The organism is Streptomyces sp. NPDC088261, assembly GCF_044740805.1.
Classification (GTDB): domain Bacteria; phylum Actinomycetota; class Actinomycetes; order Streptomycetales; family Streptomycetaceae; genus Streptomyces.
In genome coordinates, this window is the sequence record NZ_JBIURL010000014.1 from 113,771 (window position 1) to 212,526 (window position 98,756).

The 98,756-nt window shown below is 71.8% G+C and carries 88 protein-coding genes and 2 pseudogenes (1 of these 90 cut by a window edge); 53 read left to right on the forward strand and 37 right to left on the reverse strand.

The features are described from left to right. The 7 genes in view from ACIODU_RS25045 to ACIODU_RS25075 are tightly spaced (each overlapping or abutting the next) and all read left to right on the forward strand, a layout consistent with a single transcriptional unit that may run on beyond the window. Positions 1-244, forward strand: the 3' portion of a protein-coding gene (locus ACIODU_RS25045; protein ID WP_401769974.1) for a sugar transferase. The gene continues 1,217 nt to the left of window position 1, outside the view; 244 of the gene's 1,461 nt are visible here — the last part of the coding sequence; the start codon falls outside the window, past its left edge; the stop codon is at positions 242-244. Next, positions 244-1,734: an O-antigen ligase family protein gene (locus ACIODU_RS25050; RefSeq protein WP_401769975.1), complete on the forward strand. Its 1,491-nt coding sequence runs from the start codon at positions 244-246 to the stop codon at positions 1,732-1,734. The genes ACIODU_RS25045 and ACIODU_RS25050 overlap by 1 nt, the downstream gene beginning before the upstream one ends. Further along, positions 1,731-3,449 (forward strand): murein biosynthesis integral membrane protein MurJ, encoded by a 1,719-nt coding sequence (murJ, locus tag ACIODU_RS25055; RefSeq protein WP_401769976.1) that lies wholly within the window; start codon positions 1,731-1,733, stop codon positions 3,447-3,449. The genes ACIODU_RS25050 and murJ overlap by 4 nt, the downstream gene beginning before the upstream one ends. Beyond that, positions 3,439-4,200 carry a polysaccharide deacetylase family protein gene (locus tag ACIODU_RS25060; protein ID WP_401769977.1) on the forward strand — a complete coding sequence of 254 codons (762 nt, stop codon included), beginning with the start codon at positions 3,439-3,441 and terminating at the stop codon, positions 4,198-4,200. The genes murJ and ACIODU_RS25060 overlap by 11 nt, the downstream gene beginning before the upstream one ends. Next, positions 4,197-5,387, forward strand: coding sequence for a glycosyltransferase (locus ACIODU_RS25065; RefSeq protein ID WP_401769978.1), 1,191 nt, complete (start codon positions 4,197-4,199; stop codon positions 5,385-5,387). The genes ACIODU_RS25060 and ACIODU_RS25065 overlap by 4 nt, the downstream gene beginning before the upstream one ends. Beyond that, positions 5,384-6,082, forward strand: a complete 699-nt coding sequence (locus ACIODU_RS25070; RefSeq protein WP_401769979.1) for a lipopolysaccharide biosynthesis protein — start codon at positions 5,384-5,386, stop codon at positions 6,080-6,082. The genes ACIODU_RS25065 and ACIODU_RS25070 overlap by 4 nt, the downstream gene beginning before the upstream one ends. Continuing rightward, the gene (locus ACIODU_RS25075; RefSeq protein ID WP_401769980.1) at positions 6,082-7,311 is read left to right on the forward strand and encodes a GNAT family N-acetyltransferase; all 1,230 of its coding nucleotides are present in this window, start codon (positions 6,082-6,084) and stop codon (positions 7,309-7,311) included. The genes ACIODU_RS25070 and ACIODU_RS25075 overlap by 1 nt, the downstream gene beginning before the upstream one ends. Before the next feature lie 55 nt (positions 7,312-7,366). Here the strand turns inward: ACIODU_RS25075 and ACIODU_RS25080 are convergent, their stop codons facing one another. The 4 genes from ACIODU_RS25080 to ACIODU_RS25095 form a co-directional block, all read right to left on the reverse strand. Continuing rightward, the gene (locus ACIODU_RS25080) at positions 7,367-8,605 is read right to left on the reverse strand and encodes a glycoside hydrolase family 26 protein (protein WP_401769981.1); all 1,239 of its coding nucleotides are present in this window, start codon (positions 8,603-8,605) and stop codon (positions 7,367-7,369) included. Positions 8,606-8,940: 335 nt separating this feature from the next. Further along, complete coding sequence (locus ACIODU_RS25085) at positions 8,941-10,014, reverse strand: chaplin (RefSeq protein WP_401769982.1); 1,074 nt, start codon at positions 10,012-10,014, stop codon at positions 8,941-8,943. Positions 10,015-10,156: 142 nt separating this feature from the next. Further along, on the reverse strand, positions 10,157-10,390 hold the full coding sequence (locus ACIODU_RS25090; protein ID WP_356426889.1) for a chaplin: 234 nt from the start codon (positions 10,388-10,390) through the stop codon (positions 10,157-10,159). A gap of 290 nt (positions 10,391-10,680) precedes the next feature. Beyond that, positions 10,681-11,091, reverse strand: a complete 411-nt coding sequence (locus ACIODU_RS25095; protein ID WP_356426952.1) for a rodlin — start codon at positions 11,089-11,091, stop codon at positions 10,681-10,683. Positions 11,092-11,351: 260 nt separating this feature from the next. On the opposite strand from ACIODU_RS25095, the gene ACIODU_RS25100 reads away from it, so the two are divergent. Further along, the gene (locus ACIODU_RS25100; protein ID WP_356426892.1) at positions 11,352-11,762 is read left to right on the forward strand and encodes a rodlin; all 411 of its coding nucleotides are present in this window, start codon (positions 11,352-11,354) and stop codon (positions 11,760-11,762) included. Between the two features lie 199 nt (positions 11,763-11,961). Beyond that, positions 11,962-12,369 (forward strand): rodlin, encoded by a 408-nt coding sequence (locus ACIODU_RS25105; RefSeq protein ID WP_356426895.1) that lies wholly within the window; start codon positions 11,962-11,964, stop codon positions 12,367-12,369. Positions 12,370-12,450: 81 nt separating this feature from the next. Here ACIODU_RS25105 and ACIODU_RS25110 read toward each other — a convergent pair whose 3' ends face one another. Together ACIODU_RS25110 and ACIODU_RS25115 are read right to left on the reverse strand one after the other, a co-directional pair. After that, positions 12,451-12,888 (reverse strand): VOC family protein, encoded by a 438-nt coding sequence (locus ACIODU_RS25110; protein WP_401769983.1) that lies wholly within the window; start codon positions 12,886-12,888, stop codon positions 12,451-12,453. Positions 12,889-13,075: 187 nt separating this feature from the next. Then, positions 13,076-13,711, reverse strand: coding sequence for an HAD family acid phosphatase (locus ACIODU_RS25115; RefSeq protein ID WP_401769984.1), 636 nt, complete (start codon positions 13,709-13,711; stop codon positions 13,076-13,078). Between the two features lie 190 nt (positions 13,712-13,901). Here ACIODU_RS25115 and ACIODU_RS25120 point away from each other — a divergent pair, with 190 nt between their 5' ends. Continuing rightward, positions 13,902-14,699, forward strand: coding sequence for an exodeoxyribonuclease III (locus ACIODU_RS25120; RefSeq protein WP_401769985.1), 798 nt, complete (start codon positions 13,902-13,904; stop codon positions 14,697-14,699). A gap of 66 nt (positions 14,700-14,765) precedes the next feature. Here the strand turns inward: ACIODU_RS25120 and ACIODU_RS25125 are convergent, their stop codons facing one another. Further along, on the reverse strand, positions 14,766-15,131 hold the full coding sequence (locus tag ACIODU_RS25125; protein WP_401769986.1) for a hypothetical protein: 366 nt from the start codon (positions 15,129-15,131) through the stop codon (positions 14,766-14,768). A gap of 14 nt (positions 15,132-15,145) precedes the next feature. Next, complete coding sequence (locus tag ACIODU_RS25130) at positions 15,146-16,393, reverse strand: helix-turn-helix transcriptional regulator (protein ID WP_401769987.1); 1,248 nt, start codon at positions 16,391-16,393, stop codon at positions 15,146-15,148. Between the two features lie 199 nt (positions 16,394-16,592). Between ACIODU_RS25130 and ACIODU_RS25135 the strand changes: the two genes are divergently transcribed. The 3 genes from ACIODU_RS25135 to ACIODU_RS25145 all read left to right on the forward strand — a co-directional run bounded on the left by ACIODU_RS25135 (position 16,593) and on the right by ACIODU_RS25145 (position 18,760). Continuing rightward, entirely contained in the window at positions 16,593-17,708 is a 1,116-nt protein-coding gene (locus ACIODU_RS25135; RefSeq protein WP_401769988.1) for a radical SAM protein, read from the forward strand. Continuing rightward, positions 17,705-17,845 carry a hypothetical protein gene (locus tag ACIODU_RS25140; protein ID WP_401769989.1) on the forward strand — a complete coding sequence of 47 codons (141 nt, stop codon included), beginning with the start codon at positions 17,705-17,707 and terminating at the stop codon, positions 17,843-17,845. The genes ACIODU_RS25135 and ACIODU_RS25140 overlap by 4 nt, the downstream gene beginning before the upstream one ends. A 90-nt stretch (positions 17,846-17,935) precedes the next feature. Continuing rightward, positions 17,936-18,760, forward strand: coding sequence for an aminoglycoside phosphotransferase (locus ACIODU_RS25145; RefSeq protein ID WP_401769990.1), 825 nt, complete (start codon positions 17,936-17,938; stop codon positions 18,758-18,760). A 4-nt stretch (positions 18,761-18,764) separates the two neighbouring features. On the opposite strand, the gene ACIODU_RS25150 is transcribed toward ACIODU_RS25145, so the two are convergent. Continuing rightward, the gene (locus ACIODU_RS25150) at positions 18,765-19,418 is read right to left on the reverse strand and encodes a MerR family transcriptional regulator (protein ID WP_356426954.1); all 654 of its coding nucleotides are present in this window, start codon (positions 19,416-19,418) and stop codon (positions 18,765-18,767) included. A 167-nt stretch (positions 19,419-19,585) separates the two neighbouring features. Here ACIODU_RS25150 and ACIODU_RS25155 point away from each other — a divergent pair, with 167 nt between their 5' ends. The 4 genes from ACIODU_RS25155 to ACIODU_RS25170 all read left to right on the forward strand — a co-directional run bounded on the left by ACIODU_RS25155 (position 19,586) and on the right by ACIODU_RS25170 (position 23,508). Further along, a complete protein-coding gene (locus ACIODU_RS25155; protein ID WP_401769991.1) occupies positions 19,586-21,142 on the forward strand; it encodes a flavin-containing monooxygenase in 1,557 nt (518 codons plus the stop codon). Next, positions 21,139-22,095, forward strand: coding sequence for an alpha/beta fold hydrolase (locus ACIODU_RS25160; RefSeq protein ID WP_401769992.1), 957 nt, complete (start codon positions 21,139-21,141; stop codon positions 22,093-22,095). Before ACIODU_RS25155 ends, ACIODU_RS25160 begins: the two co-directional genes overlap by 4 nt. 11 nt (positions 22,096-22,106) lie before the next feature. Then, positions 22,107-23,051 carry an SDR family oxidoreductase gene (locus ACIODU_RS25165; protein ID WP_401769993.1) on the forward strand — a complete coding sequence of 315 codons (945 nt, stop codon included), beginning with the start codon at positions 22,107-22,109 and terminating at the stop codon, positions 23,049-23,051. An 88-nt stretch (positions 23,052-23,139) separates the two neighbouring features. Next, complete coding sequence (locus ACIODU_RS25170) at positions 23,140-23,508, forward strand: hypothetical protein (RefSeq protein ID WP_401769994.1); 369 nt, start codon at positions 23,140-23,142, stop codon at positions 23,506-23,508. Between the two features lie 131 nt (positions 23,509-23,639). On the opposite strand, the gene ACIODU_RS25175 is transcribed toward ACIODU_RS25170, so the two are convergent. After that, entirely contained in the window at positions 23,640-27,158 is a 3,519-nt protein-coding gene (locus ACIODU_RS25175) for a S41 family peptidase (protein ID WP_401769995.1), read from the reverse strand. 223 nt (positions 27,159-27,381) lie between these two features. Between ACIODU_RS25175 and ACIODU_RS25180 the strand changes: the two genes are divergently transcribed. Further along, positions 27,382-27,954 (forward strand): TetR/AcrR family transcriptional regulator, encoded by a 573-nt coding sequence (locus tag ACIODU_RS25180; protein WP_356426918.1) that lies wholly within the window; start codon positions 27,382-27,384, stop codon positions 27,952-27,954. A 187-nt stretch (positions 27,955-28,141) separates the two neighbouring features. Next, positions 28,142-30,409: an MMPL family transporter gene (locus ACIODU_RS25185; protein ID WP_401769996.1), complete on the forward strand. Its 2,268-nt coding sequence runs from the start codon at positions 28,142-28,144 to the stop codon at positions 30,407-30,409. A gap of 212 nt (positions 30,410-30,621) precedes the next feature. Here ACIODU_RS25185 and ACIODU_RS25190 read toward each other — a convergent pair whose 3' ends face one another. Next, positions 30,622-31,035 (reverse strand): SsgA family sporulation/cell division regulator, encoded by a 414-nt coding sequence (locus tag ACIODU_RS25190; RefSeq protein ID WP_356429730.1) that lies wholly within the window; start codon positions 31,033-31,035, stop codon positions 30,622-30,624. Between the two features lie 299 nt (positions 31,036-31,334). Here ACIODU_RS25190 and ACIODU_RS25195 point away from each other — a divergent pair, with 299 nt between their 5' ends. From ACIODU_RS25195 to ACIODU_RS25210, 4 genes are all read left to right on the forward strand, one after another. Continuing rightward, a complete protein-coding gene (locus ACIODU_RS25195) occupies positions 31,335-32,402 on the forward strand; it encodes an energy-coupling factor ABC transporter permease (protein ID WP_356429733.1) in 1,068 nt (355 codons plus the stop codon). A 1-nt stretch (position 32,403) separates the two neighbouring features. Further along, positions 32,404-33,165, forward strand: coding sequence for a cobalt ECF transporter T component CbiQ (gene cbiQ, locus ACIODU_RS25200; RefSeq protein ID WP_401769997.1), 762 nt, complete (start codon positions 32,404-32,406; stop codon positions 33,163-33,165). Further along, complete coding sequence (locus tag ACIODU_RS25205) at positions 33,162-34,037, forward strand: energy-coupling factor ABC transporter ATP-binding protein (protein WP_401769998.1); 876 nt, start codon at positions 33,162-33,164, stop codon at positions 34,035-34,037. The genes cbiQ and ACIODU_RS25205 overlap by 4 nt, the downstream gene beginning before the upstream one ends. Positions 34,038-34,119: 82 nt before the next feature. Further along, a complete protein-coding gene (locus tag ACIODU_RS25210) occupies positions 34,120-35,283 on the forward strand; it encodes a serine hydrolase domain-containing protein (RefSeq protein WP_401769999.1) in 1,164 nt (387 codons plus the stop codon). Between the two features lie 8 nt (positions 35,284-35,291). Here ACIODU_RS25210 and ACIODU_RS25215 read toward each other — a convergent pair whose 3' ends face one another. From ACIODU_RS25215 to ACIODU_RS25225, 3 genes are read right to left on the reverse strand one after another with little or no spacing between them, the layout of a single operon-like run. After that, positions 35,292-35,552, reverse strand: a complete 261-nt coding sequence (locus ACIODU_RS25215) for a hypothetical protein (RefSeq protein WP_401770000.1) — start codon at positions 35,550-35,552, stop codon at positions 35,292-35,294. Continuing rightward, a complete protein-coding gene (locus ACIODU_RS25220) occupies positions 35,549-35,752 on the reverse strand; it encodes a hypothetical protein (protein ID WP_401770001.1) in 204 nt (67 codons plus the stop codon). Before ACIODU_RS25220 ends, ACIODU_RS25215 begins: the two co-directional genes overlap by 4 nt. Continuing rightward, a complete protein-coding gene (locus tag ACIODU_RS25225; protein WP_401770002.1) occupies positions 35,749-36,171 on the reverse strand; it encodes an ATP-binding protein in 423 nt (140 codons plus the stop codon). Before ACIODU_RS25225 ends, ACIODU_RS25220 begins: the two co-directional genes overlap by 4 nt. Positions 36,172-36,750: 579 nt before the next feature. Between ACIODU_RS25225 and ACIODU_RS25230 the strand changes: the two genes are divergently transcribed. From ACIODU_RS25230 to ACIODU_RS25245, 4 genes are all read left to right on the forward strand, one after another. Further along, complete coding sequence (locus tag ACIODU_RS25230) at positions 36,751-37,614, forward strand: hypothetical protein (protein WP_401770003.1); 864 nt, start codon at positions 36,751-36,753, stop codon at positions 37,612-37,614. Continuing rightward, the gene (locus tag ACIODU_RS25235; protein WP_401770004.1) at positions 37,599-38,138 is read left to right on the forward strand and encodes a GNAT family N-acetyltransferase; all 540 of its coding nucleotides are present in this window, start codon (positions 37,599-37,601) and stop codon (positions 38,136-38,138) included. The genes ACIODU_RS25230 and ACIODU_RS25235 overlap by 16 nt, the downstream gene beginning before the upstream one ends. Before the next feature lie 209 nt (positions 38,139-38,347). Next, positions 38,348-39,118 (forward strand): SDR family NAD(P)-dependent oxidoreductase, encoded by a 771-nt coding sequence (locus ACIODU_RS25240; protein ID WP_401770039.1) that lies wholly within the window; start codon positions 38,348-38,350, stop codon positions 39,116-39,118. A gap of 73 nt (positions 39,119-39,191) precedes the next feature. After that, a complete protein-coding gene (locus ACIODU_RS25245; RefSeq protein WP_401770005.1) occupies positions 39,192-39,725 on the forward strand; it encodes a GNAT family N-acetyltransferase in 534 nt (177 codons plus the stop codon). A gap of 44 nt (positions 39,726-39,769) precedes the next feature. On the opposite strand, the pseudogene ACIODU_RS25250 reads toward ACIODU_RS25245, so the two are convergent. From ACIODU_RS25250 to ACIODU_RS25265, 4 genes and pseudogenes are all read right to left on the reverse strand, one after another. Next, positions 39,770-40,620 (reverse strand): annotated as a pseudogene (locus tag ACIODU_RS25250) (EamA family transporter). Then, positions 40,617-41,192, reverse strand: a complete 576-nt coding sequence (locus tag ACIODU_RS25255) for a YbaK/EbsC family protein (protein ID WP_401770006.1) — start codon at positions 41,190-41,192, stop codon at positions 40,617-40,619. The pseudogene ACIODU_RS25250 and the gene ACIODU_RS25255 overlap by 4 nt, the downstream one beginning before the upstream one ends. A gap of 169 nt (positions 41,193-41,361) precedes the next feature. Continuing rightward, entirely contained in the window at positions 41,362-43,005 is a 1,644-nt protein-coding gene (locus ACIODU_RS25260; RefSeq protein WP_401770007.1) for a penicillin-binding transpeptidase domain-containing protein, read from the reverse strand. Positions 43,006-43,222: 217 nt separating this feature from the next. Next, complete coding sequence (locus tag ACIODU_RS25265; RefSeq protein WP_401770008.1) at positions 43,223-44,632, reverse strand: mycothione reductase; 1,410 nt, start codon at positions 44,630-44,632, stop codon at positions 43,223-43,225. A gap of 176 nt (positions 44,633-44,808) precedes the next feature. Between ACIODU_RS25265 and ACIODU_RS25270 the strand changes: the two genes are divergently transcribed. Next, a complete protein-coding gene (locus ACIODU_RS25270; RefSeq protein WP_401770040.1) occupies positions 44,809-45,717 on the forward strand; it encodes a hypothetical protein in 909 nt (302 codons plus the stop codon). 107 nt (positions 45,718-45,824) lie between these two features. On the opposite strand, the gene ACIODU_RS25275 is transcribed toward ACIODU_RS25270, so the two are convergent. Further along, positions 45,825-46,304 (reverse strand): hypothetical protein, encoded by a 480-nt coding sequence (locus ACIODU_RS25275; RefSeq protein WP_401770009.1) that lies wholly within the window; start codon positions 46,302-46,304, stop codon positions 45,825-45,827. Positions 46,305-46,433: 129 nt separating this feature from the next. Between ACIODU_RS25275 and ACIODU_RS25280 the strand changes: the two genes are divergently transcribed. Next, positions 46,434-46,886, forward strand: coding sequence for an HIT family protein (locus tag ACIODU_RS25280; protein WP_401770010.1), 453 nt, complete (start codon positions 46,434-46,436; stop codon positions 46,884-46,886). 78 nt (positions 46,887-46,964) lie between these two features. Here ACIODU_RS25280 and ACIODU_RS25285 read toward each other — a convergent pair whose 3' ends face one another. After that, the gene (locus ACIODU_RS25285) at positions 46,965-48,692 is read right to left on the reverse strand and encodes a phospholipid carrier-dependent glycosyltransferase (RefSeq protein WP_356429764.1); all 1,728 of its coding nucleotides are present in this window, start codon (positions 48,690-48,692) and stop codon (positions 46,965-46,967) included. Between the two features lie 227 nt (positions 48,693-48,919). Here ACIODU_RS25285 and rsmI point away from each other — a divergent pair, with 227 nt between their 5' ends. The 10 genes from rsmI (at position 48,920) to ACIODU_RS25335 (ending at position 61,904) form a co-directional block, all read left to right on the forward strand. Then, on the forward strand, positions 48,920-49,816 hold the full coding sequence (rsmI, locus tag ACIODU_RS25290; RefSeq protein ID WP_401770041.1) for a 16S rRNA (cytidine(1402)-2'-O)-methyltransferase: 897 nt from the start codon (positions 48,920-48,922) through the stop codon (positions 49,814-49,816). 128 nt (positions 49,817-49,944) lie between these two features. Beyond that, positions 49,945-50,400, forward strand: coding sequence for a hypothetical protein (locus tag ACIODU_RS25295; protein WP_356429767.1), 456 nt, complete (start codon positions 49,945-49,947; stop codon positions 50,398-50,400). Between the two features lie 91 nt (positions 50,401-50,491). After that, the gene (locus ACIODU_RS25300; RefSeq protein WP_401770011.1) at positions 50,492-51,370 is read left to right on the forward strand and encodes a TatD family hydrolase; all 879 of its coding nucleotides are present in this window, start codon (positions 50,492-50,494) and stop codon (positions 51,368-51,370) included. Between the two features lie 193 nt (positions 51,371-51,563). Beyond that, complete coding sequence (locus ACIODU_RS25305; RefSeq protein ID WP_401770012.1) at positions 51,564-53,120, forward strand: ubiquitin-like domain-containing protein; 1,557 nt, start codon at positions 51,564-51,566, stop codon at positions 53,118-53,120. A 93-nt stretch (positions 53,121-53,213) separates the two neighbouring features. Next, on the forward strand, positions 53,214-54,140 hold the full coding sequence (gene rsmA / locus ACIODU_RS25310) for a 16S rRNA (adenine(1518)-N(6)/adenine(1519)-N(6))-dimethyltransferase RsmA (protein ID WP_401770013.1): 927 nt from the start codon (positions 53,214-53,216) through the stop codon (positions 54,138-54,140). Next, complete coding sequence (locus ACIODU_RS25315; protein WP_401770014.1) at positions 54,137-55,045, forward strand: 4-(cytidine 5'-diphospho)-2-C-methyl-D-erythritol kinase; 909 nt, start codon at positions 54,137-54,139, stop codon at positions 55,043-55,045. The genes rsmA and ACIODU_RS25315 overlap by 4 nt, the downstream gene beginning before the upstream one ends. A 139-nt stretch (positions 55,046-55,184) precedes the next feature. Then, positions 55,185-57,011 carry an ABC-F family ATP-binding cassette domain-containing protein gene (locus tag ACIODU_RS25320; protein ID WP_401770015.1) on the forward strand — a complete coding sequence of 609 codons (1,827 nt, stop codon included), beginning with the start codon at positions 55,185-55,187 and terminating at the stop codon, positions 57,009-57,011. 262 nt (positions 57,012-57,273) lie between these two features. Next, on the forward strand, positions 57,274-59,145 hold the full coding sequence (locus ACIODU_RS25325) for a PQQ-binding-like beta-propeller repeat protein (RefSeq protein ID WP_401770016.1): 1,872 nt from the start codon (positions 57,274-57,276) through the stop codon (positions 59,143-59,145). Positions 59,146-59,257: 112 nt separating this feature from the next. Then, positions 59,258-60,985, forward strand: coding sequence for a PQQ-binding-like beta-propeller repeat protein (locus tag ACIODU_RS25330; RefSeq protein ID WP_401770017.1), 1,728 nt, complete (start codon positions 59,258-59,260; stop codon positions 60,983-60,985). Between the two features lie 166 nt (positions 60,986-61,151). After that, on the forward strand, positions 61,152-61,904 hold the full coding sequence (locus ACIODU_RS25335) for a LuxR C-terminal-related transcriptional regulator (RefSeq protein WP_401770018.1): 753 nt from the start codon (positions 61,152-61,154) through the stop codon (positions 61,902-61,904). A gap of 26 nt (positions 61,905-61,930) precedes the next feature. Here the strand turns inward: ACIODU_RS25335 and ACIODU_RS25340 are convergent, their stop codons facing one another. Then, on the reverse strand, positions 61,931-62,218 hold the full coding sequence (locus ACIODU_RS25340) for a hypothetical protein (protein ID WP_401770019.1): 288 nt from the start codon (positions 62,216-62,218) through the stop codon (positions 61,931-61,933). 30 nt (positions 62,219-62,248) lie between these two features. Beyond that, positions 62,249-63,919 (reverse strand): sodium:solute symporter family protein, encoded by a 1,671-nt coding sequence (locus ACIODU_RS25345; RefSeq protein WP_161312465.1) that lies wholly within the window; start codon positions 63,917-63,919, stop codon positions 62,249-62,251. Between the two features lie 243 nt (positions 63,920-64,162). Between ACIODU_RS25345 and galT the strand changes: the two genes are divergently transcribed. From galT to galK, 3 genes are all read left to right on the forward strand, one after another. Next, entirely contained in the window at positions 64,163-65,233 is a 1,071-nt protein-coding gene (gene galT, locus ACIODU_RS25350) for a galactose-1-phosphate uridylyltransferase (RefSeq protein ID WP_401770020.1), read from the forward strand. Further along, positions 65,230-66,198, forward strand: coding sequence for a UDP-glucose 4-epimerase GalE (gene galE / locus ACIODU_RS25355; protein ID WP_356429813.1), 969 nt, complete (start codon positions 65,230-65,232; stop codon positions 66,196-66,198). Before galT ends, galE begins: the two co-directional genes overlap by 4 nt. A gap of 122 nt (positions 66,199-66,320) precedes the next feature. After that, on the forward strand, positions 66,321-67,463 hold the full coding sequence (gene galK, locus ACIODU_RS25360) for a galactokinase (protein WP_401770042.1): 1,143 nt from the start codon (positions 66,321-66,323) through the stop codon (positions 67,461-67,463). 156 nt (positions 67,464-67,619) lie between these two features. Here galK and ACIODU_RS25365 read toward each other — a convergent pair. Continuing rightward, positions 67,620-68,060: pseudogene (locus tag ACIODU_RS25365) on the reverse strand (GNAT family N-acetyltransferase); the annotation flags it as partial. 245 nt (positions 68,061-68,305) lie between these two features. Here ACIODU_RS25365 and ACIODU_RS25370 point away from each other — a divergent pair. Then, positions 68,306-69,079 (forward strand): response regulator transcription factor, encoded by a 774-nt coding sequence (locus ACIODU_RS25370; protein WP_356429818.1) that lies wholly within the window; start codon positions 68,306-68,308, stop codon positions 69,077-69,079. Here the strand turns inward: ACIODU_RS25370 and ACIODU_RS25375 are convergent. Beyond that, entirely contained in the window at positions 69,038-69,535 is a 498-nt protein-coding gene (locus ACIODU_RS25375) for a MarR family winged helix-turn-helix transcriptional regulator (protein ID WP_161312469.1), read from the reverse strand. The two genes, ACIODU_RS25370 and ACIODU_RS25375, sit on opposite strands and share 42 nt — an antisense overlap. 164 nt (positions 69,536-69,699) lie before the next feature. On the opposite strand from ACIODU_RS25375, the gene ACIODU_RS25380 reads away from it, so the two are divergent. Beyond that, complete coding sequence (locus ACIODU_RS25380; protein WP_401770021.1) at positions 69,700-70,560, forward strand: trans-aconitate 2-methyltransferase; 861 nt, start codon at positions 69,700-69,702, stop codon at positions 70,558-70,560. Here the strand turns inward: ACIODU_RS25380 and ACIODU_RS25385 are convergent. From ACIODU_RS25385 to ACIODU_RS25395, 3 genes are all read right to left on the reverse strand, one after another. Further along, a complete protein-coding gene (locus ACIODU_RS25385) occupies positions 70,535-71,131 on the reverse strand; it encodes a Uma2 family endonuclease (protein ID WP_401770022.1) in 597 nt (198 codons plus the stop codon). The two genes, ACIODU_RS25380 and ACIODU_RS25385, sit on opposite strands and share 26 nt — an antisense overlap. A 123-nt stretch (positions 71,132-71,254) precedes the next feature. Next, the gene (locus tag ACIODU_RS25390) at positions 71,255-71,953 is read right to left on the reverse strand and encodes a TetR/AcrR family transcriptional regulator (protein ID WP_401770043.1); all 699 of its coding nucleotides are present in this window, start codon (positions 71,951-71,953) and stop codon (positions 71,255-71,257) included. Further along, the gene (locus ACIODU_RS25395) at positions 71,953-72,960 is read right to left on the reverse strand and encodes a fatty acid desaturase (protein WP_356429829.1); all 1,008 of its coding nucleotides are present in this window, start codon (positions 72,958-72,960) and stop codon (positions 71,953-71,955) included. Before ACIODU_RS25395 ends, ACIODU_RS25390 begins: the two co-directional genes overlap by 1 nt. Before the next feature lie 243 nt (positions 72,961-73,203). Here ACIODU_RS25395 and ppc point away from each other — a divergent pair, with 243 nt between their 5' ends. After that, entirely contained in the window at positions 73,204-75,933 is a 2,730-nt protein-coding gene (gene ppc / locus ACIODU_RS25400) for a phosphoenolpyruvate carboxylase (RefSeq protein ID WP_356429832.1), read from the forward strand. 89 nt (positions 75,934-76,022) lie between these two features. Here the strand turns inward: ppc and ACIODU_RS25405 are convergent, their stop codons facing one another. The 6 genes from ACIODU_RS25405 to ACIODU_RS25430 all read right to left on the reverse strand — a co-directional run bounded on the left by ACIODU_RS25405 (position 76,023) and on the right by ACIODU_RS25430 (position 81,700). Next, on the reverse strand, positions 76,023-76,493 hold the full coding sequence (locus tag ACIODU_RS25405) for a hypothetical protein (protein WP_401770023.1): 471 nt from the start codon (positions 76,491-76,493) through the stop codon (positions 76,023-76,025). A 53-nt stretch (positions 76,494-76,546) separates the two neighbouring features. Beyond that, complete coding sequence (gene pth, locus ACIODU_RS25410; protein ID WP_401770024.1) at positions 76,547-77,143, reverse strand: aminoacyl-tRNA hydrolase; 597 nt, start codon at positions 77,141-77,143, stop codon at positions 76,547-76,549. Between the two features lie 110 nt (positions 77,144-77,253). Then, the gene (locus ACIODU_RS25415) at positions 77,254-77,847 is read right to left on the reverse strand and encodes a 50S ribosomal protein L25/general stress protein Ctc (RefSeq protein WP_161312477.1); all 594 of its coding nucleotides are present in this window, start codon (positions 77,845-77,847) and stop codon (positions 77,254-77,256) included. Positions 77,848-78,049: 202 nt separating this feature from the next. Then, a complete protein-coding gene (locus ACIODU_RS25420) occupies positions 78,050-79,027 on the reverse strand; it encodes a ribose-phosphate diphosphokinase (RefSeq protein WP_356429840.1) in 978 nt (325 codons plus the stop codon). Between the two features lie 139 nt (positions 79,028-79,166). After that, positions 79,167-80,636, reverse strand: coding sequence for a bifunctional UDP-N-acetylglucosamine diphosphorylase/glucosamine-1-phosphate N-acetyltransferase GlmU (gene glmU, locus ACIODU_RS25425; protein ID WP_401770025.1), 1,470 nt, complete (start codon positions 80,634-80,636; stop codon positions 79,167-79,169). 209 nt (positions 80,637-80,845) lie between these two features. After that, positions 80,846-81,700, reverse strand: coding sequence for a hypothetical protein (locus ACIODU_RS25430; RefSeq protein ID WP_401770026.1), 855 nt, complete (start codon positions 81,698-81,700; stop codon positions 80,846-80,848). A 156-nt stretch (positions 81,701-81,856) separates the two neighbouring features. Between ACIODU_RS25430 and ACIODU_RS25435 the strand changes: the two genes are divergently transcribed. After that, on the forward strand, positions 81,857-83,188 hold the full coding sequence (locus ACIODU_RS25435; RefSeq protein ID WP_401770027.1) for a sensor histidine kinase: 1,332 nt from the start codon (positions 81,857-81,859) through the stop codon (positions 83,186-83,188). Between the two features lie 94 nt (positions 83,189-83,282). On the opposite strand, the gene ACIODU_RS25440 is transcribed toward ACIODU_RS25435, so the two are convergent. Further along, positions 83,283-83,768 (reverse strand): SUKH-3 domain-containing protein, encoded by a 486-nt coding sequence (locus ACIODU_RS25440; RefSeq protein ID WP_356429851.1) that lies wholly within the window; start codon positions 83,766-83,768, stop codon positions 83,283-83,285. Positions 83,769-83,776: 8 nt separating this feature from the next. Then, positions 83,777-84,277: a YwqJ-related putative deaminase gene (locus tag ACIODU_RS25445; protein ID WP_401770028.1), complete on the reverse strand. Its 501-nt coding sequence runs from the start codon at positions 84,275-84,277 to the stop codon at positions 83,777-83,779. A gap of 310 nt (positions 84,278-84,587) precedes the next feature. Between ACIODU_RS25445 and ACIODU_RS25450 the strand changes: the two genes are divergently transcribed. From ACIODU_RS25450 to ACIODU_RS25460, 3 genes are all read left to right on the forward strand, one after another. Beyond that, complete coding sequence (locus ACIODU_RS25450; protein ID WP_356429856.1) at positions 84,588-85,565, forward strand: SMI1/KNR4 family protein; 978 nt, start codon at positions 84,588-84,590, stop codon at positions 85,563-85,565. 5 nt (positions 85,566-85,570) lie between these two features. Beyond that, the gene (locus ACIODU_RS25455; RefSeq protein WP_401770044.1) at positions 85,571-88,882 is read left to right on the forward strand and encodes an SUKH-4 family immunity protein; all 3,312 of its coding nucleotides are present in this window, start codon (positions 85,571-85,573) and stop codon (positions 88,880-88,882) included. A gap of 259 nt (positions 88,883-89,141) precedes the next feature. Then, positions 89,142-90,041, forward strand: coding sequence for a cellulose-binding protein (locus tag ACIODU_RS25460; RefSeq protein WP_401770029.1), 900 nt, complete (start codon positions 89,142-89,144; stop codon positions 90,039-90,041). A gap of 1,279 nt (positions 90,042-91,320) precedes the next feature. Here the strand turns inward: ACIODU_RS25460 and ACIODU_RS25465 are convergent. Beyond that, on the reverse strand, positions 91,321-93,009 hold the full coding sequence (locus ACIODU_RS25465) for an MFS transporter (protein WP_401770030.1): 1,689 nt from the start codon (positions 93,007-93,009) through the stop codon (positions 91,321-91,323). Between the two features lie 404 nt (positions 93,010-93,413). Here ACIODU_RS25465 and ACIODU_RS25470 point away from each other — a divergent pair, with 404 nt between their 5' ends. Both ACIODU_RS25470 and ACIODU_RS25475 read left to right on the forward strand, forming a co-directional pair. Then, complete coding sequence (locus ACIODU_RS25470; protein ID WP_167032315.1) at positions 93,414-94,202, forward strand: ABC transporter ATP-binding protein; 789 nt, start codon at positions 93,414-93,416, stop codon at positions 94,200-94,202. Then, positions 94,199-96,805 (forward strand): ABC transporter permease, encoded by a 2,607-nt coding sequence (locus tag ACIODU_RS25475; RefSeq protein WP_401770031.1) that lies wholly within the window; start codon positions 94,199-94,201, stop codon positions 96,803-96,805. The genes ACIODU_RS25470 and ACIODU_RS25475 overlap by 4 nt, the downstream gene beginning before the upstream one ends. A 131-nt stretch (positions 96,806-96,936) precedes the next feature. On the opposite strand, the gene ACIODU_RS25480 is transcribed toward ACIODU_RS25475, so the two are convergent. Further along, positions 96,937-97,281 (reverse strand): hypothetical protein, encoded by a 345-nt coding sequence (locus ACIODU_RS25480; protein ID WP_401770032.1) that lies wholly within the window; start codon positions 97,279-97,281, stop codon positions 96,937-96,939. Between the two features lie 145 nt (positions 97,282-97,426). Between ACIODU_RS25480 and ACIODU_RS25485 the strand changes: the two genes are divergently transcribed. Together ACIODU_RS25485 and ACIODU_RS25490 are read left to right on the forward strand one after the other, a co-directional pair. Further along, complete coding sequence (locus ACIODU_RS25485) at positions 97,427-98,281, forward strand: helix-turn-helix domain-containing protein (protein ID WP_401770033.1); 855 nt, start codon at positions 97,427-97,429, stop codon at positions 98,279-98,281. A 14-nt stretch (positions 98,282-98,295) separates the two neighbouring features. Continuing rightward, on the forward strand, positions 98,296-98,508 hold the full coding sequence (locus tag ACIODU_RS25490; protein WP_401770034.1) for a DUF397 domain-containing protein: 213 nt from the start codon (positions 98,296-98,298) through the stop codon (positions 98,506-98,508). Positions 98,509-98,756 lie beyond the last annotated feature (248 nt).

A 98,756-nucleotide genomic window follows, 5' to 3' on the forward strand; every position in this document is an offset into this window, starting at 1 on the left:
GCCCCGCCCCGAACGCCCGTACTTCGTCGCCAACTTCAGCAAGACCCACCCCGGATACGCGGCCCGCCACCGGATGCCCGTCGGCATCACCGGTCTCGCGCAGGTGCACGGGCTGCGCGGCGACACCTCGATCGAGGACCGGTCGCGCTTCGACAACCACTACATCGACCACTGGTCGCTGTGGCAGGACGTCTGCATCCTCCTGCGGACCGCCGTGTCCCTCGTCCGCCCGGCCGGCAGCTGATGACGGCCGCCACCGCGTACCTCCCGCCGGCCACCGGCCACCCGCGGCCCGGCCGCCCGCCGGCCGATGTCCCCGCCACCCCGCGAGCACCCGGGCCGCTGCGGCGGTACGCCCCCCTCCTCCCCGCCCTCGCCGTCGTCGCGCTGCTCGCCGTACCGGCGACACCGGCCGGGGACGGCTCCGCCGGTTCCGGCACCCCGGCCGACGCCGCGTCGGGCCTGCTCGTCCTCTTCTGTCTGGTACGGGTCCTGCGCGACCGGGCCCGCCCCCTGACCCGTACCGCCGCACTGGTCCTCGGACTCCCCGTCCTCGGCGTGTCCGTCGCGTCGATCACCTCCCACGACCCCGCCGCGAGCCTGCCGGGCGTGGCCCGCTATCTCCAGATCTTCGTCCTCGTGCCCGCCGCGCTGCTGCTGCTCCTGCGCGACCGCCGCGACTTCCGGGTCGTCGCCGGGGCCGTCGTGGTCCTCGGGCTGGGGCAGGGCGCCCTCGGCGTCGTGCAGTACCTCACCGGCACCGGTGCCTCGTACCGGGGCGAGGACATCCGCGCGGTCGGCACGTTCGGCGCGACGGACGTGATGGGGATGGCGACTGTCGTCGCGTACGCCCTGGTCGTCTGCGTCGGGTACGCGCTCGGCGAGGACCGGGACGTGAGCGGGCGGCTGCGGGCGGTGGCGCTGGTCTGCGCCGGGCTGCTCTTCTTCCCGCTCGTCCTGTCGTTCAGCCGGGGCGCCTGGATCGCGACCGCCGCCGCCCTCCTCGTCCAGCTCGCGCTCTCCGGAGTACGCCGCGCCACCCGGGTCGTCCTCGCCGCCGCCGCGCTCGGCGTGGTGCTCGTCGGCGGACTCGGCATCGGCTCGCAGATGATCACCGAGCGGCTGAGCAGCATCACCCAGGTCGCCGACGCGCCCGACCAGTCCGTCACCGACCGGTACACGATGTGGGCCGCCGCCACCGACATGTGGCGCGAGCGGCCCGTCACCGGCGTCGGGCTCAAGGGCTTCCCCGCGTACCGCGACAGCCACTCCTCGCTGGCCCTGTCCGCCGCCAGCGACACGGCGGGCGCGGGCGCGGGCTTCCAGCGCCAGCCGCTGCTCTCCCCGCACAACATGTACCTGCTCGTCCTCAGCGAACAGGGGCTGGTGGGCGCGGTCGCCCTCGTCGGCAGCTGGGCCGCGCTGCTGGTGTGCGTACTGCGCCGGGTGCCCGCCGCCCGCCGCTCCCCGGCCGGCGCGGGGCCGGGACTGGTCGTCGGCGGGCTGCTGGTCTGGCAGGTGGTGGACTTCGGGTACGCGGACATCGGCGGCCCCTCGACCGTACTGACCGCGCTGATGCTGGGCCTCGCCGCCTGGTGGGGCCTGCATCGGGGCGCCGTACCGACGGACGGCCGCGGGCCGCGGGACCACCGGGAGCCGCGCCGCGACCCCGGGCCCGGGGACCACCGAGCCCCCCACCACCACCGAGCGAACAGCGGGGCTGCCCAGGCGTGAGCGAGACCAGGCAGTCCCTCCCCGGGATCCCCCCGCAACCCGGCCCGCCCCGCGCGGCCGCCGGGGAGATCGGCGCGACCGGCGCGACCGGGACGGGAGGCGCGGGCGGCTCGACCGGCCCGGGCGGCCCGAAGACCGGCGCGAGCGGCGGCGGCCTCTTCTCCGGGAAGTTCCTGGCGCGCGCCGCCTTCCTCACCGCCCTGCTGACCGCCGCCGGCGCCCTCCTCGGCCTCCTCCGCGACCAGACCATCGCCCACCTGTACGGCGCCGGCCCCGACACCGACGCCTTCCTCGTCGCCTGGACCGTCCCCGAGGTCGCCTCCACGCTCCTCATCGAGGACGCCATGGCGCTCATCCTCGTCCCCGCGTTCAGCCTCGCGCTCGCCCGCCGCGCCACCCACCAGGACCCGGAACCCGACCCCGTACGGGTCCTGATGCGCACGACCCTGCCCCGGCTGTTCCTCGCCCTCACCGCCGGAGCCGCCCTGCTCGTGGCCGCCGCCCCCTGGGTGGTCGCCGCCCTCGCGCCCGGACTGCCCGAGCCGCAGGTGGCCGTCGACTGCACCCGGCTCACCGCCACCTGCGCCTTCTCCATGGGCCTCGCCGGATACATGAGCGCGGCCCTGCGCGCGCACGGCAGCTTCGTCGCGCCCGCGATGATCTACACCTCGTACAACGTCGGCATCATCACGACGATGCTGCTCCTCAGCGACCGGCTGGGGGTACGGGCCGCCGCCGCCGGAGTCGCGGCGGGCGGCGTCCTGATGGTCCTCGTCCAGAGCCCGGCCCTGTGGCGCAGGCTCAAGGAGCGGCGCCCGGTGACCGGGCGTGAGCCCAAGGGCACCCCCCGCGTGCCGCCCGTCGCGCTCGGACTCCTCGCGCCCGTCATCGTGTTCGCGCTCAGCCGCCAGTCGCAGGTCCTCATCGAACGGTTCCTCGCCGCGCCGCTGCCTGCCGGGGCCATCTCGCACCTCAACTACGCGCAGAAGGTCGCGCAGATGCCGATGGTGCTCTCCCTGATGCTCTGCACGGTCACCTTCCCCGTGGTCGCGCGCGCCATGGCGGCGGGGGAGACCGACCGGGCGCGCCGCCGTGTCGAACGGGACCTCGCGATGGCCGGGATCATCGTCCTGGTCGGCGCCGCGACCGTCATCGCCTGCGCGCCGCAGATCATCGAAGTCCTCTTCCAGCGCGGCGCGTTCGACCGGGCGGACACCGCCGCCACCGCCGCCGTGATGCGGGTGTACGCGCTCGGCCTGCTCGGCCACACCCTCGTCGGCGCCCTGGTCCGCTGCTACTTCTCCGCCGCCCGCCCCCTCTGGTTCCCGGCCCTGGCCATGCTCGTCGGCCTCGCCCTCACCACCGTCGCGGGCGCCCTCCTCGTCCAGGTCTGGGGCGTCCTCGGCATCGCCGCCGCGAACGCGCTCGGCATCACCGTCACCGCCGCGCTGCTCCTGCACGGCCTCGCCCGCCACAGCGTTCCCCTCAGGACCCGGTACATGATCGGCGCCCTGGTCAAACTCATCGCCGCCGCAGCGGCCTCCACCGGCTCCGGCTGGCTCTGCGGCGCCCTCGTCCCGTCACCCGTCCTCGGCGCCACGGCCGCGTTCGTGGTGATCGCCGTCGTGTTCCTCGGGATCGCCCACGCGCTGCGGGCCCCCGAGATCGACACCGTCCTCCGTCCCGTCACACGAAAGCTCGCTCATGCCCGCTGACACAGCGTCCGCAGGCCCCTTGTGGGCAGTCATGTACCACTCGGTCGCCGACCGCACGGACGACCCCTACCAGGTGACGGTCACGCCCGGACGCCTCGAACGCCAGCTCAGGTGGCTGCGCCGCCGGGGCCTCGCCGGCGTCGGCATGGCGCAGCTGCTCCGCGCCCGCGCCGAGGGCCGGGGCGCCCGGCTGGTCGGACTGACCTTCGACGACGGATACGCCGACTTCAACGAGGCGGCCGTACCGCTGCTCCACCGGTACGGCTTCACCGCCACCGTCTACGTCCTGCCCGGCCGCCTCGGCGGCGAGAACGAGTGGGACAGCCCCGGCCCCCGCAAGCCCCTCCTCACCGAGGACGGCATCCGGCTGGCCGCCGAGGCGGGCATGGAGATCGGCTCGCACGGGCTGCGCCACGTCGACCTCACGGCGGCCGACGACGAGACGCTCACCGCCGAGACCGCGCGCAGCCGCGCCCTCCTCCAGGACATCACCGGCACCGAGGTGACCGGCTTCTGCTACCCGTACGGAACGGTCGACGAGCGCGTCATCGGAGCCGTACGGCAGGCGGGGTACGCGTACGCCGTCGGCATCGACCCCGGGCCGCTCACCGGCCTGTTCGCCCTCCCGCGCATCCACGTCGGCGAGAACGACACCGCCCTGCGCCTGCACCTCAAGTGGCGGCTGCACCGCTGGCGCCGCGAACCGGTCCCGTACACCGCCCCCCACCGGCCCGAGCGGGCCCGCCCATGAGAGTCCTGCACGTCATCACCGGCCTGGGCATCGGCGGCGCCGAGCAGCAACTGCGCCTGATGCTCCGGAAGCTGCCCACCGACAGCGACGTCATCACCCTCACCAACCCGGGCGCCGTCGCGCGCGGCATCGTCGCCGACGGGGTCCGCGTCCGGGACCTCGCGATGACCGGCAACCGGGACATCGGCGCGCTGCCCCGGCTCACCGGGCTGGTCAGGCGCGGGCAGTACGACCTGGTGCACACGCACCTCTACCGCGCCTGCCTGTACGGGCGGTTCGCGGCGCGCCTCGCGGGCGTACGGGCCGTCGTCGCCACCGAACACTCCCTCGGCGCCGCGCAGATCGAGGGCCGCCCCCTGTCCACCGGCGCCCGCGCCCTCTACCTCGCCGGGGAGCGCCTCGGCACCGCCACCGTCGCCGTCTCCGCGACCGTCGCCCGGCGGCTCGAACGCTGGGGCGTACGGCGCGACCGCATCCACGTCGTGCCCAACGGCATCGAGGTCGACCGCTTCGCCCACGACCCCGCCGCCCGCCGCGACGCCCGCGAGCGCCTGGGCCTGCCCCAGGACGCCTTCGTGGTCGGCGGAGTCGGACGGCTGACCGGCAGCAAGCGGTTCGACACGCTCGTGCGGGCCGTCTCCGACCTGCCGGACGCGCGCCTGCTGCTCGTCGGCGAGGGCACCGAGCAGGTCAGGCTCCAGCGACTCGCGTACGTACGGGGGGCGGCGGACCGGATCCTGCTGCACGGCGCGTGCCAGGACCCGCCGCCGGACGCCTACACCGGATCCGGGCCCTCGATCACGGACCCCGCCGACGGGCCCGACCTGCCCGCGCTGCTCGCCGCCATGGACGTCTTCGTCTCCACCTCCCAGGACGAGGCCTTCGGGCTCGCGGTGGTCGAGGCGCTGGCCGCCGGGCTGCCCGTCCTGCACGTCACCTGCCCCGCGTTGGAGGACCTTCCCGCGGAAGCGGCCCCGGGGGCACGGCAGATCAGCGGAAACGTTCCCGAACTGATCGCGGAGCTGCGGCGGTTCCAGGACGCGGCCCGGGGATCCGGGGCCCGCCGCCTGCCCGTCCCGGCCGCCGCGCGCCACTACGACATCTCCCGCAGTGCCGAACAGCTGATGGCCGTCTACGAGAACGCGCTGCGCGGCCCGGCCCCCACCCGAGAAGTGAGTTGCCCATGACCAAGGAATCGAGTTCTCCGCGCCGCGAGGACGTCCGGCCCGCGTCGCCCTCGCCCCGGTTCAGGAAGCCGCCGCTGTGGACGGTCGTCCCGGCGGCGGCGGCGCTCGGCGCGCTGGCCGGCGGGGTGTACGGGGCGGTCGCCACCCCGCAGTACAGCGCGACCAGTTACGTCCTCGTCGTCCCGACCGAGAAGTCCGACCCGGCGGCGGCCCTCGGCTTCGCCACGGCGTACGGACGGGTCGCCTCGCAGGTCGCGATCCTCGGGGACGCCCAGGTGTGGGCCGGGGTGCCGGCCGCCACCCTCAAGGCGAACGTACGGACGTCCACCTCGCCCGACGCGCCGATGATCTCCGTCACCGCCACGTCCTCCGACGCGTCGGCCGCGGTGAGCATGGCCGACGGGGTGGCCCGCTCCCTCGTCGTCAACGGCTCGCACCTCCAGACCAGCACGAACGTCAAGGTGCTCCAGTTCTCCCGCGCCGTGAAACCGACCGACCCGGTCTCGCCCTCCGCGCCGCTGGCGGCCCTGGTCGGCGGCAGCGCGGGCGGCCTCCTCGGCGGCCTCGGCCTGCTGGTCAGGCCCAAGCGGCGGCGGACGGACGCCGCCTACGGAACCGTACCGAACCCGTCGACCCCGGAATCCCCGGCGCACTCCGCGCAGTCCCAGCCCCAGCCCCAACCGGAAACGGTGTGATGGCCACCCCACCGAAGACACGCAGCACGCCCGCGTCCCCCACGACCAGGACCTCGGCCCAGGCCCCCGCCACCCCCGCCAGGGTCACCCGCTCCACCACCGTCTCCTCACCCCTCGCCGGGTCCTTCTCCGGCTCGGTGTTCACCACCGAACTGGTCAGGGACGCCGACGGCTTCGCCGCCCTCGCCCCCGCCTGGAACGACCTCTACCGCCGCTCCCGCACGGCCACCCCCTTCCAGAGCCACGCCTGGCTCCACTCCTGGTGGCTGTCGTACGGCACCCCGGGCCGCCTGCGCGTCGTCCTGGTCCGCCGGGGCGGGGTCCTGGTCGCCGCCGCCCCGCTGATGCTGATCCACCGCCCCTTCCCCGTACTGATCCAGCTCGGCGGCTCCATCTCCGACTTCTCCGACGTCCTGCTGGACGACGGCTGCGCCGACGCCGCGGCCGCCGCCCTCGCGAAGGCCCTCGCCCGCACGGCCCGTACCGCCGTGATCGACCTGCGGGAGGTACGGCCCGGAGCCGCGGCGGAACGCGTCCACGCCTGCTGGCCGGGAACACGCAGGCAGCTCGCCGACTCGCCCTGCCTGGAGCTGCCCGCCGTCCCCATGGACGAGCTGCTCGGCCGCCTCGCCTCCGCCCGCGCCCAGCGCGCCCGCGCCAAGCTCCGCAAGCTCGACGCGCTCGGCATCGAGGAGCGGGTCGTGCCCGAGGACGAGATCCCCGGCGCGGTCGAACGGCTCCTGGAACTGCACCGGCTCCAGTGGCAGGGCCGCGGGGTCACCCCCGAACACCTCAGCACCCGCTTCGCCGCGCACCTGACCCGCTCGGTCCGGTCCATGGTCCGGCAGGGCGACGCCATGATCACGGAATTCCGGCTGGCCGGGGAACTGGTCGCCTCGGACCTGACCCTCATGTCGTCCCAGCTGGCCGGCGGCTACCTCTACGGGGCCGATCCGGTGCTGCGCGCCAAGAAGGTCGACGTGGCCATGATGCTGCTGCGCACGTGCGCGCGGCAGATCGGCGCGGGCGGGCGTACGACGCTGAGCATGCTGCGCGGGAACGAGCCGTACAAACACCACTGGCGCCCGGACACCGTCTGCAACCAGCGCTACCTCCTGGCCAGGACGTATCTGACGCCGTGGCTGCACCTGCTGGCCGCCCGCGCGGCGGGCCGGGGCCGGGCGGCGGCGCTGGTGAAACGGCTGCGGCGGGACGGCGACAAGGCCTGACCGGGATACGGTCCGGTCCGCCGTGCCGCCGCCCCGCCGCTGGGGGGGCGGTCTGTCAGGAGTTCTTGCGCTCCCACCAGTCGACCCGGAGGCAGATCTTGCCGCCGATCCAGGACTCGACCCAGCTGCCGAGGTTCATCGGGGTGCAGCTGCCCGGTGTGGTGGGCACCGGCGGGAGGGGCGGGACGGGCGGGGTGGGGGCGGTGGGCACGGGGATGGTGGGCGTCGGGACCGTCGGGGTCGGGACGGTCGGGGTCGGTACGGGGGGCGTGGTCGGTACGGGCTCCGGCAGCCTCCCGTACAGCATGGAGCGGAACACCTTCGACGACCGGGGATTCTTGTCGCACTGCCACACGCCGTGCGGGCAATAGTCGGTGACGGTGTTGTAGAGCGGTTTGTGGGTGTCGATCCACTCCAGCATGCGCCGCATGTAGTCGGGATTGTCGCCGTTCCGGTAGAGACCCCATTCGGGATAGGAGACGACCTTTTTGTGCTCGGCGGCGAAGTCGATGTGCTGTCGCAGGCCGTACGGCTCGTTCACCTGCTCGTCGAAGGTCCGGCCCGGCGGCTGGTCGTACGAATCCATGCCGATGATGTCCACGACGTCGTCGCCGGGATAGCACTCGGTCCACGGAACCGCGTCCCTGCCCCGGTTCGGCGCCCAGTCGAAGCGGAACTTCTGGCCGGGCACCGCGCGCATCGCGGTGACGATGTTCTTCCAGTACTTCTTCCACGACTCGGGGTCGGGCCCGCAGCGGTGGGTGTACGTGGTGCCGTTCATCTCCCAGCCGAGCACGATCACCGTGTCGGGAACGCCGAGCCCGACGAGCCGTTCCGCGAGGGCCCTGAAGTGGCCGTCGTAGCTTCCCTGGGCGCCTTTGCGCAGCTCACGGCGTACGAGACCGTCGGGGACGCGGTCCTCGTTGCGCTCCAGCATCGGGACGTTGAGGACGAACAGCCGGTCGGCCCCGGCCTTGCGCCACTCCGCCCAGTCCTCCAGAAAGCCGGGGCTGCCCTCGATGTTGGACCAGACGTCGCCGGGGAGGTAGGTGTGCCCGACGCGCAGTTCCGTACCGCCGAGCCATTTCTGCATCTCGGCGATGCGCCGTACCCCTTGGGGCCCGTAGTCGAGATAGGCGCCGAACGCGGGCGCCGGGGCCTGCGGCGGTTTCGGGTCCGGCGGGTCCACCGGTCCCGTCGTGGCGGTCGGCGACGGAATCACCGCGCCTGTGGCCAGAAGGCCAGCCGTGACCGCACCCAGACAGGTGCTCGCCAGCCGTCGACGTCGGGACATGTCCGCTCCTCGTGATCGAGCCTCAGCTTCCGTTGCTCAGCTTCTGGTTCAAAAGTATTTCTGATAAGCCGATGGGGAGCCCGGGTTGGCTTTCCAGTAGCCCGTTCGTGCATTTGATCCCCCGCATGGGTTACCGAAATGCAGAAGACGGCGGAAAAAGAGCGCGGAAATGGCAGGGACGGCAGGGCGCGGTCGGGGCGGAACGTTCCTGCTGGAGGAGGGAGCGGACGGCGCGTCAGCTGGTCGCGCGCGGTCGTGGATCGTACGGGGTCACCGGTCGCCGGACGGGTTCGGGGAGACGCCGTCCGGCGACGGACGAGTGGCCCTGCGGGCCGTCAGTACTGGCCTCGGACGCGGACCTTGGCGGTGCTGCGGCGGTAGAGGATCCCGCCGCCGAGCAGCAGGCCGGCGCTCATCGCGGCGGCGGCCAGGAGGTGGTCGCTGCCGGTCTCGGCGAGCTGCGGGGCCTCGGCGCGGGGCGGGGTGGCCGGGCGGTACTGCGCGGGGACCACCGGCGGGGCGGCGTGGTGCGCGACCGGCCTGTTCGGGGTGTGCGGGGGCGCGACGGGCGTGTTCGGGACCACGGAGCGGTCGTCGACGGGCGGCTCGACGGGCGGCTGGACGGGGGGCACGTGGCGGACGGGGGGCGGGGGCGCCACGGTGCCGTTGCCGCAGCCGTTGCCGAAGGCCGGGTTGAGGAGGCCGACGATGTCGGCGGTGTTGCCGCAGGCGTTCAGGGCCAGCTCGACGGGGGCCTGGAGGAGGTTGCCCGCCGCCACACCGGGGGATCCGACCGCGGCGCCCTGGGCGTGGGTGGAACTGGCCGCCTGGTGGTGGGGGCGGGGGGAGACGGGGGCCTCGTGGACGGCGGGCCCGGGCTGGGGGCGCGGGGCGGGCTTGTGCTCCCGTACGGGGGCGGGGGCGTGAGGGGCCGCGTGGGCGGGCGCGGGCGGGGCGGGGCGGGCGTGGGCGGGCGCGGGCGCGGCGTGGGCGGGCTTCGGGGCCGCGTGGGCCGGGGCGTGGGCCGCCGTCGGGTGGTTCTCGTGGGCCTGCGGGCGGGGCGCGGGGGCCGCGTGCGCGGGCGCCGGGGCCGGGGCCTGCCGGTACGCCGCCGGGGCCTGCGGAGCGTACTGCCGGTACGTCTCGTGGGCGGAGGAGTGCGCGGAACCGGACGTGTTCCCGCAGGTGTTGCCGAAGGCCGGGTTGAGCACGCCCACCGGGTCCACGGTGTTGCCGCAGATGTTGACCGGGACCTCCACCGGCACCTGGATGGTGTTGCCCGAGAGGACGCCGGGTGATCCGACGGCCCCTCCGTCGGCCTCGGCCGCTACGGCGTAGCCGCCCGTCATGGACAGGACGCTCGACGCCGCGGCGGCGGTGAGCAGTCCTTTGCTGATGAGGTCTCGCATCTGGTTCTCCTCCTGCTGGCGGATTCGGCAAGCAGTTGTCGCGGGTGGAACAGGTCCCAACGGAGGCCGGTCCCCGAGCGCGTGTCGCACGCGCTCGGGGACCGGCCGGAAAAGCAGCCCCCGAGGGGGCGTCCGTACAACGTCAGGCGTTGGCGCAGACGTTGCCGAAGGCCGGGTTCAGCAGGGCGACGATGTCGATGCTGTTGCCGCACAGGTTGACGGGGATGTGGACGGGCACCTGAATGACGTTGCCGGACAGGACACCGGGGGAACCGACGGCGACACCCTCGGCGCCCGCGTCGGCGACGGCGGGGGCGGCGGCACCGACGGCCAGGAACAGCCCCGCGACGATGGTTGCGGCCTTCTTGCACTTCATCTTTGAGCCCTTTCCGCAGCGGAGAAGACGTCCGCACGACTGTCGTGGCACGCGAGCCTCGTAAAGCCGGCTCATACGTCCGCTGCTGGAACTCCAACGAGCCCGGCCGATTCGAGGAAACTGGCCCGTTTTCGGCTTTCTCGGGTTCACCCGACTGCCGCGTCCGGAGGTTTCGTTTCCGCACCGGAATCGCGTACGGCGCGGAGGGCGAAACGGGCCGGCCGGGGCGTCGGTGCCCCGGCCGGCCCGTCGGCCGGGACCAGGGTCCCGGCGATGGCGCGTACGGCGGATCAGCTGTTGCCGACGCCGTTGCCCGAGAGGACCGGGATGTCGTCCACGATGTGCGACAGCGGCTCGTCGCCCTTCGCCTGGGTGGAGTTGTCGGCGCACTGCTGGTTCTGCGGCGAGGCCAGGACGTTGACGTCCTGGACGGCGACCGGCACGAGAACGCCGACGAGCGCACCGGCGTTGACCTTGACCGGCAGGCCGACACAGAGCTTGTTCAGCGAGCTCTGGACCAGCTGACCCTGCGGGCTCATGTTGCCCTTGGTCGAGTTGTTCCCGAACGCCGAGGCGGCACCGTTGCCGCTCGCGGAGGTCGTGCCGTGGTCGTTGCCGACGGCGAGCGCGGTGGGCGCCGCCGCGGCGGAGACGCCGACTACGGAGGCGGCGACGGCGGCGCCGGCCATAATCTTCTTGATCACGAGAGTGTCCTTTTCTCAAAGAAATTCAGGTGGAGCGGGCCGAACGGGTCGAGCGGGCCGAACGGGTCAAGCAGGTCGAGCGTGTCGAGCGACCTGCACAACCGCCTCCCAGGTGTTTGGTTGCGGTGCTTCACTCGATCGGCTTGTTGAACGCCGGTAATAGGCCATTGGAGTGAAGTGAAAGAACTAAACCGACGATGCGAAGTTGCTCAGTACGCCCCGGAGACTTTGGGGCATCCGTCAGAAGGGGACTCATCGTGATCAAGAAGGTTCTGGCCGGCGCCGCTGTCGCCGCCTCCGTCGTGGGCATCTCCGCCACGGCCGCCCCGCAGGCGCTCGCCGTCGGCAACGACCACGGCACCACGTCCGCCAGTGGCAACTTCGCCAGCCAGCAGTACGGCAACTCCGCGACGTACGGGAACATGAGCCCGCAGATGGCGCTCATCCAGGGCTCGCTCAACAAGCCCTGCATCGGCCTGCCCGCCAAGCTGAACCTCGGCTCCCTCGTCGGCGCCGTCCCGATCGCGGTCCAGGACGTCAACATCCTGTCCTCGCCGCAGAACCAGCAGTGTGTCGAGAACTCGACGCAGGCGAAGGGCGACGAGCCGCTGTCGCACCTGCTCAACGACATCCCGATCCTGTCCGGGAACGGCGCGGGCAACAGCTGACCCGCCGGCCGAGCGATCGGCCGAGGGCCGGACCACCGCTGAACCCCGCGGCGGTCCGGCCCTTTCGTGCTGCTCCGAGCTGCGGCTAAACAGAAAAGTCGTTGGGCCGTTCGGGGGAATGCCCGAAACTATCCGCCCCGTGGTGAGTTGAGTAATCGGACTCCACCGGTGGAGTCCGACTTTCCGGAAAGGCATTTACATGAACAAGCTGTGGGCAACCGCTGCTGTAGCGGCATCGCTCGTCGGGGCCTCGGCCGCCGTCGCGTCGCCGGCCCTGGCCGTCGGGAACGACACGGGCACGACGTCCTTCAGTGGCAACGGTGCCGAGCAGGCCTTCGGCAACTCGGCGACTCACGGGGACATGAGCCCGCAGCTCAGCCTCGTCCAGGGTTCGCTGAACAAGCCCTGCATCGGCCTGCCCGCCAAGGTCAACGCCGGTTCGCTCATCGGCCTCGTCCCGATCGCGGTCCAGGACATCAACGTCCTGTCCTCGCCGCAGAACCAGCAGTGCACCGAGAACTCGACGCAGGCGAAGGGCGACGAGCCGCTGTCGCACATCCTCAGCGACATCCCGATCCTGTCCGGGAACGGCGTCGGCAACAACTAGTTGCCCCGAAGGCCCGGCCCGGCGTCCTGACGCCGGGCCGGGCCTTCGCACTGTCCCGGGTTCGTACGCTGTCGCCCCGGCTCACAGCAGGCAGAACTCGTTCCCCTCGGGGTCGGCCATCACCACGTGATCGGGCCGGCCCTGGAGTTCGTCCTCGTGGATCACCGTCGCGCCGGCGGCCGTCAGCCGCTCCACCGCCGCCGCCACCCGGGGCCAGCGGACCTCCCACGGGGTCTCGCGGCCGCCGCCGACCTGGACGTCCAGGTGGAGCCGGTTCTTCGCGACCTTCGCCTCCGGCACCCGCAGGAACGAGATGCTGGGCCCCACCCCGTCCGGGTCGGCCAGATAGGCCCCGTCGTCCCACTCCTCCTCCGGTACGTCGTGGTGCGCGAACCACTCCTCCCAGGTCGCGAATCCCGTGGGCGGCGGCTTCTCCCCGTACCCCAGTGCGAGCGCCCAGAACCGGGCCATTTCTGCGGGGTGCGCGCAGTCGATGGTCAAGGTCCACTTGGTTGCCATGAGGCTTCCCGTCCGTTCGGCTCCAGTGCCCCGGACCCTACGCCGTCCCCGACGGGCGACCGCGGCGCGCCGGCGTCCGACCACCGCGCGGGCACGCCTCCCGCGCACGTCGTCCGACAGAAGAGGCCCCGGGCCGCCGCTGGGCGCGGCCCGGGGCCTGTGGTGCCGTGTGTGGGGGAGGTACGGGTCAGGAGAGCGCGCCGTCGTAGTCGGGGAGCTTGAACGTCTTCTCCGCGTGGCCGCCCACGAAGTCGGACGTGTTGTTGCCTATGTTGGCGATGATCGTGTAGCCGCGCCTCTCGATGTCGGCTCTCTTCGCCGCCTTGTACGTGCCCGCGTCGCCGAACAGGTCGCCGATGCTGCGCTCGTACAGACCGGTGACGGGGTAGCCGACGGACGTCAGGTTCGGCTTGGTGACCCAGCCGATGAAGTCCGGGCGGGCGGTGATGAAGAAGACCGCCACGCCGTGGGCGTCGGCGTAGCGGGCCAGGTCGAGGGTGGGGGCGACGGCGGGGGAGGGCGGGAAGGGGGAGAAGTAGGTCTCCAGCGAGGTGTTGTCGATGTCGAGGACGATCGCCTGCCGTTCGCCGGTGCCGTCGGCGATGCGCTGTTCGAGGTACGGGCGCGCCTCGTCCGTCACCGCGCGTACGTCGGCCTGCCAGGTGGCGTAGTCGACGGCGGCGGCGGCCGACGCGGTGGTCGCGGCGGCGGTTGCCGGGGCCGGTGTGCTCGCCGCCCGGGCGTCGGTCGCGCCGGCCAGCGCGATGAGGGCCGCTGTGGCGACGGCGGCACCAAGTCGTCGGCCTCGCAGGGGTGTTGCCATGGTTCCTCCACGGTGTCCGGGCCCGGGGTGCGGGCGCCGAGTTCGTTGTCGATCTCGACCTAAGCCGAAAAGCGCGGGGTTGGGGGCGTGGCGTGCGAAGTTGGCCGGTGAACGTTTGGTGACATGGACACATCCGGTCCGGGGGCTCCGGGCCGGGGGGTGGCAGGGGCCGGTTCGGTACTGTGCCGGGGTGCTGACCGTGACAAGCGTGAACGTGAATGGCCTCCGCGCCGCCGCCAAGAAGGGGTTCGTGGAGTGGCTCGCCGGGACCTCCGCCGATGTGGTGTGCCTCCAGGAGGTACGGGCCGAGCCGGAGCAGCTGCCCGCCGGGGTGCGGGAGCCGGCGGGCTGGCACACCGTGCACGCGCCGGCCCTCGCGAAGGGGCGGGCGGGGGTGTCGCTGTACACGCGGCGGGAGCCGGAACGTACCCGGATCGGCTTCGGAAGCGCGGAGTTCGACGCGAGCGGGCGGTACGTGGAGGTCGATCTGCCCGGGGTGACGGTGGCCAGCCTCTACCTGCCCTCGGGCGAGGTGGGGACCGTACGGCAGGACGAGAAGTACCGGTTCATGGACGAGTTCCTCGTCCACCTGGAGCAGCTGCGGAAGCGGGCGGCGGCGGACGGGCGCGAGGTGCTGGTGTGCGGCGACTGGAACATCGCCCACACCCCGGCGGACCTCAGGAACTGGAAGGCCAACGCCAAGTCCTCCGGCTTCCTCCCCGAGGAACGCGCGTGGCTGACCCGGGTCTTCGACGAGGTCGGCTACGTGGACGTCGTACGGGCCCAGCACCCGGGCCAGGAGGGCCCGTACTCCTGGTGGTCGTACCGCGGCCGCGCCTTCGACAACGACACGGGCTGGCGCATCGACCTCCACGCGGCGACCCCCGGTCTGGCCGAGCGCACGGTGAAGGCGTACGTGGAGCGCGCGGCCACCCACGCCGACCGCTGGAGCGACCACGCCCCGGTAACGGCGGTCTTCGACCGCTAGGGCGGGGCCTTGGGCGGGCGCGGGCCGCGCCGGGTCGCGGCGCAGGGCCGCCCGCTTCCGGTGTGGTCAGCTCAGCGACTTCTCGATGGCCTCGAAGATGTCCGCGTCGGTCTCCCGCTGCCAGGACGGCAGGTCGGGCCAGTCGGCCACATAGGCGGCCTTCGGATCCTCGAAGTGCTTGAACATCTGGGCGGTCCAGCACGTCGCGACGAAGCGGCTCTTCTGCTCGCGTGTCAGTCGCGCCGTGCCGCCGCCGCTGATCTCGATGAAGTGCCGGACCTGTTCGTGGACGGAACCCGCCGCCTCGCGCTCCCACTCGGGAGTGTCGTCCCACGGCGTGACGTAACCAGCCTTCGGGGTCCCTGGGAAGTGCAGGTGGACTCCCGCGATCCAGGCCTCCCGGAACACTCGTGCACCCTCGGTCTGCGACATGCCCGCCCTTCCCGTCACGGTGTGCTCAGAGCGGCGATCTCCGCCTCCAGCTCGGCCACGCGGTGGTCGCGGCTCAAGGGACCAAAATCGTCGCACAGGGCTCGGAGTCTACGGGCGACATACCCGGAAGCGGACGCACGGGCCAGGCCGGCGGCTTCCCTGCCGTACGTCACGACCTGTTCGGCGTCCCGCCGCTTCACCCCGACGGCCGCCAGGTCGGTGAGCACAGCTCCGCGTCGTCGGTACGACTGTCCATTTGCCAGGGCCGTCTGCTCCAAGGCGTCCTTCAAGGCGCTCTCCGCCAGGTCGAGACGGCCGAGCTGTACGTAGCGAGATCCCCGTTCCTCTGCCAGGCGCGCCCCGTCGAACCGGAGCCACCCGCCGTTGGTACCGTCCGCCGTGAGGTCGCGGACGGTCTCCGCCCGGTCCATGGCGCGTTCACAGGCACCCAGATCTCCGAGGCCCGCGTAAGCCTCGGCTTGGACGGAGGCGACCCACTGCCGGGTCGCGAGGCTGTTGTCACCGCGGGCGGCCAGTCTCTCGGCCGCGGCGAGAATCTGTGTTGCTTGGCGGTGGCGTTGCTCGGACATGTCGACGTAGGCGTACCGGACGAGTGCGCAGGCCCACAGGTCGTATGTTTCCGCGTCCTTGCTGACCGACGCCGCGAGGGAGTACGAAGCGACGGCGTCGGAATACCGGTTCGCGTCGAACGCCACCTCGCCGGCCAGCTGAAAGAGGTCGGCAGCCGCGCCCAGCAGGGGGCGGGACGTGTGGTCGGCCAAGGCGTCGTGGAGAGTTGTCAGCTGGTCCCTGACGACGGGGTAGACGGACCCTTTGGATCGGGCCAGTTGGTAGATCTGCCAGAGATGCCTGTTCATGCGTGCGAAGTCGGCGGGCGTCCCTCTGCGGACGCCCTCTGCAAGGCCCTCGGCCTCCTCGACCGGCAAGAGGGTCAGAGCCCCACTGACAGTCAGTATGCGGAGGAATTCTCGGCGGATCATCTCGTCGGGGTCTCCCGCGCTCGTCGTGTCACTGGAGTGGTGTCCGGCGGTCTTCCGACCTGTGGCTCGTGGCGATGTCAGGAGCATGTCCAGCTCTTGGAAACCTACTTCGAGGGCGAGGGCCAAGCCTCGTCGCTGGGACGGCTGAGGGGCTGCCCCGCCGCTTTCCCAGCGCCCGACCGTTGTGCGGTCCACGCCGAGTAACTCGGCTAATTTTTCCTGACTGTAGCCCAGGGTTCTGCGCCGTTCCGCCAGTCCCATGACGACTCCTTCCCGCGCCTTCGGCCCCTTCGGCGTCCGGCGTGGATATGCACGGATGTGCGTCAAGACTGCCGCATCGATGCCGTGGTTATCCCCAATTCTTCGCGCTTTCCTGGATGTTGTCCGAACAGGCGGTATCCGCCGAGGAGTCCGGTCGTTACCGGCGGAGTGTCCGGCACGGCCCTGTGGAGGAGGCCCCATGCACCAGCTGATCGCGAGCCCGCACAACGGCGCGTTCCTCGTGGCCCGTCCCGGCGCCCGGGCCGGGATGCGGATCCCCCGGGCTTTGTACGAGCAGGTCGCCTCGATCGCCGAAAGCGGCGCCCCTTTGCCGCCCTGGCTCCTGGAAGGCGCCCGAACGGCCTGGGATCTGGACCTGGCAGGTCTGACCATGCGTGACACCGTTCTGGTGCGCCCCGAGACCGGGCTCGGCTACGGACGTGCCACGTACGAGATCAACAAGGGGTGCAACTTCAACTGCGAACATTGCTACCTCGCTGAGCGGAGGTTCGAGGGACTTCCCTGGGTCGGCAAGGCGCGGCTCTTGCGTCTGCTGCGGGATGCCGGGGTGCTGTGGTTGCAGTTCACCGGAGGTGAGCCGTTGATCGACCGCGATTTCATGGACGCGTACACGTTCGCCCACCGATCCGGCATGCTGATCGAGATCCTGACCAACGGGTCCCGGCTCCATCGGCCCGAAGTCATCGCGTTGCTGCGGGAGCTGCCGCCGTACAAGGTGACCGTTTCCCTCTACGGTGCGACGCCGGACAGTTTCGACTCCCTCACCCGCAGGAAAGGGGCGTTCAAGCTCGTCGAAAGGGGTCTCGCCGCCGCGCGGGAGGCAGGGCTCCCGTTGGAACTGGCGCTGATCTTCACCAGGCACAACGCGCACGAGGTGGACGCCATGCGGGCCGTCGCCGACCGATACGGGGCCGCGCGCACGGAGTACGGGACGATCTCCCCCACGTACTCGGGCACACCCGAGCCGCTGGCCGCGCAGGCCCCCGGCTTCCTGGACAAGACCGGCGTCTTCCAAGGCTGCCCCGCAGGCCACACCTTCTTCCACGTCGACCCGCACGGCCTGGCGACCATGTGCAAGGTCGGTCGCGAGAACCCCGTCGATCTCATGGCCGAAGGCCTGGACGGCCTTCTCCGGCTGCCCGGCATCGCCGATGCCCAGATGCTTCGCACCGGTGGTTGCGGTGGCTGTCAGCTCTCCGGCACCTGCCGGGTCTGCCGACCGCTCGCCAAGGCGTACCAGGAGGCGAAGGCACCACTGAACACCTACTGCCGACACGGAAACGAGGAAGCATGAAGACCGCTCTCACTGTGGAGATCATCACCCGGCCACCGGTCCTGGACGAGCCCGAAGGGGTCGTCCTCCTTGACGACCTGGAAGTATTGACCGAGGGGGCCGTACCAGGCTGCAACGACGACAACCCCTACCGGTAGTCGCACTGCCGTGCAGAACCGCGGGGGTTTCCGGGCGTTCTTCCGTGAGGAAGCCCCCGCCGTACTGCCCCTGTCGAAGAGTGAGGTCACATGGCGACCACCCGCATCGGTTTCGACCGGCTGCCCGCCGCCGTCCGTGCCGCCGTGGAACGGCACACCGGGCCGCTGCTCACGGTCGCGGAGGCCAGCGAGGGGTTCAACAGCGAGATCGCTGTACGGATCACCTCCGCCGCCGGAGCCTGGCACGTCAAGGGGCTCCGTACCGATCATCCCCGGGCCTCGACCCAGCGCCGGGAAGCCTCGGTCGCTCCGTACCTCGGTGCGGTCGGTCCCGGCCTGTGCTGGCGCGTCGAGACCGGCGGATGGGACCTCTTGGGATTCCAGGCGTTGGACGGCCGTCACGCGGATTACGGCCCTCGCTCCGCCGACCTGGCCGAAGTCGCGGCCCTCCTGCGGCGGCTCGGTGAAATCCCGTGCCCCGGCGTCGAACTGCGGCGTGCCGAGCAACGCTTGGAGCGTTACGTCACCACCTCCGACGACCTCCGCTTCTTCGCCGGGAACTACCTCCTGCACACCGATCTCAACCACACCAACGTGCTCGTCGACGACCGTGCCCCCCAGGGCGATCGTGGGTGTCTTGTCGACTGGGCGTGGGCCACCCGGGGAGCCGCCTGGCTCGACGCCGGCTACTGGGTCGTCTGGCTCATTGCTTCCGGGCATGATCCGGTCTCCGCCGAGCGCCAGGCGGACGCAATCCCCGCCTGGCACAGCGCTCCCGCGGAGGGGGTCACCGCCTTCGCCGCCGCCAACCGCACGCTGTGGGACGAGATCAGTGGCGGTGACCCCGACCCGTGGACGCTGCGGCTGGCGGCCGCCGCGGCCTCGTGGGACGAGCACCGCAAGGTTGGGGTGTGAGGGCTCAGGTGGGTGGCTGCGGTGGTTGGGGTGGTTGGCGGAGGGTGCGGTCCAGGGCCATGGAGAGTTCTGCTTCCACCACGCTGTGGGCCAGGGGGCGGAGGGTGGTGGGGGGCGTGTGGGGGGTGTGGGTCTTGAGGGTGGTGGTGAACAGGTCCGCCAGGGCCGTCGCGTGGGCGCGGACCTCCACCGCCGCCGCCAGGACCGCCGCCAGGGGGACGCCCTCGCGGACCAGGGCCGCGGAGGCGTCCAGGAGGCGGCGGCTGATGTGGACGATGTCGTTGCCGTCGACGGCGAGGTAGCCGAGGTCCAGGGCCGCGGCGAGGTTCTCCGGGGTGACCTCGCCCGCGAAGTGGTCGGCCAGTTCCTCGGGGGAGAGGCGGACCGGGGTTTCCTCGGTGGGGGGTTCGTCCAGGCCGAGCGCCGAGGCGAAGCCGCCGGGGGCCTGGGCCGCCTCGAACGTCGCCGCCAGGTCCGCGATGCCGTTGAGGGTGTGGCCGCGCTCCAACAGGGCGGCGATCGTGCGGAGTCGGGCCAGGTGCTGGTCGTCGTACCAGGCGATCCTGCCCTCGCGGCGCGGCGGGCTGAGCAGGCCGCGCTCGCGGTAGAAGCGCACGGTGCGCACCGTGATGCCCGCCTCGCGGGCCAGGTCGTCCATGCGGTACTCCATGGGCGTCACTTTATGTCGTACCGTCGGTAACTTCTGTCGTCCGGACCCTACCCATGGGTAGGGGGCTGCCCCTACGCTGCTTAACCGTGCCAGTGATTACTGGCGCGGTTCGGTTTGGTTCGGTTCGTTCGGGTGCGGTCGCGGGAGGCGTTGTGGTGGTCGGTCGGCACGTGCGGCACGTACGCGTTGCGGTCATCGGGTCGGGGTTCGGCGGCCTCGGGGCCGCCGTGCGGTTGCGGCGGGAGGGGATCACCGACTTCGTGGTCCTGGAGCGGGCCGGATCGGTCGGCGGGACCTGGCGGGACAACACCTATCCGGGGTGCGCGTGCGATGTGCCCTCCCACCTCTACTCGTTCTCCTTCGCGCCCGAACCCGACTGGCCGCGCACCTTCTCCGGGCAGCCGTACATCCGGGCCTATCTGGAGCGGGTCGCCGACACCTTCGGGATCCGGCCGCATCTGCGCTTCCGGCACGAGGTGACGAGGGTCCGGTGGGACGAGGTGGCGCTGCGCTGGGAAGTCGCCACCACTCAAGGGGACTTCACCGCCGATGTGGTGGTGTCCGCCGGAGGCGCGTTGTCCGATCCCCGGGTGCCTGACGTGCCGGGGCTGGAGACGTTCCCCGGGGAGGTTTTCCACTCCGCCCGCTGGGACCACAGCCGTGAGCTGCGGGGCAAGCGCGTCGCCGTGATCGGCACCGGGGCCTCCGCCGTGCAGATCGTGCCCGCGATCCAGCCGGAGGTCGGCCGGTTGACGGTCTTCCAGCGGACACCGCCCTGGGTCATGCCCCGTTCCGACAGGGCCATCACGCGGATCGAACGGCTGATGCACCGCGCCCTGCCGGCCAGCGGTACCGTCCGGCGTCAATTCCTCTGGGGGGTACGGGAGTTGCAGGTCTCGGCCTTCACGAAGCGGCCGGATCTGCTGGGGGTGGTGGAGCTGCTGGCCAAGGCCAACTTGGCCAGGGCCGTCAAGGACCCCGCGCTGCGGGCCGCGTTGACCCCTTCGTACCGCATCGGCTGCAAGCGCATCCTGCTCTCCAGCACGTACTACCCGGCGCTGACGCGGCCCAACGTGGACGTCGTCGCCTCGGGTCTCGCGGAGGTGCGCGGCTCGACGCTGGTCGCGGCGGACGGGACGGAGACGGAGGCGGACGTGATCGTCTTCGGGACCGGCTTCCACGTGACGGACGTCCCGATCGCCGAACGGGTGGTGGGGACGGGCGGGGTCACGCTGGCCGAGGCGTGGAAGGACGGCATGGAGGGGCTGCGCGGGACGACGGCGGCCGGGTTCCCCAACTGGATGATGATCACCGGGCCGAACACGGGGCTCGGGAACTCCTCGATGATCCTGATGATCGAGGCCCAGTTGGAATATCTGGCCGACTACCTGGGGCAGTTGGGGTGGTTGCGCGGCCCCGGTGGGGCGCCGGTCGCCCTGGACGCCCGCGTCTCCGCCGTCGGCGCCTGGAACCGGCGGGTGCAGGAGCGGATGACCCGGACCGTCTGGAACACCGGCGGCTGCACCAGCTGGTACCTGGACGCCCACGGCCGTAACACCACCATCTGGCCGGGCACCACACGCGAGTTCCGCCGCGAGACCCGGGCCGTCGACCTGGCCGAGTACGACGTGATCCGCGCCGGTGACGGTGGCGGCGACAACGACGACGGCCCTGCGCCCCGGCGGGCCGCCACGAAGGAGACCGTCCGATGAGCCCGTTGCCCACGCCCACCCGCCGTGCGCTGACCGCCGTCTCCGTCGACGGGTCGCGGATCCATGTGGAGATGTACGGCTCCGAGGGTCGGCCCGCAGTCGTGCTTGCTCACGGGTGGACCTGCTCGACCCGTTTCTGGTCGGCGCAGATCGCCGAACTGGCCCTCGATCACCGGGTGATCGTCTACGACCAGCGGGGACACGGGCGGACCGCGTTCCCCGGCCCCGGCGCCTGCACCGCCGACGCTCTCGCCGACGACCTGGAGGCGGTCCTCGCCGCGACCCTCGCGCCGGGCGAGCGGGCCGTGCTCGCCGGGCACTCCATGGGCGGCATGGCGATCATGGCCGCCGCCCGGCGGCCGGTCTTCCGGGAGCGCGCGGCGGCCGTGTTGCTGTGCAGCACGGGGAGTTCGGGGCTGGTCGCGGAGTCGCTGGTGCTGCCGTTGCGTGCCGGGCGGGTGCGGAAGCGGCTCACCCGGCTGGTGTTGGGGTCGCCGGCTCCGCTGGGTCCGGTCACACCGCTCTCCCGGCGGCTCCTGCGCTACGCGACGATGGGGCCCGCGACCGCGCCGGACCGGGTCGCGCGGTGTGCGCGGATCGTGCACGCGTGCGGGCGGAGGGCGCGGGTCGCGTGGTCGCACGTGCTCGACGCGCTCGATCTCGACGCGCACGTAGGGGAGTTGAGGGTGCCGACGGCTGTCCTGGTCGGGTCGGCCGACCGGATGACCCCGCCCGTACACGCGCGGGCGCTGGCCGCCGCCCTGCCCGACTGCACCGGGCTGACCGTGCTGCCGGGGGTGGGGCACATGACGCCGGTGGAGGCGCCGGAGGCGGTGACGGGGGCGATCCGGGGGCTGGCCGCCGCGTATCTGGGGGCGGAGACCTTGCCCGCACCGCGCGCCGCGGCCGACGAACGTACCGCCGACCCCACTGCGACGGAGGACGTGGCATGAGAGGACGTGGCATGAGCCGTATCGGATCGAAGAGTCGTACCGGATCTGACAGCCGTACCGGATCTGACGGCCGTACCGGATCGAACCGTCTCGAAGGGCAGGTCGCCGTTGTCACCGGCGCCGCGCGCGGGGTGGGGGAGCACCTTGCCCGCAAGCTCTCGGCGCGTGGCGCGCGGGTCGCGCTGGTGGGGCTGGAGGAGGACGGGCTGAAGCGGGTGGCGGGGCGGCTGCACGGGGACGCCGCCCACTGGTACGCGGACGTCACCGACCACGCCGCGATGGCGCGGGTGGCCGGGGAGGTGAAGGAGCGCTTCGGGACGGTGGACCTCGTCGTCGCGAACGCGGGGGTGGCGTCCGGGGGGCCGTTCGTGGGCTCCGACCCGGACGCGTGGCGGCGAGTGGTGGAGGTGAACCTGATCGGGGGCGCGGTGACGGCGCGGGCGTTCCTGCCGGCGCTGCTGGAGAGCCGGGGCTACTTCCTCCAGATCGCGTCGCTGGCCGCGCTCACGCCGGCGCCGATGATGACCGCGTACTGCGCGTCCAAGGCGGGGGTCGAGGCCTTCGCGCACAGCCTGCGCGCCGAGGTCGGGTACCGGGGGGTGCGGGTCGGCGTCGGGTACCTGTCCTGGACGGACACCGACATGGTGCGGGGCGCGGACGAGGACGACGTGATGCGGGAGCTGCGGGGGCGGCTGCCGTGGCCGGCCAACCGTACGTACCCGCTCGGCCCGGCCGTGGACCGGCTCGTCGCCGGGATCGAGCGGCGGTCCGCGCAGGTGTACGGACAGGCGTGGCTGCGGGGGGCGCAGGCCGTTCGGGGGTATCTGCCGGGGCTGATCGCCACGGTGGGGCGGCGCGAGATGCGCCGCTTCGGGCCCCGGCTCGAGGGGGTGCGCACGGGGCTGGTGGGGGCGGGCGGGGCGGCCGACGAGGAGGCCCGTACGCTGCGTAACTGATCGAAATGCGCGGAATGTCGGGCCGTGTCAGTCTGGTCGGGATCCACCCCCCCCGTAGGGCCCCACAGACTTTCAGGAGTGGCTTTTCATGGGTATTTCGGACCAGTTCAGGGACAAGGCGCAGGAGCTCCAGGACCAGGCGCGGTCGCGGATGAGCGACCAGGAGAAGGACAGGGCGAAGGCCAAGGGTCAGGGCCGCGGCGCGGACGGCCGTGGCACGGACGGTCGCGGCACGGACGGACGCAGGGACCGGGACATGGACCGCGACATGAGCCGTGACGCGGGTCGTGACGCGGGTCGTGGCGGCGACCGCGACATGGGGCGCGACATGGGTGGTGACCGCGACCGGCGGGGCACGGACCGGGACATGGGCCGCGACATGGGCCGCGACCAGGACCGGGCCGACCGGGAGCGGGCGGACCGCGACGGCATGCGGGGCGGCGCGCGCGACGCCTGATCCTTCGGCCCGGTACGTACCGTACGTACGGGAGGCGCACCCCGATCGTGGGGTGCGCCTCCTTCCCGTGCGGCGGTCCCGCGGGCCGGTGGCGTCCGGTGGTGTCCGGTGGTGTCCGGTGGTGTCCGGGGTCAGGCCGGCCCGCGCGGGGGGAGCTTGGGCCGGCGGAGGTCCGGGACCGCGCCGTACCCCGGCGGGGTCGCGGCCGGATGCGCGGCCAGCAGGTCCAGCGCCACCCACACGGCGTCGTCCAGCTGCGCGTGCCGGCCCTCCGCCCAGTCGAGCGGGGTGCGCAGGGCCTCGATGTCCGGGTCCACGCCGTGGTTCTCGACGGACCAGCCGTACGCGTCGAACCAGGCGGCGTTCATCGGGACGGTGATGACCGTGCCGTCGCCGAGCCGGTGGCGGCCGGTGATGCCGACCACCCCGCCCCAGGTGCGCTGCCCGACCACCGGGCCGAGGTTCAGGAGCCGGAAGGCGGCCGTGATCATGTCGCCGTCGGAGGCGGTGGCCTCGTCGGCGATGGCGACCACCGGGCCGCGCGGGGCGTTCGAGGCGTACGAGACGGGCTGGGCGTCACGGGTCAGGTCCCAGCCCAGGATGCGGCGGGTGAGCTTTTCCACGACGAGTTCGCTGATGTGGCCGCCCGCGTTGCCCCGTACGTCCACGATCAGGGCGGGGCGGGAGACTTCGAGGCGCAGGTCGCGGTTGAACTGCGCCCAGCCGGAGCCGCCCATGTCGGGGATGTGGAGATAGCCGCAGCGACCGCCGCTGATCTCCCGTACGACCTCGCGGCGTTTGGCGACCCAGTCCTGGTAGCGCAGCGGGCGTTCGTCGATGAGCGGGACGATCGCGACGCGGCGGGAGTGGGCCTCGGGTCCCGCGGTACGGAAGGTCAGCTCGACGGTGGTGCCGCCGGCGGCGGACAGGAGGGGGAAGGGGCCGGCCACGGGGTCGACGGGGCGGCCGTCGACGTGGGTGAGGACCGCGCCCTCGCGGATGCCGGTGCCGGCCAGCGGGGAGCGGGCCTTGGAGTCGGAGGAGTCGCCGGGGAGGATGCGCTTGACCATCCAGTTCCCGTCGCGGCACACGAGGTTGGCGCCGAGCAAGCCCATGGCGCGCTGGTAGTGGCGGGGGCCTTCGTTGCGGCGGGCGGGGGTGACGTACGCGTGGGACGTGCCCAGCTCGCCGACGACTTCGCGGAGGAGGTCGGCGAACTCGTCGGGAGAGGCGACGCGTTCGACGAGGGGGCGGTACTGGGCGAGGACGCCGTCCCAGTCGATGCCGCACATGTCCGGCTCCCAGAAGTACGCGCGGATCAGGCGGCCGGCCTCCTCGTACGCCTGGCGCCACTCCGCCTCCGGGTCGACCTCGTGGAGGATCCGGCGGAGGTCGAGGTAGACGGTGGAGTCGCTGTCGCCGGGCTCGGTGGCGGGGACGGCGCGCAGTTCGTCGTCGTCCACGACGACCAGGCGGGTGCCGTCGCCGCTGGGGGCGAACCAGTCGAGGTGGGCGACGAGTTCGCTCTTGCGGGCCTTGGTGAGGTCGAAGTGTTCGAGGGTGGGGCGGCCCGAGGTGTCGGCGGGGTTGGCGAAGGTCTCGCCGAGGGCGCCGGAGATGGGCCAGCGCAGCCAGACGAGGCCGCCGCCGCTGACGGGGTGCAGCGCGGAGTACTTGGACGCGGCGACGGGGAACGGGGTGACGCGCGCGGCGAGTCCCTCCTCCTCGACGGTGACGGTGCCCTCGCCGGCGTCGGCGTCGCTCATCGCCGGGTCGAGGCCGCCGGCGGCGGGGCGGCCGTCGGGGGAGAGGGCGAAGGGGGACGGGGTCGCGGAGGACAGCGGTACGAGGTAGGGGCGGCAGCCGAGCGGGAAGGAGAGGTCGCCGGTGTGGACGTCGTAGACGGGGTCGAAGCCGCGCCAGGAGAGGAAGGCGAGGTAGCGGCCGTCGCTGGTGAAGACGGGATTCTCGTCCTCGAAGCGGCCGTTGGTGACGTCGATGATCGTACGGTCGGCGCTGCCGCCGATGCGGGCCATCTTGATCTGGCGCAGGGTGCGGCCGACGCCGGGGTGCGACCAGGTGAGCCAGTCGCCGTCCGGCGAGAACGCGAGGTCGGCGACGGGGCCGTTGATGGACCGGATGACCTCGGTGACGATGCCGTTGCCCTCGCCGGGCGGCTTCCATCGGGTGGACCCGGTACGGGGCGGGTCGCCTGCGGCGGGCGCGGGGCCTGTGGCGCCGGGCGCGGCGAACGGGGCCCCTTCGGGGGTGGCCCCGGCGGCGGTGGGTGTCGACCCTGCGGCGGGCGGGGCGGGGGCCGTGGGCGCGGCGTCGGCACCCGCCCCGGGCGGCGCGGTCGCCGGACCCGGCCCCGGCGTGGGCGTGCTCGCCTCCGGGGTGTCCTCCGTTGTGTCGATCAGGAGCAGTCTGCCGTCGTGGGATGCGACCGCGATGCGGTCTCCCGTGGGGGACGAGACCAGTTCGTGGACTCTGCCGAGGTGGCCCGAGGCCAGGCGGCGTGGGGGGCGGTCGCCCGTCGCGCGGGGGAGGTAGGCGATCTCGATCGCGTCCTCGCCGTCCGCGTCCGTGACGTACGCGACCTGGCCGCCGCCGCCCAGCATGTCCGGCTGCCGTACCCGTACCCCCGGCGTGTCCGCGATTGTGCGGGCCGGGCCGTCGCGGTGGGTGAGCCAGTAGAGGCTGCCCCGTACCGACACCGCGCTCGCCCGCCCCGTCGTGTCCACCGAGACCGCGTCCACGTGGCTCGCCGCCGGGACCTGGTACGCGCGGCGGCCGGCGCGCGGGCCGCCCAGGCGTACGTCCAGCTTGCGCGGCACCGAGTCCGGGGTCAGGGCGTCCACCAGCCAGATGTCGCCCGCGCACTGGTAGACCACCCGGCGCCCGTCGGAGGAGGCGTGGCGGGCGTAGAACGCGTCGTGGTCGGTGTGGCGGCGCAGATCCGTACCGTCGGGCAGGACCGAGTACAGGTTCCCCACCCCCTCGTGGTCCGAGAGGAACGCCACCCGCCCGTCCACGAACATCGGGCAGTCCAGATGGCCCCCGATGTCGGGGAGCAGGCGTTCGCCGTGCAGCCACAGCCGCCCCGTCGCCCCGCCCCGGTACCGCTTCCACGCGGCCGGCTCGTGCGGCGGCTTGCCGGTGAGCAGCAGCGTGCGGTGTTCGCCGTCGATGTCCGCCACCGCCAGGTCCGCGACCGGCCCCCACGGCAGTTGGCTGCCCGGCGAGCCGTCGGTCGGGACGCTGTAGGCCCAGGAGTAGTACGAGAACGGCTGGCCGTGCGAGGAGACCGCGAGGATCTGCGACTCCCCGTCCTCACCCGGCGGGGTCCAGCCGCAGACCCGGGTGTCGGTGGAGCCCCAGTAGCCGAGCCGGCGGGCCGGGCCCCCGTCCACCGGGGCCAGGTGGATCTCCGGGTCGAGACTGCGCCACGTCGTGTAGGCGATCTGCCGGCCGTCGGGCGAGAAGCGCGGGTGACCGACTCTGGTGCGGTCGACGGTCACCCGCCACGCCCGTCCGGGCCGGTGCCCGGCCGGCACGAGGGGTGCGACCCAGAGGTCGTCCTCGGCGGCGAAGCACAGCAGGTCGTCGTGCAGGTGCGGGAACCGTAGATACGCGACGTCGTCACTCACCCCCCAATGCTTTCCGCGTGGAGGGGGTGCGGCAACTTCTGGCCGGGGACTTTTTGCGCCCACATTTATGCCGTCCTCACGTCTGTGGCGCAGCCCACAAGCGAAACGGTTTCGTTTCGCTGGGCGCCGGGTTATCTTCGTACTGTACGAAACCGTTTCGTTCGGAACGCCGGGCAGGGCGAGCGGGCGAGAAGAGCGGGCAACGACGCGCAGGGGGTGGACCATGGCGGGTACGAGGCTGACGCCCCAGCGTGAGACCGAGTTGTACGGCACCGTGCTCGACCTGCTGCGTGAGGTTGGTTACGACGCCCTGACCATGGACGCCATCGCCACCTGCGCCCGCTCCAGCAAGGCCACCCTCTACCGCCAGTGGGGGAGCAAGCCGGTGCTGGTCGCGCGTGCCCTGCGGCACACCAAGCCCGACCCGGCGCACGAGGTCGACACCGGTTCGCTGCGCGGTGACTTCCACGCGATGACGGCGCTCACCGACGAAACCCAGATGGAACGGGACTCCGCGCTGATGCGGGGGCTCTTCCATGCCGTCCACGACAACCCCGACCTCCGCGACGCGCTGCGCGACGTGGTGGTCGAACCCGAGACGAGCGGACTCAAGACCCTGCTCAGGCGAGCGGTCGACCGCGGCGAGATCGCCGCGGACCATCCCGCGCTGCCGTTCGTCCTGCACATGCTGGTCGGCGCCTTCGTCGCCCGGCAGCTCATCGAGGACCGGTCCGTCGACCGGGCGTTCCTCGTCGCGTACCTGGACGCCGTGGTCCTCCCCGCCCTCGGCGTCTGACCGTCCCCGTACGCGAAGAAGTCCCCCAGTTCACGAAGTCCCCGCAGTCCCAGTAGTCCCCCCAGTCCCAACAGTCCCCGCACCCTCTCCCCGTAACACCCCGCAATCCCCTGACGCGTGCCGCTCTCTCGCCGTCGGGTCGGCTCCCCATGCCCTTGTTTCGTCCACAGACCGGGAGTACGCCCTCGTGGCCACGTTCCTCTACAAGCTCGGCCGGCTCGCCTTCCGGCGCCGCCGCTACGTCGCCCTGATCTGGGTGGCCCTGCTGGCGTTCGCCGGCGTCGCCGCGGCCTCCGCGTCCACGCCCACCTCCAGCTCCTTCTCGATCCCGGGTACGGAGGCCCAGCGGGCCTTCGACCTGCTCGACCAGCGCTTCCCCGGGGCCAGCAGCGACGGCGCCACCGCCCGGGTCGTCTTCAAGGCGCCCGCGGGCGAGAAGATCACCGAGGCCGGGAACAAGGCCGAGGTCAAGAAGATCGCCGACGAGCTGAAGGCCGGCTCGCCGCAGGTCAAGTCCGTCAACGACCCGTTCACCACGGGCGGGGTCGCCAAGAACGGCTCGACCGCGTACCTGAGCGTCTCGTACAAGGTCGGCTCGGAGTCGCTGACCGACGAGACCCGTACCGCGCTGGAGGACGCGGGCGCCGACGCCAAGGCCGAGGGCATGGCGGTCGAGATCGGCGGGGACGCGCTCCAGGTCGCCCCGGAGACGGGCTCCGGTGAGATCATCGGTGTCGCCATCGCGGCGGTCGTGCTGGTCATCACCTTCGGGTCGCTGATCGCCGCCGGACTGCCGCTGGTCACCGCGCTCCTCGGCGTCGGCGTCGGGATCTCCGGGATCACCGCGCTCGCCACCGTCCTCGACCTCGGCTCCACCACCTCGATCCTCGCGATGATGATCGGCCTCGCGGTCGGCATCGACTACGCGCTGTTCATCGTCTCGCGCTACCGGGCCGAGCTGGCCGACGGCCGGGAACGGGAAGAGGCGGCGGGACGGGCCGTCGGCACGGCGGGATCCGCCGTGGTCTTCGCCGGGCTCACCGTGGTCATCGCCCTCTCCGGGCTCGCCGTGGTCAACCTCCCGATGCTCACCAAGATGGGCCTCGCGGCGGCCGCGACCGTGGTGATCGCCGTCCTCATCGCCCTCACCCTCACCCCGGCGATGCTCGGGTTCGCGGGCAAGCGGGTGTTCGGCCGCAAGGCCCGTAAGGCCATGGACCACACCGACGCCCAGGTGCGCGCCGGAGCGGTGCCCGTCGAGAAGAAGCCCAACATGGGCACCCGCTGGGCGCGGTTCGTGCTGCGCCGGCCGGTCGCCGTGCTGGTGGTGGGTGTGCTCGGCCTCGGTGGCATCGCCCTCCCGGCCACCTCGCTGGAGCTGGGCCTGCCCGACGACGGCTCGCAGCCGGTCAGCACCACCCAGCGCAAGGCGTACGACCTGCTCTCCGACGGCTTCGGCCCCGGGTTCAACGGGCCGCTCATGCTGGTGGTCGACGGCCAGGCGGACAACAACGCCAAGGCCGCCGCGCTCGGCATCTCGGCCACCGTGAAGAAGATGGACGACGTCGTCACCGTCCTGGACCCGGTGCTCAACAAGGCCGGCGACACCGCGACCGTCACCGTCATCCCCAAGGACCGGCCCTCCTCGATCAGGACCGAGGAGCTGGTGCACGACATCCGGTCGGCCGCGGCGACGGCCCGGGCGGAGAACGGCGCCGAGGTGTACGTCTCCGGCGCCACGGCCCTGAACATCGACTTCTCGCAGCGCATGAACGACGCCCTCCTGCCGTACCTGGCGCTGGTCGTCGGGCTCGCGTTCCTGCTGCTGATGCTGGTCTTCCGGTCGGTCCTGGTCCCGCTGAAGGCCGCCCTCGGCTTCCTGCTCTCGGTGGTCGCGGCGCTCGGCGCGGTCGTCGCCGTCTTCCAGTGGGGCTGGCTCGGCGGGTTGCTCGGGGTCGAGCAGACCGGCCCGATCATGTCGATGATGCCGATCTTCATGGTGGGCGTGGTCTTCGGCCTGGCGATGGACTACGAGGTCTTCCTGGTCACCCGCATGCGGGAGGCGTACGTCCACGGCGAGCGGCCCGGCGAGGCGATCGTGACCGGGTTCCGGCACGGGGCGCGGGTGGTGTCGGCGGCGGCGGTGATCATGATCGCGGTCTTCTCCGGCTTCATCGGGGCCAGTGACGCGATGATCAAGATGATCGGGTTCGGCCTCGCCGTCGCGGTCTTCTTCGACGCCTTCGTGGTCCGGATGGCGATTGTGCCGGCCGTGATGGCCCTGCTCGGCAGGCGGGCGTGGTGGCTGCCGCGCTGGCTCGACCGGGCGCTGCCCAACGTGGACGTGGAGGGCGAGCAGCTGCGCAAGCGGCTCGGGGACGACGCGGAGGAGGCGGCCGGCTCCGGCGGTCCGGAGGGCGGTCCCGGCTCCGAGCGCGAACTCGTGCGCGTCTGAGGTATCCGACGTACGGAAAGGCTCGGCGTCCTTCCGGATACGCCGTCCCAGTGCTCCGGGGTGCGCGGGTGTGAGCGGCACCCGGACCCCGGACACGCACCGGCACCGTGGGGACGGGGGCCGGGAGCGGCGCGTGGCCCGGTCCCGCACCCCCGAGAGGGGGGCGGGACCGGGCCACAGCGCGTTGACCGATCAGGTCCTGTCCGTCCGGCTCAGGTCTTGTTCAGCAGGTTCCCCAGCTCGTTCTCGACCTCGATCTCGTGGTGCTCCTTGCCTGCCGGGACCATCGCGTACGAACTCTCCAGGAACCGCCGCAGCGGCGCGTTGTCGAACTGCACCAGCGCGACCCCGTCCGGCGAGTGGAACTCCAGTACGGTCTGGGCCCGCCCGCACGGCCACACCAGCACGTCACCCGTGCCGGACGGCAGCCGCAGGCCGGTTTCGAGCAGGTCGCGGGCGAAGGCCCAGACCACCTCGCTCCGGTCGAGCGAGACCTCGGGAGGAAACACGATGCGCATCGCGAGCGGATCGGCGCCGTCGTAGAGCAGGGTGACGGGAACGGTCTTGTGCTGGGCGGCGTCCGTGATCAGACGGGCTTTGGCGGGTTGTTCCACGACGGGTGGCATCGGCTCGCTCCTCTGGGGTGAGAGCCGGGGACGGTGAGTCTGGCGTCACGACCCCGCAGGCTTTATCGGACCTTCATTTCATAGTCACACAAAACAGTCAAATGGGGACATGGTGCCCAGCGAGGCTGGTTCGCCTCACGCTTCCCCGCAACCCCCCGTTCCCCGGGAGGGCGGGTTGCATACAACCTGCTCTTGCGAGTTGTTCGCAAGAGGGCCCTATCATCAGACGGTTCCCCACCGCCAGCAGACGGTGACCACCGCCCGGTCCTCAACAGCCCCCGCAGGAAGCGGAGCCCGCCATGCATGTCCCCGACGGATTCATCAACCTGCCCGTCTCCGCCGCCGCCGGTGTGGTCGCCGTGGGCGCCGTCGCCGTCAGCCTGCGCGGCGCACGCCGTGAGCTGGACGAGCGCACCGCGCCCCTGGCCGGGCTCGTCGCCGCCTTCATCTTCGCCGTACAGATGCTCAACTTCCCGGTCGCCACCGGCACCAGCGGCCATCTCCTGGGAGGAGCCCTGGCCGCGATCCTCGTCGGCCCGTACACGGGCGTGCTCTGCATCTCCGTCGTCCTGCTGATGCAGGGCATCCTCTTCGCGGACGGCGGTCTCACCGCGCTCGGCGTGAACATCACCGACATGGCCGTGATCACCACCGTCGTCTCGTACGCACTGTTCCGCGCGCTGGTGCGGATCCTGCCCCGCGCCCGCCGCTCCGTGACCATCGCGTCCTTCGTCGCCGCGCTGGTCTCCGTACCGGCCGCCGCGATCGGCTTCACCCTCTTCTACGCGGTCGGCGGCACCACCGACATCCCGATCGGCAAGGTCCTGACCGGCATGGTCGGCGTCCACGTGCTGATCGGCATCGGCGAGGCCGCCATCACCGCGCTGACCGTGGGCGCGGTCATCGCCGTACGCCCCGACCTGGTCCACGGCGCCCGCGGCCTCTCCGCCCCGCTCAAGCTGCGGGTCGGCGGCGAGCTGGTGGACGCGGCGCCCGCCACCGCGCCCGTGCCCGTCGCGGCGCGGTCCGCCTCCACCCGCGCGGTCTGGGCGACGGGCCTGGTCACCGCCCTCGTACTGGCCGGATTTGTGTCCTTCTACGCCTCCGCGAACCCCGACGGCCTGGAGAAGGTCGCCGCCGACCAGGGCATCGACAAGAAGACCGAGCCGCACCACACCGCCGACTCCCCGCTCGCCGACTACGGCGTCAAGGACATCACCGACGCCCGGATCTCCGGCGGCCTCGCCGGGGTCATCGGGGTGGCCGGCACCGTCGCCGTGGGCAGCGGGATCTTCTGGGCGGTGCGCCGGCGCCGTACGGCCGACCGGGACGGCTCCGTGACGTCCTTCGCCGGCGGGAGCGTCTGACATGGGCGCCGGTCACGCCCACAAGCTCTACCGGCACGGCCACAGCCCGGTCCACGACCTGCCGCCGCACTGCAAGCTCGCCGCCGTCTTCTGCTTCGTCCTCGTGGTGGTCTCCACCCCGCGCGAGGCGATCTGGGCGTTCGGCCTGTACGCGGTGCTGCTGGCGGCGGTCGCGGCGGCGGCCCGTATCCCCGCCGGATTCCTGCTGCGGCGGATGCTCATCGAGGTGCCGTTCGTCGCCTTCGCCGTCCTGATGCCCTTCGTGGTCCCCGGCGACGAGATCCACGTCCTCGGCGTCCCCCTGAGCGTCCCCGGGCTCTGGGGCGCCTGGAACGTCCTCGCCAAGGGCACCCTCGGCGTCGCCGCGTCCGTCCTGCTCGCGTCGACCACCGAGCTGCGGTCGCTGCTGCTGGGCCTCCAGCGGCTGCGGCTGCCGCCCCTGCTCGTGCAGATCGCCTCCTTCATGATCCGGTACGGCGACGTCATCACGGACGAGATGCGCCGGATGTCCATCGCCCGGCGCTCGCGCGGCTTCGAGGCGCGGGGTGTACGGCACTGGGGGGTGCTGGCCAAGACGGCGGGCGCCCTGTTCATCCGCTCGTACGAGCGCGGTGAGCGGGTCCATCTGGCGATGGTGAGCCGGGGGTACGCGGGCACGATGCCGGTCATCGACGAGGTGACGGCGTCGCGGGCGCAGTGGCGGTACGCCGCCGCCCTCCCGGTGACGGCGCTCGCGGTGTGTCTGCTTGGCTGGACCCTATGACTCGGCCGGACCCCGTACCCCAGGACGCCACGCCCCTGGAACCCACACCCCACGCCCTGACGCCCCAGGACCCCACGCCCGTACCCGCCACCGCCACCGCCCCCTCCGCCCCCCGGCCGGCGTCCCTCGACGTCCGGGGCCTCGCCTACGCCTATCCCGACGGCCACCAGGCGCTCTTCGGCGTCGACCTGACCGTCGCGCGCGGCGAGCGGGTGGCGCTGCTCGGTCCCAACGGGGCCGGCAAGACCACGCTCGTCCTGCACCTCAACGGCATCCTCGACGCCGGGGCCGGCACGGTCGCCGTCGCCGGGCTGCCGGTCGAGAAGCGGAACCTCGCGGAGATCCGGCGGCAGGTCGGCATCGTCTTCCAGGACCCGGACGACCAGCTGTTCATGCCGACCGTCCGGGAGGACGTGGCGTTCGGCCCGGCCGCCGCCGGGCTGCGCGGCGCCGAACTGGAGGCGCGGGTCGCCACCGCGCTCGGGCGGGTCGGCATGGCGGAGTACGCGGACCGCCCCCCGCACCACCTGTCGTTCGGCCAGCGCCGCCGGGTCGCGGTCGCGACCGTCCTGGCCATGGAGCCGGAGATCCTCGTCCTCGACGAACCGTCGTCCAACCTGGACCCGGCGTCCCGGCGCGAACTCGCCGACATCCTGCGGTCGCTGGACATCACAGTGCTGATGGTCACGCACGACCTGCCGTACGCGCTCGAACTCTGCCCCCGCGCCGTCATCCTGAGCGAGGGCGTCATCGTCGCGGACGGTGCCACCCGCGATCTGCTCGGTGACGAGGCGCTGATGGGCGCGCACCGGCTGGAGTTGCCGTTCGGTTTCGACCCGAAGTCCGTGGCGCCGGGACCCGTCGCACCGTAGGTATGTTTCTTCCGAGCGGTACGCGCGCGCGAGCGGCGACCGGATCGGAACAGCGAGCGGTACGACGGGCGGGAGTGCGGGCGTGGACGTCCAGGGCACGGTGGCGGCGGGCTTCGAGCCGGTCAGGGATGCCTTCGTACGGAACTTCGAGCGGCTGGGTGAACGCGGCGCGGCCGTCGCCGTCTACCGCGACGGGCACAAGGTCGTGGACCTGTGGGCCGGCACGCGGGACGTCGACGGGACGGAACCGTGGGCCCTGGACACCGCGCAGACGGTCCGGTCCGCCACCAAGGGGATCGCCGCCGCCGTTCTCCTCCTGCTGCACCAGCGCGGGCAGATCGACCTCGACGCCCCGGTGGGCACGTACTGGCCGGAGTTCAAGACGGCGGGCAAGGAGCGGGTGCTCGTACGGCACCTGCTCACGCACCGCGGTGGACTGCCCGCCCTGGACCGGCCGCTGACCCCGGCCGAGGCGATCGACGGCGAGTCGGGCGCGCGGGCGCTCGCCGCCCAGCGGCCCCTCTGGGAGCCGGGCACCGACCACGGCTACCACGCGCTCACCCACAACTGGCTGATCGCCGAACTGGTCAGGCGGGTCACCGGCCGGAGCGTCGGCCGCTGGATCGCGGAGGAGATCGCCGGGCCGCTGGGGCTGGACTTCTGGGTCGGTCTGCCCGCCGAGGAGGCCCACCGGGTCGGCCGCATCGGCCCCGCCGAGGCGCCGCCCGCCGCCGAGGGGGGCGGTGAGCTGCGGCTGCGGCCGAAGCGGTCCGTGGCGGAGGCGTACAAGGACCCGGAGTCGCTGACGCGGCGGGCGTTCGGCGCGATCGCGCCCCGGGCGGACGAGAACGATCCCGCCTACCGCGCGGCCGAACTGCCCGCAGGGGGCGGGATCTCGACGGCGCGGGCGCTGGCGCGCGTCTACGCGGCGATGATCGGCCCGGTCGACGGCCACCGCCTGTTCGCCCCCGCCACGCTCACCCTGGCCCGCACGGAGGAGTCGGCGGGCCCGGACCGCGTCCTGGTCGTCGCCACCCGCTTCGGCCTGGGCTTCATGCTCCACGGCCCGGCGGCCCCCCTCCTGGGCCCCGGCTCCTTCGGCCACCCGGGCCGCGGCGGCGCCCTGGGCTTCGCGGACCCCGAATCGGGCATCGCGTTCGGCTACGTCACGAATGGCATGCGCAAGGGCGTCACGGCCGACCCGAGAGCACAGGCGCTGGTACGCGCGGTACGCGCGGCGCTCTGAGCGCCGGATCAGGTGGCCTCAGCTCCGTGAGGGAATCGAGGGATCTGCACGTACCGCCTGCCGGGCCTCGCCTGAGCCACGGAATGCATGACGAGCAACTCCTCTATGCAGACCCGGCAGGCGAACAGGGGAGTGATCGCCTCCGGACTCACGATCTCGCCCGCGCGGGCCACCTGGAGCCCCTCCCGCGAACAGCGGAAGCACCAGCCAAGCTCGTACTCGTACGCCGAGAAGAGGGCGTCCAGGCGGTCCACGGGGCGACCGGTCACCGGTGTCGCCTCTCGCCGGGTTGCACCAATGGCTCGGTCACGGTGAGCTTCTCGGCGTCCTCGGCCACCCAGTTCCCGCCCCCTCCCCAGATGGGCCGGAGAATGTACGTGGTCCCCTGCTGGACGTCGGTCACGATGGCCTTCCGGTCGGTGGCCCCGTCGTGCACCTGATCGCCCACCCATGCTTTCCCGTCCTTCATGCCGCGTCCTCCACTCGCATCTCGCCCCACACCTGTTTGCCCCACGGGTAGAGGTCGGTGCCCCAGCGCTCGGTGAGGGAGTTGACGATCACGAGGCCCCGGCCCCGGATCTGGTCGCCGTTGGAGTCGGTCCGCATCATCGGGATGGCTTTCGAGCGGTCGACGACCCCGAGGCGAATCCAGTTCTCCGTGGGGCGCGAGACGATCACACGGATCGAGGAGAGCCGGCCGTGGTCTACGGCGTTCGAGACCAGTTCGGTGATGACCGCCGTGGCGTCATCGATCTGGTCCTCCAGGCCCCATGCGGCCAGGGCGGTACGGACGAGCCTGCGGGCGACGGCAGCGCTCTCCGGCTGGCGGGGGAGGGGCTGGGAGTACCCGGGGTGTCCGGTGGGGCTGGGTGTGGCGGTCACTGTCATCGGGACCTCAATGGGTGTGTGAACTGCCTGCGGTGTGCCAGCCGGCGGACGGCCTCGTGTCAGTGAACGACCCGCTTCAACGTCGCAGGAGGAAATATCAGCCCGTCGTGCGTGTGACTCGACCGGAAATTTCGGTAGTTCACCACTCACTGATGGGAACTCGGTCACTACCGTGGGTACATGGAGGGGAACGAGAGCCTCAGCAGCGCGATGCGGGAGCGGGGCCTGACACAGGTCGAGTTGGCCGATGCCGTGAACACACTGCTGATCCGCTCCGGCTACGACGGCACGGTCAGTGACAGGACGATTCGCCACTGGCTGACCGGAAAAACCAGGTGGCCCCACCCCCGGCAGCGCAAGGCGTTAGAGGCAGTATTCGGCTGTACGGCCGGGGAGCTGGGGTTCAGCCCACCGACTGGAAGACGACGTCCCGCCAGCGAACCGGAGTCCCCTGTGGACCGCAGGAACTTCCTCACCGCAGCCACTGGCACAGCCGCCGCCGTGGCGTCTTTTGTCGGTGCCCCGCCGCAGGTAGGCACTTCTGACGTCATCAGGCTTCGCAGTGGGCTGGACGCCTTGATGGAGCTGGATCGCAGCAGAGGAGGCCACGAGGGCCTGGAGCGGACTGCGTTGGCCGGAGCGGCCGAGTGTCTGGAGAAGCAGAAGCTCGGGGCCTCGCAGCGCATCCGGCTCCGGCTCTTCTCCGTGGCCGCCGACTACACCGCCACGGCGGCCTGGAGCGCGATCGACGCCCGGCAGATGGACCGCGCCTCCCAACTCCTCGGCCGGGCGTTGTACTTGGCCGGAATGGCCAAGGACCCCACCGCGGAGATGCGGGTTTGGAACTCGTACGCGATGCTCGCCTACCACCGGGATCAATACGCTGAAGCCGTCGATGCCGCTTACGCGGCTCTGGGGACGACGATCGCCCGGCGGGAGCCGCTGTACAGCTCCCTGGCCCATGCCCGTACGGCCATCGGCCACTCGCACCTCGGTGACCGTCAAGCCGCGATCCGCTCTCTGGGGCATGCTCAAGAGGCCCTGGACAAGGCGGAGACGGATGGTCCCAGGCCGAGCTGGATCGCCTTCTACGGGCTCTCCGAACTGATGGCCATGACCGCCATCGTCCGGGACCGGATCGGGGACTCCGCCGAGGCCGAGGCAGCCTCCCACACTGCCCTGGCCACCATCCCGGGGGAGTTCCGGAGGAACAGGGCCCTGGCCACCGTCCGGCTCGCCCTGGCCCAGCTCCACCAGCGCGATGTCGACCAGGCGTGCACCACGGCCGCCACGGTCTTCTCCCTGATGTCCGGCAACCCGATCCCCGGCCGGATCCGATCCCTGCTCGGCGACTACTACCGGGACTTGATCACTCTTGCGCCGGACGCCTCGGTCACCCGAGAGTGGGGCGACCGCTACCGAACCGAATGGAGCCGACTGTGAGCGCCGCCGAGCTGGACATCCGCCGTTTCGGGCACGACGACCTGCCACAGATCCGGCAGACGATCATCGACCTCCACGCCGCGGCGGCGGGCCCCGACCGGGACGACGACTTCAAGAAGAAGTTCCCCTGGTTCGTGGACCACTGGGGCGGTCACCCGGACTTCGCCTGCGTGATCGCGTACGACGGGGACGAGGCGGTGGGCTTCGCGTACGGCGCTCCCGCCACTTATGGCCGCGAGTGGTGGCGAGAGCACGTGGAGACCGTGCCGGAGAAGACGCTGACCTTCTCGTACTCCGAGCTGGCCGTCCACCCGAAGAAGCGGAAGCAGGGCGTGGCGCACGCCCTCTCCCGTGCCCTCCTGGCGGAGAGGCCCGAGAACCTCGTCGTCCTCCTGGTGGACGTAGACCACCCCCGCGTCCAGGCCCTCTACGAGAGCTGGGGCTTCCGGAAGGTCGGCGAGCGTCAGCCCTTCCCTGACTCTCCGGTGTACGCCGTGATGCTGGCCGACCTGCCCCTGAGCTGACCGCGAACGCGAAGAAGCCCCCCTCGACTCGCCGGAGGACCGGGCGGGGCGCCCCCGGCCCTGGTGCCGGAGGTGGGTTCGGCGGCATGATCGCCGGACCGCCGGCCGGATGGGTCGGGTGGCCGGACGGAGTGAGTGGCATGCGACAGGTGGATCAGGCGGAGGCGGGACGGACCGGGGACCAGCCGGTGGGGGACGTGCCGCCCGGTGTGCGGCGGTTCGACGGGTACGGGGTGCTGATCACCGGGGCCGGGCGGGGGATCGGTGCGGCTACCGCGCGGCGGCTGGCCCGTGAGGGGGCCCGTGTTCTTGTCACCGATCTGGAGGAGGAGCGGGCTCGGGCCACGGCCAGCTCCCTGCCGGGTGCGCTCGCGTACCGGTGTGACGTGGGCGATCGTACGGAGGTCGAGGCGGCGGTCGCGTATGCCGTGGAGCGGTTCGGCTCCCTCGACGTCCTGGTCAACAACGCGTACGCCTGCGCACCCGACGCGCCGCTCTTCGAGGACGAGCCGGACGACGTCTGGGCGCGGGACCTCGACATCACCCTGACCGGGGCGTTCCGCTGCGCGCGGGCCGCGCTGCCGCACCTGGCGGCCTCGGGGCGCGGCGCGATCGTCTCCATCGGCTCCGTCAACGGCGAGCAGGACTTCGGCAACCACGCCTACAGCGCGGCCAAGGCGGGCCTCGCCAGCCTGACCCGTACCCTCGCGGGCCATGCCGCTCCCCGGGGGGTACGGGTGAACCTCGTCGCCCCCGGCACCATCCGCACGGAGGGCTGGGCGGGCCGCGAGGACGCGCTGGACCGCGCCGCCGCGCACTACCCGGCGGGCCGGGTGGGCACCCCGGAGGACATCGCGTCGGCGGTCGCGTTCCTCGCGTCCACGGACGCGGCGTGGATCACCGGCGTGACGCTCCCCGTCGACGGCGGCATCCTGACGAGCAACCTGGGCCTGCGACGGGCCCTCGGGGGCGAGGACTGAGCCGATCGTCCGGTACGTGGCGGCCGGGACGGCCACCTGCCGCCGCGCCGACCCGTCCCCGTACCGTTTCCCCATGCCCGAACTCCAGCGCCTGCGCCCCGACCACGCCCCGGCCCTCCTCGCGTTCGAGCGCGAGAACCGGGCCTACTTCGCCGTGTCGGTCACGGACCGCGGCGACGCGTACTTCGCGCACTTCGACGCCCGTCACGACGCGCTGCTCGCGGAACAGGCCGCCGGGCTCTGCCACTTCCACGTGCTGGTGGAGCGCGGGGGAGAGGTGGTGGGGCGCGTCAACCTGGTGGACGTGGCGGACGGGTCCGCCGAACTGGGCTTCCGTATCGCCGAGAAGGCCACGGGGAGAGGGCTGGCGACCGTCGCCGTCCGCCGGATCCTCAGGCTGGCCGCCACGGAGTACGGACTGACCTCCCTGCGGGCGGGCGCGGCGCGCGACAACCTCGCCTCGCGGGCCGTCCTGACCCGCACCGGGTTCACCCCTACGGGCGAGAGCGTCTTGGGCGGGACGGGCGGGACGGGCGGGACAGGAGGGCGGGCGGGGATCACCTACGTACGGGAGTTGGCGCGCACGTCCACCGGTACGGGCTCCTGACCGTGGACCCCCGCCGTCACGTGTGCAGGCGGGGACCCCCGCCGTCACGTGTGCAGCATCAGGCCGATCCCCACCACCATCAGCCCCGCCGCCGCGATCCTCGGCGTGCCGAAGCGCTCCTTGAAGAACACCGCCCCTATCGCCGCGCCCACGATGATCGACGACTCCCGCAGCGCCGCGATCGGGGCCAGCGCCGCCCGGGTCTGGGCCCACAGGACCAGCCCGTACGCCGCGACCGACAGGAAGCCGCCCAGCAGGCCCAGCGCGGCGTGCGGGCGGAGTTGGGGGAGAAGGACGCGGGCGCCGCGCACGTGGAGCGCGTACACCGGGATCAGGACGCCCTCCAGGATCATCAGCCACGCGAGGTAGCTGACGGCCGAGCCCGCGTTCCGTACCCCCACCCCGTCGACGACGGTGTACGCGGCGATCGACAGACCCGTCGCCAGCGCCGCCACAGCGCGGGCCAATGGGGCTTGGTACGCGAGCCCTTGATGCCCCACAGGGCCACCCCCACCAGCCCCGCCGACGCCACCGCCACCCCCGCCGCCTGCCAGGCGTCGAGCTTCTCGCCCACGAAGAGCGCGGCCAGCACGGTGACCACCAGCGGCGCCGTACCGCGCGCGATCGGGTACATCTGGCCGAAGTCCCCGAGGCTGAACGACCGCATCAGCAGCGCCTGGTAGGCGATGTGCAGCGCCGCCGAGACGAGGAGGTACGGCCATGCCGCCGCGTGCGGCAGCGGGGCGAAGCAGGCGGCCACCGCGCCGAGCGCCGCGCCGCCGCCGGCGATCAGGGTGAAGGCGAGGAGCTGGTCGCGGATGGTGTGCGCGATGGCGTTCCAGGTCGCGTGGGTGAGGGCGGCGACCAGGACCGCCACGGCGACGAGCGGAGTCACGCCTTGCGCTCGCGGACGTCCACCAGGGTGCCGTTGGCGTGGGCCACCAGGGACGCGGGGTCCATCGGGAAGACGGTGTGCGGGGTGCCGGCCGCCGCCCACACCACGGCGTGGTCGAGGAGGCCCCGGTCGGCGAGGACGGTGGTCTTCGTACGGTGGCCGAAGGGCGGGATGCCGCCGATGGCGTACCCGGTGGTCTCCCGTACGCGATCGGCGTTCGCCCGGGTGACGGCCGCGGCGCCCAACTCCCGCCGTACCCGCTCCAGATCGACCCGTGAGGCGCCGTCCATCAGTACCAGGACCGGGACCCCGTCGGCCTCGAAGACCAGGGACTTCACGATCTCGTCCAGCGCGCAGCCGACCGCCGCCGCGGCCTCGGCGGCGGTGCGGGTGGCGTCGGGGAAGCGGCGTACCTTCCCGGCCAGGTCGCCGAGGCCCAGCTCGCGCAGGGCCTCGGCGAAGCGGGGGTGCGCGGCGGTGGGGGGTGCGGGGGCCGGGGCGGGGGCCGTGGGGGTGGGCGCCGGGGGGTGAGGCGCGGTGGCGGGAGCTGCCGTGGTGTCGCGTTCGTTCATGGCCGGCACGCTAGTCGGCGGGGTACGGGCTCCGCGAACGGCTTTGGCGCCCGCGAAGCTTCCGGCCGGCACCCCCGTGAGCCCCGCCACCTCCGCCACCCGCGTGGGTCCCGGTCACCCGCGTGAGCCAAGGCCCCCCGTGCCCCGCCCCCCCCGCGTGAGCCTAGGCTCACCCCGCCCCCAGCACCGCCGCCACCACCGGCCCCGCCGCGTCCGCCCCGTGCCCGCCGGACTGGACCACCGCCGCGGCCGACAGGTCGTCCTGGTACCCGGTGAACCAGCTGTTCGAGTCCGCCTGGTTGTCGACCTCGGCGGAGCCGGTCTTCGCGCCCTTGTCACCGCCGAGCCCCGACATCGCCTGCGTGGCGGTGCCGTACGAACTCGTCGCCGTCAGCCGCATCATGTACCGCAGGTTCTGCGACACGGCGGACGGCAGCGAGCGCTGCGCGTACGCGATCTGCCGGTCGTCCAGCGTCTTGGACACGATGACCGGCTGCCGGAAGGTGCCGTTCTTCGCGGTGGCCGTGATCGACGCCAGGTTGAGCACGTTCATCTGCACCGTGCCCTGCCCGATGTACTGCGCCGCCGCCTCGCCGCCCGCCGCGGCCGGCACGCTGCCGTCGAACGACGTCACGCCCGTCTGCCAGTTGAGCCCGATGCCGAAGACCTCCTGGGCCTCCTTGCTCAGCGCGGCGTCGTCGTGGGTGTCGTCGATGAAGTGGATGAAGCCGGTGTTGCAGGAGCGGGCGAAGCTCTGCGCGAAGGTGCCGCCGGGGATCGAGAAGCCCTCGAGGTTGGTGAACGTACGCCCCTGGTACAGCACATCGGGGGAGCAGTCCGCCGGGCCGTCCGGGCTGGCGAGGCCCTTCTCCATCAGCATCGCCGCCGTCATGATCTTGAGCGTGGAGCCGGGCGCCTGCTTGCCGAGCATCGCCGCGTTCCAGCCGTCGCTCCGGTTGTTGGCGACCGCGACGATCTCGCCCGTGCTCGGCTTGACGGCCGCGACCGACGCCTCGCTGAACTTCTTCACCGCCGTCTCCGCCGCCGCCTGGACGTTCGCGTCCAGCGTCGTGCGCAGCTTGCCCGCCTTGCCCTTGGCGAGCGTGAGGAGCGTCCGGTTGGGCGTGGTGGCGTCGTCGCTGCTCAGCGACAGCTCGACGCCGGGCGTGCCGCCCGCGTCCTCGCCGTACTTTTTGCGCAGCTCGTCCAGGATGCCCGCGAGGGACGGGTACTTCTCCGCCGTCAGCACCGTGCCGTTCCGGTCGACCGCCTCGATCGGCGGGACGGACGCCTCGCCCGTCACCAGCGACGTGGTCGCGGTCAGGTCGGGGTGGATCACGCTCGGCGCCCAGTCGACGAGCGGCTTGCCGGTGGTCAGGCCGCGCACCACCGTCAGTTCGGAGCTGTACGACCAGGGCTTGCTCCTGCCGTCGAACGTGACCGTGGCCTTGACGGTGTACGGCACCTTCGCGCCGACCGGGGTCCCGGGGGTGATGACGGCGGAGGCGACGTGCGCCGCCTCCCGGTAGTCGGTCAGCACGGACTGGGCCTCGGCGGCGTTGTTGGTCAACTGCGCGGCGGCGGCCGGGTCCTTGCCGCTCGCCCACGCGGCGAGGAAGTCCTTGGCCGCCTTGTCGATCTCCTCGGCGCTCAGCGGGCCGGTCTTGACCTCCTCGGACTGCGAGGTCGTGGTGGTGTCGCCCGTACCGCCCTCGCTCAGCCCGCTGAAGACGTTGACCGCCCCGTACCCCACCCCACCGACGACCACGGCGAACACCCCGCCGACGATGGCCACTTTCGCTCCGCTGCGCATCCTGCTGTCCCCTCCCCGGAGCCTCCTTTGAACACGTTCAAGGAGGCAGTCGGGGGAACTCTACGGGACAGGTGTGACAGATCGGCCGGGTGTTATCGGACTGCGACGATGACATTCGGGCGGCGGACGGTCGACGTTACGGCGGTGTACGGATGACGTTGGGGCGGCGTACGGAGGCCGTACGAGTGCTCCGTACCCCCCGCGCCGGCGGTCCCGGCTACGCGGGCGCCACCCGCAGATCCAGCTTGAGCAGGGCGTTCTCCACCAGCTCCGGCATCGCGGGATGGATCCAGTACTGACCGCGCGCCATCGTGCGCGCGTCGAGGCCGAAATGCATGGCCTGGATGACCGGCTGGATCAGGGTGGGCGCCTCGGGCCCGATGAGGTGGGCGCCGAGGAGGAGGCCGGTGATCGGGTCGGCGAGGAGTTTGACGAAGCCGGTGGTGTCCTCCATCGCCCAGCCGTACGCGATGTCCGCGTACGCGTGCGTCGCGCAGACGTACTCGATCCCGGCCGCGCGCGCCTGCTCCTCGGTCAGGCCGACCGAGGCGATCTTCGGCGCGGAGAACACGGCGTGCGGCACGTACCGGTGGTCGGACTCGATGGGCGCGTCCGGGTTCAGCAGGTTGTGCTGCACCACCCGCGCCTCGTGGTTGGCGACATGCTTGAGCTGGTACGGGGAGCTGATGTCGCCCAGCGCCCAGACGCCCTCCACGGACGTGGCCTGGGTGCTGTCCGCGTACACGCGCCCGTCGTCGGTGAGCTTGAGCCCGCCCGCGGCGGCGTCGATCAGGTCGGTGTTGGGGACGCGGCCGGTGGCAATGAGGAGTTCCTCGGCCTCCAGGGTCTCGGGGCCGTCGGGCCCGTCCACGTACACCCGTACCAGACTCCCCTCCCGCTCCACGCGCGACGCGGTCCGGTCCATGCGCAGATCCCAGCGCTGCCCGGCGAGGTCGGTGAAGCGGCGGGCGATGTCGGTGTCCTCGTGGCGCAGCAGCAGGTCCGAGCGCCCGATGACGGTGATCTCGACGCCGAGGGCGGAGAAGACGTGCGCCAGCTCGACGCCCACGAACCCCGTCCCCATGATGATCATGCGCGGGGGCAGCTCGTCCAGGCGCATCACGGTGTCGCTGGTGAGGTAGCCGGACGTGTCGATCCCCGGCAGCGCGGGGACGGCGGGGCGGCTCCCGGCGGCGACGACGATCCGGTCGGCCGTGAGGGCCTGCGGCCCGGCGGCGGTCTCGACCACCAACTCCCGTACGCCGGTGAAGCGGGCGGTCCCCTTGAGCAGCGTGACGTTGGGGCTGCCCTCGGCGCGGTAGCGCTCACCGCCGGCCGCGATGGGGTCGATGCGGCCGAAGATCCGGTCCCGGATCTCACCCCACCGCACCCCCCGCAGCTCCAGATCCACCCCGAGCCGTGACGAACCGGCGGGCGTACGGGCGCTGTCGGCGGCGTGCACGAACATCTTGGTCGGGATGCACCCGACGTTCAGGCACGTCCCTCCGTACACGGAGCCGGGCCCGATGCCCTTCTCCACGATCGCCACGTCCCACTCGGCGAACCGCTCGTCCACGATCGAGTTCCCCGAACCGGAACCGATGATGACGAGGTCGTAATGGCGCATTCGTTGATCCGTCCTTGCTGTTCTGATCGTCACGCTGCTACAGACTCTCCGAAGTCTCTCCCGCCCCCAGGCCGGGCACCAGCCCCGGGCCGACCACCGACCACCGACCACCGACCGCCGATCACCGAACGCCGACCGCTGACCACCGACCGCCGATCAAGGAGCACCAGGCCGTGATGTACGTCGAGATCTCCCCGCGCCTGCGCGAGGCCGCCACCGGACTAGGGGCGGGCGTTCCGTACGCCTTGAAGGTCCTGGCCGGCCGGCTGGCCGAGGAGCCGGAGCTGGGCCGGCCGATGGGTCCGCCCGGCGTCCTCACGGTGATGGTGGACGGTGACCTGTTCGAGGAGTGCCCGACCCTGGCGGTCGACTATGTGCGCGGGCCGGACAGGATAGAGATACGGCAGGCGACCTCGACCCGCGCCGCCGCTCCGGCCCGGTCCCGGGAACGGCTGGTGGACCCGGCCGCGGAAGCCGAGGCGGAGGCGCTCACCGTACGAGAGGTCAAGGACGCCTGGCAGCGCGTGACCCGCTGGCTCGGGCGCCGCGCCTCCGCCTCCTACGAGGCCCTTCGCCCCGGCGCCGGCCCCGCCGCCCTCGCCGCCCTGGAACGCGACCTCGGCACCCCGATTCCGCCCGCCCTGCGCGCCCTGTGGTCGCTGACGGCGGGTGACGACGGGGTGGGCGGGCGGGGATGCCTGCCGGGAAACCGGGCCCTGATGACGCTGGACGCGGTGGCGGAGTCGTACCGGCACCGCATGGGCGCCCGCGGCGCCCACCGGCCGGAACCGGAATACGACCGGTTCACCGCGTGGCAGGCGACCTGGATCCCGGTGATCTCCCTGGCCCCGGCCGACGGCACGTCGGGCCTGTACCTGGACACGGCGACCGGCTTCCTGGGCGGCTGGTCCCGCTACAGCGAACCTCCGGCCGACGAACTCGACACTCTGGTCACGTACTTGGAGGAGGTGGCCGACATGCTGGAGGCCCCGGCCCTGGCGACGAGGGACCGGCCGGGGCTGAGGGACGGGGCGCTGGTGTGGAGCGGGGAGGCGGAGGACGGCTGGCATCCTCTGGCGGGGTGAGGCCCCACAAGACAAGAGGGACGACACAAGAGGGACGACAGGGTCACGCACCCGGCCCCTCACGCGCCGGGCCGCTCACGCACCCGGCCCCTCACGCACCGGGCCCCTCACCCACCCGACACCTTCCCCGCCCGGCGCTCGGCCATCTCCCCCGTGACGGCCGCCGCCCCGGCGCAGACGACGCCGCCCAGGGCGAAGCCCACGACGGCCTGGTTGACGTAACCGGGAACGGCGTCGGTGGCGAAGCTTCCGCCGCCCGTCGTCTCGCAGACGAAGCGGAGGGGCACGTAGTCCACGCGGTAGTCGATGACCTGCGACGCGCGCTCCCACTGTCCAGGGGTACGGCAGGGCAGGAGCGGCGAGGAACTGGCACCCCCGTCCTCCGCCGCCAGCACCGCACCGGCGGCGAGGAGCAGCCCCCAGGTGTAGACGGCGACGGCGCCCGCACCCAGCAGCGAGCCGAGACACCGCAGCCACACCACCCGCCCGGCCCCTCGAACCCCGACCCGCCCGAGCACGCCGAAGCCGTACCCGGCCAACCCGAAGGCGGTGATCAGAGCGACCGGAATGAGCAGCAGAAGCACCATCCGCAGAGTGCACCAGCCCGCCCCCACCCCGGATGTGACGGACCCCACAATTCCGGCAACGAGGCTGTCACAGTCCGTCCCGCCCGGCGTAGCCCGTGTCCGGGGCGGGACGGTCCTACGATCCTGGTCATGACGACTCCCGCCTGCTACGCGTGCGACCAGGAAGCCCAGTTCGACGTACTTCCCCCTCGGGAGCGCGTGGCCTTCGACCAGCACTGGCGGGCGGCCCACGCCTTCGGCACCGCGCTGCCCGGCTGGCTGGTGCTGCTGCCCCGCCGTCATGTCACCGCGGTCCACGACCTCACCGACGCCGAGGCCGCGTCACTGGGAACCTGGCAGGTCAAGCTCTCCCGGGCCCTGCGGGCCGTGACGGGCTGCGTCAAGACCTACGTCATCCAGTTCGCCGAAGCCGAAGGCTTCGCCCACGTGCACTTCCACATCGTCCCGCGCCCGGCGGACCTGCCCCCGGAGCACCGCGGACCAGGCGTCTTCAGGCTGCTCCAACTCCCCAAGGAGCAACAGGTGACGGCCGACCGGGCAGACCACCTGGCCCACTCACTCCGCCCCCACCTCGACACCTGACCCCGAACCGCACGGCTCCGGCCGCAGCGCGCCCGGCCGGAACCCCGTTCGCCCAGGGCGCGCGGCGCGCGAGGATCGCTACACCCACGTGTCGAACCACATCCGGTTCCGCCACGAGTCCACCGGAATCGACGTCCCCGTGTACAGCGGCCAGAAGTAGATGAAGTTCCAGACGATCAGCAGGACCAGGACGCCCGCGCCCACCGCGCCGATCGTGCGGCGGCGTTCGTCCGAGCCCGCCGGGCCCGCCATCGCGCCGATCATCATCGCGACCGCCAGGCACAGGAACGGGACGAAGATGACCGCGTAGAAGAGGAAGATCGTGCGTTCCTGGTAGTGGAACCACGGCAGCCAGCCCGCCGCCACCGCGCACGCGATCGCGCCCGCGCGCCAGTCGCGGCGGAAGATCCACCGCCACAGCAGGAAGAGCAGCGCGAACGCCGCCGTCCACCACAGCAGCGGCGTCCCCAGCGCCAGTACCTCGCGCGCGCACTTGCCCGTCGTCGTCGCCGGGCAGCCGTCCGTGCCGGCCGCCGGGGACTCGTAGAAGTACGAGACCGGCCGGCCGAGGACGATCCAGCTCCACGGGTTCGACTGGTACGTGTGGCCCGACGTCAGGTTCGTGTGGAACTGGAAGACCTCGTACTCGTAGTGCCACAGGCTCCGGATCGAGTCCGGCAGCCACGTGAAGTGCCCGCCCCGGCCCTCGCCCTTGGTCGCCCAGTCGCGGAAGTAGCCGTCGTCCGTGACGAACCACCCCGTCCACGACGCCAGATACGTCGCCACCGCGACCGGCACCGTCGACACGAAGGCCGGCAGGATGTCCCGCAGGATCACGGCCCGGTACGGACGTACGGCACCGGCCGTGCGGCGCGCGCCCACGTCCCACAGCACTGTCATGACCGCGAAGGCGACCAGGACGTACAGACCGCTCCACTTCGTCCCGATCGCGAGCCCGATCATCACCCCGGCCGCGAGCCGCCACGGCCGCCAGCCGAGCCGGAGGTTCTCCGCGATCCTGACGTCCGGACGCAGCACACCCTCCGCGTCCTCGGGCAGCGCGGCGGCCAGCCTGCGCCGGGCCCAGTCGCGGTCGATCAGCAGGCACCCGAACGCGGCCAGCACGAAGAACATCAGGATCAGGTCGAGCAGCGCCGTACGGCTCATGACGAAGTGCAGGCCGTCGACGGTCAGCAGCGCCCCCGCCAGGCACCCCAGGAACGTCGAACGGAACAGCCGCCGCCCGATCCGGCAGAGCAGCAGCACCGACAGCGTGCCGAGCACCGCCACCATGAAACGCCAGCCGAACGGGTCGAGGCCGAACATCTCCTCGCCGAGCCCGATGACCCACTTGCCCACCGGCGGATGCACGACATAGCCGGGATCCGACGGCACCGTCACGGAGGACGGGTCGGCCAGGATCAGCTTGTCGACGTCCTTGACCTTCCAGTTGCCCTCGTACCCCTGGTGCATCAGGGCCCAGGCGTCCTTGGCGTAGTACGTCTCGTCGAATATCACCGCCTTGGGTGACCCCAGGTGCCAGAACCGCAGCACCCCCGCCACCAGCGTGATCAGCAGCGGCCCGCCCCACGCCGACCAGCGCGTCAGCCGCGCCGCCAGGGCGGGCGGGCACGCGAGCACCGCCCACAGCCGCTCGGAGGGTTCGGTGTACGGCGGCACCAGCCGCTCGCGCAGCCCGATCACCGGCCGGGGAACATGGCCGAATCGGCGCAGCCGCTGGGGCCATGAGGGCGGCTTGTCGCCGGCGTCGGGCCCCTGGAGGGCTTCTGGCGCAGTACTGGTCACCGCGCCATCGTAGGGAACGCCGCTGTGAGTGGTGCGCGTCGCGCCCTGCGAGGATGACGGATGTGAACGGAACGCAGGCAACGCCGGGACCGAACGAGCCGTATGAAGCGTACGAATCTCATCCATTGAGTGCGCCGCACGAAGCCGAAGATGACGTCAGAGAGGGAGAGACGGGAGAGACGGGAGGGACGGGACAGGGGTCGGGAGAGAGTGACGACGACCTCCCCCTGGAGCCCGGTGCCTACGCGTCGCGCGGGACCGGCGGCGTCCTCGTCCTCGCCGGCACCCCCATCGGCGACTTCGGCGACGCCCCGCCCCGGCTCACCGCCGAGCTGGAGACCGCCGACGTCATCGCCGCCGAGGACACCCGCCGGCTGCGGCGCCTCACCCAGGCGCTCGGCGTGCAGCCCCGTGGCCGGATCGTGTCGTACTTCGAGGCCAACGAGTCGGCCAGGACCCCGGATCTGGCCGACGCGCTGTCCGGCGGCGCGCGGGTGCTGCTCGTCACGGACGCGGGCATGCCGTCCGTCTCGGACCCCGGCTACCGGCTGGTGGCCGCCGCGGTCGAGCGCGGCGTCCGGGTCACCGCCGTACCGGGACCGTCCGCCGTCCTGACCGCGCTCGCCCTCTCCGGCCTGCCCGTCGACCGCTTCTGCTTCGAGGGGTTCCTGCCCCGCAAGGCGGGCGAACGCCTCACCCGGCTCCGCGAAGCCGCCGGCGAGCGCCGCACCCTCGTCTACTTCGAGGCCCCGCACCGGCTGGACGACAGCCTCGCCGCGATGGCCGAGGTCTTCGGCGCCGACCGCAGGGCCGCCGTGTGCCGCGAGCTGACCAAGACGTACGAGGAGATCAGGCGCGGCGGTCTCGGCGAGCTGGCCGTCTGGGCGGCGGAGGGGGTACGGGGTGAGATCACCGTCGTCGTCGAGGGCGCGCCGGCGCCGGGGGCCGGCGACCTGGCCCCCGAGGAGCTGGTGCGCAGGGTGCTGGTGAGGGAGGAGGCGGGCGAGCGTCGCAAGGAGGCGATCGCCGCCGTGGCCACCGAGGCGGGGCTGCCCAAGCGCGAGGTGTTCGACGCCGTGGTCGCGGCGAAGAACGCCGCTCGGGAAGGTAAAGGACGATCGTGAAATGCAAAGCGAAGACCGGGTGCCGGGCCCTTTGTACATGAGTAGGCCAAGACCGCTCCATTAATCGACAGGGCCCGGTGCGCTCCCGCCGTAATAGGCGTCCACTGGAGAAGTGGAGAGGAGCTGGCATGACTGAGATTACCGGCACCGCCGTCGCTCACGAGGCATATGCGTTCTGTTGCATGCGCTGTGGTCATGGGTGGGAACAGGCCTATGACATAGAGCACCACGTCGACGGCACGGGTCACAATTTCGTCGTATACAAGGCCGGCGGAGTGCGGGTCCCTTCCCCGCTCTCCAGCCCGTCGTGCAGCAACTGCGGGGGACACGTCGTACGGATCATGAGGTCCGGGCAGGTGTCGTCGGTGAGGGCACTGGCGATGCAGCAGTACGAGCCCGCGAGGACGGCCAAGGCGGCCAGGAACGGCAAGGCCGCGAAGGCGGCGAAGGCGTCCAAGGCGGACAAGAACGGGAACATACCCGCGCGGGGCGACGGGTCGGAGCCGGGGGACGGGGGCACGGGGAGGCCCGTCCACCACTGGCACCTGTCCGACCTGCTGCACCCGTTCCACCACCGCAGGTGAACCACCGCACGTGAAGCGCGGGGGGTGAAGCACCGCACGCGAACCACCGCACGTGAACCCGTGGGCGCGGTCCTCTCGTAGGATCGCGCCCATGAGTTCGAAACAGGCCGCGCCACCGTTGCCCGAGCCCCTCCGGGTGCCGGTCGCGGATTCGCACACCCACCTGGACATGCAGGACAGCACGGTCGGGGACGCCCTGGAGAAGGCCGCCTCGGTCGGTGTGACGACTGTGGTCCAGGTGGGGTGCGACCTCAAGGGGTCCCGGTGGGCAGCCGAGACGGCCGCCGCGTACGAGAACGTCCACGCGGCCGTCGCCCTGCACCCCAACGAAGCCCCCCGCATCGTCCTCGGTGACCCCGACGGGTGGTCGCGCCAGGGCGCGCGCGCCGGGGGCGGCGACACGGCGCTGGACGACGCGCTGACGGAGATCGACCGGCTGGCCGCGCTGCCCCACGTACGGGCCGTCGGCGAGACCGGTCTCGACTATTTCCGGACAGGCCCGGACGGCGTCGCCGCGCAGGAACGGTCGTTCCGCGCCCACATCGAGATGGCCAAACGGCACGGCAAGGCGCTGGTCATCCACGACCGCGAGGCGCACGCGGATGTGCTGCGCATCCTGGCCGAAGAAGGTGCGCCGGAACGTACGGTCTTCCATTGTTATTCGGGTGACGCGGAAATGGCCGAAATTTGTTCGGCTGCCGGTTACTACATGTCCTTTGCAGGCAATGTGACATTCAAAAACGCTCAGCCGTTGCGAGACGCGCTCACAGTAGCGCCATTGGAACGCGTCCTTGTCGAGACAGATGCGCCTTTTCTCACACCGGCGCCCTACCGGGGCCGGCCGAATGCGCCCTATCTGATTCCGGTCACTTTGCGCGCGATGGCTGAGGTGCGTGGGATCGGTGAGGACGCGCTGGCGGAGGCGATCGCGCGCAATACGGCGCAGGCGTTCGGTTACGGGCCGGCCTGAGACCCCTCTCGCGACGCGGCGCGCAGGGTAGCGTCGCGACGCTGCGTGGTCGAGTCGCTTTGGAGAGTGACCGAAGCTCCGCTAGTGTCCCGGCCGCACCGTCGATCGCGGCGGGGCCGACCGGATCGTCTGGAGCGTCGTGAGCAATGCGCAAGGCAGTCACCGGGCCGCACGCGGCGGGCACCGCGGTGCCATGGCCGTGGAAACGGCCGAGCCGGCGGAGTGGGCGGAGTGGGCCGAGTCGGCCGAACCGGTGGAGACCCTGGACGTGAGACGGGCCGCGCGGGTGCTGCCGTACGACGACGGGTACGAGGCGTGGCCCCCGTACGAGACGTACGACACGTACACCCCCGAACCCGGACCCGGACCGGAACCCGCCCCCGCCCCCGTCCCCGCCCGCCACTCCTCCCGCCGCCGCAGACGCCCCACCCCGCCGCCCCCGCACCTCCCGCAGAACGACCACACCCAAGCGGCCCCCGAGCACCCCCCGGCCGAAAACCACCTCCCCACCGGGACACACCACCCCGCCAGGAACCTCCGCCGCCTCGTCCCCCAGGCCCTCGTTGTCGCCTTCCTGGCCGGTGGCACCTCCGCCTTCGTCGCCAACGACAAGGCCGTCGAACTCAGCGTCGACGGCGCCCCCCGCACCATGCACACCTTCGCCGACAACGTCGCGGAGCTGCTGGCCGACGAGGGCGTCACCGTCGGCGCACACGACATCATCGCCCCCGCGCCCGGCGCCGAACTGGCCAGCGGCGACGAGGTCGTCGTCCGCCACGGCCGCCCCCTCCTGCTCACCCTCGACGGCCACCGCCGCCAGGTGTGGACGACGGCCCGCACGGTCGATGCGGCCCTGCGCCAGCTGGGCGTACGGGCGGAAGGCGCGTTCCTGTCCGTCTCGCGCTCGTCCCCGATCGCCCGGCACGGACTGGCCCTCGACGTACGGACCGAACGCGCCGTGACCTTCATGGCCGACGGCCGCGAGCGCACGATCCGTACCAACGCGGCGACCGTCGGCGAGGCCCTTGCCCAGGCCGGCATCACCCTGCGTGGCCAGGACACCACCTCCGTGGGGGGGGGGCGCGGGGCCCCCGGCCCGCCCGCCGGGGCCGGGGGGGGGGGGCCCCCCCCCGCGGGGGGGGGGGGGGGGGGGCCCGGGCCCCCCCCCCCCCCCCCCGGGGGGGCCCCCCCCCCCCCCCCGGGGGCGGGCCCCCCCCCCCCCCCCCACGGCCAGACGGTCACGGTGCTGCGCGTCACCGGCCGCGAGGAGGTACGGGAGGAGGCGATCCCGTACGACACCGTCACCACCCGGGACGCCTCGCTCTTCCGGGGCACGGAGGTCGTGGACCGGCAGGGACGGCAGGGGGTGCGCCGGGTCACGTACGCGCTGCGGACCGTCAACGGCGTACGGCAGAAGCCCCGCAGGCTCCACGACGAGATCGTCCGCGAACCGGTCACCCAGCGGGTCAGGGTCGGTACGAAGGTGATGCCGACGTCCGTCGCGGGCGCGGACGGCCTGAACTGGAGCGCACTGGCCGCCTGCGAGTCGGGCGGACGCCCGGGGGCGGTCGACGCGTCGGGGAACTACGGCGGGCTCTACCAGTTCGACACGGGCACCTGGCAGGCCCTGGGCGGCACCGGCCGCCCCCAGGACGCCCCGGCGTCGGAGCAGACGTTCCGCGCGAAGAAACTGTACGTACAGCGGGGCGCGAGCCCATGGCCCCACTGCGGCCGGCGGCTCACGGGGTGACGGGGCGGCGGGCGTGGCGGGTGTGACGGGGGGAGGCGGAGATGTGGGTACGGGGGCGACAGGGGCGGCCCCGGTTGACCGTACGCTTAGCCGGTGAGCACCACTGAGCCACCGCCCGACACCTACGCCCTGCTGGGCCCCGCGGACGTCCGTGAACTGGCCGCCGCGCTGGGCGTACGCCCGACGAAGCAGCGCGGGCAGAACTTCGTGATCGACGCCAACACCGTCCGCAGGATCGTCCGCACCGCCGAGGTGCGCCCGGACGACGTCGTCGTGGAGGTCGGTCCCGGGCTCGGCTCGCTGACCCTGGCGCTCCTGGAGGCGGCGGACCGGGTGATCGCCGTGGAGATCGACGACGTCCTGGCGGGCGCGCTGCCCGCGACGGTCGAGGCCCGCATGCCGGCCCGCGCCGACCGCTTCTCGCTGGTGCACTCCGACGCGATGAAGGTCACCGAACTGCCCGGCCCGCCGCCCACCGCGCTGGTCGCGAACCTCCCGTACAACGTGGCCGTACCCGTCCTGCTGCACATGCTGGAGCACTTCCCGACCATCGAGCGGACGCTGGTGATGGTCCAGGCGGAGGTCGCGGACCGGCTGGCGGCGGGACCCGGCAACAAGGTGTACGGAGTGCCGTCGGTGAAGGCCAACTGGTACGCGGACGTGAAACGCGCCGGATCCATCGGCCGTACGGTCTTCTGGCCCGCGCCCAACGTGGACTCCGGGCTCGTCTCGCTGGTCCGCCGGGCGGAGCCGGTGGCGACCTCGGCCTCCCGGACGGAGGTCTTCGCGGTCGTGGACGCGGCGTTCGCGCAGCGCCGCAAGACCCTGCGCGCGGCCCTCGCGGGCTGGGCCGGCTCGGCCCCGGCGGCGGAGGCGGCGCTGGTGGCGGCGGGGGTCTCGCCGCAGGCGCGCGGGGAGGGGCTGACGGTGGAGGAGTTCGCGAGGATCGCGGAGTCAAAACAACCCAAGACGGACCCAGAGCCACCCCGGCCCGCACCCCCGAAGGAGACAGACGCGTGAGCGTCACCGTACGCGTACCGGCCAAGGTCAACGTCCAGCTGGCCGTGGGCGCCGCACGCCCCGACGGCTTCCACGACCTGGCGAACGTCTTCCTCGCCGTGGGCCTCTACGACGAGATCACGGTCACCCCGGCCGACGAACTGCGCATCACCTGTACGGGCCCCGACGCGGCGAAGGTCCCCCTGGACACGACCAACCTGGCGGCGCGGGCCGCGATGTCCCTGGCGGCCCGCCACGGCATCGACCCCCGGGTCCACATCCACATCGACAAGGACATCCCGGTGGCGGGCGGCATGGCGGGCGGCAGCGCGGACGGCGCGGGCGCGCTGCTGGCCTGCGACACGCTCTGGTCGCTCAACTCCCCGCAGTCCGAACTCCTCTCCATCTGCGCGGAGTTGGGCAGCGACGTGCCGTTCAGCCTGCTGGGCGGCGCGGCCCTGGGCGTGGGCCGGGGTGAACAGCTGACCCCGCTCGCGGTGGGCGGGGCCTTCCACTGGGTGTTCGCGGTGGCGGACGGCGGGCTCTCGACGCCGACGGTGTTCCGGGAGTTCGACCGCCTCACGGCCGGCCGGGACATCCCGCCCCCGGCCCCCGACCCGGCGCTCCTGGAAGCCCTCCGCACCGGCGACGCGACCGCCCTGGCCGGCACCCTCTCCAACGACCTCCAGCCCGCGGCCCTCTCCCTGCGCCCGTCCCTGGCGGACACCCTCACGGCGGGCATGACGGCGGGCGCTCTCGCGGCCCTGGTCTCCGGCTCGGGCCCCACGACGGCGTTCCTGACGAAGGACGAGGACTCAGCCACCGAGGTGGCCACCGCCCTCCACACCTCAACCACCTGCCACACAGCCCGCCCGGCCCCGTCCCCGTCCCGGGGCGCGACGGTCGTCCGCCGGACGGACGCCTAGCCGACCGCGGGGAGACGCGTTTTCCGGTACGGGGCGGCCGATCCGCCCGCTGCGGGAGAGCGATCGAACGCTGCGCGCGGACCGGCGGGCCGTGGCGACTACGCTGGGACGTCGATCCGTCCCCCCGTACAGGAGTGAAATGGCCGTCAATCTGGTCAATGTCGAAGCAGTCACCAAGGTGTACGGCACCCGTGCGCTGCTCGATGGTGTCTCGCTCGGCGTTTCCGAGGGGGACCGGGTCGGGGTCGTGGGGCGGAACGGGGACGGGAAGACCACCCTGATCCGGTTGCTGTCCAAGCTGGAGGAGACCGACTCCGGGCGCGTCACGCACAGTGGCGGGCTGCGGCTCGGGGTGCTCACGCAGCACGACTCGCTCGATCCCGGGGCCACCGTCCGGCACGAGGTCATCGGGGATCTCGCCGATCACGAGTGGGCCGGGAACGCCAAGATCCGGGACGTGCTGACCGGGCTCTTCGGCGGGCTGGACCTGCCCGGGTTCCCGCAGGGGCTGGACACCGTCATCGCGCCGCTCTCCGGTGGCGAGCGGCGGCGGATCGCGCTCGCCAAGCTGCTCATCGGCGAGCCGGACCTGATCGTGCTCGACGAGCCCACCAACCACCTCGACGTCGAGGGCATCGCCTGGCTGGCGAAGCACCTCCAGGCGCGGCGCTCCGCGCTCGTCTGCGTCACGCACGACCGGTGGTTCCTCGACCAGGTCTGCACGAAGATGTGGGACGTGCAGCGCGGGGCCGTGCACGAGTACGAGGGCGGGTACTCGGACTACGTCTTCGCCCGCGCCGAGCGCGAGCGCATCGCCGCCACCGAAGAGGCCAAGCGGAAGAACCTCGTCCGCAAGGAGCTGGCCTGGCTGCGGCGCGGCGCCCCCGCCCGTACGTCCAAGCCGCGCTTCCGGATCGAGGCCGCCAACGAGCTGATCGCCGACGTGCCGCCGCCGCGCGACACCTCGTCGCTGATGAAGTTCGCCAACGCCCGGCTCGGCAAGACCGTCTTCGACCTGGAGGACGTGACTGTCCAGGCCGGCCCGAAGGTGCTGCTCAGCCATCTGACCTGGCAGCTCGGCCCCGGTGACCGGATCGGGCTCGTCGGGGTCAACGGCGCCGGCAAGACCTCGCTGCTGCGCGCGCTCGCCGAGGCGTCCCGTAGCCGCGGCGACGTCCAGCCCGCGGCGGGGAAGGTGACCGTCGGCAGGACCGTCAAGCTCGCCTACCTCTCCCAGGAGGTCGCCGAACTCAAGCCCACGCTGCGGGTGTTGGAGGCCGTGCAGCAGGTACGGGACCGGGTGGACCTCGGCGGCGGAAGGGAGATGACGGCCGGTCAGCTCTGCGAGCAGTTCGGGTTCACCAAGGAGAAGCAGTGGACCCCGGTGGGGGACCTGTCCGGTGGCGAGCGGCGCCGGCTCCAGCTGCTGCGGCTGCTGATGGACGAGCCGAACGTCCTCTTCCTCGACGAGCCCACCAACGACCTCGACATCGAGACGCTCAACCAGCTGGAGGACGTGCTCGACAGCTGGCCGGGCTCGATGGTGGTCATCTCCCACGACCGGTTCTTCATCGAGCGTGTCACCGACAAGGTGATGGCGCTGCTCGGCGACCGGACGCTGCGGATGCTGCCGCGCGGGATCGACGAGTACCTGGAGCGGCGCAGGAAGATCGCCGAGTCGGGCGCCCCGGGCGCTCCCGCCGCCACCCTGCCCGCCTCCGGAGGCGCCCCGGCCGCCGCCGCGCCCGTGTCGGCCAAGGACGACCGCGCGGCGAAGAAGGAACTCCAGAAGATCGAGCGCCAGCTCACCAAGATGTCCGACCGGGAGACTCTCCTGCACCAGCAGATCGCCGACCATTCCACCGACTTCGAGAAGGTGGCGAAGCTGGACGCCGAGCTGCGCCAACTGATCGGCGAGCGCGACGAGTTGGAGATGCGGTGGCTGGAGCTTGCCGAGGACGCGTGAAAGCGGACGCGTGAAGCGGGCGCGCGCGGAGGTGCGCTGAGGCATAACGGGCGCGTCACGGGCCGGTTCTCCCTTGGGAACAGGGGAGGACCGGCCCGTTCCGTACACGCGTCCGAGTGATACAAAGAAGCCCCGCTCGACCGAAATGACGATGCGGAATCCATACCCGAACCGCTCCGTTCCGAGGGACCAGCCAACGGAACAGCGGGGGAGACCGGTCGGGCGTTGGGCCGTATACAGGGGACACAGGGGGAACGCGCTGATGACTCAGCCACCCGGGCAGCAGCCGCCGTCGCAGGAGCCGACTCCGCAAGAGCCGTCGCGGGAGCCGTCTCCGCAGGCGTCGCAACCGCCGCCGCAGCCACCGCAGATGCCGGCCGCGCCGCCGACACCGCCCGCGGGCCCGCCCGGACCGTACGGTCAGCCGCCCGTCGGCCCGCCCGCGTACGGCTACCCCCAGGCCCCCGGCCCGTACGCCCCCGGCCAGCAGCCCGGCCCGTACGCGCAACAGCCCGGCCCCTACGGCCAGCAGCCGGGCCCGTACGGCCAACAGCCCGGCCCCTACGGCCCGTACGCCCAGCAGCCCGGTCCGTACGGTCAGCAGCCCGGCCCCTACGGCCCGTACGCGCCACAGCAGTTCCCCGGCGCCCCCACCCCGCCCCCCGGCGGCGGCGGGCGGAACCCCTTCAAGGGCAAGCCCGGCCTCGTCGTCGCGGCGGCCGCCGCCGCGCTCCTGGTCGTCGGCGGCGGTACGTACGCCGTCCTCAGCGGCGGTGACGACGGCGGCAAGAAGCCCGTCGCCGACACGAGCCAGGACCCCAAGCCGACCGGCGGCTCCTCGGCGGACGTCGACCAGGGCGACGGCACGGGCGGCGGGCGCGAGAGCGACGACGACCTCAACGCCGGGCGTAAGGACGGCGAGTCCAAGGTGCTCTTCCTCCAGACCAACGACGTGGACCTGCCGCGCGACGGCGCCGACGTCTACGGCCCGTGGTTCGCCGGCGACACCGTCGTCAAAGCCATGTACAAGCAGGTCGTGGGGTATTCGGCCACCGACGGCAAGAAGAAGTGGACGCTCGACCTGCCCGCCGAGCTGTGCGCCGCGCCGACCGCGCCCTCCGCCGACGGCAAGATCGTCATCGGGTACATGAACGGCACGAGCGACAAGGCCGACTGCAACCAGCTCCAGCTCGTCGACCTCGCCACCGGCAAGGGCGGCTGGAAGCAGGAGATCAAGGAGATCGGTCTCTTCGACATCCTGAGCGACGTCAACCTGACGATCAGCGGCGGCACCGTCACCGCCGCCAGGACCGCCGGCGCCCAGGCCTACCGGATGACCGACGGCAAGCAGCTGTTCGAGAAGTCGACCGGCACCTGCAAGCCGTTCGCCTTCGCCGGCGGCCCCAAGCTGATCGCGGCCGAGAGCTGCCCCACGGGCGACTTCGAGACCTCGCACCACCAGCTGGAGGAACTGGACCCCGTCACCGGCAAGGCGAAGTGGACCTACAAGCTGGCGGAGAACTGGGAGGTCGACAAGGTCTATTCGGTCGACCCGCTGGTGATCTCCACACGCGAGAAGGACAAGGACTCGTCCTGGAACGTCCTCGCGCTCAACGCCAACGGCACGCTCCGCTCCTCGCTCGCCGGCGGCAAGGACTCGTTCGCGCCCAACTGCGGCGGCGGGTTCGTCATCTTCGGGCGGAACCTGGAGGGCTGCACCGGCCTCGCCGCCGACGCGAAGACCTTCTACATGGCGACGGCGCCCGCGAAGGGCAGCACGTCCCGTACGAACGAGGTCGTCGCCTTCGACCTCAACACCGGTAAGCCCACGTGGCGTTCGAAGGCGCCCGGCGACCGCATGATCACGCCGCTGCGGATGGAGGGCGGCAAGGTGGTGGTGTACGTGGAGCCGACGTACGACAAGGCGGGCGCGGTCGCGACCATCGCCCCGACCGGCGGTGTGCCGACGATCGTCCAGCAACACCCCGCGTCCACGGCCGAGATCGAGGACTCGTTCTACCAGCCGACCCTGGCCTGGGCGGGCGGGCGCTTCTACGTCGTGGGCGGCCGCGTCAGCGCGAGCAACGACGCGGCGGAGCTGAAGGAGAAGACGATGATGGCGTTCGGCAACTGACCGTGCCCGTCACCGTCTTGAGCCCCGCCTTCCCCGCTCCCGCCGCGCCGGCCGCTCCCCGCGCTCCCCTCTCCTCCCCGTCTTCCGAGCCTTCCTCCGAGGTACGTACGCCATGACACAGCCGCCGCCCCCGCCGCCCAACGAGCCCCCTCAGGGAGGGTTCGGCGCCCCGCAGGACCCGCCGCCCGGCGGCTTCGGCGCCCCGACACCGCCCCCGCAGTACGGCTACCCGCCCCAGAACCCCCAGTACGGCTACCCGCCGCAGGGCCAGCAGCCCGGATACGGCTACCCCGGCCAGCAGCCCCCGTACGGCTACCCGACCCAGCCGCAGTCCCCGTACCAGCCGTCACCCCCGCCGACCAACAACGGCCGCAAGAAGCTCTCCACCCAGGCCCGGATCATCCTCGCCGCGACCGTCGCCGTCGCCCTGATCGTCGTCGGCGGGATCTACGTCGCCAACTCCGGAGGCGACAACCCGAACGACGACGCCAAGAACACCACGTCAGGCGCCGACGGCGGCAAGGACGGCAAGGACGGCAAGCAGGACGCCAAGGACAACGGCATCGGAGGCGGCGGCAAGGAGAAGGCCCCCGCCGACGTCAAGTCCACGATGGCCTTCAAGCTGGCGACCCCCAAGGTCACCGACATCACCAACGTCTCCGGCTCCTGGCTCACCGACACCACCTTCGTGAAGACCGGCGTCAACGAGATCGTCGGGTACGACCCCGCCAAGGGCACCCAGGTGTGGAGCATCCCCCTCCCCGGCCAGCTCTGCGCCGCCACGGACCACGTCAAGGACAACCTCACCGCCATCGCCTTCGAGCCCGCCAGGCGCACCGGCAAGACGGACTACCAGCCGTGCACGGAGATCGGCGCGATCGACCTCGCGGCGGGCAAGCTGGTGTGGCGCAAGAGCGTCACAGGCCCCAACACCGGTGACGCCAAGCTGAAGTTCGACGAGATCACCATCGGCGCCGGTACGGTGGCGCTCGGCGGTACGGACGGCGGCGCCGCGCTCGACCTCGCCACCGGCGCCCTCCGCTGGAAGCCCCAGGCGAGCGCCGAGAACTGCGCCGACATGGGGTACGGCGGCGGCGCCGGGCTCGTCGTGGCCCGCAAGTGCGGTACGTACGAGGACCCCCAGGTCAGCATCGACAACCTCAACCCGGAGACGGGCGCCCCGCTCTCCTCGTACAAGATGCCGCCCGGGGTCGAGTACGCGAGCATCGTCTCCACCAAGCCGCTCGTCGTCGCCGCCGACGTCGGTGACACCGCGGGCGACGGCAGCGGCATCTCGGACTTCTTCTCCATCGACGAGAAGACGGGCGCGCTGCGGGCGAAGATCGCGGCCGACGCCGACACGTACGCGGCGGACTGCGCGACCACCGAGGTCGAGTCCTGCCGGGACGTCGTGGTCGGCAACGACCGCCTGTACCTGCCCACCGAGGAGCACGACGGCTCCGGCGACTACGGGCAGACCAACGAGATCGTCTCCTTCGACCTCGCCACGGGCCGAACGACCAGCGACCGCGCGGACGCGGGCGACCGCTACACGATCACGCCGCTGCGCATGGACGGCGGCAACCTGATCGCGTACAAGTGGCCCCCGTACGACAAGGGCGGCCAGATCGTCTCCATCGACGGGTCCACCTTCAAGCAGACGGTCCTGATGGAGAATCCGTCCGACAAGGCGGTACGGGAGGCCGAGACCAGCTTCACCAAGGGGTACTCGGAGATGCGCTTCGCCGCCGGCCGGCTCTTCATCTCGGACGCGATGCTGAGCAAGCCGTCGACGCTGAACCTGACGTCGTACCTCGCGGTGTCGTTCACGACCGGGTAGCGCCACTTCGCGGACATGACCTGCCCCCACTCGTCCTGAATGGCAGGAAATTCCGCAATCCGGGGGGCTTCTGGCCGGTAGGGGGCGCGCGATCTCGAACAAGCGTGTAGCTTGCCGGGTCAGGAGCCCGGGGGGACCAGGCTCCAGCGTGATGGGGGTTGGCTCGATGGGCGTGCGGCTCATGGTGGTCGATGATCACCGACTGCTCGCCGAGGCGCTCGCCTCGGCCCTGAAACTGCGCGGGCACCGGGTGCTCGCGGCGGCCGCCCCCACCTCGGGGGTCGCCGAGCTGGTGGTGAGCAGGGCGCCGGAAGTGTGCCTGATGGGTACGGCGACTCCGGCGGAGCCCGGGGTCTTCGACCCGATCGTACGGATCAAGCGGGAGCGCCCGCAGGTGGCCGTGGTGGTGCTGGGGCCGGTCCCCAGCCCCCGCGGCATCGCCGCCGCGTTCGCCGCCGGGGCGTCCGGTTACGTACGCCACGACGAGCGGATCGAAGGCGTCGAGCGCGCCATGGTCAAGGCGCGCGCGGGCGAGGCGGCGGTGGCGCCGATGCTGCTCCAGGGCGCGTTCACGGAGCTGCTGAACCCGGCGGCGCAGCCCGACGACGAGGGACAGCGGCTGCTGCGGATGCTCACGCCGCGCGAGGTCGAGGTGCTGGTACGGGTCGCCGAGGGCGAGGACACCCGGCTGATCGCGGCGGGCATGAACATCGCGCCCAGCACGGCCAGGACGCATGTGCAGCGAGTGCTGATGAAGCTCGGGGTGGGCTCACGGCTGGAGGCGGCGGCGCTGGCCGCCCGTACGGGACTGCTGGACCGGGCGGTGGTCAACGGGCCCGTTACGGGAGGGCCCGGCACGGGAGGGCCCGTCACCGGAGGGCCCGGCACCGGGCCGGACCCCCACGACGAACGCGAATGAAGTCCGGCTCCGGATCAAGGCATGCCTTACTCCGCCGACGGCGGCCCTGACTCCTCCGCCGGTGCCGTCGGGCGCAGTTTGAGCCAGATCAGGAAGAAGAGCCCGAGCGCCAGCATGCCGATGCCCGTCCACAGGTTGATGTTGATGTCCTGCGCCTTCTTCAGGTCGGCGTCGGACGCGGTGATCCCGGCGATCGTCACGATGATCCCGTAGACCACGAAGAGTCCGCCGATGATGCGTCGTACGTCGAAGAGCCGTGCCGCGGTGGCGGACTTGGTCTCCAGTTCCTCGACATCGTTCCGGTAGTCGCTCATGTCGTTGTGTTCCTTGTCGACCGGTCGGGATCAGAGAGAGAACGGGACGTAGCAGACGGCCGCCAGAATGAGCGCGCCCCAGCCCAGCAGCGCCGGCCTGCGGTACCACGCGTCGTCGCCCTCGGCGGCGACCTCGTCCATGCCGGGCGAGCGGGTCCCGTACACCAGGCCGTCGAGCTTCTCCGCGGGCTTGGGCTTGGTGACGTACGAGACGACGACCATCACCACGGCGCCGACGACAAACGCGACGATGGACGACACGAAGTTCGCGCCCTGGTCGCTGGGGATCGAGATGACCCCGCCCTTGTACAGCCAGAAGTAGTTGACCATCGCGGCGACCGTGCCGGAGAGCAGGCCCCAGAAACCGGCGGCCGGGGTGGTCCGCTTCCAGAACATCCCGATGATGAACACCACGAACAGCGGGACGTTGAAGAAGGAGAACAGCGTCTGGAGGTAGTTCATGATGTTGCTGAAGCTGGAGGCGATGAACGCCGTGCCCATGCCGATCAGCACACCGACCGCCGTGACGATCCGCCCGGTCTTCAAGTAGTAGGCGTCCTCACGGTCCTTCTTGAGGTACGCGCCCCAGATGTCGTTCGTGAACACGGTGTTGAACGAGGACACGTTCGCCGCCATGCCCGCCATGAAGGCGGCCAGCAGACCGGTCACGGCGATGCCCAGCACGCCGTTGGGGAGCAGGTCGCGCATGAGGACCGGGATCGCGTCGTTGTACTGGAGACCGCTGCCCGCCTTGCCGAGCGTCGGCTCCATCACCAGGGCGATCAGACCGGGCACGATCACGACCAGCGGGATGAAGATCTTCGGGAACGCGGCGATGAGCGGGGTGCGCTTGGCTGCGGAGAGGTTCTTCGCGGACAGCGCGCGCTGCACCTCGGCGAAGTTGGTGGTCCAGTAGCCGAAGCTCATGACGAAGCCGAGGCCGAGGACGATGGTCAGCCAGTTCGCGCCGAGCGGGTTGGGCGAGCCGACGCCCGTACCCTGCCAGGCGGTGAGGAACGCGCCGCCCTTTGAATCCGTCAGCGAGTCCGTGAGGCCGTCCCAGCCGCCGACGCGCTTGAGGCCGACGACGGTCAGCGGGATCAGCGCGGCGAGGATGACGAAGAACTGGAGCACCTCGTTGTAGATCGCCGAGGAGAGACCGCCGATGGTGATGTACGCGAGGACGAAGAGGCCCGCGACGACGATCGCGACCCACTGCGGCCAGCCCAGCAGCGCCTCCAGCACGATGGCCATCGCGTAGAGGTTGACGCCGGCGATCAGGACGGCGGACACCGCGAAGATGATCGAGGAGAGCAGGTGGGAGGAGGGTCCGAAGCGGTGGAGCAGGAACTCCGGTACGGAGCGGACCTTCGAGCCGTAGTAGAAGGGCATCATCACCAGGCCGAGGAAGACCATGGCGGGGATGGCACCGATCCAGTACCAGTGCACGGTGTAGACGCCGTACTGCGCGCCGTTGGCCGCCATCCCGAGGATCTCGGTGGCGCCGAGGTTGGCGGAGACGAAGGCGAGTCCCGTCACCCAGGCCGGCAGCGAACGGCCGGAGAGGAAGAAGTCGAGGCTGGTCTTCACGCTGGCCCGGGCGGCGAACCCGATGCCGAGGACCACTATGAAGTAGATCGCCAGGATGGTGTAGTCGAGCCCGTTCGTCGGGAGACGGAGCCCTTCGGCCAGATAAGGCATGGGTACTCGCTTCGTCGCAAGTTCGATCGTGATCGATCTTGGTTGATATGTACGGCTTTGGCGGTACGAAGTTGTCGGTGGGGCGTCGGAAACTGATCGGTGCCGTCGTTGCGTGTGCCCCACACGCAAGCGTTGACGCATCTGTTTGCTTGTGGTTTCTTGTGTGCGATTCTGTTTGAGTAGCGACGCTCCCTGAGTAGCGACGCTCCCCACGGGTGGGCCGCCGGGCCTGGAGGCAACGGGATGAAGAAGACGGTGACGCGGCTCGCCGACGGCCGGGAGCTGATCTATTACGACTCCGGGGCCGGCGCGGACTCCGGCGACTCCGCGGACGGCGTCGTCCGCGACGCCGTCGACCGCCGCCCCCTCGGCCCGGTCGCGACCTCCTCCGAGATCCGCCGCGACCCCCTGCTCGGCGACTCGGTCGCCATCGCCTCGCACCGCCAGAGCCGTACGTACCACCCGCCCGCCGACGAGTGCCCGCTCTGCCCCTCCCGGGACGGCAGGCTCAGTGAGATCCCCGACTCGTCGTACGAAGTCGTCGTCTTCGAGAACCGCTTCCCCTCCCTTGCCGGGGACTCGGGCCGCTGCGAAGTGGTCTGCTTCACCTCCGACCACGACGCGTCGTTCGCCGGCCTCGGCGAGGAGCGGGCGGCGCTGGTCCTGGCGGCCTGGACCGACCGCACCGCCGACCTGGCCCGGCTGCCGCAGGTGGAACAGGTCTTCGCGTTCGAGAACCGGGGCGAGGAGATCGGGGTGACCCTCGGCCACCCGCACGGGCAGATCTACGCGTACCCCTTCGTCACCCCGCGCACCGAGCTGATGCTGCGCTCGGCCCGTACGCACCGGGCGGAGACCGGCCGCAACCTCTTCGACGACGTCGTCGCGCGCGAACGCGCCGAGGGCACGCGGGTGGTGCTGGAGGGCGAGCACTGGGTGGCGTTCGTGCCGTACGCCGCGCACTGGCCGTACGAGGTCCACCTCTACCCGAAGCGGCGCGTCCCCGACCTGCGGTCCCTGGACGACGCGGCCCGCGCGGAGTTCCCCGGGGTCTATCTGGAACTCTTGAAGCGCTTCGACCGGATCTTCGGGGAGGCCGAACCGCCGACCCCGTACATCGCGGCCTGGCACCAGGCGCCCTTCCGGGCCGAGGGGCGGGACGACTTCGCCCTGCACCTGGAGCTTTTCACCGTACGGCGTACGTCCGGCAAGCTGAAGTTCCTCGCGGGCTCCGAGTCCGGCATGAGCGTGTTCATCAACGACGTGCCGCCGGAGAACGCGGCCGGGCGATTGCGAGAGGTAGCGAGCAAGTGAGCAAGAAGTACCTGGTCACAGGTGGTGCCGGATATGTCGGCGCGGTGGTGGCGACCCATCTGCTGGAGGCCGGCCACGAGGTGACCGTCCTCGACGACCTCTCCACCGGATTCCGTGAAGCGGTCCCGGCGGGCGCGGCGTTCATCGAGGGCCGGGTCCAGGACGCCTCCGCATGGCTGGACTCCTCGTACGACGGCGTCCTGCACTTCGCGGCGTCCTCGCAGGTCGCCGAGTCGGTGGCGAAGCCGGAGAAGTACTGGGAGAACAACGTCGGCGGCTCCCTGGCCCTGCTCGGCGCGATGCGCGCCGCCGGGGTGCGCACGCTGGTGTTCTCGTCCACGGCGGCGACGTACGGCGAACCGGTCTCGACGCCCATCACGGAGACCGACCCGACCGCGCCGACGAATCCGTACGGCGCGTCGAAGCTGGCCGTCGACCACATGATCGCCGGGGAGTGCGCGGCGCACGGCCTGGCGGCGGTGTCGCTGCGGTACTTCAACGTGGCGGGGGCGTACGGGAGCGCGGGGGAGCGGCACGACCCCGAGTCGCACCTCATCCCGCTGGTGCTCCAAGTGGCGGCGGGGCAACGGGAGTTCATCTCCGTGTACGGCGAGGACTACCCGACGCCGGACGGCACGTGCGTGCGCGACTACATCCATGTCGCGGACCTCGCCGACGCGCACCTGAGCGCGCTGGACGCGGCGGTGCCGGGCGAGCACCTGGTGTGCAACCTCGGCAACGGGAGCGGGTTCTCGGTGCGTGAGGTCATCGAGACGGTACGGAAGGTCACGGGCCACCCGGTCCCGGAAGTGGTGGCCGGGCGCCGCGACGGGGACCCGGCGGTGCTCGTCGCGTCCGCCGAGACCGCGCGCACGCGGCTCGGCTGGACCCCGAGCCGCTCGGACCTGGGCGGCATCGTGGCGGACGCGTGGGCGTTCGCACGGCGTGAGGAGACGCGGGAGTGAGCGTGACGGAGAGCGGCGTGGGCGGCGTGGGCGGCGTGGGTACGGGCAACGGGGGTACGGACGGCGGGAGTGCGGGCGGCGGGAGTGCGGGCCAAGGCGGTGGCGATACGGGCCACCGGGGCGTGGCCGAGCAGTTCCTCGCCCTGTACGGGGCCCGGCCCGACGGGGTCTGGGCGGCGCCCGGGCGCGTCAACCTGATCGGCGAGTACACCGACTTCAACGACGGCTTCGTCATGCCGCTCGCGCTGCCGCACACCACGGTCGCCGCGGTCTCCCGCCGTACGGACGGTGTGCTGCGGCTCCACTCCGCCGACGTCTCCCAGGGCGTCGTGCAACTCGCCGTCGACGCCCTCGAACCGCGCGCGGACACCGGCTGGGCCGCGTACCCGGCCGGGGTCGTGTGGGCGCTGCGCGCCGCCGGGCACCCCGTCACCGGCGCGGACATCCATCTCACGTCGACCGTGCCGACCGGCGCGGGGCTCTCCTCCTCGGCGGCCCTGGAGGTCGTCACCGCGCTCGCGCTCAACGAACTCTTCGAACTGGGCCTGACCGGGGGCGAGTTGGCGGTGCTCGCCCAGCGAGCCGAGAACGACTTCGTCGGTGTCCCGTGCGGGATCATGGACCAGACGGCGTCGGCGTGCTGCACCGAGGGCCACGCCCTCTACCTGGACACCCGCGATCTGACGCAGCGTCAAGTACCGTTCGACCTCGCGGCGCAGGGACTGCGGCTGCTGGTCGTCGACACGCGCGTGAAGCACGCGCTGGGCGACGGCGCGTACGCGGAACGGCGCGCGGGCTGCGAGGCGGGCGCGCGCGCCCTCGGCGTACCGGCGCTGCGGGACGTACCGTACGGCCAACTCCCCGCCGCCCTGGACCGGTTGGCGGACGAGGGCGAGAACGTCCGCCGCTACGTACGCCATGTCGTGAGCGAGGACCACCGCGTCGAGCGGGCCATCGCGCTCCTGGACGCGGGGGACGTCCGCGCGGTCGGCCCGGTCCTGGTGGAGGGCCACGCCTCCCTCCGCGACGACCTGCGGGTCTCGTGCCCGGAGCTGGACCTGGTCGTGACCAGCGCGGTGGGAGCGGGGGCGCTGGGGGCCCGGATGACCGGCGGCGGCTTCGGCGGCTCGGCGATCGTGCTGGTGGAGGAGGCGGACACGGACGGGGTCACGGCGGCGGTGGAGAAGGCGTTCGCGGCGGCGGGCTACACCGCGCCGCGGGTCTTCACGGCGGTCCCGTCGGAGGGCGCGCGGCGGCTGGGCTGACCGGCCCGGGCCGACCGGGCGGGGCCGGGGCCGTCACCGCCCGAAGCGGCGCAGAAGGCGCCCCCGGCCTCCCCGGCCTCCCCGGCCTCCCGGACCCCCGCGGCCTCCCGGACCTTCCCGGTCCTCCTGACCGTCCTCCGAAGTACCGCTCCCCCTCAGCGACTTGACGAGGATGTACTCGGTCACCCCCGGCGGATAGTCGGTCACCTCACCCGCCACCTCGTACCCCTGTTTCCGGTAGAAGCCGGGCGCCTGGAAGTCCCACGTCTCCAACCGCGCCCGCGCGCAGTCGCGTTCGTCCCTCGCCACCCGTTCCGCCTCCGCCAGGAGACGGCTGCCGAGGGCGGCGCCCCGGTGGCTCGGGTCCACCCAGAGGAGGTCCACATGCAGCCAGCGGGCCCAGGTGCGGCCGACCAGCCCGCCGGCCAGCGCGCCCGTCGCCTCCTCCAGCAACCACACCTGGAGAGGTTCCTCCCGGCCCAGCGGACTGTCCCGCAGCGTGCGCATCACGGGGGAGCGCTCCACATTGGTCTCCCGGAGTCGTTCGCCGAGCTCAGTACGTCGTTCTTTGTCGACTTCTGTCTCAATACGAAACATGAAGCCCACCTTAAACAACCCGGTCAACCAGTTCTGTGAATTTCCTTCCGCTCACGGCCCACAGCCGTACGCTGATGCACAGCACCGGTGGGGGCCGGTGCTGATGCAGGGGTGGAGCAAGTCGGGTACGACGCCCGGGGTGGGGAGCACAGTCAGCAGCACGGCGGCGGCCGTGCCGTCGACGCGACCCCGTACGCCGGGCGCCGTACCCGCGACGTCCGCTCCCCGCCTTCTGGGGGTGTCCATTGGTACGTATCAGGGTTCTGGTGGTGGACGATCACCGCATCTTCGCCGAGTCACTCGCCGCCGCGCTCGCGGCCGAGCCGGACGTGGACGTCGCGGCGGCCGGCAGCGCCCCCGCGGCGCTGCGCTGTCTCGACCGCGCGGCGGCCGAGGGACGCCGGTTCGATGTGATGCTCGTCGACGCCGACCTGGGCACGATCGCGGGACCGGTTCAGGTGCCGGTCGCGCGGGCCGTGCCCGACAACGGCGGGGCGGTACTGGTCGACGGGCTCTCGCTCGTCGCCGGGGTCCGTTCCGCCCAGCCGTCCGTCCGGGCGGTCGTGCTCGCCGAGAAGGACGACCAGCGCCGCGCGGCGCTGGCGCTCCAGGCGGGCGCGTCCGGCTGGGTCGCGAAGGACTGCTCACTGCAACGGCTGCTGGCGGTGATACGGGGCGTCCTGCGGGACGAGACGCATCTGCCGCCGGCGCTGCTCACCGGCGTTCTGCGGGAGTTGACGGCCGCGCGCAAGCACCGCACGGAGAGCGAACGGCTCGTCGAGTCGCTCACTCCGCGCGAGCGCGAGGTGCTGCGGTGCATGGTCGCGGGGCTGGGGCGCAAGGCGGTCGCCGAGCGTCTCTTCCTCTCCCCGCACACCGTGCGCACGCACATGCAGAACGTGCTGGGCAAGCTGGGGGTGCACTCCACGCTGGCCGCCGTCGCCCTGGCCCGCCGGGCCGGGGTCGGTCCGGCGGAGCTAGCCGGGGATGTTGTCGAAAGGGGCGGTCAGCTGGCGTAGCAGCCCGGCCAGCTCCCCGCGCTGCGTGCGGGAGAGCTCCGCGAGGATCGCGCGCTCCTGGGCCAGCAGCCCGGCGAGCGCCTGGTCCGCGCGGTCCTGGCCCTCGACGGTGAGCCGGACCAGGACGCCCCGCCGGTCGGTCGGGTCCGGCAGCCGCTCGACCAGGCCCTTCTTGGCCAGCCTGTCGATCCGGTTGGTCATCGTGCCCGACGTGACGAGCGTCTGGGTCAGCAGCTGCCCCGGTGAGAGCTGGTACGGATCTCCCGCGCGCCGCAGCGATGTCAGGACGTCGAACTCCCACGGCTCCAGCTGGTGCTCGGCGAAGGCGAGCCGGCGTGCGCGGTCGAGGTGACGGGCCAGCCGGGAGACGCGGCTGAGCACCTCCAGCGGTTCCACGTCCAGGTCAGGACGCTCCCGCCGCCATGCCGCCACCAGTCGGTCGACCTCATCCTCCATGGCGATCAGTGTAGAGGGTCCCTCGACATGAAGTCTCTTGACGTCAAGATACATTCGGTGCAGGCTGGGCACCGAGGGTGCGCGGAAGCCTGGCGTCGTTTGCGCCGCCCTGCCCTGCCCCGACCCGTTCCCACCCCCCGCTCCCGACCCCAAGGGACTCGCCCATGCTCCCCGCCACACCCTCCACCCCGACCTGGGACCCCCGCCAGTACCTGCGCCACGCGGGCCACCGCACCCGCCCCTTCCTGGACCTGCTCGCCCGGATCCCCGAGCCGCCGGCCGGCGCCGCCCCCCTCACCGTCGCGGACATCGGCTGCGGCCCCGGCAACGTCACGGCCCTGCTCGCCGACCGCTGGCCGACGGCCCTGATCACGGGCTTCGACAATTCCGCCGAGATGCTGGAACAGGCCAAGGAAGGGTACGCGGGCCCCACCCCGGGCGGCGGCCGGATGGACTTCGTCGCCGGGGACGCCACCACGTGGACACCGAACCCGGCCCGCCCGTACGACCTGATCGTCTCGAACGCCGCGCTCCAGTGGGTCCCGGGCCATCCCGGCTTCTTCCCCGCCTGGCTCGACGGCCTCGCGCCCGGCGGCACCTTCGCCTTCCAGGTCCCGAAGAACTTCGACGCCCCCAGCCACGTCCTGCTCGCGGCCCTGTGCGACAGCCCCGCCTGGCGCGACCGCCTGGCAGGCCGCGCCCGCCGCGACGCCCGCGTCCTGGAGCCCGCCGACTACTTGACCCTCCTGGAGAACCTGGGCTGCGAGGCGGACGTCTGGGACACCACGTACCTCCAGCTCCTTACCGGTGAGGACGCAGTCCTGGACTGGGTGAAGGGCACGGCCCTGCGCCCGGTCCTCACGGCACTGGGCGACGACCAACAGGCGATCGACACCTTCACCACCCAATACCGCGACGCCCTGCGCGAGGCGTACCCGCCGGGCCCCCACGGCACGGTCTTCCCGTTCCGCCGCATCTTCGCGGTGGCCCGCAAGCCGCTCAGCGACCCAGCGCACCACGACTGATGTCGATGTCGATGGTGAACGGGACGCTGGTCTTGAGACGGTCGTGGTGAATCCCTGTCAGGGCATAGGCCTTGGTCAGACGGTCCAGTTCGTAGACGTGGACGACGGGGTGCTTGTCGACCCCGGCCCTCTCGACCAACCAGAAGTTCGGAATGCCCGCGGCGGCGTACTTCGCGGGCTTGGCGCTGCGGTCACGTGCCTCGGACTCCGGTGAGATGACCTCGATGGCCAGGAGGATGTCCGCCGCCAGGAAATGCGTTTGGTCCATGTCGACGATGCCACTGCTACGGGCCACGGAAATGTCCGGCTCGGGTCCGTTGCGGCGATCAAGCACCACGGTGATCTCCCGCTCGATCGTCATCTCCGCGGGTACGGTGCGCTCCAGCCCGTTCAGCAGCAGATTGATCATCTTGGCGTGGAAGCGGCGTTGCGGACTCACGAAAACAAGACTCCCGTCGATCAACTCTGTGTGAGGCGGGAGTTCCGGCAGCGTGAACAGATCGTCCACGGTGTATCCGTCCTGCGGGGGCATAGGCCACTGGTGCGCGACCTTGGCTGGCTCGGCGGTCATGATTCCTCCCATGAACGGGATACTGGCGCTACAGCTTCACGGTAGCGGCTGGAATCGGATCTCGTCATCACAATGAGTGACCGCGCGCCCTCCGGGCTGACCGCCCGGAGGGCACCACACCGGTCACGACCTCCGGTGCCCGATCAGCCGCGGCTTCGGCTCCAGGCCCTCCAGGCCGTGCCACGCCAGGTTGACCAGGTGCGCCGCCACCTCGGACTTCTTCGGGCGACGGGCGTCCACCCACCACTGGCCCGTCAGCGCGACCATGCCCACCAGCGCCTGCGCGTACAGCGGCGCCAGCTTGGGGTCGAAGCCGCGGTTCTTGAACTCCGTGCCGAGGATGTCCTCGACCTGGACCGCGATGTCGCTGATCAGGGACGCGAACGTCCCCGTGGACTGGGCCACCGGCGAGTCGCGGACCAGGATCCGGAAGCCGTCCGTGTACCGCTCGATGTAGTCGAGCAGCGCGAACGCGGCCTGTTCCAGCAGCTCACGGGGGTGACCAGCGGTCAGCGCGCTGGTCACCATGTCCATCAGCTGGCGCATCTCACGGTCCACGACGACCGCGTACAGCCCTTCCTTGCCGCCGAAGTGCTCGTACACGACGGGCTTGGAGACCCCGGCCTTCGCCGCGATCTCCTCCACCGACGTCGCTTCGAAACCCTTCTCGGCGAACACCGTCCTGCCGATGTCGAGCAGTTGTTCGCGGCGCTCCGCACCGGTCATACGGACTCGGCGTGCACGCCGGCCTCCCGCGGGGGGCCGGCTCTTCTCCGTGCTGCCCGTGCTGTCCGTACTGCCGTCGATCGCCACGTTGCCCATCATGCCGCGTCGGAGGATGCGCCCTGGCGCCGGGAGTCCACGCGGTCCGCGCTCGGCCAGCGGACGTCGGACGCCCAGCCGAGCTGCTCGAACCAGCGGATGATGCGGGCGCTGGAATCGACCTGGCCCCGCAGCACGCCGTGCCGCGCGCTGGTCGGGTCCGCGTGGTGCAGGTTGTGCCACGACTCGCCGCACGAGAGCACGGCCAGCCACCACACGTTGCCCGAGCGGTCGCGGGACTTGAACGGACGCTTGCCGACCGCGTGGCAGATCGAGTTGATCGACCAGGTGACGTGGTGCAGGAGAGCCACCCGGACCAGTGAACCCCAGAAGAACGCCGTGAACGCGCCCCACCAGGACATCGTTACCAGACCGCCCACCACCGGGGGGATCGCCAGCGACACGACCGTCCACAGGGCGAACTGCCGGGACACCGCGCGCAGGGCCGGGTCCTTGATCAGGTCGGGCGCGTACTTCTGCTGCGGCGTCTGCTCCTCGTCGAAGAGCCAGCCGATGTGCGCCCACCACAGGCCCTTCATCAGGGCCGGCAGCGTCTCGCCGAAGCGCCACGGCGAGTGCGGGTCACCCTCCGCGTCGGAGAACTTGTGGTGCTTGCGGTGGTCGGCCACCCAGCGCACCAGCGGGCCCTCCACGGCCATCGACCCGGCCACCGCGAGAGCGATCCGCAGCGGCCGCTTCGCCTTGAACGAGCCGTGCGTGAAGTAGCGGTGGAAGCCGATCGTGATGCCGTGGCACCCGAGGTAGTACATGAACACCATCAGGCCCAGGTCGAGCCAGCTGACGCCGCCCCACGCGAAGGCGAGCGGCACGGCCGCGACGAGGGCGACGAACGGGACGGCGATGAAGAGCAGGAGAGCGACCTGCTCGACGGTCCCCTTGCTGTCCGCGCCGAGGGTGGCGGAGGGGAGTGGCGCGCCGCCGTCGGACGGCGCGGGGACGGAGGGAGGGGGAGTGGATTCTTCGATCACATCGGGGGTTGTGGTCATTGGGGAGCCCCTGGGGTGAGGAATGCGGCAGATGCCCGGCTACGGGTGCGTAACCTACGGCATCGTAAGTATGGCAGCGCCCAACGCCGCGACAAGAGGCCTGTGGATAACGTCGAACGAACGACACCTATCCTTGGTGTGGTCGGACAGCGCGGTCCGCCGGACCCGCCGCTCGAACACCCGGCCGGTCCGAATGCCCCCAGACCCTCCAGACGTGCTTGAACACTGCAAGGAGCCGCACCTGTGAGCAGTGCCGACCAGACCCCATCCGCCAGCGCGGAGCTGCGCTCCGACATCCGCCGTCTCGGTGACCTCCTGGGCGAGACCCTCGTCCGCCAGGAAGGCCCCGAACTCCTCGAACTCGTCGAGCGTGTCCGCGCCCTGACCCGCGAGGACGGCGAGGCCGCCGCCGAGCTGCTCGGCGACACCGACCTGGAGACCGCCGCCAAGCTCGTACGCGCGTTCTCCACCTACTTCCATCTGGCGAACGTCACCGAACAGGTCCACCGCGGCCGGGAGATGCGCGAGCGGCGCGCCGCCGAGGGCGGACTCCTCGCCCGCACCGCGGACCGGCTCAAGGACGCCGACCCCGAGCACCTGCGCGAGACCGTCAAGAACCTCAACGTCCGCCCGGTGTTCACCGCCCACCCCACCGAGGCCGCCCGCCGCTCCGTACTGAACAAGCTGCGCCGGATCGCCGAACTGCTCGAAGTCCCCGTCATCGCCTCCGACCGGCGCCGCCACGACCTGCGGCTCGCCGAGTCCATCGACCTGATCTGGCAGACCGACGAACTGCGCGTGGTACGGCCCGAGCCCGCCGACGAGGCCCGCAACGCCATCTACTACCTGGACGAACTGCACGTCGGAGCCGTCGGCGACGTCCTGGAGGACCTCGTCGCCGAACTGGAGCGCGTCGGCGTCGAGCTGCCCGCCGGCACCCGCCCGCTCACCTTCGGCACCTGGATCGGCGGCGACCGCGACGGGAACCCGAACGTGACCCCCGAGGTCACCCGCGAGGTGCTGATCCTCCAGCACGAACACGGCATCACCGACGCCCTCCAGCTCATCGACTACCTGCGCGGCCTGCTCTCCAACTCCATCCGCTACACCGGCGCCACGGACGAACTGCTCGACTCGCTCCAGAACGACCTCGCCCGGCTCCCCGAGATCAGCCCCCGCTACAAGCGCCTCAACGCCGAGGAGCCGTACCGCCTCAAGGCCACCTGCATCCGCCAGAAGCTCGTCAACACCCGCGAGCGCCTGGCCAGGAACACCCCGCACGAAGAAGGCCGCGACTACCTCGGCACCTCCGAGCTGCTCGCCGACCTCACGCTCATCCAGACCTCCCTGCGCGAGCACCGCGGCGGCCTCTTCGCCGACGGCCGCATGGACCGCACCATCCGTACGCTCGCCGCCTTCGGCCTCCAGCTCGCCACCATGGACGTACGGGAACACGCCGACGCCCACCACCACGCCCTCGGACAGCTCTTCGACCGGCTCGGCGAGGAGTCCTGGCGCTACAGCGACATGCCGCGCGACTACCGGCAGAAGCTCCTCGCCAAGGAGCTGCGCTCCCGCCGCCCCCTCGCGCCCACCCCGGCCCCGCTCGACGCGGCCGGCGAGAAGACCCTCGGTGTGTTCCACACCGTCCGCCAGGCCTTCGAGCGCTTCGGCCCCGAGGTCATCGAGTCGTACATCATCTCGATGTGCCAGGGCGCCGACGACGTCTTCGCGGCGGCCGTCCTCGCCCGCGAGGCGGGCCTCCTCGACCTGCACGGCGGCTGGGCGAAGATCGGCATCGTGCCGCTCCTGGAGACCACCGACGAGCTGCGCGCGGCCGACGTCATCCTCGACGAGATGCTCGCCGACCCCTCGTACCGCCGGCTCGTCTCGCTGCGCGGCGACGTCCAGGAGGTCATGCTCGGCTACTCGGACTCGTCCAAGTTCGGCGGCATCACCACCTCCCAGTGGGAGATCCACCGCGCCCAGCGGCGGCTGCGCGACGTCGCGCACCGGTACGGCGTACGGCTCCGGCTCTTCCACGGCCGCGGCGGCACCGTCGGCCGCGGCGGCGGCCCCTCGCACACCGCGATCCTCGCGCAGCCCTGGGGCACGCTGGAGGGCGAGATCAAGGTGACCGAGCAGGGCGAGGTCATCTCCGACAAGTACCTCATCCCGTCCCTGGCCAGGGAGAACCTGGAACTGACCGTCGCCGCCACCCTCCAGGCGTCCGCGCTGCACACCGCGCCGCGCCAGTCCGACGAGGCCCTGGCCCGCTGGGACGCGGCCATGGACACCGTCTCGGACGCCGCGCACGCCGCGTACCGCGGCCTGGTCGAGGACCCGGACCTGCCCGCGTACTTCTTCGCCTCCACCCCCGTCGACCAGCTCGCCGACCTGCACCTGGGCTCCCGGCCCTCCCGCCGCCCCGACTCGGGCGCGGGCCTCGACGGCCTGCGGGCCATCCCGTGGGTCTTCGGCTGGACCCAGTCCCGGCAGATCGTGCCCGGCTGGTTCGGCGTCGGATCCGGCCTCAAGGCGCTGCGCGAGGCCGGTCTCGACACGGTCCTCGACGAGATGTACGGCCAGTGGCACTTCTTCCAGAACTTCCTCTCGAACGTCGAGATGACCCTGGCCAAGACCGATCTGCGGATCGCCCGCCACTACGTCGACACCCTCGTCCCCGAGAACCTCAAGCACGTCTTCGCGGACATCGAGGCCGAGCACGCGCTCACCGTGCGCGAGGTCCTGCGCATCACCGGCGGTGAGAAGCTGCTCGACTCCGACCCGGTGCTCCAGCAGACGTTCGCGATCCGCGACGCCTACCTCGACCCGATCTCGTACCTCCAGGTCTCGCTGCTGGCCCGCCAGCGCGCGGCGGCGGAGCGCCACGAGACACCGGACCCGCTGCTCTCGCGGGCCCTGCTGCTGACGGTGAACGGCGTCGCGGCCGGACTGCGCAACACCGGCTGACGGCCTACGCGTGTTCGGAGGGGTACGCCCGCGTCAACGTGACGCGGGGGTACCCCTTTCGAGTGAAGGGGGAGTCTTCATTTACGCCTTCACAGCGCCAGGAACGTCGCCAGGAGCAGCGCCAGCCCCGCCAGACCCGACACCCACGCCGTACGGGTCATCCGCAGCCCCGCCCCGATCAGCGGAGAGGCCAGCAGCAGCGCGCCGCCGAACGGCAGCCAGGCGTGCAACTGACCGCCCAGGCCAGTCCGTACGACCTCATCCGTGTCGGGCTTCACCACCACGGGGATCCGCTCCCCCTCCTTGACGGCGACCGACCGCTCGGCGCTCATCCCCGTCCGGGGCCCGGCCGACCCGTCGGGGTCGTACCAGCCCGTGCAGGACGACGCGGAGCAGCTGGTGACCGTGAGGGTGCCGTGCTCCCGGCCCTTGGCGAGCACCACGTGCTGCGCCGTCCCCCACGACGCCCAGAAGCCGGCGGCGAGGAGCAGGGCGGCCACCCCGCCCATCGCCGTGCGGCGGCCGAGGAGGAACAGGCGTTCGGAGGAGCTGGCCTTCATGGGCCGCGATCCTTGGCCATGGGATGGCACATGGTCAAGTCGGGCCGGTGGCCTCAGGAGTTGTACGCGCTCTGCGCCCGCTCCAGGCCCTGCGTCACCAGCGCCTCCACCGCGTCGGCCGTACGGTCGACCAGGTAGTCCAGCTCCTTGCGCTCCACCGACGAGAAGTCCTTGAGCACGAAGTCCGCGACCTGCATCCGCCCCGGCGGGCGGCCGATGCCGAACCGCGCCCGGTGGTACTCGGGACCCATCGACTTCGTCATCGACTTGAGGCCGTTGTGCCCGTTGTCCCCGCCGCCCAGCTTCAGCCGCAGCGCGCCGAAGTCCAGGTCCAGCTCGTCGTGGATCGCGACGATGTGCGCCGTCTCCACCTTGTAGAAGTCACGCAGCCCGGCGACCGGCCCGCCGGAGAGGTTCATGTACGAGGTCGGCTTGGCCAGCACCACGCGGCGGCCGGCGGGACCCGGCGCCCCGAGCCGGCCCTCGATGACCAGCGCCTGCGCCTTCTGGGCGCGCTTGTACGAGCCGCCGATGCGCTTCGCCAGCAGGTCCGCCACCATGAAGCCGACGTTGTGCCGGTTGGCCGCGTACCCCGGCCCGGGGTTGCCCAGGCCCACGATCAGCCAGGGGGCGTTGGCATCTGTTGTCATCGGCGCCGCGTCTCCTCGTGGTCGTACAGCCGTCTGTCGTCACAGCCGAACGGGGTGGCGGGCCCGCAGGCCCGCCACCCCGTCGAGCATCAGGCGCGGATACGCCCGGATCAGGCCTCGGCGCCCGCGGTCTCGCCCTCGGCGGTCTCCGCGGCCGGCTCCTCGGCCTGCGCGGACACGACCTGGAGGACGGCCGCCTCGCCGTCGATCGACAGCGTCGTACCCGTCGGCAGCGGGATGTCCTGCGCGAGCACGGTCGCGCCGGAGTCCAGGCCCTCGATGGAGACCGTCACCGAGGTCGGGATGTTCGTGGCCTCGGCCTCGACGGTGATCGTGTTGAGGACGTACTCCAGCAGGTTCCCGCCCGGGGCCAGCTCGCCCTCGACGTGCACGGCCACCTCGACGATGACCTTCTCGCCGCGCTTCACCGCGAGGAGGTCGACGTGCTCGATGTCGCCCTTGATGGCGTTGCGCTGGATCGCCTTGGGGATGACCAGCTCGCTGCGGCCGTCGATGTCCAGGTCGAGCAGGGCGTTCGCGGTACGGAGCGCCATCTGGAGCTGGTGGGCCGGCAGCGTCACGTGCACCGTGTCGGCGCCGTGGCCGTAGATGACCGCGGGGACCTTGTGGTCGCGGCGGGCACGGCGGGCGGCGCCCTTGCCGAACTCGTTGCGGATCTCGGCGGCGATCTTCAGTTCGGACATGACTGCACTCCTCGTAGATTCTGACAAGAGATGACGGAAAGATGCCGTCACCCGGCCACGACAGGCCTGCTACGAAGAGCGCGTCGATAACGGACCAACCGCACACAGGTGCGGCCTCCCTCGCCGAGCAACTCGGTGAGTCTACCCGGCGGGGAGGCCGCCTCAGAAATCGATCTTCGCCCAGCGCCTCAGGCGAGGACGGTTACGCCTGCTCCTCGAAGAGGCTGGTCACCGACCCGTCCTCGAACACCTCACGCACCGCGCGGGCGATCGTCGGCGCGATCGACAGGACCGTGATCTTGTCGACCTCCAGGTCACCCGGGTCCGGCAGGCTGTTCGTGAAGATGAACTCGCTGACCTTCGAGTTCTTCAGCCGGTCCGCGGCCGGACCCGACAGCACCCCGTGCGTCGCCGTCACGATGACGTCCTCCGCGCCGTGCGCGAACAGCGCGTCCGCCGCGGCGCAGATCGTGCCACCCGTGTCGATCATGTCGTCCACCAGCACACACACCCGGCCCGCGACATTGCCCACGACCTCGTGGACCGTCACCTGGTTCGCCACGTCCTTGTCACGCCGCTTGTGCACGATCGCCAGCGGCGCGCCGAGACGGTCGCACCAGCGGTCCGCGACCCGTACCCGGCCCGCGTCCGGGGAGACGACCGTCAGCTTCGTACGGTCCACCTTCGCGGCCACGTAGTCCGCGAGGACCGGCAGCGCGAACAGGTGGTCCACCGGGCCGTCGAAGAACCCCTGGATCTGGTCCGTGTGCAGATCGACCGTCAGGATCCGGTCGGCGCCGGCCGTCTTCATCAGGTCCGCCACCAGACGCGCCGAGATCGGCTCCCGCCCGCGGTGCTTCTTGTCCTGCCTGGCGTATCCGTAGAAGGGCACGATCACGGTGATGCTCCGGGCCGAGGCCCGCTTGAGAGCATCGATCATGATCAGCTGCTCCATGATCCACTTGTTGATCGGAGCGGTGTGGCTCTGGATCAGGAAGCAGTCCGCGCCACGGGCCGACTCCTGGTAGCGGACGTAGATCTCACCGTTGGCGAAATCGAACGCCTTGGTCGGAACGATCCCGACGCCCAGTTGGTCGGCGACCTCTTCGGCCAGCTCGGGGTGGGCGCGGCCGGAGAAGAGCATCAGCTTCTTCTCGCCGGTCGTCTTGATCCCGGTCACAGCACTGTCTCCTCAGACGTGTTGACTGCCGCTGCACCCGCGTGTCGCTGCGAGCCAGCCGAATCGTGCAGTTATGCGATGTGCGATAAACGGATGCGTCGATATCACGGTACGCCGAGATGAGCGCGGCTGTTTCCGGTCAGCTTTCGCCGCCCGCCCCTCCGCCCGCCGGAGCGGCCGCGGGACCCGCCGCCTCGGCCGCCCGCGCTGCCGCGCTGCCCGGCCGCTTCCGCGCCACCCAGCCGTCGATATTCCGTTGCTGGCCACGGGCCACGGCCAGCGAACCCGCCGGTACGTCCTTCGTGATGACCGACCCGGCCGCCGTGTACGCGCCGTCGCCGATGGTGACCGGCGCCACAAACATGTTGTCCGAGCCCGTCTTGCAATGTGAGCCGACGGTGGTGTGGTGCTTCGCCTCGCCGTCGTAGTTGACGAAGACGCTGGCCGCGCCGATGTTCGTGTACTCGCCGATCGTCGCGTCCCCCACGTACGACAGGTGCGGCACCTTCGTGCCCTCGCCGATCGTCGCGTTCTTCATCTCCACGTACGTACCCGCCTTGGCCTTCACGCCCAGCCGGGTCCCCGGCCGCAGATACGCGTACGGGCCGACCGTCGCCGACGCGCCGATCTCCGCGCCGTCCGCCACGGTGTTGTCCACGCGTGCGCCCGCGCCCACGTGCGTGTCCTTGAGCCGGGAGTTGGGCCCGACCTCCGCCCCCTCGCCCAGGTGGGTCGTCCCCAGCAGCTGGGTGCCCGGGTGGACCACCGCGTCCTGCTCGTACGTCACGTCCACGTCCACGAACACCGACGCCGGGTCCACCACCGTCACCCCGGCGGTCATCGCCCGCTCCAGCAGGCGCGCGTTCAGCAGCCGGCGCGCCTCCGCCAGCTGGACCCGGTTGTTGATGCCCAGGATCTCCCGGTGGTCGGCGGCGACCGCCGCGCCGACGCGGTGGCCGGCCTCGCGCAGGATGCCGAGGACGTCCGTCAGGTACTCCTCGCCCTGGCTGTTGTCCGTACGGACCTTGCCGAGCGCGTCCGCGAGGAGCTGCCCGTCGAACGCGAACACCCCGGAGTTGATCTCCCGGATCGCGCGCTGCGCGTCGGTGGCGTCCTTGTGCTCCACGATCGCGGTGACCGCGCCGCTGGCGCCGTCCCGCACGATCCGCCCGTACCCGGTGGAGTCGGGGACCTCGGCGGTCAGGACGGTGACGGCGTTGCCGTCGGCCGCGTGGGTGGCGGCGAGCGCGTTCAGCGTGTCGCCGGAGAGGAGGGGGGTGTCGCCGCAGACGACGATCACGGTCCCGTCCGGGACACTGCCCAGCTCCTGGAGGGCGGTACGGACGGCGTGCCCCGTACCGTTCTGCTCGGCCTGGAAGGCGGTGCGCACCCCGTCGTACCCCTCGGCCAGATGGGTCTCCACCTGCTCACGGGCGTGTCCGACGACCACGACGAGATGCTCGGGCCCGAGGTCACGGGCCGCGGCCACCACATGTCCGACGAGCGAACGCCCGCAGATCTCATGCAGGACCTTGGGAGTGCTCGACTTCATGCGGGTGCCTTCACCCGCTGCGAGAACGACGACGGCTGCCGGGCGGTTGGCGCTCACGGGAATGCCCTTCGGCTTCGGGTGGTGGACCACCGCAGGATACCGGGGGGTTTCGTGGCGGAAACGAGTGCGGGTCCTGACCGTGAAGGTCAGGACCCGTTCCGTGAAGCTCCCCCATCAGGATTTGAACCTGAACATACGAGACCAAAACTCGCAGTGCTGCCTGATTACACCATGGGGGACTATGTGCAACCAAACCAGACATTTCGCTAAGTCGTCGGCGTTGCACCTAACACTATGCCGTACCACCAGCCGTCGATGCGACGGTATAGGTCCGCACATTGCACGACCCGGACGCAAAAGCACCCCCGGTAGCCGGCCCCGACATTCTTCCGGTTGGTTTTGGGGTTGTGCCTCTTCAGCGTGGTCTTGCCGAACGCCTGGACGTCGACGCCCGCGACGTCCGCCCAGAACTGCTCGGCGGCCCCCACGTCGGCCGACTCGTGGATCTGCACCTGGTAGCGCAAGCGGTCCTTGCTGACGCCGAGCAGGTCGAGCCACGCCAGGAACACTCTGATCATGTTCGGATCGCTGTTGATGAACGAGACCCGCTCCTGCGGTCGGTGGGACTTGACCTTGGCTCCCTCCGCCCAGTAGAGCGCGACTCCGATCAGGAAGAGTTCGCGCTCGGACAGGCTGCCTATCTCGGCCGTGGCCCGCCCCTTGGTCTGCTGGCGCTCCGCCTCGCGCCGCGCCAGCGTCGCCTCCCACCCCCGCCGCCCGATCGCCGACGCCTCCTCGCGTGTGCGCTTCGGCGGCTTCGGCAGGTCCCGTACCCACAGGGAGATCGAGCTCTTCGAGCACCCCAGCTCCACCTGGATCTGGTCGTACGTGAGCCCCTGTAAGCGCAGCTCCCGCGCCTTCTCCCGCAGGTCGTCCTTGGCTCTCGGGCGTTTCGTCCACTCCGGCGCGGGCTCGCCCCTGACCAGGCGGCCGAGGAGGTCGTTGTTGTGGATCTTGAGGCGGTCGCGGATCTGCCGCAGGCTCCACCCCTCCCGCCGCAACGCCACCGCCCGCTCCCGAAGTCCTTCGAAGTCGGCATATTTGCCGTTCAGAGATGTCATGCGGGAGATCGTCGTACGGAATCGTGAATTCCATCTCGAATGCGTGGTCGATTCACCAGTTCGAGTGATCGCGCTCCCTCTGTTGTGTCCCTCGTCCCGTCCAGCGCAATCCAGGACACAAGAAAATGAGTCGCGCCCGCCCGTAGGCTGGGAGACATGACCACAACGGGGGCACATCAGGACGCCGCGGGCCCGACCGCCCGCGGCTACTGGTGGTGGGAGCGTCGGCGGAGTGTTGTTCTGGATGTGGGGCTGGCCGGTGTGTCGGCCCTGGAGTGCGGGCTGGAGGGGGTCCGGTTCGCGGACACCGCCGCGCTGCCCGTACCGGTGGGGGTGGTGTTCGGCCTGCTGGCCGGTTCCGCGCTGGTCCTGCGGCGGCGCTGGCCCGCCAGCGTGGTGCTCGTCTCGATCGCCGTGACCCCGGCGGAGATGGGCTTCCTGATGGCGGTCGTCGGGCTCTACACCCTCGCCGCCTCCGAGATACCGCGCCGCGTCATCGCCTCCCTGGCCGGGATGCAGCTGGCGGGGACGCTGATCGTGACGTTCATACGGACCCGGCAGAGCGTCTCCGAGGGGGACTTCGACGCGGCCCGGTGGTACGTACCGCTCATCGCGATCATGATGTCCGTCGGCCTGACCGCCCCGCCCGTCCTCTTCGGCCTCTACGTCGGGGCCCGGCGGCGGCTGATGGAGAGCCTGCGGGAGCGGGCCGACAGCCTGGAGCAGGAGCTGTCGCTGCTGGCGGACCGGGCGGAGCAGCGCGCGGAGTGGGCGCGTACGGAGGAGCGGACCCGGATCGCCCGCGAGATGCACGACGTGGTGGCGCACCGTGTGAGCCTGATGGTGGTGCACGCGGCGGCGTTGCAGGCGGTGGCGCTCAAGGACCCGCCGAAGGCGGTGAAGAACGCGGCGCTGGTGGGCGACATGGGGCGCCAGGCGCTGACCGAGCTGCGCGAGATGCTCGGGGTGCTGCGGGCGGGTGAGCAGGTCGCGGCGCGCAAGGCCTCGGACACGGGTCCCGCGCTGACCGTGCCGCTGGCCGCGGTGGGGCTGGCGGCCGCCGCTGCCGCCGCCGCGGCGGCCGAGGACGGGCCCGGCATGGAGGACATCGAGGCGCTGGTGGGCCAGTCCCGCGAGACGGGGATGGTGGTGGAGCTGACGGTGCACGGCGAGTCGCGACCGTACGCCCCGGAGGTGGAACAGACCGCGTACCGGGTGGTGCAGGAGGCGCTGACCAACGTCCTGAAGCACGCGGCGGGCGCGAAGGTGGTGGTACGGCTGGCGCATCGCGAGGCGGAGGTCGCGATGCAGGTGGAGAACGGCCCGTCGGACAGCGGCGCGCACGACGCGGGCCTGCCGAGCGGCGGCAACGGCCTGCTGGGGATGCGGGAGCGGGTGACGGCGCTGGGCGGGGTCTTCGTCTCGGGGGAGACGGACGCGGGGGGCTTCCGGGTGTCGGCGGTCCTGCCGTACCGGGCCGCCGCGTAGGGAGTTGCCGGGCGTCCGGACTCGCACCCGTGAACAAGGTGGACAAGATGGAGAAGGTGGACAAGGCGGTCCGGTCCGCTCCGGCCCGCTCCGGTCAGTTCTCCGTCAGGCGCGTGGGGAGCTTTCCCGCGATCAGCGTGGCCAGCGCCTGGTCGATGTCCGGGCCCAGGAACCAGTCGCCCGTGTGGTCGATGCTGTACACCGCCCCGGTGTCGTCGATCGCCAGCACCCCCTGCCCGTCGTCCTCGCCCAGCGGGCTCATCCCGGTCTCCAGGGAGCGCCCCAGGTCCGAGAGGGTACGGGCCAGGTGGATGCCCGCCATGGGGTCGATACGGAACGCGACGGGCGCTATCTGCCGCCCCGGCCCCGGCGCGGCGACCCGCAGGCCGCCGAACTCCGCCCAGGCCTCCACGGCGGCCGGGAACACCGCGTGCGTGTGCCCGGCGGGCGTGATGTGGGCGCGGAGCGTGTCCGCCCACTCCTCGGCCTGCCTTATGTCCCACCGCCCCGGCTGCCAGCCCGCGTCGCGGAGCGCGGCGTCGATCGGCACGGGGAAGCGGGTGGTGGAGAGGTCGGGCATGGCGCGGCTCAGTTCTTCTCGGTGGGGTCGACCGGCTGCACGCCGAAGTGGGCGAGCATGGCCGTACAGGACCGGCACGGTGGTGCGTAACTGCCGTGCAGCGGGTCGCCGTCCTCCCGGATGCGACGGGCGGTCAGCTTGGCCTGCTTGAGGGAGCGGCGTGCCTCGCCGTGGGTGAGGGGCTTGCGCCTGGCCCGCTTGGAGCGGCCCTCCTCGGTGGCGGTGAGGTGGCGGGAGAGCAGGATCGCCTCGGGGCAGCGGCCGGTGAACCGTTCCCGCTGTCCGCTGGTGAGCGTGTCGAGGAAGTCCTGTACGAGCGGGTGCAGCGTCGGCGGCCTGTCGGCCTTGCCCGCGGTGCAGGTGAGGGTCTCGCCGCGCACGGTGAGGGCCGCCGCGACGGCGGGCAGGATGCCGTCGCGGCGCTGCCGGAGCGCGGGCGCCCGGTGCGGTTCCGTACTGCTCCAGCTGAGGCGTGGGTCGCCGGACGTGTCGGTCGGTGCTGTGTGCAAAGTGCTGTCCCTCCCGTGCCCGCGGCGGGAAGCCGCTGGTGTCACGCCCCCGTGTCGAGGGGACAGCCTGCCAAATGTGACGGGCCGTGGGAAAGCTGGGGCATGAATAGGGGCTTTCTGTCGGCGCTGGGTCACCTGGGTGTGACCGTTGGTCACGGGTCCGAGGGGGGTCCGGCCGGGGTGTCCCGGGACCGGCGGCCGGGGGGTCGATCGCGGCCCCGGAGCGTCTCGGTCCCCTCTTGCCCCACGGCATAGGCTGTCCGGACCAGGGCTGTGCTGAACCAGCCGGAAGCAGCAGGGGGCAACCGCCATGACGACAGGTCGGCTCGGGCAGCAAGCCGCGCCACCGAACGCGGCCTACGCCGGGCAGGTCGTGCATTTCCCGGACCCGGTCCGGGCGTCCCGCCACCCCGGGGGTGTGCGGGTGGACGAGGACGGCCGTCCGGATTTTGTGCCGTACGCGCGTGCCGCGGCGGAGATAGCGGAGCCCCCGGAGGGGTTCGGCGTGGACGAACTGCGGCTCACGGACTACGTGTCGGCGAACGCCGCGCTGGCCGCCGCGGGCCACGAGCTGTGGGACACGGTCCCGGCGGTGGCCACACCGCACGGCTGGACGTGGCACCACACGCCGGGCTCGCGCCGGCTGGTGCTCGTACCGGTCGAGGTGAAGGCGCTGTTGCGGCACCACGGGGGTCTGGCGACCGCGCGGGTGGACCACGCGAAGCGCGGGACGCGCCCGCTCCAGGAGACGCGGCCCGGTCACTTCGGGCTGCCCAAGGGGGCGGTGTCGGTCACCGAGCAGCAGGTGCTCGGGGTCGAGGAGGATCTCGGCTACCGGCTGCCGGGCGCGTACCGCTCGTTCCTCAAGGCGGCGGGCGGGTGCGCGCCGGTCGGCGCGGCGCTCGACGCGGAGCTGGGGCTGCTGGTGGACCAGCCGTTCTTCACGGTGCGCGACGAGGCGGCGTTCAACGACCTGGTGTACGTCAACAAGTGCCTGCGGGACCATCTGACGAAGGACTACCTGGCGGTGGGCTTCGTCCAGGGCGGCATCCTCGCGGTCAAGGTCCGGGGTGACCGGATCGGTACGGTCTGGTTCTGCGCGTACGACGACGCCCGCGACCAGGACGGCTGGACCGTCCAGGAGCGGGTGGAGCGGCTGTTGCTGCCGTGCGGGGACGACTTCGACGCCTTCCTGCTCCGCCTGGCGGGCAACCCGCCGGAGCTGGAGACGGTGGCGAACCTGATGGTGGACGGCGGCTTCGCCCGCGCCGTCCCGGTGGAGGGATGACCACGATGGTGACCTTCGCGCAGGCGCAGGAGCGCGCGGAAGAGTGGATCAACGGCGAGGTGCCCGGCTACCAGCAGCGTGAGGTGCGGGTACGGGAGTTCGAACTGGGCTTCGTCGTCTGGGCGGAGGACCGCGAGGGCGGTCCGGTCTCGGACGGCGGGCGGCAGCGGCTGGTGATCGCCCGGGACAGCGGCGACGCGTCGCTGTGGCCGGCGCTGCCGGTCGGTGAGGTGATCCGGCGGTACGAGGAGGAGTACGGGGCGCCCGCGGACGCCGTACCCGCGCCGGAGGCGCCGCAGCGGATCGATCTGAACCAGACGTCGTTCCTGCTGACGCCACCGGAGTGGCTCCAGGAGGCGGCGGACAGGCTGGGCATCCCGGACCGGCGCGAGGCTCCCGCGTCCTCGCCGTCTCCGGAGGACGCGCCGACGGATCTGGTACGGGGGTACGGGGCCGGCGCCCCCGGCAACGGATCGCTGGGCGGCAACGAGTCGCTGGGCGGCGGTTCGCTGGGCGGCGGGGCGCCGCTGGCGGCGAGCGAGGGGTACGCCCCGACGGATGTCCTCCCCTCCGTCTCCTCCGTCCCTTCCGTTCCCGCCGGTTCGCCCGGGTCGACGCCGTGGGCCGGGACGGACACGAACGGGCCGCCGTCGGGCGGTTCCGCACGACCGGGCCCGCAGCCGCCGGTACCGCCCGGGGCGACACCTTGGACGGGCACGGACACGAACGCGGCGAACGACGACTCCGTACCGCTGCCCCCCACGGTCTTCGCCCCACCGCTCTCGGGCGCGGACGACGAGGACACCCCACCTCCCGGTCTGGCGGCGGACGCCCCGACGGCCCTGATGTCGAGCGGCAGCGGCCTGCCGAGGACGACGATCGCGCCGGCGGTGGAGGGCCCGGGGGGCGGCGTCGCGGGGCAACCGGGCGCGGGTCGTGTTGCTTCTGGCGGGGGCGCGGGTTCTGCGGGTCATGGTGGCGGTCCGGGCGGGGGCCTCGCGGGTCCTGCGGGCCCGGGCGCGGGCCATGCGGGTCACGGCGGCGGTTCTGGCGCCGGGCCGGAGGGATCCGGCGCGGGCCACGCGGGTGTTGGCGGCTCCGGTAACGGTCCCGGCGTGGGACACGCGGGTGTTGGCGCCGGTCCGGGCGCGGGCGCTTCGGCTTCCGGCGTGGGTCCGGCAGGGGCGGACGTGGGGCCCGGTGCTGGTCCGCGCGGTCCCGTTGATGCTCCCGGCGTGGGCCACGGGGCTCCGGGCGGACACGGCGCCGGTTCGGCTGGTCTTGGCCACGCTCCCGGCGTGGGACACGCGGGTGTTGGCGGGACCGGTAACGGTCCCGGTGGGGGCCATGAGGGTCCGGGCGCGGGCGCTTCGGCTCCCGGCGTGGGCCCCGCGGGGTCGGGCACGGGTCCTGGCGCGGGCCACGGTTCTGGCGCGGGTCCCGCGCACCCCGGCATGGGGCTCAACCCAGGCCAAGCGGGTCCCGGCGCAGGGCCGGGCGCAGGCACGGCGGGGCAGGCGGGTCCCGGTGCGGGTCCGGCTGGTTCGGGTGCCGGGCACGCGAGTTCCGGTGCGGGTGTCGCCGGGCCCGGCAGTGCTCCCGGCGCGCGGGACATCGCCGACGCCGCGACCAGCAAGGCGTACGCGCCTCCGCGCGGCGGGCGTGGGGGTGGCTCCACCACGCCTCCGCCGCCCAGCCCGCCGGGTGTTCCCGGCGGGACACCGCCGACGTCCGGTCCCGGTGCGCCCGGTGTGCCGGCGGGCGGTTATCTGCCGACCCAACTCGTCCCGCAGCAAGGCTCCGACGCCCCGCGGCCCCCCGGTCCGCCGGGCGCTCCCGGCGCGGGTTCCGGCGCGCCCGGTGCGCCTTCGGACGGCGGGGTCCACCACGCCGCGACCATGCTCGCGGGCCCCAACCCGGTCGGCCCGCCGCCCGGCTTCCCCCAGCCGCCGCCCCCGCCCGGCGCCCCCGGCGCGGGCGCCCCGCAGCCCCCCGGCCCGCCCGGCGCGGTTCCAGGCGCTCCCCAGCCCCCCGGCCCTCCCGGCCCGCCGCAGGGCGGGGTGCACCACGCCGCCACGATGCTCGCCGGCCCCAACCCGGTCGGCCCGCCGTCCGGCCCCCCGCAGCCGCCGGGTCCGCCCGGCGCGCCCGGCGGCGGGCACGGCCCCGTCCCGCCGGGCCCCGTACCGTACGCCCCCGGTTCCGGTCCCGGTGCCGGTCCGGGCGCCGGTCCCGTACCGCACGGCATGGCGCCGCACGGCATGGCGCCCCCCGGCCCCGGCCCCGTGCCCCAGGCGCCCGGAGCCGCGCCCCCGCCGTACGGCTATCCGCAGCCCTACGGCCTGCCGACCGTCGGCCCCGGCTACCAGGCCGTCCTGCGCTACCGCGCGCCCGACGGCTCGGAGGCGCAGATCATCCGCCGCTCGGCGCCCGGGACCCCGCACCCCGAGTGGCAGATCCTGCACGAGCTGCGCGCCCTGAACGTGCCGCCGCAGCAGGTCCTCGAACTCCACACGGAGCTGGAGTCCTGCGAGCTGCCGGGCGCGTACTGCGCGCGGATGATCCGCGAGAGCTGGCCGCAGGTGCGGATCACCAGCGTCGCCCCGTACGGCCAGGACCACGCCAGCCGCCAGCAGGGCATGCAGCATCTGCTCACCCACCAGGGCGAGTTGCACCAGGTCGCGGACGGCCCGGCGCGCCCCGCGCCGGTACGGGCCCCGCTGCCGCAGATCCCGCCCGCGCCGCCGATCCCGCCGGAGGGCGTCGCGCAGGAGCTGCTGGGGGCGTTCGGCCCGCAGGGCATCTGCCGGTTCGACCAGCGGGCGGTGTCCCGGCAGGGCGTGCCGGACCTCGTCGCGCGCACGCTCGTGTGGGCGGGGCTCCCGGCCGACTTCGGGCCGTTCTTCTGGGCGCAGCCGGCCCACCCGGTGGTCCCGACGCTGGCCGAACTGGCCGCGCAGCGGCAGATCCAGCCGGCCGCCGACGCGGGCTCGTACCTCGTCATGGGCAGTGACTTCGGCCGGGCGATCTGTGTCCAGTACGGTACGGCGCACATCATGGCCGTCCCCGTCGAGCCGGGGCCCGGCGGACAGTCGGTGCCGCCGCAGTTCGTCAACACGGGGCTGCCGGAGTTCACCCGCTCGCTGGCGCTGCTGGGCCGGATGTGGCGCCTGCGCTACGGGCTGACGCCGGAACAGGCGGGCCGCTGGACCGTCGACTTCCAGGCGCAGCTCGCGGCGCTGGACCCGGCGGCGCTGTCGTCGCCGGAGAGCTGGTGGTCGGTGCTGCTGGAGCAGATGTGGGACGGCCTGCTCTGACGGATCCGCTGTGACGTCTCACGGCGTGCTGAACGCGCTGAACGTGCTGTACGGATGACCTGGGCGCCCTCCGCGTGACGCGGCGGGCGCCCGGGCCGTTTCCGGCTCGTGCCCCTCTTGAGCAGCGGATTCCGGCATTCCGCGTGCCATGCCGCATCCTTGGGCAGGACAGATGGGCGGAGTGTCGCATTATGCGCATTTCGCTTCGATCCAGCAGGATGTGCGCCGGATCGCGTTGTGTGCCGGAAGGGGCTTCCCGATGAGTGCTGCTCAGCCGTCTGTTCACGGTTTCGTGCCCACGCGCGGGCGTGGCTACCACCCGGAACAGGTGGACCAGGAGGTCGCCACCCTGTCGCGGGTCCGCGACGACGCGTGGGAACGCGCGGCCCGCCTCACCGTCCTCGCCAAGCGCATGGAGGGCGAGGCGGCGGTGTTGCGGGAGCGGGTCGAGGAGGTGCTGGCGCGGGGGCCGCAGACGTACGAGTCGCTCGGCGGCCGGGCCTCGCAGATCATGACGCTGACCGCCGACGAGGGCGACCGGGTGCGGGCGGAGGCCCGCGAGGAGGCCAGGGCGGTGCTGGACACGGCCAGGGCGGAGGGCCGGGAGACGAAGGAGGCGGCGCGGGAGGCGTCGGAGGCGGTTCGGGCGGAGGCGGAGGCGTACGCGCGCGAGGTGGTCGGCGCGGCCCAGGCGCTGGCCGACACCGAACGCGTCGAGGCGCGGCGCGAGGCGAAGGCGTGGCGGGGGGAGGCGCTGGAGGAACTGCGGGAGATGCGCCGCAGGACGCAGGCGGTGGTGGAGGGCTTGGAGAAGGGCCACGCGGAGCGGGTGGCGGCGACGGACCGGGAGATCGCCGCGCGGGCGGCGGAGTGGGAGGTCCGTACGGCGGAACTCTCCGCGTACGCGCAGGCGGAGCTGACGGAGGCGCAACGCGCGTTCTCCGAGGCGGGTGAGCGGTCCCGCCACGGCCAGGAGGACGCACAGGCGAGGGCGGCGGAACTGCTGTCGTCGGCGCAGTCCACGGCGGATCGGACGCTGCGGGAGGCGGAACGGCTGGTACGGGAACACGACGCGTCGCGCGAGGAGATGCAGGCGCACATGTCCCTGGTCCGCAACGCACTGGCGGCACTGACGGGGAGGGCGCCGGCGGAGGGGTGAGGGGGGTGGTTGGGGTGGGGTGGGTTGGGGTCGGACAGGTGGTGCGGGTTAGGGCCGAGGGGTAGTCGGGGGCACCCGGTTATTGTATTGGTCGGCGTGGGGCCGCCCTGGTTGTTGATTGTCGCGGGTCCGGTCCGGGCGTCAAGGGCGCTCCTTCGTCGCGTCGGCTTCGCCGATTGCGCTGCGCTTCACCCTTGACCCCCGGCCCGGACCCGCAAGTGCAGGCAGAGGGGGGCGGCCCGGGGAAAGGCCCCCCGGGGGGCTTGTTTGTGCTTTCTGTTTCGTCGCGGGGTGCGGCTTTCGGCGGGGTTTTGCGCACGACTTGAATGGGGCGGTGGCGGGTCGGCTTAGCGGCTGACGGCTGTCTGTTGGTGGGCGTGCAGGCACCGTGTCTGAGATCCGTGGTCAACTGCGGGGGCCGGACCGGGGTTCTTTCATTCCGGAGGCCAATATGCCTGATTTGGCTGGGTTTTGAGGTCTGGCGGGGGCCTCTTTCCCCGGGTCTTGTGTTCTGTGTTCTGTTAAGGGGCTCTGACGACCCGCATCCGGCCGGAAGGGGCCGGATGGCCGTCCCGGCAATCACATTCCGCCCCACCACCCACTCGGCTCGGGTGTGGCGGCCTCGTGCGGGCCGGTGGGTGGCGGTCGGCCGCCGGGGCTGCCCATCACCCCACCCCAGCAAGGAAATATGCCCCATTTGCCCTAGCTTTCAGGGCTCCTGGGGGCTCTTCTCACCCGGTCTTGTGTCCTGTGTTTCGTTAACGGGCTCTCAGAGCACACAACCCACCGAAACAGGCCCGACAACCGCCCCGCCCGGCCACCTGCGCCCCACCACCCACTCACCCCAGACACGGTGCTTGCGCACCGGCCAACAGACGGCCTCCAGCCGCTAAACCGAGTCGCCACCGCCCCATTCAAGTGGTGCGCAAAACCCCGCCGAAAGCCGAGGCCCGCGACGAAACCCCAACCGCATCCGGGGATTACCGGGGGACCTTCCCCCGGGCCGCCCCCCTCAGCTGCACTTGCGGGGCCGGGGTGGGGGTCAAGGGTGAAGCGCAGCGCAATCGGCGAAGCCGACGCGACGCAGGAGCGCCCTTGACGCCCACCCCGGACCCGCGACAATCAACAACAGGGGCGGCCCCACGCCACACACAACAACCCGGCCACCCCCGACTACCCCTCGGTCTGAACCCGCACCGTCCGTCCGACCTCAGCCCGCCCCACCCCCACCCCCACCCCCACCCCCACCCCCACCCCCACCCCCACCCCCACCCCCCACCTACTCCTCATCCGCCAGCACCGGAAACACCCGAGGCGCCACAAACAGCAAGACCACAACACACAGCACCGCCGCCCCCGCCGCGCCCACGAATACGTGGTCCACCGCCGCGTCCACTGCCCTCCGCAGGTATTCCTCCGACGACGCGCTCAGCGACCCCGGGTGGCTCAGCGCCCTGGAGACCGCGTCCAGATCCCCGGGCAACCCCGGCCCGACCCCAGCATCCGCTCCCGAACCCGCTCCCGAACCCGCTCCCGAACCCGCTCCCGAACCCGCTCCCGAACCCACCCCCGCCGCCAGGCGCGACGCCAGGACGCCGTTCGCCACCGCTCCGAACACCGCCGCCCCTACGCTCTGCCCGATCTGGCGGTTGAAGAGGATCGACGCGGTCGCCGTACCCCGTTCCGACCAGCCCACCGACGACTGGACCCCGATGATCAGGGGGAGTTGGAACAGTCCCAGCCCCGCCCCGAGGACCAGCATGATCAGCGCCGGCTGCCACGCCTCCCCGGGGAAGGGCAACAGCGGGAACACCAGCAGGACCGCCAGCGCCACCGACATCCCCACGATCGCGGTCCTGCGGAAGCCGATCCGGTTGTACACACGGTTCGACAGCGCCGCGCTCACCGGCCAGCTCAGCGTCATCGCCGACAGGACGAAGCCCGCCGCGATCGGCCCGAGGCCGAGGACGGACTGTGCGTACGTCGGTACGAAGACCGTCGGCGCCACGATCAGCAGTCCCAGCGCGCCGAGCGCCAGATTCACCGCCGCGATCGTGCGGCGCTTCCACACCCACCCCGGAATGATCGGGTCCGCCGCCCTGCGCTCGATCACGACCGTCAGACAGGCCAGTGCGACGGACCCCGCCAGCAGCCCCAGCGAGGGTACGGAGACCCAGGGCCACGCCACCCCGCCCTGCACCAGCGCGGTGAGCAGCAGCGTCGCGGTCGCGAAGACCGCGAGCGAGCCCGCCCAGTCGACACGCGGGCGCGGTACGGCGGCGGGCCTGGCCGGTTCGTGCAGGTGCCGGACGATCAGCCAGAGCGCCACCGCCCCCACGGGCAGGTTGACGATGAAGATCCACCGCCAGTCCACGTACCCTGCGGACAACCCGCCGACCAGCGGTCCCGCGACTGACGACGTCGCCCACACGGTGGACAGCCTGGCCTGGATCTTGGGGCGTTCCTTGAGGGGGTAGAGGTCGGCCGCGATGGTCTGCACCGTGCCCTGGAGCGCGCCCCCGCCGAGGCCCTGGACGACGCGGAACGCGATGAGCGCCGCCATGTTCCAGGCGCTCGCGCAGAGCAGCGAACCGATGAGGAAGATGATGATGCCGGCGATCAGGACGGGCTTGCGGCCGAGGGTGTCGGAGAGTTTCCCGTACACCGGCAGGGTGACCGTCACGGCGAGCAGATAGCCGGAGAACAGCCAGGAGAAGACGGAGAATCCGCCGAGGTCGCCGACGATCTGCGGGACGGCGGTCGCGACGATCGTGCCGTCCAGCGCCGCGAGCGCCATGCCCAGCATCAGCGCCGCGACGACGGGTCCGCGCCCGCGGGGAGGTGTGGGAGCGGCCCCGGATATCGCCCCGCCGTCCGTACGGTTCGCGCCGTCCGCGCCGTCCTCAGCGTCCCGGGCGGCCTCGGCGGCCTTGGTGTCTTCCGTGTCCTCGGTGCCGCCGCTGCTCACAAGATCCCTTCCCTATGCACGTATGTACGTCCGGGACACCCTCTCACCCCCGCACCCCGCGCCGGCAGGGCGCGGCCCCGCCGCCCCGTTCTCCGCCGGCCTCTCCGCCCCGCCGCTCCCCCTCCGGGTGGAGGCCCCTAGGGGCTCCTCCCTACTTCTGGCCAGGGGCCTGTCCTTCCGGTGGAGGACGCGTTGAGAGCGCCGTGGTCTTTAGCTTTTACGTACGGCATCCGCGGCCGCCGGTACGGGGGGCGGCCGCAGCCGGGGGGTGGGGAAAACCCCCTGGCCAAGACACCGCCGCGCACCAGGGTGCGGGCGGGCGTCGGCCGACAGACTCAGAGCACATCCGGGGACCCCGTCGCGCCGACCGCGACGAGGGGAACGACTGACTTAGGAGAATGACCGTGACAACGGCTGCAACCATCCCCAGGCACGGGGGCACTGGAGGGCGTACGGCCGTCGCGGCGCGAGCGCGGCAGGTCGTCAAGGCGTACGGGGCGGGCGAGACCCGCGTCGTGGCGCTCGACCACGTCGACGTGGACGTCGCCCGGGGGGAGTTCACGGCGATCATGGGGCCTTCGGGCTCGGGCAAGTCGACGCTGATGCACTGCCTCGCCGGGCTCGACACGGTGACCTCGGGGGAGATCCACCTCGACGAGACCGAGATAACGAAGCTCAAGGACAAGCGCCTGACCCAGCTGCGCCGGGACCGGATCGGCTTCATCTTCCAGGCGTTCAACCTCCTGCCGACGCTCAACGCGCTGGAGAACATCACGCTGCCGATGGACATCGCCGGCCGTAAGCCGGACGCGGAGTGGCTGCGGAAGGTGGTGGAGACGGTGGGCCTCGCCGACCGGCTCAAGCACCGGCCGACGCAGCTGTCCGGCGGCCAGCAGCAGCGGGTCGCGGTGGCCAGGGCGCTCGCCGCCCGCCCCGAGATCATCTTCGGTGACGAGCCGACCGGGAACCTGGACTCGCGGGCCGGCGCCGAGGTGCTGGGCTTCCTGCGCCGGTCGGTGGACGACCTGGGCCAGACGATCGTGATGGTCACGCACGACCCGGTCGCCGCGTCCTACGCGGACCGCGTGCTGTACCTCGCGGACGGCCGGATCGTGGACGAGATGTTCCGCCCGACCGCCGAGGCCGTACTGGACCGCATGAAGGACTTCGACGCGCGGGGGCGGACGTCGTGACCGTGGTCAAGACCTCGATGCGCAACTTCTTCGCGCACAAGGGGCGGATGGCGCTGTCCGCCGTCGCGGTCCTGCTGTCGGTGGCGTTCGTCTCCGGCACGCTCGTCTTCACGGACACGATGAACACGACGTTCGACAAGCTCTTCGCCGTCAGCTCGCCCGACGTGACGGTGAGCCCCAAGTCCTCGGGCGGCGAGGGCGGCCAGCCCGGCACGGGCAAGCCCGACACCCTGCCCGGCTCGACCGTCGCGCGGGTGGGTGCGGTGGCCGGGGTGAAGTCCGTCGAGGGCGCGGTCAGCAGCCAGAGCGTGACCGTCGTCAACGCGGAGAACAAGAACGTGGGTGCCACGACCGGCGCCCCGACGTTCGTCGGCAACTGGACCCGTAACGACCTGCGTTCGATGGAGATCACCTCCGGCCGCGCGCCGCGCGGTCCCACGGAGGCGATGATCGACGCCGACACCGCCGACAAGCACCACATCAAGATCGGTGACGAGCTGCGCGCGATCGCCGTCACCGGCACCTTCCCCAAGAAGATCACCGGCATCGCCGCGTTCAAGGTCACCAACCCGGGCGCGACGGTCCTCTACCTGGACACCGCGACCGCCCAGCGTGAACTGCTCGGCGCCCCGGGCCTGTTCACCCAGCTGTACGTCACCGCCGACGCGGGCGTCAGCGACACGCGGCTCAAGCAGGACGTGGCGGCGGCGCTGGGAGCGGGGACGGCGGGGACGGCGGGGAAAGCGGGGCCGTACAAGCTCCAGACGCAGAAGGAGGCCGCCGACGCGAACCGTTCGGACGTCGGGTCCTTCCTGGACGTCATGAAGTACGCGATGCTCGGCTTCGCCGGGATCGCCTTCCTCGTCGGCATCTTCCTCATCGTCAACACCTTCTCGATGCTGGTCGCCCAGCGCACCCGCGAGATCGGCCTGATGCGGGCGCTCGGTTCCAGCCGCAAGCAGATCAACCGCTCGGTGCTCTTCGAGGCCGTGCTGCTCGGAGTGTTCGGGTCGGTCGCCGGGGTGGCGGCCGGGGTGGGGCTGGCCGTCGGGCTGATGAAGCTGATGTCCGCCACCGGTCTGGAACTGTCCACCGGCGACCTGACCGTGAAGTGGACGACCCCGGCGATCGGGCTCGTACTGGGCGTGGTGGTCACGGTCGTGGCCGCGTACATCCCCGCCCGGCGGGCCGCGCGGATCTCCCCGATGGCCGCGCTCCGCGACGCCGGGACCCCCGCGGACGGGCGGGCCGGCCTGTTCAGGGGCGTTCTCGGGCTGCTGCTCACGGCGGCGGGCGGACTGTCGCTCGTCGTGGCGACCCGCGCGGACAAGGCGGCGGAGGGGTCGCTGTTCCTTGGGGTGGGCGTGGTGTTCACGCTGATCGGGTTCGTCGTCATCGGCCCGCTGCTGGCGGGCGGTCTGGTACGGGTGCTCAGCGCGGTGCTGCTCCGGGTGTTCGGCCCGGTCGGGCGGCTGGCGGAGCGCAACGCGCTGCGCAATCCGCGCCGTACGGGAGCCACCGGCGCCGCGCTGATGATCGGCCTCGCGCTGGTGGCGTGCCTCTCGGTGGTCGGCTCCTCGATGGTCGCCTCGGCCACCGACGAGCTGGACAGGTCGGTCGGCGCGGACTTCATCGTCCAGCCCTCCGTACCGAACACACCGATCGTGCCGAAGGCGCAGGCCGCGCTGGAGCGTACGCCGGGCATCGAACACGTCACCCAGTACCGGATGGTCGACGCGAAGCTGACCTCCCCGGACGGCCGGGTGGAGGACGAGGGGGTGATCGCCGCGGACCCGACGTACGCGCAGGACCTGCGCCGGGAGACCGTCGCGGGTGAGCTGTCGGCGGCGTACGGCAAGGACGCGATGTCCGTGGGGGACACCTACGCCAAGCGGCACGGCGTCAAGGTCGGCGACACGATGAAGGTCGCCTTCAGGGCCGGCGGGACGGCGGAGCTCAGGGTCGCGGCGATCACGTCGGACGACACGAGCATCGACAAGGGCGCGATGTACATCAACCTCACGACGGCCGAGAAGTACGTGCCGGCCGCCAAGATGCCGAAGAACATGATCATGTTCGCGGCGGCGCAGGACGGCAAGGAGAAGGAGGCGTACGCGGCCCTCAAGAAGTCGCTGGCGGAGTACCCGCAGTACAAGGTGCAGAACCAGACCGACTTCAAGCAGGACCTCAAGGACCAGGTCAGCCAGCTGCTCAACATCGTGTACGGCCTGCTGGGCCTGGCGATCGTGGTGGCGGTGCTGGGCGTCGTGAACACCCTGGCCCTGTCGGTGGTGGAACGCACCCGCGAGATCGGCCTCCTGCGGGCGATCGGCCTCTCGCGGCGCCAGCTGCGGCGCATGATCCGCCTGGAGTCGGTGGTGATCGCGGTCTTCGGCGCGCTGCTGGGCCTGGGCCTGGGCCTCGGCTGGGGCACGGCGGCCCAGAAGCTCCTGGCGCTGGAGGGCCTGGGGGTCCTGGAGATCCCCTGGCCGACGATAGCGGGCGTCTTCGTGGCCTCGGCGTTCGTGGGCCTGTTCGCGGCCCTGATCCCGGCGTTCCGGGCAGGCCGGATGAACGTACTGAACGCGATCGCGAGCGACTAGGGGGCGCGGGGGTGGCGGGGGAGCCCCGTACCCCCGAGCGGCCGGTGGGCCGCGATAACGTACGGGTCTCCGGCCCCGGTGGGCGTCCTCCAACGCCCGCCGGGGCCGGACTTGTGCGTTCTGTGGGGTGTTCAGGCGGCTTGCTCCTGCTCCTGCTCCTGTCCTTGGCCGTTGTCGCCCGCGGGGGCGAGCCAGACCAGCCGGGGCGCACACCCTTCCGACCGCCGGACGAACCGCATCACGTGATCCGCCGCCTCCAGCCGCCACCGCCGCCCGCCGCCGACCTGGGTGACCTCGGCTTTCCCGTCCTCGTACGCGAGCCCCCAGGCGATGACAACGGCGTCCCGGTCCTCCGTACCGATCCCCGACTCGACAACGACGGCGAACAGGCGGGGCGCGGTGTCGCGCACGAGTTCGTACAACTCCCGCTCGAAGTCGAACGGCTCCGGGGCGGGGTTCTGCGGCGATACGGTCATGGGATTCCCCTGTCGGGAGAAGGGCGGGGTGGGGTGATACGCACGGGAGTTGGTCAACTGCCGTGACGTGGTTCACAATGTAGCGAGACCGCTATGATTCATCTACCCACACAGTCTGATACATCCATACGAGTGAGGGAGAAGAATGCGCCCGAAGAACCTCACGGCCACGGTGCGACAGCGGCGCCTGGGCGCCGAACTCCGCAGGCTGCGCCAGCAGGCGGAACTGACCACGGCCCAGGCCGGCGTTCTCGACGGCTCCTCCCAACCCCGTATCAGCAGCATCGAATCGGGCCGTTACGCCGTGGGGGCGGACCGGGTCCGGGCTCTGGCCCGAAGTTACAGCTGCACGGATGAGGCGTACATCGACGCGCTCACGGAGATGACCGGGGGACGGACACGCGGCTGGTGGGAGGAGTACCGGGGCATGCTTCCGCCGGACACGATTGATCTGGCGGAGCTGGAGCATCATGCGGTGTCGATGAGGGCGTCCTCAGTGATCCACATTCCGGGACTGCTCCAGACGAGAGCCCATGCGCATGCTGTGATCGGCGATGTGGTGCCACCGTTCGCACCGCACGAAGTGGAGCATCGCGTCTCGTACCGCATCAAGCGGCAGGTGGTGCTGTACGGGGAGAATCCGACGCCACTCTCCGTGGTCATCCATGAAGCCGCTCTGCGGATGGGTTTCGGCGGCCCCGAGGTTACTCGCGCACAGCTGAAACACCTGCTCGACGTGGGTGAATTGGACCATGTGACGATCAAGGTGGTCCCGTTCGGTGCGGGCACGTTTCCCAGTTCCGGAGCGAGCATCCACTACATGGCGGGAGCTGTCCCTGCCCTCGACACGATCCAGCTGGACACGGATCACGGCGCGGCATTCCTCGATGCCCAGCCGCAGTTGGTGAAGTATCGGACGGTTCTTGACCGCATGGAGGCCTGTAGCCTCGAACCAGCGAAGTCCAGGGATCTGATTCGCCGGGTTGCGACAGACTTGTGAGAGAGGGAAGCCGCGTGTCAACGCTCCAGTGGCAGAAGTCTTCGTTCAGCGGCGAGGCGAACAGCTGCGTCTACGTTGCCACCGCCGATGACGGCTCCATCAAGCTCCACGAGAGCGACGACCCGGACACGATCGTGACCACCACGCCGGAGAAGCTCCGCGCCTTCATCCTGGGTGTCAAGGCGGGAGAGTTCGACCACTTCGCCGAGGTTCGTGGCGAGGAGTAGTTGCAGTGCTCGGGTTCGGACCGAGGGGTAGTTGGGGGTGGCCGGGTTGTTGTGTGTGGCGTGGGGCCGCCCTGGTTGTTGATTGTCGCGGGTCCGGGGTGGGCGTCAAGGGCGCTCCTTTGTCGCGTCGGCTTCGCCGATTGCGCTGCGCTTCACCCTTGACTCCCACCCCGGCCCCGCAAGTGCAGCTGAGGGGGGCGGCCCGGGGGAAGGTCCCCCGGTAATCCCCGGATGCGGTTGGGGTTTCG

What these genes read in the sequence shown, in the direction of transcription:
- ACIODU_RS25305 (WP_401770012.1), top strand. Translation starts at nt 51,564, where the DNA reads ATGGCCGTGGAAACGGCCGAGCCGGCGGAGTGGGCGGAGTGGGCCGAG.
- ACIODU_RS25320 (WP_401770015.1), top strand. Translation starts at nt 55,185, where the DNA reads ATGGCCGTCAATCTGGTCAATGTCGAAGCAGTCACCAAGGTGTACGGC.
- ACIODU_RS25395 (WP_356429829.1), bottom strand. Translation starts at nt 72,960, where the DNA reads ATGACCACAACCCCCGATGTGATCGAAGAATCCACTCCCCCTCCCTCC.
- ACIODU_RS25440 (WP_356429851.1), bottom strand. Translation starts at nt 83,768, where the DNA reads ATGCCCGACCTCTCCACCACCCGCTTCCCCGTGCCGATCGACGCCGCG.
- ACIODU_RS25340 (WP_401770019.1), bottom strand. Translation starts at nt 62,218, where the DNA reads ATGAGCGACTACCGGAACGATGTCGAGGAACTGGAGACCAAGTCCGCC.
- ACIODU_RS25430 (WP_401770026.1), bottom strand. Translation starts at nt 81,700, where the DNA reads ATGACATCTCTGAACGGCAAATATGCCGACTTCGAAGGACTTCGGGAG.
- ACIODU_RS25225 (WP_401770002.1), bottom strand. Translation starts at nt 36,171, where the DNA reads ATGACAGTGACCGCCACACCCAGCCCCACCGGACACCCCGGGTACTCC.
- ACIODU_RS25180 (WP_356426918.1), top strand. Translation starts at nt 27,382, where the DNA reads ATGGCGGGTACGAGGCTGACGCCCCAGCGTGAGACCGAGTTGTACGGC.
- ACIODU_RS25195 (WP_356429733.1), top strand. Translation starts at nt 31,335, where the DNA reads ATGCATGTCCCCGACGGATTCATCAACCTGCCCGTCTCCGCCGCCGCC.
- ACIODU_RS25140 (WP_401769989.1), top strand. Translation starts at nt 17,705, where the DNA reads ATGAAGACCGCTCTCACTGTGGAGATCATCACCCGGCCACCGGTCCTG.
- ACIODU_RS25255 (WP_401770006.1), bottom strand. Translation starts at nt 41,192, where the DNA reads ATGAACGAACGCGACACCACGGCAGCTCCCGCCACCGCGCCTCACCCC.
- ACIODU_RS25300 (WP_401770011.1), top strand. Translation starts at nt 50,492, where the DNA reads ATGAGTTCGAAACAGGCCGCGCCACCGTTGCCCGAGCCCCTCCGGGTG.
- ACIODU_RS25170 (WP_401769994.1), top strand. Translation starts at nt 23,140, where the DNA reads ATGGGTATTTCGGACCAGTTCAGGGACAAGGCGCAGGAGCTCCAGGAC.
- ACIODU_RS25385 (WP_401770022.1), bottom strand. Translation starts at nt 71,131, where the DNA reads ATGACCGCCGAGCCAGCCAAGGTCGCGCACCAGTGGCCTATGCCCCCG.
- ACIODU_RS25230 (WP_401770003.1), top strand. Translation starts at nt 36,751, where the DNA reads ATGGAGCTGGATCGCAGCAGAGGAGGCCACGAGGGCCTGGAGCGGACT.
- ACIODU_RS25060 (WP_401769977.1), top strand. Translation starts at nt 3,439, where the DNA reads ATGCCCGCTGACACAGCGTCCGCAGGCCCCTTGTGGGCAGTCATGTAC.
- ACIODU_RS25150 (WP_356426954.1), bottom strand. Translation starts at nt 19,418, where the DNA reads ATGGACGACCTGGCCCGCGAGGCGGGCATCACGGTGCGCACCGTGCGC.
- ACIODU_RS25085 (WP_401769982.1), bottom strand. Translation starts at nt 10,014, where the DNA reads ATGCGAGACCTCATCAGCAAAGGACTGCTCACCGCCGCCGCGGCGTCG.
- ACIODU_RS25090 (WP_356426889.1), bottom strand. Translation starts at nt 10,390, where the DNA reads ATGAAGTGCAAGAAGGCCGCAACCATCGTCGCGGGGCTGTTCCTGGCC.
- ACIODU_RS25075 (WP_401769980.1), top strand. Translation starts at nt 6,082, where the DNA reads ATGGCCACCCCACCGAAGACACGCAGCACGCCCGCGTCCCCCACGACC.
- ACIODU_RS25065 (WP_401769978.1), top strand. Translation starts at nt 4,197, where the DNA reads ATGAGAGTCCTGCACGTCATCACCGGCCTGGGCATCGGCGGCGCCGAG.
- ACIODU_RS25165 (WP_401769993.1), top strand. Translation starts at nt 22,107, where the DNA reads ATGAGCCGTATCGGATCGAAGAGTCGTACCGGATCTGACAGCCGTACC.
- ACIODU_RS25450 (WP_356429856.1), top strand. Translation starts at nt 84,588, where the DNA reads ATGACGACAGGTCGGCTCGGGCAGCAAGCCGCGCCACCGAACGCGGCC.
- ACIODU_RS25405 (WP_401770023.1), bottom strand. Translation starts at nt 76,493, where the DNA reads ATGAAGGCCAGCTCCTCCGAACGCCTGTTCCTCCTCGGCCGCCGCACG.
- ACIODU_RS25110 (WP_401769983.1), bottom strand. Translation starts at nt 12,888, where the DNA reads ATGGCAACCAAGTGGACCTTGACCATCGACTGCGCGCACCCCGCAGAA.
- ACIODU_RS25435 (WP_401770027.1), top strand. Translation starts at nt 81,857, where the DNA reads ATGACCACAACGGGGGCACATCAGGACGCCGCGGGCCCGACCGCCCGC.
- ACIODU_RS25205 (WP_401769998.1), top strand. Translation starts at nt 33,162, where the DNA reads ATGACTCGGCCGGACCCCGTACCCCAGGACGCCACGCCCCTGGAACCC.
- ACIODU_RS25480 (WP_401770032.1), bottom strand. Translation starts at nt 97,281, where the DNA reads ATGACCGTATCGCCGCAGAACCCCGCCCCGGAGCCGTTCGACTTCGAG.
- ACIODU_RS25115 (WP_401769984.1), bottom strand. Translation starts at nt 13,711, where the DNA reads ATGGCAACACCCCTGCGAGGCCGACGACTTGGTGCCGCCGTCGCCACA.
- ACIODU_RS25130 (WP_401769987.1), bottom strand. Translation starts at nt 16,393, where the DNA reads ATGGGACTGGCGGAACGGCGCAGAACCCTGGGCTACAGTCAGGAAAAA.
- ACIODU_RS25330 (WP_401770017.1), top strand. Translation starts at nt 59,258, where the DNA reads ATGACACAGCCGCCGCCCCCGCCGCCCAACGAGCCCCCTCAGGGAGGG.
- ACIODU_RS25460 (WP_401770029.1), top strand. Translation starts at nt 89,142, where the DNA reads ATGAGTGCTGCTCAGCCGTCTGTTCACGGTTTCGTGCCCACGCGCGGG.
- ACIODU_RS25105 (WP_356426895.1), top strand. Translation starts at nt 11,962, where the DNA reads ATGAACAAGCTGTGGGCAACCGCTGCTGTAGCGGCATCGCTCGTCGGG.
- ACIODU_RS25390 (WP_401770043.1), bottom strand. Translation starts at nt 71,953, where the DNA reads ATGGGCAACGTGGCGATCGACGGCAGTACGGACAGCACGGGCAGCACG.
- ACIODU_RS25295 (WP_356429767.1), top strand. Translation starts at nt 49,945, where the DNA reads ATGACTGAGATTACCGGCACCGCCGTCGCTCACGAGGCATATGCGTTC.
- ACIODU_RS25380 (WP_401770021.1), top strand. Translation starts at nt 69,700, where the DNA reads ATGCTCCCCGCCACACCCTCCACCCCGACCTGGGACCCCCGCCAGTAC.
- ACIODU_RS25070 (WP_401769979.1), top strand. Translation starts at nt 5,384, where the DNA reads ATGACCAAGGAATCGAGTTCTCCGCGCCGCGAGGACGTCCGGCCCGCG.
- ACIODU_RS25220 (WP_401770001.1), bottom strand. Translation starts at nt 35,752, where the DNA reads ATGAAGGACGGGAAAGCATGGGTGGGCGATCAGGTGCACGACGGGGCC.
- galT (WP_401770020.1), top strand. Translation starts at nt 64,163, where the DNA reads ATGAAGAAGACGGTGACGCGGCTCGCCGACGGCCGGGAGCTGATCTAT.
- ACIODU_RS25145 (WP_401769990.1), top strand. Translation starts at nt 17,936, where the DNA reads ATGGCGACCACCCGCATCGGTTTCGACCGGCTGCCCGCCGCCGTCCGT.
- ACIODU_RS25375 (WP_161312469.1), bottom strand. Translation starts at nt 69,535, where the DNA reads ATGGAGGATGAGGTCGACCGACTGGTGGCGGCATGGCGGCGGGAGCGT.
- ACIODU_RS25160 (WP_401769992.1), top strand. Translation starts at nt 21,139, where the DNA reads ATGAGCCCGTTGCCCACGCCCACCCGCCGTGCGCTGACCGCCGTCTCC.
- ACIODU_RS25245 (WP_401770005.1), top strand. Translation starts at nt 39,192, where the DNA reads ATGCCCGAACTCCAGCGCCTGCGCCCCGACCACGCCCCGGCCCTCCTC.
- ACIODU_RS25270 (WP_401770040.1), top strand. Translation starts at nt 44,809, where the DNA reads ATGTACGTCGAGATCTCCCCGCGCCTGCGCGAGGCCGCCACCGGACTA.
- ACIODU_RS25190 (WP_356429730.1), bottom strand. Translation starts at nt 31,035, where the DNA reads ATGCCACCCGTCGTGGAACAACCCGCCAAAGCCCGTCTGATCACGGAC.
- ACIODU_RS25275 (WP_401770009.1), bottom strand. Translation starts at nt 46,304, where the DNA reads ATGGTGCTTCTGCTGCTCATTCCGGTCGCTCTGATCACCGCCTTCGGG.
- ACIODU_RS25325 (WP_401770016.1), top strand. Translation starts at nt 57,274, where the DNA reads ATGACTCAGCCACCCGGGCAGCAGCCGCCGTCGCAGGAGCCGACTCCG.
- ACIODU_RS25455 (WP_401770044.1), top strand. Translation starts at nt 85,571, where the DNA reads ATGGTGACCTTCGCGCAGGCGCAGGAGCGCGCGGAAGAGTGGATCAAC.
- ACIODU_RS25280 (WP_401770010.1), top strand. Translation starts at nt 46,434, where the DNA reads ATGACGACTCCCGCCTGCTACGCGTGCGACCAGGAAGCCCAGTTCGAC.
- ACIODU_RS25260 (WP_401770007.1), bottom strand. Translation starts at nt 43,005, where the DNA reads ATGCGCAGCGGAGCGAAAGTGGCCATCGTCGGCGGGGTGTTCGCCGTG.
- ACIODU_RS25235 (WP_401770004.1), top strand. Translation starts at nt 37,599, where the DNA reads ATGGAGCCGACTGTGAGCGCCGCCGAGCTGGACATCCGCCGTTTCGGG.
- ACIODU_RS25335 (WP_401770018.1), top strand. Translation starts at nt 61,152, where the DNA reads ATGGGCGTGCGGCTCATGGTGGTCGATGATCACCGACTGCTCGCCGAG.
- cbiQ (WP_401769997.1), top strand. Translation starts at nt 32,404, where the DNA reads ATGGGCGCCGGTCACGCCCACAAGCTCTACCGGCACGGCCACAGCCCG.
- ACIODU_RS25125 (WP_401769986.1), bottom strand. Translation starts at nt 15,131, where the DNA reads ATGTCGCAGACCGAGGGTGCACGAGTGTTCCGGGAGGCCTGGATCGCG.
- ACIODU_RS25415 (WP_161312477.1), bottom strand. Translation starts at nt 77,847, where the DNA reads ATGTCCGAACTGAAGATCGCCGCCGAGATCCGCAACGAGTTCGGCAAG.
- ACIODU_RS25345 (WP_161312465.1), bottom strand. Translation starts at nt 63,919, where the DNA reads ATGCCTTATCTGGCCGAAGGGCTCCGTCTCCCGACGAACGGGCTCGAC.
- ACIODU_RS25485 (WP_401770033.1), top strand. Translation starts at nt 97,427, where the DNA reads ATGCGCCCGAAGAACCTCACGGCCACGGTGCGACAGCGGCGCCTGGGC.
- pth (WP_401770024.1), bottom strand. Translation starts at nt 77,143, where the DNA reads ATGACAACAGATGCCAACGCCCCCTGGCTGATCGTGGGCCTGGGCAAC.
- ACIODU_RS25135 (WP_401769988.1), top strand. Translation starts at nt 16,593, where the DNA reads ATGCACCAGCTGATCGCGAGCCCGCACAACGGCGCGTTCCTCGTGGCC.
- ACIODU_RS25265 (WP_401770008.1), bottom strand. Translation starts at nt 44,632, where the DNA reads ATGCGCCATTACGACCTCGTCATCATCGGTTCCGGTTCGGGGAACTCG.
- ACIODU_RS25050 (WP_401769975.1), top strand. Translation starts at nt 244, where the DNA reads ATGACGGCCGCCACCGCGTACCTCCCGCCGGCCACCGGCCACCCGCGG.
- ACIODU_RS25080 (WP_401769981.1), bottom strand. Translation starts at nt 8,605, where the DNA reads ATGTCCCGACGTCGACGGCTGGCGAGCACCTGTCTGGGTGCGGTCACG.